Annotated in this window: 90 protein-coding genes, 5 tRNA genes, 3 pseudogenes and 1 riboswitch (1 of these 99 cut by a window edge); of the genes and pseudogenes, 38 read left to right on the top strand and 60 right to left on the bottom strand. The window is 58.5% G+C overall.

The window, feature by feature from the left end; all coding sequences use genetic code 11:
• A protein-coding gene (locus NN484_RS22305; protein ID WP_102354186.1) for a DNA-3-methyladenine glycosylase I crosses the window boundary here: on the bottom strand, positions 1-474 show its 5' portion. 201 nt of this gene lie to the left of the window's left edge; the window shows 474 of its 675 coding nt (coding positions 1-474); the start codon lies at positions 472-474; its stop codon lies beyond the left edge, outside the window.
• A 131-nt stretch (positions 475-605) separates the two neighbouring features.
• Entirely contained in the window at positions 606-1430 is an 825-nt protein-coding gene (ttcA, locus tag NN484_RS22310) for a tRNA 2-thiocytidine(32) synthetase TtcA (RefSeq protein WP_274657914.1), read from the bottom strand.
• Positions 1431-1824: 394 nt separating this feature from the next.
• Here ttcA and NN484_RS22315 point away from each other — a divergent pair, with 394 nt between their 5' ends.
• On the top strand, positions 1825-2427 hold the full coding sequence (locus tag NN484_RS22315; RefSeq protein ID WP_047599701.1) for a Yip1 family protein: 603 nt from the start codon (positions 1825-1827) through the stop codon (positions 2425-2427).
• Positions 2428-2575: 148 nt separating this feature from the next.
• Positions 2576-3070, top strand: a complete 495-nt coding sequence (locus tag NN484_RS22320) for a SprT family zinc-dependent metalloprotease (protein WP_003227192.1) — start codon at positions 2576-2578, stop codon at positions 3068-3070.
• Between the two features lie 111 nt (positions 3071-3181).
• Here the strand turns inward: NN484_RS22320 and NN484_RS22325 are convergent, their stop codons facing one another.
• Together NN484_RS22325 and NN484_RS22330 are read right to left on the bottom strand one after the other, a co-directional pair.
• Entirely contained in the window at positions 3182-4363 is a 1182-nt protein-coding gene (locus NN484_RS22325) for a CaiB/BaiF CoA transferase family protein (protein ID WP_274657915.1), read from the bottom strand.
• Positions 4364-4620: 257 nt separating this feature from the next.
• Positions 4621-5955 carry a dicarboxylate/amino acid:cation symporter gene (locus NN484_RS22330; protein ID WP_127652315.1) on the bottom strand — a complete coding sequence of 445 codons (1335 nt, stop codon included), beginning with the start codon at positions 5953-5955 and terminating at the stop codon, positions 4621-4623.
• Positions 5956-6306: 351 nt separating this feature from the next.
• Between NN484_RS22330 and NN484_RS22335 the strand changes: the two genes are divergently transcribed.
• Positions 6307-7305: an AraC family transcriptional regulator gene (locus NN484_RS22335; protein ID WP_274657916.1), complete on the top strand. Its 999-nt coding sequence runs from the start codon at positions 6307-6309 to the stop codon at positions 7303-7305.
• Between the two features lie 111 nt (positions 7306-7416).
• Here NN484_RS22335 and NN484_RS22340 read toward each other — a convergent pair whose 3' ends face one another.
• From NN484_RS22340 to NN484_RS22350, 3 genes are all read right to left on the bottom strand, one after another.
• Positions 7417-8763 carry an ATP-binding protein gene (locus NN484_RS22340; protein ID WP_274657917.1) on the bottom strand — a complete coding sequence of 449 codons (1347 nt, stop codon included), beginning with the start codon at positions 8761-8763 and terminating at the stop codon, positions 7417-7419.
• Complete coding sequence (locus tag NN484_RS22345; RefSeq protein WP_274657918.1) at positions 8760-9437, bottom strand: response regulator transcription factor; 678 nt, start codon at positions 9435-9437, stop codon at positions 8760-8762. Before NN484_RS22345 ends, NN484_RS22340 begins: the two co-directional genes overlap by 4 nt.
• 149 nt (positions 9438-9586) lie before the next feature.
• Positions 9587-10192 (bottom strand): porin family protein, encoded by a 606-nt coding sequence (locus NN484_RS22350; RefSeq protein ID WP_215502099.1) that lies wholly within the window; start codon positions 10190-10192, stop codon positions 9587-9589.
• A 142-nt stretch (positions 10193-10334) separates the two neighbouring features.
• Here NN484_RS22350 and NN484_RS22355 point away from each other — a divergent pair, with 142 nt between their 5' ends.
• Together NN484_RS22355 and NN484_RS22360 are read left to right on the top strand one after the other, a co-directional pair.
• Complete coding sequence (locus NN484_RS22355; RefSeq protein WP_274657919.1) at positions 10335-11126, top strand: dienelactone hydrolase family protein; 792 nt, start codon at positions 10335-10337, stop codon at positions 11124-11126.
• Between the two features lie 163 nt (positions 11127-11289).
• A complete protein-coding gene (locus tag NN484_RS22360; RefSeq protein WP_274657920.1) occupies positions 11290-12015 on the top strand; it encodes a 4'-phosphopantetheinyl transferase family protein in 726 nt (241 codons plus the stop codon).
• A gap of 116 nt (positions 12016-12131) precedes the next feature.
• Here NN484_RS22360 and NN484_RS22365 read toward each other — a convergent pair whose 3' ends face one another.
• Positions 12132-13742 (bottom strand): ATP-binding protein, encoded by a 1611-nt coding sequence (locus tag NN484_RS22365; protein ID WP_127652322.1) that lies wholly within the window; start codon positions 13740-13742, stop codon positions 12132-12134.
• Complete coding sequence (locus NN484_RS22370; RefSeq protein ID WP_127652323.1) at positions 13739-14461, bottom strand: response regulator; 723 nt, start codon at positions 14459-14461, stop codon at positions 13739-13741. Before NN484_RS22370 ends, NN484_RS22365 begins: the two co-directional genes overlap by 4 nt.
• A gap of 856 nt (positions 14462-15317) precedes the next feature.
• Here NN484_RS22370 and NN484_RS22375 point away from each other — a divergent pair.
• Positions 15318-18212, top strand: coding sequence for a ribonucleoside-diphosphate reductase subunit alpha (locus NN484_RS22375; protein WP_274657921.1), 2895 nt, complete (start codon positions 15318-15320; stop codon positions 18210-18212).
• Between the two features lie 759 nt (positions 18213-18971).
• Here the strand turns inward: NN484_RS22375 and NN484_RS22380 are convergent.
• From NN484_RS22380 to NN484_RS22420, 9 genes are all read right to left on the bottom strand, one after another.
• On the bottom strand, positions 18972-20348 hold the full coding sequence (locus tag NN484_RS22380; RefSeq protein WP_215502102.1) for an efflux transporter outer membrane subunit: 1377 nt from the start codon (positions 20346-20348) through the stop codon (positions 18972-18974).
• Between the two features lie 5 nt (positions 20349-20353).
• The gene (locus NN484_RS22385) at positions 20354-22372 is read right to left on the bottom strand and encodes a MacB family efflux pump subunit (RefSeq protein WP_274657922.1); all 2019 of its coding nucleotides are present in this window, start codon (positions 22370-22372) and stop codon (positions 20354-20356) included.
• Positions 22369-23529, bottom strand: a complete 1161-nt coding sequence (locus tag NN484_RS22390) for an efflux RND transporter periplasmic adaptor subunit (protein ID WP_274657923.1) — start codon at positions 23527-23529, stop codon at positions 22369-22371. The genes NN484_RS22385 and NN484_RS22390 overlap by 4 nt, the downstream gene beginning before the upstream one ends.
• 191 nt (positions 23530-23720) lie before the next feature.
• The gene (flgE, locus tag NN484_RS22395; protein WP_274657924.1) at positions 23721-25037 is read right to left on the bottom strand and encodes a flagellar hook protein FlgE; all 1317 of its coding nucleotides are present in this window, start codon (positions 25035-25037) and stop codon (positions 23721-23723) included.
• A gap of 30 nt (positions 25038-25067) precedes the next feature.
• On the bottom strand, positions 25068-25793 hold the full coding sequence (gene flgD, locus NN484_RS22400) for a flagellar hook assembly protein FlgD (protein WP_215502106.1): 726 nt from the start codon (positions 25791-25793) through the stop codon (positions 25068-25070).
• A gap of 15 nt (positions 25794-25808) precedes the next feature.
• The gene (gene flgC, locus NN484_RS22405) at positions 25809-26252 is read right to left on the bottom strand and encodes a flagellar basal body rod protein FlgC (protein WP_003227217.1); all 444 of its coding nucleotides are present in this window, start codon (positions 26250-26252) and stop codon (positions 25809-25811) included.
• A gap of 3 nt (positions 26253-26255) precedes the next feature.
• A complete protein-coding gene (gene flgB, locus NN484_RS22410; RefSeq protein WP_007917581.1) occupies positions 26256-26663 on the bottom strand; it encodes a flagellar basal body rod protein FlgB in 408 nt (135 codons plus the stop codon).
• A 325-nt stretch (positions 26664-26988) separates the two neighbouring features.
• Positions 26989-27816: a protein-glutamate O-methyltransferase CheR gene (cheR, locus tag NN484_RS22415; RefSeq protein ID WP_007963053.1), complete on the bottom strand. Its 828-nt coding sequence runs from the start codon at positions 27814-27816 to the stop codon at positions 26989-26991.
• Between the two features lie 46 nt (positions 27817-27862).
• A complete protein-coding gene (locus NN484_RS22420) occupies positions 27863-28795 on the bottom strand; it encodes a chemotaxis protein CheV (RefSeq protein WP_041074300.1) in 933 nt (310 codons plus the stop codon).
• Between the two features lie 82 nt (positions 28796-28877).
• Here NN484_RS22420 and flgA point away from each other — a divergent pair, with 82 nt between their 5' ends.
• From flgA to NN484_RS22440, 4 genes are all read left to right on the top strand, one after another.
• On the top strand, positions 28878-29639 hold the full coding sequence (gene flgA / locus NN484_RS22425; RefSeq protein ID WP_127651386.1) for a flagellar basal body P-ring formation chaperone FlgA: 762 nt from the start codon (positions 28878-28880) through the stop codon (positions 29637-29639).
• A 160-nt stretch (positions 29640-29799) separates the two neighbouring features.
• The gene (gene flgM, locus NN484_RS22430) at positions 29800-30126 is read left to right on the top strand and encodes a flagellar biosynthesis anti-sigma factor FlgM (protein WP_064588763.1); all 327 of its coding nucleotides are present in this window, start codon (positions 29800-29802) and stop codon (positions 30124-30126) included.
• 48 nt (positions 30127-30174) lie between these two features.
• Positions 30175-30642: a flagella synthesis protein FlgN gene (locus NN484_RS22435; RefSeq protein WP_127651385.1), complete on the top strand. Its 468-nt coding sequence runs from the start codon at positions 30175-30177 to the stop codon at positions 30640-30642.
• Positions 30643-30734: 92 nt separating this feature from the next.
• Positions 30735-31481, top strand: coding sequence for a flagellar brake protein (locus NN484_RS22440; RefSeq protein ID WP_215502107.1), 747 nt, complete (start codon positions 30735-30737; stop codon positions 31479-31481).
• 152 nt (positions 31482-31633) lie between these two features.
• Here NN484_RS22440 and NN484_RS22445 read toward each other — a convergent pair whose 3' ends face one another.
• The 4 genes from NN484_RS22445 to NN484_RS22460 all read right to left on the bottom strand — a co-directional run bounded on the left by NN484_RS22445 (position 31634) and on the right by NN484_RS22460 (position 36925).
• Positions 31634-33010, bottom strand: coding sequence for an MFS transporter (locus NN484_RS22445; protein ID WP_215502108.1), 1377 nt, complete (start codon positions 33008-33010; stop codon positions 31634-31636).
• 69 nt (positions 33011-33079) lie between these two features.
• Positions 33080-34321 (bottom strand): glutamine synthetase family protein, encoded by a 1242-nt coding sequence (locus NN484_RS22450; RefSeq protein ID WP_274659325.1) that lies wholly within the window; start codon positions 34319-34321, stop codon positions 33080-33082.
• Between the two features lie 310 nt (positions 34322-34631).
• Entirely contained in the window at positions 34632-35324 is a 693-nt protein-coding gene (locus NN484_RS22455) for a sensor histidine kinase (RefSeq protein ID WP_215502109.1), read from the bottom strand.
• The gene (locus NN484_RS22460) at positions 35321-36925 is read right to left on the bottom strand and encodes a tetratricopeptide repeat-containing response regulator (protein WP_127651380.1); all 1605 of its coding nucleotides are present in this window, start codon (positions 36923-36925) and stop codon (positions 35321-35323) included. The genes NN484_RS22455 and NN484_RS22460 overlap by 4 nt, the downstream gene beginning before the upstream one ends.
• A gap of 210 nt (positions 36926-37135) precedes the next feature.
• Between NN484_RS22460 and NN484_RS22465 the strand changes: the two genes are divergently transcribed.
• On the top strand, positions 37136-38512 hold the full coding sequence (locus NN484_RS22465; protein WP_274657925.1) for a lysozyme inhibitor LprI family protein: 1377 nt from the start codon (positions 37136-37138) through the stop codon (positions 38510-38512).
• A 423-nt stretch (positions 38513-38935) separates the two neighbouring features.
• Here NN484_RS22465 and NN484_RS22470 read toward each other — a convergent pair whose 3' ends face one another.
• Both NN484_RS22470 and NN484_RS22475 read right to left on the bottom strand, forming a co-directional pair.
• Positions 38936-39448 carry a hypothetical protein gene (locus NN484_RS22470; protein ID WP_274657926.1) on the bottom strand — a complete coding sequence of 171 codons (513 nt, stop codon included), beginning with the start codon at positions 39446-39448 and terminating at the stop codon, positions 38936-38938.
• A 31-nt stretch (positions 39449-39479) separates the two neighbouring features.
• Positions 39480-40013, bottom strand: a complete 534-nt coding sequence (locus tag NN484_RS22475; protein WP_274657927.1) for a hypothetical protein — start codon at positions 40011-40013, stop codon at positions 39480-39482.
• Between the two features lie 937 nt (positions 40014-40950).
• Here NN484_RS22475 and NN484_RS22480 point away from each other — a divergent pair.
• From NN484_RS22480 to NN484_RS22495, 4 genes are read left to right on the top strand one after another with little or no spacing between them, the layout of a single operon-like run.
• Entirely contained in the window at positions 40951-41367 is a 417-nt protein-coding gene (locus NN484_RS22480) for a DUF5681 domain-containing protein (RefSeq protein ID WP_085730375.1), read from the top strand.
• The gene (locus tag NN484_RS22485) at positions 41364-41795 is read left to right on the top strand and encodes a hypothetical protein (RefSeq protein WP_274657928.1); all 432 of its coding nucleotides are present in this window, start codon (positions 41364-41366) and stop codon (positions 41793-41795) included. The genes NN484_RS22480 and NN484_RS22485 overlap by 4 nt, the downstream gene beginning before the upstream one ends.
• Positions 41782-42000 carry a hypothetical protein gene (locus NN484_RS22490; RefSeq protein ID WP_274657929.1) on the top strand — a complete coding sequence of 73 codons (219 nt, stop codon included), beginning with the start codon at positions 41782-41784 and terminating at the stop codon, positions 41998-42000. Before NN484_RS22485 ends, NN484_RS22490 begins: the two co-directional genes overlap by 14 nt.
• Positions 41997-42830: a hypothetical protein gene (locus tag NN484_RS22495; RefSeq protein ID WP_274657930.1), complete on the top strand. Its 834-nt coding sequence runs from the start codon at positions 41997-41999 to the stop codon at positions 42828-42830. The genes NN484_RS22490 and NN484_RS22495 overlap by 4 nt, the downstream gene beginning before the upstream one ends.
• A 152-nt stretch (positions 42831-42982) precedes the next feature.
• Here NN484_RS22495 and NN484_RS22500 read toward each other — a convergent pair whose 3' ends face one another.
• Positions 42983-43633 (bottom strand): hypothetical protein, encoded by a 651-nt coding sequence (locus NN484_RS22500; protein ID WP_274657931.1) that lies wholly within the window; start codon positions 43631-43633, stop codon positions 42983-42985.
• A 175-nt stretch (positions 43634-43808) separates the two neighbouring features.
• On the opposite strand from NN484_RS22500, the gene NN484_RS22505 reads away from it, so the two are divergent.
• Entirely contained in the window at positions 43809-44426 is a 618-nt protein-coding gene (locus NN484_RS22505) for a recombinase family protein (protein WP_274657932.1), read from the top strand.
• A 72-nt stretch (positions 44427-44498) separates the two neighbouring features.
• On the opposite strand, the gene NN484_RS22510 is transcribed toward NN484_RS22505, so the two are convergent.
• The 3 genes and pseudogenes from NN484_RS22510 to NN484_RS22515 form a co-directional block, all read right to left on the bottom strand.
• The gene (locus tag NN484_RS22510) at positions 44499-46025 is read right to left on the bottom strand and encodes a hypothetical protein (protein ID WP_274657933.1); all 1527 of its coding nucleotides are present in this window, start codon (positions 46023-46025) and stop codon (positions 44499-44501) included.
• A pseudogene (locus NN484_RS27410) lies at positions 46026-46094 on the bottom strand (SEC-C metal-binding domain-containing protein); the annotation flags it as partial. It lies immediately after the preceding gene.
• A gap of 249 nt (positions 46095-46343) precedes the next feature.
• Positions 46344-46420, bottom strand: a tRNA-Arg gene (locus NN484_RS22515).
• A gap of 294 nt (positions 46421-46714) precedes the next feature.
• Here NN484_RS22515 and NN484_RS22520 point away from each other — a divergent pair.
• Together NN484_RS22520 and NN484_RS22525 are read left to right on the top strand one after the other, a co-directional pair.
• Positions 46715-46945: a hypothetical protein gene (locus tag NN484_RS22520; protein WP_274657934.1), complete on the top strand. Its 231-nt coding sequence runs from the start codon at positions 46715-46717 to the stop codon at positions 46943-46945.
• Positions 46946-46965: 20 nt separating this feature from the next.
• Positions 46966-47145, top strand: coding sequence for a PA3371 family protein (locus NN484_RS22525; protein WP_127651362.1), 180 nt, complete (start codon positions 46966-46968; stop codon positions 47143-47145).
• On the opposite strand, the gene phnN is transcribed toward NN484_RS22525, so the two are convergent.
• Positions 47120-47689 carry a phosphonate metabolism protein/1,5-bisphosphokinase (PRPP-forming) PhnN gene (phnN, locus tag NN484_RS22530; RefSeq protein ID WP_274657935.1) on the bottom strand — a complete coding sequence of 190 codons (570 nt, stop codon included), beginning with the start codon at positions 47687-47689 and terminating at the stop codon, positions 47120-47122. The genes NN484_RS22525 and phnN overlap by 26 nt on opposite strands.
• Before the next feature lie 388 nt (positions 47690-48077).
• On the opposite strand from phnN, the gene NN484_RS22535 reads away from it, so the two are divergent.
• On the top strand, positions 48078-48404 hold the full coding sequence (locus NN484_RS22535; RefSeq protein WP_003178899.1) for an Arc family DNA-binding protein: 327 nt from the start codon (positions 48078-48080) through the stop codon (positions 48402-48404).
• A gap of 121 nt (positions 48405-48525) precedes the next feature.
• Here NN484_RS22535 and mgtE read toward each other — a convergent pair whose 3' ends face one another.
• Positions 48526-49968 carry a magnesium transporter gene (gene mgtE / locus NN484_RS22540; protein ID WP_215502812.1) on the bottom strand — a complete coding sequence of 481 codons (1443 nt, stop codon included), beginning with the start codon at positions 49966-49968 and terminating at the stop codon, positions 48526-48528.
• 321 nt (positions 49969-50289) lie between these two features.
• Here mgtE and NN484_RS22545 point away from each other — a divergent pair, with 321 nt between their 5' ends.
• On the top strand, positions 50290-50808 hold the full coding sequence (locus NN484_RS22545; protein ID WP_274657936.1) for a cell envelope protein SmpA: 519 nt from the start codon (positions 50290-50292) through the stop codon (positions 50806-50808).
• 19 nt (positions 50809-50827) lie between these two features.
• On the opposite strand, the gene NN484_RS22550 is transcribed toward NN484_RS22545, so the two are convergent.
• The 8 genes from NN484_RS22550 to ltaE all read right to left on the bottom strand — a co-directional run bounded on the left by NN484_RS22550 (position 50828) and on the right by ltaE (position 56939).
• A tRNA-Arg gene (locus NN484_RS22550) sits at positions 50828-50904 on the bottom strand.
• Between the two features lie 71 nt (positions 50905-50975).
• A tRNA-Arg gene (locus tag NN484_RS22555) sits at positions 50976-51052 on the bottom strand.
• A 71-nt stretch (positions 51053-51123) separates the two neighbouring features.
• Positions 51124-51200: transfer RNA gene (locus tag NN484_RS22560), tRNA-Arg, on the bottom strand.
• Between the two features lie 107 nt (positions 51201-51307).
• A tRNA-Ser gene (locus NN484_RS22565) sits at positions 51308-51398 on the bottom strand.
• 62 nt (positions 51399-51460) lie between these two features.
• Positions 51461-51649, bottom strand: a complete 189-nt coding sequence (csrA, locus tag NN484_RS22570; RefSeq protein WP_002554426.1) for a carbon storage regulator CsrA — start codon at positions 51647-51649, stop codon at positions 51461-51463.
• A gap of 188 nt (positions 51650-51837) precedes the next feature.
• Entirely contained in the window at positions 51838-53079 is a 1242-nt protein-coding gene (locus tag NN484_RS22575; RefSeq protein WP_127651358.1) for an aspartate kinase, read from the bottom strand.
• A 90-nt stretch (positions 53080-53169) separates the two neighbouring features.
• Positions 53170-55788: an alanine--tRNA ligase gene (gene alaS / locus NN484_RS22580; RefSeq protein ID WP_274657937.1), complete on the bottom strand. Its 2619-nt coding sequence runs from the start codon at positions 55786-55788 to the stop codon at positions 53170-53172.
• Positions 55789-55934: 146 nt separating this feature from the next.
• Positions 55935-56939 (bottom strand): low-specificity L-threonine aldolase, encoded by a 1005-nt coding sequence (gene ltaE, locus NN484_RS22585; protein ID WP_274657938.1) that lies wholly within the window; start codon positions 56937-56939, stop codon positions 55935-55937.
• Positions 56940-57138: 199 nt separating this feature from the next.
• Positions 57139-57310, top strand: a riboswitch (FMN riboswitch).
• 101 nt (positions 57311-57411) lie between these two features.
• Between ltaE and NN484_RS22590 the strand changes: the two genes are divergently transcribed.
• The gene (locus NN484_RS22590; protein WP_274657939.1) at positions 57412-57921 is read left to right on the top strand and encodes a 6,7-dimethyl-8-ribityllumazine synthase; all 510 of its coding nucleotides are present in this window, start codon (positions 57412-57414) and stop codon (positions 57919-57921) included.
• Positions 57922-58049: 128 nt separating this feature from the next.
• On the opposite strand, the gene astE is transcribed toward NN484_RS22590, so the two are convergent.
• From astE to NN484_RS22625, 7 genes are all read right to left on the bottom strand, one after another.
• On the bottom strand, positions 58050-59060 hold the full coding sequence (gene astE, locus NN484_RS22595) for a succinylglutamate desuccinylase (RefSeq protein WP_274657940.1): 1011 nt from the start codon (positions 59058-59060) through the stop codon (positions 58050-58052).
• A 12-nt stretch (positions 59061-59072) separates the two neighbouring features.
• A complete protein-coding gene (locus NN484_RS22600) occupies positions 59073-59360 on the bottom strand; it encodes a hypothetical protein (RefSeq protein WP_007963090.1) in 288 nt (95 codons plus the stop codon).
• Positions 59361-59417: 57 nt separating this feature from the next.
• Positions 59418-60764 carry an N-succinylarginine dihydrolase gene (gene astB / locus NN484_RS22605; RefSeq protein WP_215502806.1) on the bottom strand — a complete coding sequence of 449 codons (1347 nt, stop codon included), beginning with the start codon at positions 60762-60764 and terminating at the stop codon, positions 59418-59420.
• Positions 60765-60927: 163 nt separating this feature from the next.
• Positions 60928-62397: a succinylglutamate-semialdehyde dehydrogenase gene (astD, locus tag NN484_RS22610; RefSeq protein ID WP_274659326.1), complete on the bottom strand. Its 1470-nt coding sequence runs from the start codon at positions 62395-62397 to the stop codon at positions 60928-60930.
• The gene (gene astA / locus NN484_RS22615) at positions 62394-63419 is read right to left on the bottom strand and encodes an arginine N-succinyltransferase (RefSeq protein WP_027612638.1); all 1026 of its coding nucleotides are present in this window, start codon (positions 63417-63419) and stop codon (positions 62394-62396) included. Before astA ends, astD begins: the two co-directional genes overlap by 4 nt.
• A gap of 51 nt (positions 63420-63470) precedes the next feature.
• Positions 63471-64490: an arginine/ornithine succinyltransferase subunit alpha gene (gene aruF, locus NN484_RS22620; RefSeq protein ID WP_127651351.1), complete on the bottom strand. Its 1020-nt coding sequence runs from the start codon at positions 64488-64490 to the stop codon at positions 63471-63473.
• A gap of 201 nt (positions 64491-64691) precedes the next feature.
• Positions 64692-65912, bottom strand: a complete 1221-nt coding sequence (locus tag NN484_RS22625; protein WP_127651350.1) for an aspartate aminotransferase family protein — start codon at positions 65910-65912, stop codon at positions 64692-64694.
• Between the two features lie 307 nt (positions 65913-66219).
• On the opposite strand from NN484_RS22625, the gene NN484_RS22630 reads away from it, so the two are divergent.
• Positions 66220-71232, top strand: coding sequence for a dermonecrotic toxin domain-containing protein (locus NN484_RS22630; RefSeq protein ID WP_274657941.1), 5013 nt, complete (start codon positions 66220-66222; stop codon positions 71230-71232).
• A gap of 6 nt (positions 71233-71238) precedes the next feature.
• Here the strand turns inward: NN484_RS22630 and argR are convergent, their stop codons facing one another.
• From argR to acs, 7 genes are all read right to left on the bottom strand, one after another.
• The gene (argR, locus tag NN484_RS22635) at positions 71239-72231 is read right to left on the bottom strand and encodes a transcriptional regulator ArgR (RefSeq protein WP_164747887.1); all 993 of its coding nucleotides are present in this window, start codon (positions 72229-72231) and stop codon (positions 71239-71241) included.
• A gap of 246 nt (positions 72232-72477) precedes the next feature.
• On the bottom strand, positions 72478-73242 hold the full coding sequence (locus tag NN484_RS22640; protein ID WP_042607206.1) for an ABC transporter ATP-binding protein: 765 nt from the start codon (positions 73240-73242) through the stop codon (positions 72478-72480).
• A gap of 27 nt (positions 73243-73269) precedes the next feature.
• Positions 73270-74382 (bottom strand): M14 family metallopeptidase, encoded by a 1113-nt coding sequence (locus NN484_RS22645; protein WP_215502803.1) that lies wholly within the window; start codon positions 74380-74382, stop codon positions 73270-73272.
• Between the two features lies 1 nt (position 74383).
• Complete coding sequence (locus NN484_RS22650; protein ID WP_127651346.1) at positions 74384-75082, bottom strand: ABC transporter permease; 699 nt, start codon at positions 75080-75082, stop codon at positions 74384-74386.
• On the bottom strand, positions 75079-75768 hold the full coding sequence (locus tag NN484_RS22655) for an ABC transporter permease (protein WP_003227287.1): 690 nt from the start codon (positions 75766-75768) through the stop codon (positions 75079-75081). The genes NN484_RS22650 and NN484_RS22655 overlap by 4 nt, the downstream gene beginning before the upstream one ends.
• 90 nt (positions 75769-75858) lie before the next feature.
• On the bottom strand, positions 75859-76632 hold the full coding sequence (locus NN484_RS22660) for an ABC transporter substrate-binding protein (RefSeq protein WP_025112900.1): 774 nt from the start codon (positions 76630-76632) through the stop codon (positions 75859-75861).
• Between the two features lie 723 nt (positions 76633-77355).
• Positions 77356-79311 (bottom strand): acetate--CoA ligase, encoded by a 1956-nt coding sequence (acs, locus tag NN484_RS22665; protein WP_215502802.1) that lies wholly within the window; start codon positions 79309-79311, stop codon positions 77356-77358.
• Between the two features lie 416 nt (positions 79312-79727).
• Here acs and NN484_RS22670 point away from each other — a divergent pair, with 416 nt between their 5' ends.
• The 3 genes from NN484_RS22670 (at position 79728) to NN484_RS22680 (ending at position 82507) form a co-directional block, all read left to right on the top strand.
• Positions 79728-79991, top strand: a complete 264-nt coding sequence (locus NN484_RS22670) for a DUF2790 domain-containing protein (RefSeq protein WP_085578243.1) — start codon at positions 79728-79730, stop codon at positions 79989-79991.
• 548 nt (positions 79992-80539) lie between these two features.
• Positions 80540-81790, top strand: coding sequence for a ribonucleotide-diphosphate reductase subunit beta (locus NN484_RS22675; RefSeq protein WP_274657942.1), 1251 nt, complete (start codon positions 80540-80542; stop codon positions 81788-81790).
• Positions 81791-82282: 492 nt separating this feature from the next.
• Positions 82283-82507, top strand: coding sequence for a DUF2188 domain-containing protein (locus NN484_RS22680; protein WP_274657943.1), 225 nt, complete (start codon positions 82283-82285; stop codon positions 82505-82507).
• Between the two features lie 88 nt (positions 82508-82595).
• On the opposite strand, the gene NN484_RS22685 is transcribed toward NN484_RS22680, so the two are convergent.
• The 3 genes from NN484_RS22685 to dcm all read right to left on the bottom strand — a co-directional run bounded on the left by NN484_RS22685 (position 82596) and on the right by dcm (position 85973).
• Complete coding sequence (locus NN484_RS22685) at positions 82596-83024, bottom strand: very short patch repair endonuclease (RefSeq protein WP_274657944.1); 429 nt, start codon at positions 83022-83024, stop codon at positions 82596-82598.
• A gap of 139 nt (positions 83025-83163) precedes the next feature.
• The gene (locus NN484_RS22690; RefSeq protein WP_274657945.1) at positions 83164-84375 is read right to left on the bottom strand and encodes a type II restriction endonuclease; all 1212 of its coding nucleotides are present in this window, start codon (positions 84373-84375) and stop codon (positions 83164-83166) included.
• A 161-nt stretch (positions 84376-84536) separates the two neighbouring features.
• Entirely contained in the window at positions 84537-85973 is a 1437-nt protein-coding gene (gene dcm, locus NN484_RS22695) for a DNA (cytosine-5-)-methyltransferase (protein ID WP_274657946.1), read from the bottom strand.
• 571 nt (positions 85974-86544) lie between these two features.
• Here dcm and NN484_RS22700 point away from each other — a divergent pair.
• From NN484_RS22700 to NN484_RS22720, 5 genes are all read left to right on the top strand, one after another.
• Positions 86545-87054 (top strand): BRO-N domain-containing protein, encoded by a 510-nt coding sequence (locus tag NN484_RS22700; RefSeq protein ID WP_274657947.1) that lies wholly within the window; start codon positions 86545-86547, stop codon positions 87052-87054.
• A 229-nt stretch (positions 87055-87283) separates the two neighbouring features.
• Positions 87284-88477 carry an S-type pyocin domain-containing protein gene (locus NN484_RS22705; protein WP_274657948.1) on the top strand — a complete coding sequence of 398 codons (1194 nt, stop codon included), beginning with the start codon at positions 87284-87286 and terminating at the stop codon, positions 88475-88477.
• Positions 88474-88707: a DUF7683 domain-containing protein gene (locus NN484_RS22710; RefSeq protein WP_274657949.1), complete on the top strand. Its 234-nt coding sequence runs from the start codon at positions 88474-88476 to the stop codon at positions 88705-88707. The genes NN484_RS22705 and NN484_RS22710 overlap by 4 nt, the downstream gene beginning before the upstream one ends.
• 40 nt (positions 88708-88747) lie before the next feature.
• A complete protein-coding gene (locus tag NN484_RS22715) occupies positions 88748-88978 on the top strand; it encodes a DUF7683 domain-containing protein (RefSeq protein ID WP_274657950.1) in 231 nt (76 codons plus the stop codon).
• Between the two features lie 270 nt (positions 88979-89248).
• Positions 89249-90232 (top strand): hypothetical protein, encoded by a 984-nt coding sequence (locus NN484_RS22720; RefSeq protein WP_274657951.1) that lies wholly within the window; start codon positions 89249-89251, stop codon positions 90230-90232.
• A 3-nt stretch (positions 90233-90235) separates the two neighbouring features.
• On the opposite strand, the gene NN484_RS22725 is transcribed toward NN484_RS22720, so the two are convergent.
• Positions 90236-91426: a hypothetical protein gene (locus NN484_RS22725; protein ID WP_274657952.1), complete on the bottom strand. Its 1191-nt coding sequence runs from the start codon at positions 91424-91426 to the stop codon at positions 90236-90238.
• A gap of 63 nt (positions 91427-91489) precedes the next feature.
• The gene (locus tag NN484_RS22730) at positions 91490-92305 is read right to left on the bottom strand and encodes a sulfite exporter TauE/SafE family protein (protein WP_274657953.1); all 816 of its coding nucleotides are present in this window, start codon (positions 92303-92305) and stop codon (positions 91490-91492) included.
• 112 nt (positions 92306-92417) lie between these two features.
• On the opposite strand from NN484_RS22730, the gene NN484_RS22735 reads away from it, so the two are divergent.
• Both NN484_RS22735 and NN484_RS22740 read left to right on the top strand, forming a co-directional pair.
• Positions 92418-93185 carry an AraC family transcriptional regulator gene (locus NN484_RS22735; RefSeq protein WP_274657954.1) on the top strand — a complete coding sequence of 256 codons (768 nt, stop codon included), beginning with the start codon at positions 92418-92420 and terminating at the stop codon, positions 93183-93185.
• A gap of 93 nt (positions 93186-93278) precedes the next feature.
• A complete protein-coding gene (locus tag NN484_RS22740) occupies positions 93279-93596 on the top strand; it encodes a helix-turn-helix domain-containing protein (protein ID WP_215502795.1) in 318 nt (105 codons plus the stop codon).
• 63 nt (positions 93597-93659) lie between these two features.
• Here the strand turns inward: NN484_RS22740 and NN484_RS22745 are convergent, their stop codons facing one another.
• The gene (locus NN484_RS22745; RefSeq protein ID WP_215502794.1) at positions 93660-95168 is read right to left on the bottom strand and encodes an amidase family protein; all 1509 of its coding nucleotides are present in this window, start codon (positions 95166-95168) and stop codon (positions 93660-93662) included.
• A 112-nt stretch (positions 95169-95280) separates the two neighbouring features.
• Positions 95281-96357: an MBL fold metallo-hydrolase gene (locus NN484_RS22750; protein WP_274657955.1), complete on the bottom strand. Its 1077-nt coding sequence runs from the start codon at positions 96355-96357 to the stop codon at positions 95281-95283.
• A 214-nt stretch (positions 96358-96571) separates the two neighbouring features.
• On the opposite strand from NN484_RS22750, the gene NN484_RS22755 reads away from it, so the two are divergent.
• The 4 genes and pseudogenes from NN484_RS22755 (at position 96572) to NN484_RS22765 (ending at position 99567) form a co-directional block, all read left to right on the top strand.
• Positions 96572-97180, top strand: coding sequence for a TetR/AcrR family transcriptional regulator (locus NN484_RS22755; protein WP_127651329.1), 609 nt, complete (start codon positions 96572-96574; stop codon positions 97178-97180).
• Positions 97181-97643: 463 nt separating this feature from the next.
• Positions 97644-98327: pseudogene (locus tag NN484_RS27415) on the top strand (PAS domain-containing protein); the annotation flags it as partial.
• Positions 98328-98435: 108 nt separating this feature from the next.
• Positions 98436-98873: pseudogene (locus NN484_RS27420) on the top strand (methyl-accepting chemotaxis protein); the annotation flags it as partial.
• Between the two features lie 160 nt (positions 98874-99033).
• Positions 99034-99567 (top strand): DUF1003 domain-containing protein, encoded by a 534-nt coding sequence (locus NN484_RS22765; RefSeq protein WP_274657956.1) that lies wholly within the window; start codon positions 99034-99036, stop codon positions 99565-99567.
• Here NN484_RS22765 and NN484_RS22770 read toward each other — a convergent pair whose 3' ends face one another.
• Positions 99568-100509: a LysR family transcriptional regulator gene (locus NN484_RS22770; RefSeq protein WP_274657957.1), complete on the bottom strand. Its 942-nt coding sequence runs from the start codon at positions 100507-100509 to the stop codon at positions 99568-99570.
• Positions 100510-100524: 15 nt separating this feature from the next.
• Between NN484_RS22770 and NN484_RS22775 the strand changes: the two genes are divergently transcribed.
• Together NN484_RS22775 and NN484_RS22780 are read left to right on the top strand one after the other, a co-directional pair.
• Positions 100525-101232, top strand: coding sequence for a CTP synthase C-terminal region-related (seleno)protein (locus NN484_RS22775; RefSeq protein WP_274657958.1), 708 nt, complete (start codon positions 100525-100527; stop codon positions 101230-101232).
• A complete protein-coding gene (locus NN484_RS22780; protein WP_274657959.1) occupies positions 101229-101543 on the top strand; it encodes an antibiotic biosynthesis monooxygenase family protein in 315 nt (104 codons plus the stop codon). The genes NN484_RS22775 and NN484_RS22780 overlap by 4 nt, the downstream gene beginning before the upstream one ends.
• Positions 101544-101567: the final 24 nt, after the last annotated feature.

Genomic DNA, 101567 nt, shown 5'->3' on the forward strand with positions numbered 1-101567 from the left:
CAGAAAGCGTGGCGCCGATAGACCGCCCAACTGATGCCCGTGCTTTTTCAGGTAGGTCCACAGACCGACGATGTCAGTCACCGGCCAGTCGGCGATCAGCGCGCCGAAACTGCCCTTCTCTTTCTCGACATCGAGGATGAACTGCGCATTGCGCGGCACGCTCTTGAGCTTGCCCAGGTGCCGGATGATCCGCGCGTCCTGCATCAGGCGTTCAAGGTGTTCGGCGCTCATCAGCACGACTTTTTCCGGGTCGAACTTGAAGAACACTTCTTCGAAGGCCGGCCACTTGGCGTCCACCAGACTGTGCTTGAGCCCGGCGCGGAAGACGCGCAGGGCCATGGTCGAGAGGTAACGATCGTCGCTGATCTTGCGCAATTGTGCCGGGGTCTTGGGAACGGGCAGATGGGCTTCCAGTTCAGCCGCCGAACCGAAGCGGTTCAGACAGTATTCGTGCAGCCACTTGTAATCGCGCATGCCCTCTCCCGGGAATTGAAACGAAGAAACTATTGTAGGAGTGAGCCTGCTCGCGATTGCGGTGTGTCATCCAACAATGATGCTGATAGACACACCGCAATCGCGAGCAGGCTCACTCCTACAGGTGGTGATTAGAGGTTTACGACGTTAACGAAGCGCGAAGCCGCCGTCTCGTCGATCTTCAGGCTGGTGAAATCGAACAGGTTGCGGTCGGCCAGTTGTGACGGCACCACGTTCTGCAGGCTGCGGAAGATGCTTTCGGTACGCCCCGGGGTCTTGCGCTCCCAGTCCTGAAGCATTTCCTTGACCACCTGACGCTGCAGGTTTTCCTGCGAACCGCAGAGGTTGCACGGGATGATCGGGAATTCCCTGAAGTCCGAGTAGGCCTGGATGTCTTTCTCGTTGCAGTAGGCCAACGGGCGGATCACCACGTTGCGCCCATCATCGGCGCGCAGCTTCGGCGGCATCGCCTTGAGCGTACCGTTGAAGAACATGTTGAGGAAGAACGTCTCGACGATGTCGTCGCGGTGATGACCGAGAGCCATTTTGGTCGCGCCGATTTCGTCGGCGAAGGTGTACAGCGTGCCGCGACGCAGGCGCGAGCACAGCGAGCAGGTGGTCTTGCCTTCCGGCACCAGCTCTTTGACCACCGAGTAGGTGTCCTTTTCGACGATGTGGTACTCGACGCCCAGCTCTTTGAGGTAGGCCGGCAGCACGTGCTCGGGGAAGCCTGGCTGCTTCTGGTCCATGTTCACGGCGACGATCTCGAACTTGATCGGTGCAACCTTCTGCAGGTGCATCAGCACGTCGAGCATGGTGTAGCTGTCCTTGCCCCCGGACAGGCAGACCATGACCTTGTCGCCGTCTTCAATCATGTTGAAATCGGCGACCGCTTCGCCGGCCAGGCGGCGCAGGCGCTTTTGCAGTTTGTTCTGGTTGACCGTAAGAGTGCCCATGACGCGAAATCCGTGAGGTGTGACGAAAGGTCGGCATTTTACGCAAAAACCTGGCGTGGGCGAAGCATACCGAACGGTCGCATTCTGAAATGCATATTCATGTAGGAGCTGCCGAAGGCTGCGATCTTTTGATTGTGATTTTTTAAAACAAGATCAAAAGATCGCAGCCTTCGGCAGCCTACAGGATCGGAAGTCCGATCACTCAAGACTGTACGGCGATTAAGTCTTGTGTTTACAGCGCGATTTGCTCTAAGCCCCTATCACCTGTGTGGTCTAGCCCTTTCTATACTGCGACATAAGGTCGCACACATCTGAAGACCTGTATTTGCTCGGCCACCTTGGCCCGTAGGCGCTCCGTTGGGGGGCGATGGCAATAACAAGAGGAGTGACTGGCATGATCCATCACGTAGTGGGACTTTTTACCCACCCCGATCAGGAATGGAAGGAAATCCGTGGCGACCAAGAGGAAAGCATCAGCCACATGTACCTGACGCACACGCTGATCCTGGCGGCTATTCCGGCCGTTTCGGCATTTATCGGCACCACGCAGGTCGGCTGGGTGATCGGCAACCGCGCACCGGTGATGCTGACCTTTGAAAGCGCACTGTGGATGACCGTGATGTCGTACCTGGCGATGCTCGGCGGGGTCGCGGTCATGGGCGCCTTCGTGCACTGGATGGCGCGCACCTATGACGCCAACCCGAGCCTGGCCCGTTGCGTGGCGTTCGCCACCTACACCGCGACGCCGTTGTTCGTCGGCGGGCTGGCAGCGCTGTATCCGCACATGTGGCTGGGGATGATCGTCGGCACGGCGGCCATCTGCTACACGGTGTATCTGCTGTACGTGGGGCTGCCGACGTTCATGAACATTCCGTCGGACGAAGGTTTTCTGTTTTCCAGCTCAGTGCTCGCGGTCGGTCTGGTGGTGCTGGTGGCCATCATGGCGTTCACCGTGATTGTCTGGGGCCTCGGCGTGGGGCCGGTGTATACCAACTGACATGATTCCCCCCCGAGAAAAACAAGATCTGCCAACACAGGCCGCCGCAAGGCGGCCTTCTCGTTTGGCGGATGACCATTCGGCAGGTCAGCGATTCGCAAGTCCGGGAGGTTGCGGCATACTCGACGTCTCTGGAGATCCATCAAGCATGCCCGAGCAACTCAATACCCGCGTCGAAGACTGTTACCAACTCGCTGAAGCCTTTTTCAAACGTCATTTCCAACGCCCCGTCGTCAGCCTCAAGCTGCGCGGGCAAAAAGCCGGTGTCGCGCATCTGCACGAGAACCTGCTGCGCTTCAACCCGCAGCTGTACCGGGAAAACACCGAACACTTCCTCAAACAGACCGTGGCCCACGAAGTCGCGCACCTGATCGCCCATCAACTGTTCGGCGACCGCATCCAGCCGCACGGCGAGGAGTGGCAACTGATCATGCGCGGGGTCTATGAGCTGCCGCCGGATCGCTGCCACACCTACGCCATCAAACGCCGCAGCGTGACACGCTACATCTACAAATGCCCGTGCGCCGACAGTGACTTTCCGTTTTCGGCGCAGCGCCACAGCCTGGTGCGCCAGGGGCGACGGTATTTGTGCCGCCGATGCCGCAATACCTTGGTGTTCAGTGGTGAGATGCGGGTGGAATAGCCGGTTTTTGTGTGGCCCCGACTGGCCCCATCGCGAGCAGGCTCACGCCTACAGGTGGAACGCATTTCAATTGCAGGAGTGGACCTGCTCGCGATGAGGCCCAGTCAGACGCTAGAGAATCACCTTGCCTGCACGCAGTTGAGCAATCCGCTGCGCACTAAACCCCAACGCCGCCAACACCTCATCCGTATGCTGCCCCAACGCCGCGCCAACATGCCGCGGCGCCGGCAGCGCCTCGGAGAACTTCAACGGACAGGCGATCTGCGCCTGACTCGTACCGTTCCCGCGCGGCACCTGTGTCACCAGCTCGCGCGCCTGCAACTGCGGATGCTGCACCGCCTCGCTCAGGTTCAATACCGGTTCGACACAGGCGTCGACCCCGGCGAACAATTCACACAGTTGGGCAAAGTCGTGTTTCTCGAATTCAACTTTCAACGCATCCTTCAATAACCTTTGCTGCTCGGGTTTCGGTGACAAGCCCTGCGCCGCCAGCTCCGGCCGGCCCAACGCCGTACACAATTGCTGCATGAACCCCGGCTCGAGACTGCCCACCGACAGCCAGCGCCCGTCGCGCGAACGGTAGTAGTCATAGAAGCTGCCGCCATTGAGCATCTGGTCTTCCCAGTGCGGCTCTTCACCACAGGCCAGGTAACCGGCACCGGCCATGGCGTTCAGACTGAACGCGCAATCGGTCATGCTCACGTCCAGGTGGGTGCCCTGCCCGGTCTGCTGACGGGCGATCACGGCCGCCAGCAGGCCGATGACCCCGTGCAGCGAACCGCCCGCCACATCCGCCACCTGCATACCCAGCGGCAGCGGACCGCTGTCGGCGCGGCCGGTGTAGCTGGCCAGCCCGGCCAGGGCGAGGTAGTTGATGTCATGCCCGGCGCGATCCCTGTAAGGCCCGGTCTGACCGTACCCGGTGATCGACACGTAAATCAGCTTCGGATTGATCGCCTTCAGCGCCTCATACCCCAGGCCCAGACGCTCCATCACACCGGGACGGAACTGCTCGAGGACGATGTCGTAATCGGTCAGCAGCTGCTTGACCACTTCCAGCGCCTCGGGTTGTTTCAGGTCCAGCGCCAGGCTGCGCTTGTTGCGGTTGAGGTAGGCGTGACTGGCCGATACTCCGCCATCATGCGGCGGCAATACCCGCAACAGATCCATGCGTGTCGGCGATTCGATGCGCAGCACCTCGGCGCCCATGTCCGCCAGCAATAGCGAGGCGAACGGCCCGGGCAGCAAGGTCGAGAAATCCAGAATCTTCAGTGAGGCCAGCGGCGCAGACATGGGCGATCTCCTTGAGCGATGCACCCAGCCTAGGCAGCGATGCCGCGTACGGCAATCACCGGATGCATCAGCGGCAGTGACCGTAATGCTCAAATCGCAGGCAATAAAAAACCTGCCGAAGCAGGTTTTCTATTGCCTGTGTGGCGAGGGAGCGAGCTCTCGCTGGGGCGCGAAGCGGCCCCGCTCTTCAAAGAGAGGCCTGCTGCGCAGTCCAGCGGGAGCAAGCTCCCTCGCCACAGGGTATTACCAAATTGCAGTTACTTGACGTTGCTCGGGGCTGGGCCTTCAGCCACACCCAGGTCATCTTCAGGACGGGTATCAGCGATACCGCGACCACCCGAGGCCAGCTCGGTTTGCAGCACGTCGGTGTCCAGCTCTTTGACCCACTTGGCGACAACGATGGTCGCTACGGCGTTGCCGACCAGGTTGGTCAGGGCGCGGGCTTCGGACATGAAGCGGTCGATACCCAGAATCAGCGCCAGACCGGCCACCGGCAGGTGACCTACCGCCGACAGCGTGGCCGCCAGCACGATGAAGCCCGAACCGGTCACACCGGCTGCGCCTTTGGAGGACAGCAGCAACACCACCAGCAGGGTGATCTGATGGGTGATGTCCATGTGCGTGTCGGTGGCCTGAGCAATGAACACTGCAGCCATGGTCAGGTAGATCGCAGTACCGTCGAGGTTGAACGAGTAACCGGTCGGGATCACCAGACCCACTACCGATTTCTTCGCGCCCAGACGCTCCATCTTGATCAGCATGCGTGGCAGTACCGATTCCGACGAGGACGTACCCAGTACGATCAGCAGTTCTTCACGGATGTAGCGGATCATCTTCAGTACGCTGAAGCCGTGCATGCGGGCGATACCACCGAGCACGATCAGGATGAACAGCACGCAAGTGATGTAGAAGCAGGCCATCAGTTGACCCAGCTGCACCAGCGAGCCGACACCGTAGGCACCGATGGTGAACGCCATCGCACCGAAGGCACCGATTGGCGCGAGCTTCATGATCATGTTGATGATGTTGAACATCACGTGGGCGAAGCGATCGATGAAGTCGAGGATCGGACGGCCGTAGTCACCCAGGCGATGCAGGGCGAAACCGAAGATCACCGAGAACATCAGCACTTGCAGGATGTCGCCAGTGGCGAACGCGCCGACGATGGTGGACGGGATCACGTTGAGCAGGAAGCCGACAACGCTCTGGTCAGCACCCTGGGCTACATAGGTGGCGACTTTCGAAGCGTCGAGGGTGCTGACGTCGATGTGCATGCCGTTGCCCGGCTGCACAATGTTGACCACGATCAGGCCCACCAGCAGGGCGATGGTCGATACGATTTCGAAGTACAGCAGTGCGTAACCGCCGGTCTTGCCGACCGACTTCATGCTTTGCATGCCAGCGATACCGCTGACCACGGTGCAGAAGATGATCGGGGCGATGATCATTTTGATCAGCTTGATGAACCCGTCACCCAGTGGCTTTACCGCGACACCAAACTGCGGGTAGTAGTGACCAAGGGCAATACCGATGATGATCGCGACGATCACCTGGAAATACAGGGATTTGTACAGTGGCTGACGAGTCGTCATTGCAAGTTTCCTCAAGCGTCCTGCAGGCAACATCCATCTGTTGAGCGCAGAACCTGAATTGCGAACCCTCCTGCACTGGAGGGATTTGTTGTTCGAGCGGCGCCTTTCCGGGCGGGATCAACGCACGCTTCTGTCGCTCTTATCGCAAACGCCGTGCCACTTTGGTGCAATTCGCTGCAAGCCTTTTGATATCAGGACTTACGGGCTTTTCTGTGTCACTGTTCGGTGACTCAAGTGTGGCGGATTTCCGCCAACTCGGCGGATCTCGTCCTACAATTTGGCGGAAATCCGCCTTGTTGCCCTGTGCACGCCCCGGCTACCATCCGGCGCCTGAGGAAGGATCTGCCGCTTATGCGCGAACGTACCATCGCCAGTCATTTCGCCCGGGCCGCCCTCGGTGGCGCACGCCGTTCGGGGTTCGATTATTTGCCGCTGCTGCAACAGCTGGGCATCAGCCCCGAGTTGCTGAATGAGCCGCGCGCGCGCATCGCCCCGGAGCAATTCACCCAACTGCTGCAGAGCCTGTGGCTGGCCCTGGACGACGAATACCTGGGCTTTGGCAACGCTCCGAGCAAACCCGGTAGCTTCGCGATGATGTGCCATGCCCTGATTCACTGCCGTAACCTGGAGAAGGCACTGCAACGCGGCTTATTGTTTTATAGCCTATTCCCCGAGGCCCCGCGCCTGAGCCTGCACCGCGAAGACGAATGGGTGCGCCTGAGCCTCGATGACTCGCAGTTATGGGACCCGGATCACTTTCTCAGCGAGAGCCTGCTGGTGATCTGGCATCGCCTCGGCAGCTGGCTGATCGGCCAGCGCATTCGTCTGGAACAGGCCACGTTCAGCTATCCGAAACCGGCGCATGGCGCCGAGTACGATCTGCTGTTCCCCTGCCCGCTGGTGTTTTCAGCCGATCAAAGCAGCCTGCTGTTCCACAGCCGCTATCTACACATGCCGCTGTTACAGGACGAACGCACCCTCAAGCACTTTCTCGAACGCTCCCCCGCCGACCTGCTGTCGCGCCCGGACGACGGCGACAGCCTCAGCAGTCGCCTGCGCCGCTTGCTCAGCCGCGACAGCGCGCACTGGCCGGACCTGGAAGCGGTGGCCGCGCAGCTGCACATCAGCCCGCAAACCCTGCGTCGGCATTTGCGCGAGGAAGGCACCAGTTTTCAGGAATTGAAGGATCAGTTGCGGCGGGATATCGCCATTTACCACTTGGGCCGGGCGGATCTGTCGTTGCAACAGATCGCCGAGCAACTGGGGTTTTCCGAGCCGTCGGCGTTTCACCGGGCGTTCAAGAAGTGGACCGGGCTGACGCCGGGGGCTTATCGGGCGCAGGAGCAGTGACACCCCGCAGTGAACCGACTGGCGCCTTCGCGAGCAGGCTCACTCCGACATTTGAAATGCATTCCCCTGTAGGAGTGAGCCTGCTCGCGATGACGTCAGAACGGCCAACACCTAAGCCGCCGGAAAATGAATCCTGAACGCCGCCCCGCCCATCGGCGAATCACCCAGCATCAACTTGGCGTTGTAGCTTTCGATGATGTCCTTGACCACTGCCAACCCGATCCCCTGCCCCGGATGCTGGCGGTCGAGGCGTTCACCGCGCTCGAGGATGCGCGCCCGCTGATTCGGCGGTACGCCGGGGCCGTCGTCTTCGATGCACAGTTCGATGCCGGCCAGGCTCTCGCGCACGCTGATGCGCACTTCGCCCAGGCACAGGCGATAGGCGTTCTCCAACAGGTTGCCCATCATCTCCAGCAGCGCGCCCTGCTCGATCGGCACGCAGCAATGCTCCGGCAGATCGAAGGCCACCCGCACGTGTTTGTCGCGGTAGACCTTGTCCAGCGTGTCGCACAGGCTTTTGAGCACGGGTTGCAGGCGCACCTGATGGCGTACCAGACCGCTTTTGCGCAGGCTGGCCCGTTGCAGTTGATAGCTGATCTGCTGGCTCATGCGCTCGATCTGGGTTTGCAGCACCCAGGCCTGATCACGATCCTCGGGGCGCTGGGCCATGTCTTCACTGACCCCCTGCAACACCGCCAGCGGAGTTTTCAGGCTGTGCGCCAGGTCATCGAGGGAATCACGGTAACGGCTGCGCTGCTGGCGCTCGCTGTGCAGCAAACGGTTGAGCGAGCCGGTCAGGCGCAGCAGTTCGCGCGGGTGCTGTTCGGTGAGACTTTCGCGGGTGCCGCTTTCGATTTCGTCGAGTTCCTGACTGAGGCGGCGCAGCGCCTTGAGGCCCCAGGTCAAGCCGATCCACAGCAACGCCAGCAACACCAGCAATGCGGCGCCGAAGCCCAGATAGAGATTCTCGCGCAGGCCTTCGAGGGTGTTTTCGTATTCACGCACCGGTTGCAGGGCGACGATACTGAAGGCGGCACTTTTACCGCCGAGCAGTTTGACTTCGACGTCGTAGACGAAGAACTCCTGGCCGTTGCTCTCGCGGATCCGCGCGAACTCGTTACCCAGCCCGTCGTAGCGCGGCGTGTAGTTGATCTGCTCTTCCTGCGTGCCTTTGGAGCGCCAGACCAGTTTGCCGTCGCGGTCGTAGATGTAGCCGAGCAAGCGGTTGTCGGTGAGGTTGAAACGCTCATCCGGCAACTGCGTCGGCATCACCAGATGGCCGCTGTCGATGCGTGCCGCCGAGATCAGCGTGGTGACATCCGAGGCCAGGCGCTGCTCGATCGAGTCCTGCAACGCCAGGCTGAACGCGCCCTGCATGGCTGGCAGCAAGCCGAGCATGAACAACACCGCCAACGTGGTGGCGGCGAGCATCAAGCGAACGCGAAGAGAACGAATCAAGTGCAGCGCTCATTGAACAGGTAGCCGAGACCGCGCACGGTGTCGATCGGCTTGAACCCGCCCGGGCCTTCGAGCTTGCGGCGCAGGCGGCCGACCAGCACTTCGATCACGTTCGGATCGCGCTCGTCGTCGTCCGGGTAGAGCTGCTCCATCAGGCGATCCTTGGGCACCACTTGCTGATGGTGGCGCATCAGGTATTCGAGGATGCGGTATTCGTAGGCGGTCAGCGCCAACGGTTCTTCATCCAGCGACGCCTGTTTGCGATTGAGGTCCAGCAGCAACGGCCCGGCGACGATGGTCGACTGAGTGAAGCCGCTGGAGCGGCGCAGCAAGGCGTTGAGCCGCGCATCGAGTTCTTCGAACTGGAACGGCTTGACCAAGTAGTCGTCGGCACCGGCAGCGAGGCCTTCGACCTTGTCCTGCCAGTTGCCGCGCGCGGTGAGGATCAGGATAGGAAACGTCTTGCCGTTCGAACGCAACTGGCGGATCAGGTCCAACCCCCCCATACCGGGCAGGCCGAGGTCGATCACCGCCAGATCGAAGTTGAACTGTCCGGTCTGGTACAGCGCCTCTTCGGCATTGGCCACGGACTCGACCACGTGACCGCTCTCCGTCAGGCGGGTTTGCAGGTGATGGCGCAACAGCGCTTCATCTTCGACGACCAACAGTTTCATGACCTTCTCCTAATCACTTGAAATCTCCACAACCACCTGTGGGAGCGAGCTTGCTCGCGAAGGCGGTTATTCAGTCAACGATAATGTTGAATGAAACATCGCTTTCGCGAGCAAGCTCGCTCCCACAGGGTTTCAAGGCGATTCGCTCCTTAGAAATTGTAGTTGGCCGACAGGTAAGTCTGCGCGCTGCTGGTCAAGTCCAGCGAGCCTTGCTTGCTGCCGCCGCTCTCTTTCATTTCAGTGCTGGCGTTGCTCATCAGGTAACGGTAACCGAGTTCGACCGAAACGTTTTGCGCCACTTGCTGCAACACACCGAACTGACCGCCCACGGCGTAACCGATGTCGCTGTCACGGCTGTAGCCTGGCGAATCCTGGGTCAGCTTGGTCAAACCCGCCGTCGCGCCACCGAACAGCTTGGTGCTGCCGCCCACTGGATAGAACAGATCGTAGCTGCCCAGCAGGTTTTCCTGGCGCAGTTTAATGCCATTGTGCGAACCGGACACGTTGTCGTAAGTGGCGTAGTAGCGACCTTGCGAGTTTTGCTGGCCGAGACGCACGCCGTAAGTGTTGTTGCCATCGATCGCGCCGCTGGCGTCCGGGTGGCCGAGGTTGTCGTTCAGCGCGTGGGACTTTTTGACCTTGTCACTGGTCTGACCGAACGTCAGGCCGGCGAAGTTAGTGGTGTCATCGGCATGCGCCGCAAGGCTGGAGCCCAACAAGGTAAAAGCCAGCAGCAGTTTGTTTAGATGATTCATCGAGTTTCCTCTTTCACAGTGCTGTTTGGGTATGGCGCAAGGTTACTGACCTGCCCCTGTACCTCCCCTGAACGCTCTCTGAACCTGCGCTGAATCAAATCGGCTAGGCTGTCCTGACCACTTTTCGATAAGGAGACCGACCATGCGCCTGTTCCTCGCCCTCACCCTGCTCGCCGCCAGCAGTCTGGCCAACGCCGCGATCAAGACTCAGGAGATTCCCTACCAGAGCGCCGACGGTACAAAACTGATCGGCTACTACGCCTATGACGACGCGATCAAGGGCAAGCGCCCGGGCGTGGTGGTGGTGCATGAATGGTGGGGCCTGAACGATTACGCCAAGCGCCGCGCCCGCGAACTCGCCGAGCTGGGTTACAGCGCACTGGCGATCGACATGTACGGCGAAGGCAAGAACACCGAGCACCCGAAAGATGCGATGGCGTTCATGCAGGCCGCGACCCAGGATGCCGCAGCGTCCAGCAAGCGCTTCGAGGCCGGGCTGAACCTGCTGAAAAAGCAGCCGCAGACCGACGTGAATAAAATCGCCGCCATCGGCTATTGCTTCGGCGGTGGCGTGGTGCTCAACGCGGCGCGTCAAGGCGAGCCACTGGCGGGCGTGGTGAGTTTCCACGGCGCACTGGCAACCACCACCCCGGCCACGCCCGGCAGTGTGAAGGCGAAAATACTGGTCGAGCACGGCGCACTGGACAGCATGGTCACCGCCGACAACGTCACCGCATTCAAGGCGGAAATGGACAAGGCTGGCGCCGACTATAAGTTCGTCAGCCTCGACGGCGCCAAACACGGCTTCACCAATCCCGACGCTGATCGCTTGAGCCACGGCGATCACGGTGGCCCGGATATCGGTTACAACAAAGCGGCCGATGAAAAATCGTGGGCGGACATGAAGGCGTTCTTCCAGAAGATCTTTGGCTGATCCACATCCACCCTGTAGGAGCTGCCGGAGGCTGCGATCTTTTGATCTTGATCTTTAAACAGCAAAGATCGCAGCCTCCGGCAGCTCCTACAGGTTATGCATTACCGCCAGGTAAAGGATTTGGCTCTACCCAGCATCCGCGCCAACCGGCAAAATGCCCGCCATGAATTCCAGCCCGATCCTCCCCGCCTGCTGCACCCCGCTCGACGCCCACTGGCCGTTGCCGAACGTGTTGCCCGACACCGTCCTGCTGAGCACCCGCTTCGACCCGAAGCAACTGCTGGGCGATGACTTCCAGCGCAGTGCCATCGAGCCGCCGCCGAGCATTCAGCGTTCGGTGGCCAAGCGTCAGGCAGAGTTTCTCGCCGGGCGGATCTGCGCCCGGGCCGCGTTGCAGCAACTGGAAGGCTCAAGCGTGATCCCGGCGATTGGCGAAGACCGCGCGCCGGTGTGGCCGGCGCACATCTGCGGCTCGATCACCCACAGCACCGGGCGTGCGGCAGCGATTGTCGCCAATAAACAGCACTGGCGCGGCTTGGGCATGGACCTGGAAAACCTGCTCGACAGCGACCGCGCCGAACGTCTGGCCGGGGAGATCCTGACGCCGGCGGAACTACAGCGCATGGCCGCCGGTGCGCGCGAGCAACTGGGGTTTTGCGTAACGCTGACGTTTTCGGTGAAAGAAAGCCTGTTCAAGGCGCTGTACCCGATTGTGCAAAAGCGCTTCTACTTCGAACACGCCGAGGTGCTGGAATGGACGGAACAGGGTCAGGTGCGCTTGCGCCTGCTGACCGATCTGTCCGCTGAATGGCGCCATGGCCGTGAGCTGGAGGCGCAGTTCGGGGTGCAGGAGGGGCAGTTGTTGAGTCTGGTGAACATTTCTGCCTGAAGAGCTGCGATGCTGGCACCGGCCCTATCGCGAGCAGGCTCACTCCTACAAGGGAACGCATTCCAACTGTAGGAGTGAGCCTGCTCGCGATAAGGCCAGCCTGGCCAACATCGATATCAACGTCGCTCCTGATTCCTCGGCCAACTCAAGCTGAAGCAAGCCCCACCCAGACTCTTGCTCTTGTTGATCAGCGCCCGGCCGTCATGCCAATGGATGATCCGCCGCACAATCGACAGGCCCAAACCATGCCCGCCCGACGCCCGGGTGCGGCTGTCATCCAGGCGCAGAAACGGCGTAAAGATGCGCTCCCACGCCGACTCCGGCACACCCGGCCCGTCATCTTCGACGTCGACCCGGCAGCGCAACTGCCCGACCTGATAACTCACCGTCACTTTCGAGCGCGCATGGCGCATCGCGTTGCTCACCAGGTTCTGCAACGCGCGGTGCAGGAAGCGCGGCTCGGCCTCGACCCAGGCGCCGTCGTTATCCGCCGCCGACAGGCATAACCCGCGCTGTACCGTGACCTCGGCGCGCAATGGCGCCAGCTCTTCGATCACCTGATTGACCAGCGCATCGAGGTCGATGCGTTGAAAGGTCAGCGCTGGCGAACCCTGTTCCAGCCGCGCGTAAGTGAGCATTTCATCGACCAGCTTATCGAGGTCCTCGATGTCGTGGTCCATGCCCTCACGGTACTTTTCCAGCGCCTGCGGGGTGGTGGCCGAACCGATCATCTCCAGCCCGAAACGCAGACGCGCCACTGGCGTGCGCAATTCATGGGACACCGCCCGCACCAGTTCGCGCTGGATCGCCAGCAACTGTTGCAAGTGCTCGGCCATGCCGTTGAACGCCGCCGCCAGACGCCCGACCGAGTCGGCGCCCCGGGCCGGCACTCGGGTTTCCAGGCTGCCCTTGGCAATGCGCGTGGCCGCCGCTTCAAGGCCGCGCAAGCGTCGTTCGAGCTGACGCACCAGCAGATAAACGATCAGACCGATCAGGCTCAAGCCAAGGGCGGCGATCAGCACCAGCCATTGCGGCGGGTAGGGGTTCATCTGATACAACGGGCCGATCTCCAGCACCCAAGGGGTGCCGACCATGCCGGCAAACACCCGGATCGAGTCGCCGCCCTTGCCCAGCGCCATCACCGTATCGCCCTCGGACACACGACGGCTCTGGTCTTCGTCCATGTCGGCCTCGTTCACCGTGACCAGCCGCAAATCGAAACCGAAGCCCTTCTCTTCCTTTAACTGCGCCAGCCGCTTGGGCTGTTCGCCCACGGGGAAACGCACCAACTCATCGGCCAACAGGTAAATAGTCGCCCGCGCCAATTGCTCGCTGATCTGCTGCACGTCGCCAGTGAGCACCAGTTGCTCTTTATCGCTGACCATTTTGTAGACCCGCGCCGCATGCGGGCCGGTCTGCTCCACCAGCGCCTGACCATGCTGCACTCGGGTGCGCTGGGACAGATCCAGGCCGGTCTCGGAAAATTTCTTCAGCGCCAGCGGAATCCCCAACAGACGCTCCCACACCAGCAGCGCCCGATGACGCTCGGTTTCGTTCATCGGTTGCAGGTTGTCGGCCATCAGCGAGAACGTGCCGTGGGCCAGGCGCTCGCGGTATTGCTCGCTGCGCACCTGATTGAGCAGGTGCAATGCCAGTACGCCAAGCACCGCCACCAGAATCAGCGCCGCGCACATACCGCCGTAGATGCGCAGGAAGATCGAGTTCACAGGGCCAGATCCACGCAGGCTTCAGGGACGAACAAATAGCCTTTGCTGCGGATGGTCTTGATCAGGCGCGGGTGGTCGGGGTCGTCGCCGATTTTCGGGCGGATGCGCGAGATGCGCACATCGATCGAGCGGTCCTGGCCGTCGTAGCCGATGCCGCGCAGCGCAGTGAAGATCTCTTCGCGGGACAGGATCCGCCCGGCATTCGACACCAGCAGCCAGAGCAGGTCGAATTCGGCGCTGGTCAGTTCGATACCGCTGTCGCTGAGCCAGGCTTCGCGCAACGCGTTGTCCACCACCAATGGGCCGAACTGCAGGCGGCGGCTTTTTTCCGCGACAGGCTCGGCGCTGTCACTGCGTCGCAGCAAGGCCTGGATACGCGCCAGCAACAGCCGTGGACGCACGGGCTTGCACACGTAATCGTCGGCGCCGAGGTCGAGGCCCTGAATCTGGTCGGCATCGTCAGTGCGGGCGGTGAGCATCAGGATCGGCCCGTCATAGCGATCGCGAACCTTGCGGCAGATGCTCAGGCCGTCTTCACCGGGCAGCATCAGGTCGAGGATCACCAGGTCCGGCTGCTCCTTGATGATCCGCGCTGCCGCCAGCGCGCCGTTACCTTCGATCTCCACGCGCAATCCATTGGCTTGCAGGTATTCGCGGGTGAGTTCGGCCAGACGCTGGTCGTCCTCGACTATCAATACCTGCCACGCTTCTTGCTCCACCGGTGACCTCTGCTTGCTGTTTTTATTAATTAAGGCAGAAACGCATTGCTCCCTGTAGGAGCTGCCGCAGGCTGTGATCTTTTGACCTTGCTTTTTAAAATCAAAAGATCGCAGCCTTCGGCAGCTCCTGCACAGGTGTGCGGTTGCCCACAGATTCGGATCCTCCCGTCTTTTTGTCATCTTTTGGGAGGATAAGAATGGGTAAACACCGCTCGATTGTATAAACGGCGTACAGCCAGAACACAAGTCGCCAAATGCGTTCGGACAAGGCGGTTTTTTGTGATAGGGTTCGCGCCCTTAAAAATCCGCTGAAGCGTTTTTCCCGAGTGAAAAACAGTGACAAACGGTCTAGCTCAGCAGGTTCGCGGCCTACACGGGAATTCCTGGTTTCTTACACAATTTACGCACAGGTTTATCCACAGCTAGTACGTTGCAAGCCCCCTCGAAACGCATTATCTTGTAGCACGGCGCAAGGAGAGACCCTACATATAGGGTTTTCCAATCAAACGCCCAACCACATTTCGGACCTGAAACTCAAGCGCTTTATTGCCAGTTTCCGGTTGAACCAAGCAGGTTTTTCAAAGCCCAAACCGCACTGGCGGATGGCACCGTTTTTTAGGTTGGAAACGACCGGAACGGTACGGGTGTTGCAGTCATTACTGTCACCCTGGAAGGAATCCGGCTCGAGCCCTGGCTCGCAGCCAAAAACTTCGGCAAGGATGCGGCGTCATTAGCCTTTTTCCTACTGGTCCGAAGTTGTTATGCCCGACGCCCGTCGGTTGTAGTGCTTCGGACCAGAACGGTGAGCACCATGATGGTGCCCAAACAAACATAGAGAATGTGGAGATCACCCCCCATGCAAACCGACACAACTCGCGAGAACCCGCAGGGCACCTTGCCGCAGGCCGCCGATTCGAATTCGGATCTGGCAGCTACCGCGCCTGGTCAACTGCGCGTGATCAAGCGTAATGGCACTGTCGTTCCTTACACCGATGACAAGATCACCGTCGCTATCACCAAAGCGTTTCTCGCAGTTGAGGGCGGCACCGCTGCCGCTTCGTCGCGAATCCACGACACCGTTGCCCGCCTGACCGAACAAGTCACCGCGACCTTCAAGCGTCGCATGCCTTCGGGCGGCACCATCCACATCGAAGAGATCCAGGACCAGGTCGAACTGGCCCTGATGCGTGCCGGCGAGCAGAAAGTCGCTCGTGACTACGTGATCTACCGTGACGGACGTTCCAAAGAACGCGCTGCCCACGCCCCGGTCGAAGCCGCCGTCAACGCGCACCCGTCGATCCGTATCACCCGTGCCGACGGCAGCCTCGCGCCGCTGGACATGGGCCGCCTGAACACCATCGTCACCGAGGCCTGCGAAGGTCTGGAAGAAGTCGACGGCGACCTGATCCAGCGCGAAACCCTGAAGAACCTGTACGACGGCGTGGCCCTGAACGACGTCAACACCGCTCTGGTGATGACCGCGCGTACTCTGGTTGAACGTGAGCCGAACTACTCGTTCGTCACCGCCCGCCTGCTGATGGACACCCTGCGTGCCGAAGGCCTGGGCTTCCTCGAAGTGGCCGAAAGCGCCACTCACCACGAGATGGCCGACCTGTACGCCAAGGCGCTGCCGGCTTACATCGCCAAAGGTATCGAGTTCGAACTGCTGAACCCTGTGCTGGCCTCCTTCGACCTGGAAAAACTGGGCAAGGCGATCAACCACGAGCGCGACCAGCAATTCACCTACCTGGGCCTGCAGACCCTGTACGACCGTTACTTCATCCACAAGGATGGCGTGCGTTTCGAACTGCCGCAGATTTTCTTCATGCGTGTGGCCATGGGCCTGGCAATCGAAGAGAAGCAGAAAGAAGACCGTGCGATCGAGTTCTACAACCTGCTGTCGTCCTTCGACTACATGGCTTCGACCCCGACCCTGTTCAACGCCGGCACTCTGCGTCCACAGCTGTCGAGCTGCTACCTGACCACCGTTCCGGACGACCTGTCGGGCATCTACCACGCGATCCACGACAACGCCATGTTGTCCAAATTCGCGGGCGGCCTGGGCAACGACTGGACCCCTGTTCGTGCACTGGGTTCGTACATCAAGGGCACCAACGGCAAGTCGCAAGGCGTGGTTCCGTTCCTGAAAGTGGTGAACGACACCGCGGTAGCCGTTAACCAGGGTGGCAAGCGCAAAGGCGCTGTCTGTGCCTACCTGGAAACCTGGCACATGGACATCGAAGAGTTCATCGAACTGCGCAAGAACACCGGTGATGATCGTCGTCGTACCCACGACATGAACACCGCCAACTGGATCCCTGACCTGTTCATGAAGCGCGTCTTCGATGACGGCAAATGGACCCTGTTCTCGCCATCCGAAGTACCGGACCTGCACGACCTGACCGGTAAAGCCTTCGAAGAGCGCTACGAGTACTACGAAGCCCTGACCGAGTACCCGGGCAAGGTCAAGCTGTTCAAGACCATCCAGGCCAAAGACCTGTGGCGCAAAATGCTGTCCATGCTGTTCGAAACCGGCCACCCATGGCTGACGTTCAAAGACCCGTGCAACCTGCGCAGCCCGCAGCAGCACGTCGGCGTGGTTCACAGCTCGAACCTGTGCACCGAGATCACCTTGAACACCAACAAGGACGAGATCGCTGTTTGCAACCTGGGCTCGATCAACCTGCCGAACCACATCGTGGATGGCAAGCTGGACACCGCCAAGCTGCAACGCACCGTGAACACTGCCGTGCGCATGCTCGACAACGTGATCGACATCAACTACTACTCGGTGCCGCAAGCGAAGAACTCCAACTTCAAGCACCGTCCGGTCGGTCTGGGCATCATGGGCTTCCAGGACGCGCTGTACCTGCAGCACATCCCTTACGGTTCCGACGCTGCCGTCGAGTTCGCCGACAAGTCGATGGAAGCGGTCAGCTACTACGCGATCCAGGCGTCCTGCGACCTGGCTGACGAGCGCGGCTCGTACGAGACCTTCAACGGTTCGCTGTGGTCCAAAGGCATCCTGCCGCTGGATTCGCAACAGATCCTGATCGAGGCTCGCGGCCAGAAGTACATCGACGTTGACCTGAACGAAACCCTGGACTGGGCACCGGTTCGCGCCCGTGTACAGCAAGGCATTCGTAACTCCAACATCATGGCCATCGCACCGACCGCGACCATCGCCAACATCACTGGCGTCTCGCAGTCGATCGAACCGACCTACCAGAACCTGTATGTGAAATCGAACCTGTCGGGCGAATTCACCGTGATCAACCCGTACCTGGTTCGCGACCTCAAGGCTCGCGGTCTGTGGGACTCGGTCATGATCAACGACCTGAAGTACTACGACGGTTCGGTTCAGCAGATCGAGCGCATCCCGCAAGAACTCAAAGAGCTCTACGCGACCGCGTTCGAAGTGGACACCAAGTGGATCGTTGACGCCGCCAGCCGTCGTCAGAAGTGGATCGACCAGGCCCAGTCGCTGAACCTGTACATCGCTGGCGCATCGGGCAAGAAGCTCGACGTGACCTACCGCATGGCCTGGTACCGTGGCCTGAAAACCACTTACTACCTCCGTGCCCTGGCCGCGACCAGCACCGAGAAGTCGACCATCAACACCGGCAAGCTGAACGCTGTTTCCAGCGGCGGCAACCACGGCGACGATTCGGTTCTGGCAGCTCCTGCCGGCCCGGCTCCAGTGCCAAAGGCTTGCGCGATCGACGAGCCGGATTGCGAAGCTTGCCAATAAGCTGAGCGCTCAGGCGTCGCGAGACGCCTGATATTTCCCAGGCAAAAGAAACCCCCGACAGACTTCTGGTTTGTCGGGGGTTTTCTTTTGCCTGCAAAACACCAAAGCTCTAACGAACAGGTTTTAGCAGACACAAAAAAGGCCCCTTCACAGAAGGAGCCTCTCGTCAGTGCTTACCGACGGCAGCCGCCGTTATTGTAAGGACCGGCAACACGAACCCAGCCGCTGGCTTGCGGAACATTGCTGCACATAGTGCGGCCAGTCGAAGCCGACTCATAAAGCCACCAGGACGCTGGCGCAGCCTGAACAACGACAGCACCCAGCAGCAAACTTGCGGCCAAAGTCAGACCAAAACCCATACGCAGCGACATAACGATCTCCATTTCAAATAAACGTCCCAAGTTGCCGTCGGCACAATGAACGCTTAGCGTTCATCACACTTCTCGACTCAACCAGAGCGTGCAATAAAAGTACTGCAAGCGAGTACCCAATCAATCATCAAGAGCCCTGATGAAAGAGCGCGCACCTTACATTACGAAACAACTAAAAACAATAAATAAAACCTGGAAAGAACCGACTCTTTATTAATTAAATAGAAAAGAACACAAATAACAAACAAGCAAAACCCTACAAGATTAATTGCATACAAATACAATGACCCACATCAATTAAACTAACTAAATCAATTCAGAGACGCAGCACAATCTTCCTTAATCACTGACAAGCTTCAAATCCTTTAACGTCTGCGTGCGCAATAACCTAATGCACGAAGCCCCCACCCAGCGCCAGATACAACCCCATTCGCGCCTGCAGTCGCTCGAAGCGATTCTGTGCCAGCGAAATTTGCGCGGCACGCCGGCTCTCTTGCAGATCCAGCCACTCCTTGATACCCGTCTGCCCGCTGCGATAGCGGATCTCCGCCAACCCTTCTGCTTTCAGTGCGGCGGCCAGTGCCTGCTCACGACGCAAACCCTGCTGGGTAAACTGCACTTGTGCTGACAACGCATCTTCAACTTCCGACAGCGCGATATAAAGCCCTTGGCGGAACTCAATGATCGCCGCCTCGTAGTCAACGGCGGATATTCCAACTGTATATTTGCGAACATTCCACTGCACAAACGGCAGGTTTATACCGACCCCCAACAGACCGACTGGATTATTGAGCACTTGACTCAACTCCCGACTACCGCCTGTTGTCAGACTGCCCGTCAGCGTAAACGTGGGATAGAAACTGGCTCGCGTTGCGTCATAGTTCGACAATGCCTGACGCAATCGCCATTCAGCCGCCTGCAGATCCGGACGTCGGGCAACCAGATCGGCGGGCAAGCCTGCCGGGACACTCGCCAATGTTACCGAAGGCAGTTGTTCCAGTTCTGTAAAGCGGTGCTCGGGTGCCTGATCGAAAATAATCGCCAGTGCGTTGCGCGCCGCTTCAAGTTGCTGCTGATAATCGCTGAGTACCGCACGTTGCGTAGCCAGCACCTGCTCGGCTTGCGCCTCTTCGAGCCCAGTCGCCGCGCCAGCCAGACGCTGGGACTGCACCAGCTGCAACGTCCGCTCGGCGTACCGGATACTGTCCCGGGCCGACCGGACCAGTTCGTTGAACAGGCCGATTTGCCAATACAGGCGCGCCGTCGTGCCGACCAGGCTCAGTGCACTGGCGCGCCGATCAAAGTCAGTCGCCACTAACGCCCACTGCGCAGCATCGCGCGTACTCGCCAGCCGCCCCCACAAGTCGACTTCGTAACGCATCGACGAGGTCGTGGAGAACCGGCGCTGGGTTGAACCGTCACGACGCAGGTTCCTGCTCCACTCCGCCCCCGTACCCACGTCCAGATCAGGCGTGATAGTGGTGCCGGTGAGCCCTGCCTGAAGCGCTGCCCGGCGCACTCTGAGGGCAGCCACAGCGAGATCGTTGTTACGCATCAGGGCGTCATCGACCAACGCATTCAGACGCGGATCACCAAATGTTTCCCACCATCGCTGCCCTGCACGTAATGAGCGGTCGTGCGTCGTGTCACCCAACCAGAAGGCCGGTGCGTGCACCTCGGGTTGACGGTACTCGCTGTGCAGCAGAGCGCCACATCCACTCAAGCACAAAGGCAGCAGCAATGCCCAAGTCCACTTGCCATTCATGCACTTCATTCTCGGGACAACGCCTGAATTGGATCAAGCCGGGCGGCATTGCGCGCCGGGATATAACCGAACAACACGCCGACCAGAAGCGAACACAAACAGGCTGAAATCATTGCCAACGCCGTGAACTCCATGACGATCATCTGCACGAAGTAGCCAAACACCTGGCTGACCAGCAACGACAACAGGACGCCCAGTAAGCCACCCAACAGACAGACCAACACCGCCTCGATCAGGAATTGCTGCAAGATGTCTGCACGTCGAGCGCCGACGGCCATGCGGATACCAATCTCCCGGGTACGCTCAGTGACCGATACCAGCATGATATTCATCACCCCGATACCACCGACCAAGAGTGAAATGAACGCCACGGCAGAGATCAGCAGCGTCAGGGTATCCGTGGTTTTCTGCACGATTTTCAGGATGCTGTCGCTGGAACTGAGGAAAAAATCTGCGCGCCCATGACGTGCCACCAACAATGTTTGCAGCGCTTGCTCTGCTGCAGCGCTGGCCACCTGGTCCTTGAGCCGAACCTTGATCGAATTGAAATGGCTCTGCCCCAACAAGCGCCCCATCACCGTTGTATAAGGCAAATAGACTTGCAGGCTCGGCCCTGAAAAACCGTCATCGCGATTTTCCATGACCCCCACCACCGTGCAAGGCAGGCCGCCCACCAGGATCACTTTGCCCAGTGGTTGCTCCCAGTCCTTGAACAGCCGTTGTCGGGTATTGTGATCAATGATCAGGGTCTGGCCACGGCGCATCACATCGCTGGCACTGAACACCGCGCCCTTGCTCATGCGGATGCCCATCACCTGGAAGTAATCGTGGCCGACACCATTGACGGTGGCACTGACATGCAGATTGCGATAGCGAATCGTTCGGCTGCCATTGACCATCGCCGAGACGCTGTCGACCCAGGACTGCCCCTGGATGATCCGCAAATCCACAGGTTGCAAAGTCCGGATCGAGGCGGCCTGCTCATCTCCCCAGTCCTTGCCGGGATAAACATCGATGGTATTGGTGCCCATGGCGCTGATATCGCGCAGGACTCGGGTCTGCGCCCCCTGCCCCAGCGCGACCACCGACACCACTGAGGCGATGCCGATGATGATCCCCAGCATGGTCAGCAATGTACGCATACGATGGCTGCACAGGGAAACCCAGGCCATCTTGAAAGCCTCGCTGAAGCGACGCCAATGCACTGCCGCCGCTTCGCGCCCCTGATCTAGCGTACTTTCACCCTCCTGAGCGAGCTGCGCCGCAGGCACTTTTCGGCTGGCATTCGATTGATCCGCAACGATCCCTCCGTCATGAATCTCGATAATCCGGTCAGCGTGCTGCGCCACCCGCAAGTCATGGGTCACGATAATAATGGTGTGGCCGCTACGGTGCAGTTCACGCAGGATGGCCATTACCTCTTCACCACTGCGTGAGTCCAACGAGCCGGTGGGTTCGTCGGCCAGGATCACCGCGCCACCATTGATCAGCGCACGGGCAATACTGACCCGCTGCTGCTGACCACCGGAAAGCTGCCCCGGTCGATGCTGCATGCGCTGCCCCAGCCCCAGGCGTTGCAACAATGCCCTAGCCTTTTGCTGACACTCGATAAACGACTGGTCGGCGTAAATGGCCGGCACCTGGACGTTGGCCTCGGCGCTCAAATGCGACAGCAAATGAAAGCGCTGGAAAATGAACCCGAAATGCTCACGACGTAATGTCGCCAGTTCATCGCTGCTCATACCGGCCATATCGACACCGTTGATACAGTAGCGACCGGCAGAGGGACGATCCAGGCAGCCGAGGATATTCATCAGGCTGGATTTTCCGGAGCCGGACGGCCCGATAATCGCCACCATTTCACCAGCGGCAATGGTCAGATTCACGTCGCGCAGCACATGAGTCCTGGCCTCGCCATCGGCGAACCAGCGCTGCACGCCCTCAAGGGTTAGCAACTGCGTAACCGGCAGAGCCTCTTGCGCGGGTTTTGGTGTCAAGTCGCAAAGATCATTGGCGCTGCTCATTGAGCCTCCGGCTCTTCGCCGAGGACAACTTCGTCATGCTCCTTGAGACCATCCAACACCTGAACGTTAAGGTCATTGCGCAAACCGGTCTTGACCAGCACCGTCTGCAACTGACCACCAACCAGTCGACGCACTTCATAGCGGCCATCAGCGACGCGCTTGCCCAACGCGGCCACCGACACCGTTGTGGCTTTTGGCGCCGAATCGAGCAGCACGCTGACCTGCGCCGTCATTGAAGTGCGCAACGAACGATCGTCATTGGGCACGTCAAACAGCGCGTTGTAGTACACCGCTGCGTCGGCACCGCCAGCAGTCGAGCCACCACCACCCTGCATTGTGTCCTGCCGGGTAATGGACTCTGGCGCCGGTTCTACCGCCCGAATATGACTTTCAAAGCGCCGATCCGGATCGCCCAGGATACTGAAGGATACCGCTTGGCCTGGCTTGACTCGAACCACGTCAGCTTCAGATATCCGCGCCTCGACCGTCATCCGGTCCAGCCGGGCCAGGATCAGCAAGGTCGGGACACTCTGCGCGGAAACGACGGTCTGCCCCTGCTTAGTCACCACGGCAATGACTTCTCCGTCCATCGGCGCACTGATACGCGTGTAGCCAAGGTTGACTTCGGCGATGCGGATTTCTATCTCCGCCTGGGAAATCTGCGCAGCCAGGGATGCCAGTTCGGCACGAGAGCTTTGCAATTGCGCTTCGGCAATCTCCAGATCGGCCCGCGATCCGGCCTCACTGGCAACCAGACTTTGCTTGCGACGGAAATCAAGTTCGTACTGGCGAATCATCGCCTGTCGAGCCTTATATTGTGCCCGGACACTGAGCAACGCTGCCCGTGACTTAAGCAGTTCGTTCTGTGGCAACAGCGGGTCAATCTCGGCCAGTAGCTGACCTTGGCGCACCGTATCGCCCAACCCGGCCTTCAAGCTTTTGAGTTGCCCGTTGACCTGTGCGCCAACACTGACTTGCTGGAAAGGCTTGACCGTACCACTGGCCAATACTGTTTCTTCAAGATCTTCAACGGTGACGGTCGTGGTCAGATATTTCCTTGGCGTGGCGCCCCAGCCCTGCCCCCCTATAAACCAGACCAGCAATGCACTAACGAACAGCGTCCCGAAGACGATTCGGGAGCGAGAGAAAAAAACCATGGAGTGATCGTTACATCCCTGTCTGTGGTTGGACGAACCGTTCATTGGCGCCCGGGTGTTGCCTGAGCAAGCGCGTGAATACGCCCGCAAAAATACGATTGCCGCAGACGAGTAGCCCCCGGCGCGCGCATTAAACAAGAAAGCCCCTCAAAGAGGGGCTTTCCGTTACAGCTTTTTACAAAACATCGATATCAGGTCATCTGAATGATGGTCTGCATGATGGTGCTCTGCGTCGAAATGGTCTTGGCGTTCGCCTGATAGTTGCTCTGGCCCTTGATCAGGTCTACCAGCTCGTTGGTCAGGTTAACGTTCGATTCTTCCAGCGAGTTGGACTGGATGGAACCCAGGGTACCGGTTTGCGGAGCGTCATAACCCGGGATACCCGAAGCGAACGTTTCCTTCCAGCTCGTTCCGCCGATCGCTTGCAGGCCTTGCTCGTTAGTGAAGCTGGCCAGCGCAACCTGGCCGATGGCCTTGTTCTGGTTGTTGCTGAAGTTGGCGAACAGGGTACCGGTACCGTCGATGGTCAGGTTGGTGATCTGGCCAGTGGCATAACCGTCCTGAGTCGGGATCGAGCGGGCGGTATCCGCGTTGTACTGGGTGGTCTGAGCCATCGAAATGGTGATACCTGCCGGGTTCGCGGCCGCACCATTAGGCTTGAAGGTACCGTTGACGACGTTACCCGGGACCCAACCAGCGAGCTTCAGATCACTGCTGATCACCGGGCCAGGCAGGGTGCTGACCTGAGTCAGTTTGCCAGCGGAGTCAAAGGTCATGGTAGAAGGTGTCGGCGCAGTGACCTTCGGATCGCTACCGGTAGCGTCCGGGTTACGACCGTCCACCAGGGTGTAGACCTTCCAGGTATTCGCACCGGTCTTGACCACATACTGATCCATCGGGTGCATGTTGCCCTGGCTGTCATAGATCGGGGTACTGAAGGACTTGGTGTAGGTCGCGAGGTTGTTCGGGTCGAACTTGCCAGCGGCCACTGTGTCATCGATCACTGGAGCGGTCGAGTCCAGGTTGATAGTCGACGTCACCAGCGAGGTGGACTTTGGCGCCAGGTTCGAAGTGTCGATCTTCAGGTCGGTCAGTACGCCGTTGATGACCTTGCCGTTGGCATCCACACCGTAGCCTTGCAGACGCGAGGTGTAGTCGGTGTTGGTGATGTAACCTTTATCGTCGACCTTGAACGTACCGGCCCGGGTATAGGAAACCGAACCGTTGTTGCTCATGGTGAAGAAGCCGGAGCCGTTGATGCCCATGTCCAGCACGTTGCCGGTGTTGTTGATGTCACCCTGGGTGAACTGCTGAGAAACGTTGGCCAGACGTACACCGTTACCGATGACCTTGCTGCCGGTACCCAGGCGAGTGGCCGAGTAGACGTCTGCGAATTCTGCACGGGACGATTTGAAACCGGCGGTCGCGACGTTGGCGATGTTGTTGCCGGTCACGTCCAGTTGTTTGTTGGCTGCATAGAGACCGCTAAGGCCGATATTGAAAGACATATTCCACTCCTTTGTGCCGGTTAGTCGGCTCTATATACCAATGGTTTGTACTTTGGACAGGGCGACGGTGCCCTTGCCGGACAGGTTGAGCATCAGCTCGCCACCGGTCTGGCTGATGGTCACGCTGTTGACCGTGGCCGGCAGGTAGGTTGCCAGGTCGGTCGAGGTGCCATTGATCGATGCGTTGGCTTTGACGGTATAGGTACCGGCCTTCACCAGGTTGCCGTCCTTGTCCTTGCCGTCCCAGGTGAAGCTCGCGCTGCCTGCGGCGCGACTGCCCAGATCGATGGTGCGAACGACCGTGCCGCTGCTGTCGGTAATGCTGACGGTGCCACCGGCAATCGACGACGGAACGGTGGCCGAACCGGTCATGCCCTTGCTCGGGTCGTCCATCTGAACGCTGTTGGTCTGCACGATCACGTTGCGACCCACCAGCGACGACGCCTGCAGTGCCTGCGACGAGTTGTAGTTGCCGGCCAGCGAGCTGACGGTGCTGTTGAGGGTGGTGATGCCCTCAAGGCTGCTGAACTGCGCCAACTGCGCAACGAAGGCGCTGTTGTCCTGCGGATCGAGCGGGTTCTGGTTCTTCAGCTGGGTCACCAGCAATTGCAGGAACGCGTCCTTGCCCAGTGCCTGGCCGCCGGTGGCGCTGTTGGTCGCCGAAGCAATGCCACCGGTGGTCGAACTGGTCTTTTTCGACGAGTTCGCCAGGATGTCATTCATGCTCAGGCTGCTGGTGGTATCGGTAACGCTCATGGCAGTCGCCCCTTATTACTGACCGAGGGTCAGTACCTTCTGCATCATGGTTTTGGCGGTGTTCATCATTTCGGCGTTGGTCTGGAACGACCGGCTCGCGGAAATCATGTCAGCCATTTCTTCCACCACGTTGACGTTCGGGTAGTAGACGTAGCCCTTGGCGTCGGCCGCCGGATGGTTCGGCTCGTAACGCGCTTCGAGGTTGCTCTGGTCTTCGACCACACCGAGCACCTGCACGCCCTGCCCGGCTGCGTCCTGGCTCTGGAACAGCGAGTTGCTGCCGCTGTTCTGGCCGCCCTGGAACATGGTGGCGAATACCGGGTGACGGGCGCGGTAGGTCTGGTCGATGCTCGACGAGACGGTTTCGGCGTTGGCGATGTTCGAAGCCACGGTGTTCAGACGCGTGGTTTGTGCGCTCATGCCGCTGCCGGCAATGTTGAAAACGCTGGACAGGGACATGGATTACTCTCCGCGCAGGGCTGACACCAGCCCTTTGAATTTGCTGTTGAGCAGGGTGAAGCTGGCCTGGAAGCCGACCGCGTTTTCCGCGTAATTCGACTGTTCAAGCTGGGCGTCCACGGTGTTCTGGTCGATCGAAGGCTGCATCGGCGTGCGATACATCAGCGACTCATCGCCATTGCCCAGGCCTTCAGCTTCGATGTGACGGCTGTTGGTCATGTTCAGGGCGATGGTGCCGTTGGCGTTCTTCTGGGTCTGTGCCTCAAGCACTTTGGAGAAGTCCAGATCCCGAGCCTTGTAGTTCGGGGTATCGGCGTTGGCGATGTTGTTGGCCAGCACTTCGGCACGCTGGGCGCGGAAGCCCAATGCCTTTTCGTGAATGCCGAGCGCTTTATCGAAGCTGATGCTCATGTCGGGAACCTTCGGGTGACCGGTTTTTCGTACCTGAGCTTTAGCAAGCCCCGTGCCAAACAGAAAAACCCCCGTAAACCGGGGCTTTGCGAGAAGTCGGCAACGCGGCAATGCCAGAAAAGCGGCAACCGGTTTCCGCTGGCTGCCGCTTTTCTGCCGCTTCGTCCTGTTAACACCTCCCCCTGCAGGAGCTGCCGAAGGCTGCGATCTTTTGATCTTGATCTTGAAAAACAAAATCAAAAGATCGCAGCCTTCGGCAGCTCCTACGTGAAGCATGCGGCAAAAAAAAGGAGCCCCTGAGGGCTCCCTTCTTTTGCCACATGCTTCACTTGGCCTGGTAAATGATCCCCGGGCTGCACTGGACCATCTGGTAATGATCCGGCAAACCGTTCAGCGCTTCGGAGGCGCCCAGGAACAGATACCCGCCCGGCTTCAGCGTGCTGTGAATGCGCAACAGGATGTCCTTCTTCACCTCGGCGGAGAAGTAGATCAGTACGTTGCGGCAGAACACGATGTCGAACTTGCCCAGGCTCGCGTAGCTGTCGAGCAGGTTGAACGAACGGAATTCCACCCGGTTCTTGATCGGCGCCTTGATCACCCAGCGCCCCGGCCCTTTCGGGTCGAAGTAACGCTGCAGACGGTCGGCGGACAAACCGCGACCGATCGCCAGGCTGTCGTACTCGCCGGTCTTGCAGTTGGTCAGCATGCTGCCGGACAAGTCCGTGGCAACGATCTGCACGCCCATCTTCAACTGGCCGAGATTGCTGCGCTCGAACTCATCGATCGACATCGACAGCGAATACGGTTCCTGACCCGACGAGCACGCCGCCGACCAGATCCGCAGACGCTGGTTGGGACTGGCCTTGATCGCCTCGGGCAGCACCTTGTTCTTCAAGACCTCAAACGGATAGGTGTCACGAAACCACAGGGTTTCGTTGGTCGTCATGGCATCGACCACCTGCTCGCGCAAACCGCTGCGCGGCTGGGTCTGGATGCGCTGTACCAGCTCACCCAGGGACTTGATGCCTTGCTGCTCCATCAGTTTGTTGAGACGGCTCGAGACCAGGTACTGCTTGTTTTCACCGAGCAAAATGCCACAGGCTTTTTCCAGGAAGACCCGGAACTGTTCGAAATCCAAATTACCCGTAGACAATGATGCCGCCTCTTAAATCGTGTTGACCGCCAGGGACAGAAGGTCCCTAGCTGATATCTGCTGCTTTGATCCGGTCGACTACCCGGGATGCCAGGTCATCAGGACGGAATTTGGCCAGGAAGTCATCGGCACCGACTTTCTTGACCATCGCCTGATTGAAGACCCCCGACAACGAAGTATGCAGGATGATATGAAGTTTTTGCATGCGCGGGTCGCTGCGGATCTCCGCCGTCAGGGTGTACCCGTCCATCTCCGGCATCTCGATGTCGGAAATCATCATCAGGAACTCTTCTTCCGGCTTCTTGCCCTCATCGACCAGCTTGCGCAGGTAATCCAGCGCCTGCTTGCCATCGTTCAGCGCCACCACTTCGACACCGACCGTCTGCAGGCAACGCGTGACCTGCTTGCGCGCCACCGACGAGTCATCGACCGTCAGCACCCGCAGCGACAACGCCTTGCTCTGGGTCTCGACATCGACCACACCGACCGAAATCGCCTCCGGTGTCGGCGCGACTTCCGCCAGCACCTTCTCGACATCGATGATTTCGACCAACTGATTGTCGACCCGAGTCACAGCGGTCAGGTAGTGGTCGCGCCCCGTGCCCTTGGGCGGCGGATGAATCTCTTCCCAGTTCATGTTGACGATGCGCTCCACCGAGCGGACCAGGAAACCCTGGGTCTTGGTGTTGTACTCCGTGATGATCACGAACGGACTGTTCTTGTCTTTCAACGCCCCGGAGCCGGTCGCCATTGCCAGATCAAGGATCGGAATGGTCGCCCCCCGAATATTCGCCACCCCGCACACGACAGGACTGGACTTGGGCATCAACGTCAGCGACGGGCACTGCAGCACTTCCCGTACCTTGAACACGTTGATTCCGTAGAGCTGCTGACCGTCGAGACGGAACAACAACAGCTCCAGGCGATTCTGCCCTACCAGTTGCGTGCGCTGGTTCACCGAATCCATTACACCAGCCATGCCCAGACTCCTACACCAACGCCAAGTGTTGTTGCGACGCACATTCATTGCTAAACGGCACGGCGCTTGCTTTTTAACTCGTATGAACGCTCAAACGACATTTTTTCGACGCCTGACCTCCCGCACCCGCAAAGCGCTGTGCGCGACGTCCGCCGTCTGCTTGTTTTTCGCTGGCAGCCCTGCCGGTGCCGATACGGTTACCTTGCCTGACATGCTTATCGGCGTCACTCAGGGCTTTCTTGAGTTCACCGTAGAAGACTATCTGGCTACCAGTCAAACGGAAGGCCGCTACGAAATCGAGGTCAACCAGCTCGACCCACGTATGCGCATGCCTATGTGCGACAAGGAATTGACAGCGTCGCTGGAGAGCCCGGCACGTCCGCTGGGCCGGGTAACGGTCAAGGTCCGGTGCGAGGGAAGCTCGCCGTGGACGGTGTTCGTGCCCGCTCAAGTCCGCCTGTTTCGCGAGATTGTCACCACCACCCGGCCCCTCAAACGCGCCGGGATTATCGGGCCGCAGGACGTGACCCTGCGTGAACGCGACGTCAGCCAGATCAATCAGGGCTTCCTGACGTCGGTGGATGACGCCATCGGGCAGAAATTAACCCGACCAACGGTCGCCGATCAGGTCATTACCCTGGTGCATCTGGAACAGGCGGAAGTGGTGCGCAAGGGTGATCAGGTGGTCATCATCGCCCGCAGCGGTACGCTCGCCGTGCGTATGCCCGGTGAAGCCCTGGCCAATGGCGGTCTGAAAGAACAGATTCGGGTGAAAAACCTCAATTCCAACCGGGTCATCAAGGCGCAAGTCGTTGCGCCGGGCCAAGTGGAAGTGGCCATGTAAAACGCTCACGCAGAAAACTGGCGCGCGCCCCGACGCTTCCCTAAACTGTGCCGCAGCAGGACACGCTTCGGCACATGCAGCTCATTGCAAAGTGAGCCTAAAGTTTTTCAGGGAATGGCCGAAAACATGGCAAGCGTCCAAATTCCCAGAGGTTTTTAACATGGTCATCGATTTCAGCCGTTTGAACAGCTCCTCGTCACTTACGGGCAGTACACGTACCAGCAACGCCAAGGAAACCGCCGAAACCGGCACCTCCGCGCCGCTGAATACCCCGGCCGAAACGGCCAGTACCGCAAAAAGCGGGGAATCGGTACACCTCAGCAATGAGGCTCAACAGTTGCAGAAGGTCACTGACAAGCTGCGCGATCAGCCTGCCGTCGACAAAGCCCGCGTGGCCGAGTTGAAAGCAGCGATTGCCGATGGCAGCTACAAAGTCGACAGCAACCGTGTAGCCAGCAAACTGCTCAACTTCGAAGCCCAGCGCTAGGCTTTTGCCGGCGCCAGGCTTTTGGACGCTTAGAACCCAAGGCCAGCCATGCACGACACTAATTTATTGCAACTGATCACCGACGACTTTGCTCCAGCTCAACAATTGCTGGAGTTACTGCAAACCGAGTCCCTCGCCTTGCACGGTCGCGACATGCCTCTGCTGGAAGATATTCTGGCGCGCAAACAGGCATTGATCATTCTGCTTGAACAGCATGGCCGCAAGCGCAGCGAAATCCTTGCCAGCCTCAACCTGCCGCTCGACCGTCAGGGCCTGGAGCAACTGGCCAGCCACTCGAGCATTGGCGACCAGTTGCTGTCGCAGAGCGATGTGCTGACCGACCTGATTGCCCAGTGCCAGGCGGCCAACGTCAAAAACGGTCAGTCGATCCAGATTCAGCAGGCCGCCACGGCCAATCAGCTGAAAATCCTCACCGGGGGCGAGCCTCCAGCGCTGTATGACGCCTCCGGCACGTTCGCCAAACCTACCAAGCCGCGTACGCTCAGCCAGGCGTGAGCCATTCGATGTGCCTGCACTATCAACCCGCGAAACATGCTGGCAAAATGCTGGCTAGTCGTAGTCAAATTTTGTCTGGAGATTGAGAAAACGTGCCAAACGCCCTAAGCGCGGATGATAGTCCGCAGCCACCAAAGGTGCTGACCACGCCCCTGGAAATCTCCAGCAACCTGCGCCAGCTGCAAGAAAGCCACGATCCGCTGATCATCACCTTCCATGAGCGCAGCCAGCGCTTCCAGAGCTACCTGATCAAGGTCGACCGTGAAACCGCGACCATCGCCCTAGACGAAATGATCCCGCGCGATGGCGAACGTTTTCTGCTGGCGGGCGAGCCGTTCAAGGTCGAAGGCTTCCACGAAGGCGTGCGCATCGCCTGGGAATGCACTGGCACCTTGAACATTGAAGAATCCGAGAGCGATCGCTTCTACACCGGCGAGCTGCCGACCGAAGTGGTTTACCACCAGCGCCGCAACGCCTTCCGCGCTGCGTTGAAGCTGACCGATCTGGTCAGCGTCGAACTCGGCGGCGAAAAGCTCAAGGCACCGATCAACGGCAAACTGCTGGATATTTCCGCCACCGGTTGCAAGCTGCGCTTTGAAGGCGACATCACTGATCGCCTGCAGCTGGGCCAGGTCTATGACCGCCTGATCGCTCCCCCGCTGTTCGGCAATCAGCCGACCTCGGTCGAACTGCGTTATCTGCATTTCGAAGAAAAGCTCAACATCACCTTCGCCGGTCTGCGCTTCCACAACATCAGTGGTCAGGCTGCGCGCAACGTCGAGCGCTTCGTCTATCAGCTGCAACGTGAAGCACGTCGCTTCGACAAAGACGATCTCTGAGTCGAACGCGCAAAAAAAAAGGGCAGTCCTTGGCGGGACTGCCCTTTTTTATTGGCAAATAATCTGGCAGCGGTGAGTCCCTTGTGGCGAGGAAGCTTGCTCCCTCGCCACAGTTACAGCGTCACTGCCTGAATAGCTTTATCGTCACCGATTCAGGGTCTGGCACCACTGATGTCCGGTGTTGGTTTATCGTCCTCATCAGCGGGATCAGTTTCCGCCGGCGCTTCGGGCTGCTCTTCGGATTCTGGCTCCGGCTCCGGCGTGACCGTGGTCTGCATCTGCTCCTGCACCACCTGCTCATCGACACGCGGGTCGAGGGCGGCCACCAGCGGCGAGCTGGACATGCTGTCGGGCATTGCCACGTGGTGCAGCGGCGCGTCGTCGACCTGGTGCAGATTGGTCACCGCTTTCGGACGGATGCGCCACACCAGCACCAGCGCAAAGAAGCTGAAGAACGCGTACAGACTCTGGCTGCCGAACAGCTTCATCAGCACACCCGCCAGCAGCGGCCCGATACTGGCGCCGACACCGTAGGTCACCAGCAGCATCGCCGTCAGCGACACCCGGCGATCGCCTTCGACGTGGTCGTTGGAGAACGCGACCGCCAGCGGATACAGGCAGAACTGCACCAGCGAACAGAGGAAGCCGACCACGAACAGCACTTCCAGCGGCACCTGCGGCAGGATCGCCAACGGCAATGCCGCCACCGCCAGGAACCCGGCAAAGCAGCGGATCAGCAGCGCCCGATCATAACGGTCGGACAACCAGCCCAACGGCCACTGCACCAGCAACCCGGCAAAAATACAGCTACCCATGAACAGACCGACCTGCTCGGTCGACAGCCCCTGCTGCGAGGCATACAGCGGCGCCAGACCGTAGAACGAACCGATGATCAGACCGGCCCCCAGCACCGTGCTCAACGATTGCGGCACGCGTTTGATAAAGAAGCGTGGCTCCATCGGGGCCGGATGCAGCGGCGCCGGGTGAATCCGCCGGGTCAGCGCCACTGGCACCAGACACAGCGCGAAGCACAGCGCGACCAGCATCAGCAGTTCCAGGCCAAGGCCGGGGTGCATGACCAGAATCAGTTGACCGAGCACCAGCCCCAGGTACGAAGCGATCATGTAGCCGCTGAATACCAGGCCGCGCTGATTGGCGTCGGCCTGCTCGTTGAGCCAGCTCTCGATCACCATGTACTGGCACATCATGCCCAGACCGACGATGGTCCGCAGCACCAGCCACGCCGGCAGCCAGTCGACCAGGCCGTGCCCGAGCACTGCCGCGCCAACAATCCCGGCACACGCCGAATACGCACGGATATGCCCGACCCGGGCAATCAATCGGTGACCGATCTTGCCGCCCAGCACCAGGCCGAAATAGTTGGCCGCCATCAGCGCACCAACCCACAGCCCGTCGACATGGTCAGCGGCCAGGCGCAAAGCCAGATAAGTAGATAAGAGGCCCGAGCCGATCAACATCATCAGCGAGGCGAAATACAGCGCTCGAAAGGATTTCCAGATTTGGCGCATCGGCGTTCCGAGCGGCTCCTTGCAGTAAGTATCGGGCTATCCAAACGATAGCCCGATGGCGACAGTTCGTCAGGCCTGGGCTGCTAGAACACGCCGTTCCCAGGGAGTGATTTCATCAAAGAAGCTGGTCAACTCCATGGTCTTCGAAGCGATGTAGCCTTCGATGAACTCCTGTCCGAACAGTTCCTTCGCCAATTGGCTACGTTTCAGACGCTCGAGAGCGGCATGCAAGGTACACGGCAGCGAAAGATTGTCCGGCACTTCGAATTCGCCTTGAATCGCTTCGGTCGGTTCCAGTTCATGCTCGATCCCATGCAAGCCAGCGGCCAGGCTCGCGGCAATCGCCAGATACGGATTGGCATCGGCACCGGGCAACCGGTTTTCCACGCGTCGAGCCACCGGCGAACTGGCCGGAATCCGCAGCCCAGCCGCACGGTTGTCGTGAGACCAGCAAGCATTGTTCGGTGACGCATACGGGTGGCACAGACGCTGGTAGGAGTTCACGTTCGGCGCAAACAGCGCAGTGAAATCAGCCATGCCCGCCTGCTGCCCGCCGATGAAGTGACGGAACATCACCGTCGGCTGACCGTTCTCGTCGTTGAACACATTCTTGCCGGTGGCGATCTCGACGAGGCTCTGATGGATGTGCATCGAACTGCCCGGCGTGTGCGCCAGCGGCTTGGCCATGCACACTACCGTCAGGCCGTGCTTGAGCGCGACTTCCTTGAGCAGGTGCTTGAACAGGAAAGTCTGGTCGGCCAGCAACAGCGGATCACCGTGCAACAGGTTGATCTCGAACTGGCTGACGCCCATTTCATGCATAAAGGTATCGCGCGGCAGGCCGAGCGCCGCCATGCATTTATAGACTTCGTTGAAGAACGGCCGCAGACCGTTATTGGAACTGACGCTGAACGCCGATTGACCGTCTTCGCGACGTCCGTCGAGGCCGACTGGCGGACGGAACGGCTGGGTTGGATCGGTGTTCGGCGCGAAGACAAAAAATTCCAGCTCGGTCGCCACCACTGGCGCCAGACCGCGCGCGGCGTAACGGGCGATGACTTTTTTGAGTTGGCCACGGGTCGACAGATTGGAGCTTTCGCCGCTCAGCTCGTCGGCATCGCAGATGGCCAGGGCCCTTGGCTCGTCGCTCCATGGCAGGGGATGGATCATGCTCGGCTCGGCCACCAGCGCGAGGTCGCCGTCATCACTGCCGTAAAACCGCGCCGGCGGATAACCGCCCATGATGCATTGCAGCAGCACACCCCGCGCCATCTGCAAACGCCGCCCTTCGAGGAAACCCTCGGCGGTCATCACCTTGCCTCGCGGCACGCCATTCAAATCCGGCGTGACACATTCAATCTCATCAATGCCGGTCAGTCGCTGCACGAGTGAACGCTGGCCATCGCTTGTCATGACGCAATCCTTGTTATTGTGCGAGCCGCGAACGGCGACCCGTACAAAATAGGCTCCGGCTGTTCGGAATATCAAGCAGCGTCAATCAAAAACCCAAACAACCTGAATACCCTCTGTAGGAGCTGCCGAAGGCTGCGATCTTTTGATCTTGAAAAACAAAGTCAAAAGATCGCAGCCTTCGGCAGCTCCTACACGGGTGCGCGTCAGATCAAGGCAGGTAGAGGCTGAAGATGCCGCCGCCCAACGGCCCGCCGTTGCGGATTTCGGTGTGTCCGACCACGCCATTGCGCTGATGCAACGCGGCAATGCGGTTGGCGAAATACAGACCCAACCCGGTGCTGCCGCTGCTGTGATTGATGCCCTGTACGTAGTCGGCCTGGCGTTCGAGCATCTCGGCCGGATAACCGTCGCCGTCATCGTTGATGCTCAACACCAGTTGCCCGGCCTCGTCGCTGACGGTGATCAGCAGCGACTCGCGGGCATGGCGAATCGCGTTGTTGATGCAGTTGCCCAGCACCGAGGCAATCAGCTCACGATCGAAGAACCCCAGCGGGCTCAGCGGATCGACTTCATAGGTGGCGATAATCCCGCGACTGGCGAACACCTCTTGATGCGCCGCCAGTTGCGCCTCGATGAAGTCATCAAGCTCGTGATACGCCGGTTGCAGCGGCATCTGGTTGACACCGAGCTTGTACAGCCCGAGCAACTGCACCAGCATGCCGTTGAGGTGGGCGAACTCGAAGTCGATCACGCCCTGCTCCGCCCCCGTACGCTGTTCTTGAGGCAAGCGCGCCAGCCACTGGCTGTGGGCCTGCATCAGCATCGCCAGCGAGTTCTTCATGTCGTGAACGGTGGAGGCAATCACCGTGGAGAAATCCAGCGCCGGATCAAAGTGGTTCATTCGCCAAACGCCTTGCTTTTCAGCTTCTGATAACGCGCATAACGCGCGTCGGTGTCGGGCATCAGGCCGACCATTTTCAGGCAGGCCCGACATTCTTCCAGCTCCGCCGACGGCACGTTGGTGTCGGTACCGTGCAGCAGCGACTGGGCCATGTTCAGCGCGATACTGATGTTCTTCGGTTGCATCTTCAGTGCCTTGCGGAACACCTCACGGGCCTCCACCAGGTTGCCGGTCTTGTACACGCGCACGCCCTGCCGGTTGAGGTCGGCGGCGGCGTTGCTCGAGTTGAGAATAGTCGGGTCGTCAGTGAGCTTGGCGATGTCTTTCATCACCGCCGGATCATCGCCGTAGATCTCCGCGCAGCTCTTGAGCATCGAAGTACCCGCCTCGGCCTGTCCGAGCATCTGCAACTGCTTGGCGACCAGTAGCGCCGCCTCGGGGCTCATGAACTGCTCCATGCCGTCGAGGCGCATCAGCGCTTGCTCGGTGAGCTTGTCGGCCGTCTCGGCATCGTTGAGCAGCAGACTGGTCGCCTTCATCAGGCGCGCTCGAATCTGCAGGCCCGGGTCCGTCGGGTTTTCCTTGGCCACGGCGCTGAGGGTGGTGTTGATCTCCAGCCGCGTGCGGGTGTCGAGACCGCGCTCGCTGCCTTTGCTGATCAATGCATGGGCCAGGCCGAGGTTGCTTTCCGGATCCTTGAAGCGCGACTGCGCGCCCTGCGCCACCGCCTGACGATAGGCGCGGGATGCGGTGTCGAAATCCTCGTTGGCCATCGCCAGTTTGCCGAGCAACGCTTGCCGGCGCACCGCCAGCGGCGACAACCGAATCGCCTCCTCCAGCACCCGCTGCGCGCCTTTGGTGTCGCCCTCGGCAACCAGCACATCGGCCATGCCGTCGTACAACGCCGGCATCATCGGGAACACTTTCAGCGCTTTTTCGTAGACGCCTTTGGCCTGCGCCACTTGCCCACGCTTGAACAGCAACTTGCCCAACCCGGCAAACGCCCACGGCAGAGGCCGATCGGCAATGATGCTGTCGTAGAGGCGTTCAAGGGCTTCGTTCTGATTCATGTCGCGCAGTGCATCGGCGCGATAACGCAGGCACAGCGGCGAATAACGGATGTCCTGCTTGCACAGCGCAATGCAGGCATTGAGCACCTCGACCGGCTTACCGCGATCAAGGGCTTGCAGAATCGGTTTGAGCAATGTCTTGCGCTGCTCCAGACGCTCCAGACGCTGAGCCAGGCCGGAGCGGTTGAACGGCTTGGTCAGGTACGCATCCGGCTCATGCTCCAGGGCACTGAGCACCATGGCCTGACTGGTCTCGGCCGTCACCATGACAAATACCGCTTCATGGCTGATGAGCTTTTCCGACATCAGGTCTTCCAGCACCTGCTGGCCGTTCTTCTTGCCGTCGCCGAGATGGAAATCCTGCAGGATGAAATCGTAGGACTTCTGCGCACACATCTTCAGCGCCTGCTCGCCGGTGTCGGCGGTGTCCACATCCTTGACCCCCAGCTCGCGCAGCATCGAACGCACGGAACTGCGGAAATCCGAGAAATCATCGACGATCAGAAAACTCTTTTGGTGATACGACAGCATCGAGGATTTCCAGGCAATTGAAGTGAGGGCAATTTCAGGCGCGCAGATGATAGCTGCAGGCCAAATGCTATCAAGCGATTTCACGCGACTTTTAAGTCACCGAGTGGGTTATCGGCCACAAGTGACGTTCCCTGAAGCGGACACTTCAAGATTCCTCGTACAGCGATTACCCTGCGCACCGGCTTACCTTTCCACTACAAGGTTTATCTCGTGTACATCAAAGGACGTTACATCGTGTCCGCCTGTGCGCTGCTGTTTATCCAGCAAGCGATGGCGGCTGGAATGGATTGTGCGAAAGCTTCGAGCGCCGTCGAAAATACGATTTGTGCAAATAAAGGGTTGTATGACCTGGATGCGCAGATGGGGATGCTCTATCGGCAACTGATGACCACCTCTGCGCAAGCCCAACCGGACCTGAAGCAAACGCAGCGTAGCTGGTTGAAAACACGCAATGAGTGCGTCGAGGATGTTGCCTGCCTGGATTTGCGCTATCGCGAGCGCCTGCAACTTTTGCAAACGCAGTGGACACAGTTCGCCGCCCATCAACCGGATGGTGTTGATAAACAGGTCTTGGATGACCTCCAAAACAGTATTCGGGCCGCGAGCAAAACTGATCCGCAATTTGCCCTGGAACGGACACTCGCCTCACTGTCATTGAAAAGCCCTGGGACCACGTTTTCCGCCGACCCGGACGCCGATCAATTCTCAGACAAAACGCACTTCCCCAAGACGCGGCCCAAAGGCGTTTCCCAAGACGAATGGAAGGCCTTGAGCACCACCGAGTTCGACGCAGATACGGCCCTGGGCCGGACCATGTTTACCTTGATTGACCTGGACGGTGACCGGCAACGTGACCTGATAGTCGAGACCTACACGGGCGGCACCGGCCTGTACACGTTCGTCGAGACCTTTCGCCGTGAGGGCGACAAGTTCAACCGCAGAACCCCGGCGTCCGACGGCGAATCCATTGGCGGTTCGCTCTACTCTACCAACGACCGCGGCGCCAACCAGTCGGTCAACTGGGTCAATATTGGTGGCAAGGTTTACGCGGCTTATCGCGCCGGCGCCTACGGAGTTGATCGGGTGTATTTGCTCAACCCCCTGCAAATCAACCACGAAGTGCCCATCATCGAGGTTCGCTACGACTACCGACTTAGCGTTCCCCGGACTCAGCACAATGAGGACGGCAAGACGACATTCAAACTGGAGCCAGCTCTGCATCAGTCACTCAACCAAGCATTGACTCATGTAACTGAAAGTCAGACTCAGGCCAGCGAGCAGAGAACACCGATCTGCCCGATTCCACCAACGGCCACCGATACTGAGGGGTATTACAGCTATGGAGCCGGCTATTACGCCATCGAGTCGGTCGCTGACTTCCCGGTGATCATCGGCAAGGAGTGTTTTATCGGCCGGATGAACAATTGGTTCGGCGCCTACAGCGAGAAGGACGGGTTATTTGCGCAAATGACCGTGCGCAAGCCAGACCCGGAAGACGGTGGACGTACCTATGAGGTCAAAGGACGTCGTCAGCTGAGCGGGGTCAGCACCTCGATTGGCAAGTTCGAGGAGAACGGCGACAACTAGCCGAATGATCTCAATCTCAGCGAGTGCTGGTAATCACAGCACTCATGTATTGATTCAAGTCGCGAAGGTCCTGAATCTTCACTACGCCCCTCCATATGTCATACGGGGTAATCCTCCCAGCCAGGCCCTCCGTAAGGAGTTTTATCCAGCTCGGGAAAATCCGTGGTCCACTCACCCCAATCCATGTACTCATAGTACTTAGTCATCGCTTCGAAGTAGCTTGCCGCCTCAACCTCCCAAACCAGCTTCGACCCCGGCTCAAGGAGTGCACGTGATTCATCGCCGTGAGGCCCCGAGGGACAAAACAACTGCAAGCCATCGGGCTCAAACCATAATTCATGATTCAAAGTTCGCCCTCATTTGTGAAAGAACGATTGGCTGAAGCTCACTACAACGCGAACCCGCCACTTCACCGTAAAGAGGTTAGCGGACGCTCCGTTGATCACACGTGGCATTGTAACCATCCATAGCATCAATAAACTCTTGAGCAATGCCATACACGGTCTCATAGTCGTATCGACGACCAAGCTTCGGTGTCCAATACCGGCCATGTGCAAGCCAGTGCCGGTATTTAAATGCCCCAACCAGTTCACCGAGCAAAACAACGGAAATATCCGTTTTTTCACGCCAAAGAACTAGGAGGTCATCCTCAAGGCGGGCTTTGTTTGCTTTGTCCTTGTGAAGATCCTTCATAGATTTTGACAAGGGATCGCGTAGACGATCATAAACTCGCCTAAGGTAGTCAAGCCGAATGGCGGCCTCTACTGAAGAAAGCACCGAGAGAGAGCTTGTGAAGCTCAGTTCCGCTAAAGACCTATCGCGAACCTCATCCACTTTGGCGTCGGCATAGCGATCCAGTAGGGCCTGGGAACTGCCAGCAAAGAACTCGAAAATACCTGCCTGGACGTCCGCATGATGGTTAGCAATATCTTCCAAGCTTTGCTCCTGGGTAGAAAAGCTAACCCTGTCACCCATTGACGACTCCCATCAACGCTTCCCGAAAGGATTCCTTCGTCACATCGATGTATGTGATACGCGGAGGGGGCGTAGCTATTTTCCATATCCAAGTTTCAGGTGGAGCAACAGGCTCAGATGAGGTAGGTTTCTCTCCGACCGATATTCGAATGCGAGGCTCTCTCGTACCAGGCGGTACCACTACAAATCGCGCCAGTCCTTTAGGACCTTTCATATCAATGCGCCCGCGCGCGCCCACCAAAAATGTACCGATCGGTGTGAGCTTGACTATTTGTCGCCCCAAGCTGATCCGGGCCTCCTTCATGCTGTATGCCCCCAGCAACTCCTCACTCAAAGAGATGTCTACAAAGTCGAGACTTGCCATCCCAGTTGAGGTGTACTCATCGAGACTCTCTCTGACGAGCGAATAGAATTCATCCGCCTTTTTGAACCACATCTCTTTTTCAGCAACGAGATCTATACCCCCGTCACCAACGCCAGCCGACTCATTAAGCTGTCTAACAAACTCTTCAAATTTATCGCTCATCTAGATTTCCTTTTTAAGCATGATCAGCGCATCGAATCGCATTCCTCATGATACGCGGGTAAACCAATTCGGATGCAGCATCCTTCAATACGAAGCTAGCACTACTCATGAAGTCTTGAGGTCGCGCCCTGACAGCAGGTTGGAGCAGGCCTATTTAATTGTGATCCTGACGCACTTTTGAGCCTTCCGGACCAAAGTGGCATTCCCTCACTTTGCCCTGGCTGCGAGTCGCCGAGAATTTCCCCGGGTTCGAAATTCCCACAGTTCAGGGGTATTTCACCAGTGGTGGAACATCCGGATTGAGGGGAGATTTCCACCGATGGAGTAAACCTTTCCCTCGCAAAATCAAAAGCCTGTCATCGGTACGCGACACGTTTTCATAATTCACAAAACGTGTCGCGGCACCTGCCCCACCGGAATGGGATGGCAGGTCTAGCCCCCAATTGAGGTTGGGTCGCTCAACTTCCCCCGTTAGGGAGTGTTCCTCAAATTGAGGAAGTCCCACCACTCGCCAGCGCACGCCCCCGCACCCGACCTCAGATTGAGGGTGAACGCATCGTTCGCCTGAGCCGCTGTATCACTTTGCCTAGTATCGACTTACTGCAACAAAAATCCCCCCTTCCGATCCGCCAAAACCAACTATTTCAGTCCCATTCCATCCTGTCGCGCGTAGCATATAATGTGCACCCTAAAAACACTGGATATAAGATCAGATCATGCCTAATGTGGGTTTGAATTAGCTCAAACCCAACCGAGGCCATCCAATGAACACTGCTAAGACCGCTCGAGGTCGACAACACAAACCGACTCGCTCAGAGGTGGCCGCGGCGTGGGGTCGCCTGCGCGACGCTGCCAGCGAAGGAAGCATCCAGGCATCCGCCCTCCTCATCGCGCTTGCGGAAAACAAACCGGTCATTGCCATGGAATCGCCCGCCGCATGACTGAGCGCGACAAGAGCGGGAAATGGAAGCCCGGGCAGTCAGGCAATCCAGGCGGGCGCTCCGGGCAAACACAGGAGCTTCGCGCTCGACTTGCCGAGGGGGCGGACGCAGTTACAAAAAAGGTGCTTGCGGCTGCCAAGAAGGGCGATATGCAGGCGTGCCGACTGATCCTTGAGCGCCTGGTTCCACCAATCAAACCGACCTCCGAGCCGGTGCAATTCGAACTCGACGATACGGACTTACCGAGCGCAGCCAAATCAATCATGCGTGCAGTTGCCGGCGGACAACTCGCGCCCGACCAAGGCAAGTCACTCATTGAAGGCTTGGGCGCCGTTGCCCGAGTGATCGAGGTCGCCGAGCTTCAAAAGGCCGTCGAAGAACTCCGCACGCAAATGGAGGGAATGCAGCAATGAGCATCAAGTCATTGAAGGCAGAACTACAAAGGATCGCCCAGAAGATCGGCGCCGCGGATGAAACAGTCCTGCTGATTGTGCTCGCAGTGATCCGAGCGAATACAAGAAAGATCCAAGCGGAAGAAGACTTTCCGAAAACCGCTGGGCACCAAGTCGACTATCGAATTCAGGGGCGGAACGTATCGCTGTTCTTCCCCTTCGCAGAGATGGATAGCGACCAGGGTGAGCAAATGGCGAAAGCCATCATTCTTCACACTCGACAAATTGAGCGTGCCGGCCGGACAGCTCAAGTCGGCATTCTCGATATGCGCGTCGCCCCCGAGGAAGGGGCTTGGATCGTTACCTGGCCTCCTGAAGGTGTCTCGATTGAGCAGCACGCTGCAGAGCAATACCAACGGATCGTGGAGGCGCGTAATGAACATTCGTAACCAAATCGCCCGCCTGAAGCAGACCGCCGGCGACTCCCAGTTTAGCAGCGACGCTCGGCAGATCAGGCAGCTGATGGACGAGTTGAGCGCCGAAGCCGTCGGCGGCGCCGCTGCTGGGAAAACGTCTCTCCTCGAAATTCTCAACGCCTCTACGTGTTCCGACCGCTCGACTCCAATCCCAAACAATCCAAAGGTAACGCAATGAAAATCGGCAAACGCTCAGTTCTCAAGGTCGGCTTGGCCAACCTCCACTACTCCGAATACGAGCACTCCCGCATTGAGTCTCATACCTTCTCTATCCAGCGTCCGGACGGGACCAAAGGAGTATGGCAAGCCGGCGGTTTGATGAAGTCCGCTCGCCAGCTTCAAACACTGGCGCTGGAGACCTTCAAAGACTTCGGCGAAGAGATCGTCTCGATCCGGGAAAACAAAGATTTCAACTCGTCCGCGATCGAGCGCTTGAGCAAAGAGAAAATCGCAGGCGTGACAGACGCCCTACTTCCTGCAATGCAGTCGGTCGCGAAGGATATGCTCACCCTGGCCGAAACCGTCACCAAAGGCTTCTCTCCTGTCACTCCGCGCGCGAGTAGCGATATCGCAGGCTTTCTCGCAGACCAAGAACTGAGAGCCCTTGTGCGAGGCCTCAGTCCGGAAGAACGCCGCAACCTCATGTCCGAAGCGCGCCAGGGTGGTCACCCCGATATCGTCGAAGCAGTGCTAAGAGCAAATCCGATGCTCTCGGGTCTCAACTCTGAAGCTGCAGCGAGCCTTTCCCGAGCGGGCATTGCCGCATCTCGCGCAGACGATATTGACGCTCTTCGCCAAATGCTGGCCGTCTACGACGATGTGCTCGCCACCACTTCGCAGGTCGGGGTGTCGCTCAGCGGGATGATTGCCAACTCGACAGGCTACGCAGGTCGATTCGAAAAATGGCGATCGGGGTGTGACGGCTCGGAAGCGTTGCGCGCTTGGCTGGAAAAGATCCCAGCTCGAGGCAAGCCAAAAGCCGCAGAAGAAGAAACCGAAGCCGCGTAATCGGTTCGGCGTGCGGCCGTCACTGCGCGGCCGCCAAACAGGAGCAAATACCTTGACCACCGCCGATGGGACGGGATGATCATTTCGGCGTCGATCTATGCTGAAGATAAGATCTAAACAAATTGGGAAAGAGCGATGATCAATCAGCAAATCTATGAATACTTTTGATCCAAAACTCGGAGCCCTGCCTCGATCACGCTCATCGCACTCTCAACACGCTCAACTGCCTTGTCCACACTTTCTTGTGTCTTAGCTGTCAGCTTTGCAGTAAGCACCTGGGTGTCCGTTAGCGGAGGTTTGTGAACCTCCACTGCTAACGCATCGAGCGCAGCTTGCATCTCTTCAGCGCGCTCCGCCCACTCCCACCCCGTTTTTACAACGACTTTATCCAGGATTTGGCAGTGCTCGATGAACTCTTTGAATTGCGTATTGATTGGATCTTTATTTACAGCATCTATTACTATAGACGCTCTCATAGGAGGACAGTATCTACTCCAATGATCAGTTAATCGCTCGATGCTCGCCTCAATTTTCCTGAATGCAACATTGGCATCCCACACCACGCCGTAAGCCTTGCTGTGATTAAGCTCCTGCTTCCAACTGGTTAGTCCCTTATAAGCCAAGGCTGCCACCACACCCGCGGCAAGGGCTTGGAATAATGCAGAAATCGAATTTATGAATGCAAAAGCGTCCTGCGTACTATTGGGCTTATCGCTATTGAAGCCGGCCCAAAATACAGCACCACATATGACAAGAAGGGCAGCTAGCAGAGCGTAAAAGCCTGCAGCATAAGGATTTTTCATAACATTTGATCAGTACGTCGCTAGAGGGATGGCGATAATAATGTGTTCGACCAATAAAAAGGTATGCCTGAGCTGATACGCACAGATTCTGATTTATTGCCTTTCCCGCTTGATAAGTAACACTCATAGTGCAACAGTATTAGTAGAACACCTTAACTGATACGGACAGCACATTATGTTCATCCGCGCATACCTCCGAGCATCGACTGAAGAGCAGGACGCCGGCCGCGCCCGAGCATCGCTCGAGCAATTCGCCACTGACCACAATAAAGTGATCGCGAGCGTGTATCTGGAGAACGCCAGCGGCGCCTCGGTAGATCGACCTGAGCTGCTGCGCCTGCTCAAGGATGCGCGCAAGGGTGACGTCTTGCTGGTGGAATCGATAGACCGCCTCTCGCGCCTTCCTGTGGAGGATTGGCAGAAGCTCAAGGCTGCGATCGACTCCAAGGGCTTGCGCATCGTCGCGCTGGATCTACCGACCAGCCACCAAGGAATGCAGGACACTAAAGGCGACGAGTTCACCGGTCGGATGCTGGGGGCGATCAACTCAATGCTGGTGGAGATGATGGCCGCGATAGCCCGCAAGGATTATGAGCAACGCCGTGAGCGCCAGGCCCAGGGCATCGAGAAAGCTAAAGCTGCTGGCAAGTACCAGGGCCGCCCGATCAACTCGGATTTGCACAGGAGAGTCGTTGAACTGCTAGGTGCAGGCCTCGGTATCCGTGCGACAGCTAGGCACGCCAACTGCTCTACAACAACCGTGCTACGGATTCGAGATTTGACTTCGCAGTGACCTCCTAACTTACCCAAGCACATCGTAAGTTAAGGGCAAAACTGTACCGGCGGTACAGCCTCTTTTTATCGTTCAGAGCGACGGTGTCTTCTGCCCCAATGCCAATGTCGAGTTCGTACAACGCTCGGCATAGATGCTCGCTAGCGACGACTGGTCGAGCGCCTGAAGATCGCTTATGTCCGGCGATCCGGACATTAACTCTAGCAGCCGCTCTTTTGGCGTTTTGGAGTAGCTTGAAAGGATGAAGTCATACAGGTCCAGAGGTGTCTCGGCTGTCGTAGTACGCTGCCCAAGGGTGCCGAAAAAAGTATCGGGATGACGTTGCCATGCAGCCATTTCTCCTTCCGACAGATCCCATGTGGATATGACCGCTGTTCCGTCGTCGAGATTGAGACCACAGTATGCTTTGCGCTCTGCTTCCATCACCGTTGCAGTCGTAAGCACTCCCTTGCGTTCTCGTCCCTCCTCATCTTTGACGAGATAGCACTGACCAATAATCAATCTAGGTGCACCCTCCCCAAAAGCAAATTCCGGGATCTCTCCGTCGAAGGTCGATGGTATTTCGGAGTAATCGCGGATCGCACGCAGGAGTTCGTGCATCTCGATATGTCGTTCTCTCGCATCGATAGCAGCGCGTAAGCTCGGAAATTGAGTGTCATGCTTGAAATCTTGGATCTGGAAACCATCCGCCACTGTGGAGCAGCGAAACGCCCCGGAATGAAGATGGTGATGCCACGGTGTGTTGGTCACGACTACGTAAGCACTTGGCAAAGGCTTGCCATTGATCACACGCCCTTCGAACGCCCTCAAATCTGTCAGTGCAGTCCGAAGATAATCGGGCATGTCGCTCCCCGCCGCAGTATCTGGAACATTTATGTCGATGAAAACTATGCGCTGGTGGTCCGCCGCCTTCGCCAGCGCGCGGTTTAATTGACGGCCGAGCCGAAACTTTGTACCCGCACGATGCTTGGCTTCAATCGAAAAGCGCTTATTCGTGCGTTTGTGAGTGGCGACAAACTCGCAATGCGAACTGGCCCGGTCGTCTTCGTTCTCAAACTCTAGGTCAAACCCTGCGCGAATGAGCGTCGCTGCGACATACACCTCATACTGCGCTCCAGCAAAGTTGTCGGCGTTCTTCAGACGGCCAATCAGTTTATCTTGCAGCTCGGCGTTGTGATCGAGCGCATACAGGTTATATGCAAGGTGCATGTAGGCAGCAACAGCCCCTATCATCGGCGCGGAATGGACCTGCCCCGTGTTTTTTATGAACGTCCGCTGATACATGCACAGATGGTGATACCACACCAAGATAGGATGCCGCTGATCGAGAGGTTTTGCTAACTCCACATTGCCCCAATCTACGCCGACCGCAACTTTGATGTAATCACAAAGAAAGTCGTGGAATGTTCGCCATCCCTTTGAGTGCAGAAGCCTGTTCCTGACGGCAACTAGTCGATAACCGGATGCCTCGATCGAAACAATCGGACGTCCTAACCCCTGCTGACGTTCCCGCTGTACCTGGTGCGCAACTGCTCGATCCCTTGCTTCAAGCATATGCGGCACTAAATGCGCTGGCAGCTGCGGAATGTGCGCGACCACCCCGTGGCACCTTTTGAATTTACGACCGCTTCCGCAGGGGCAAGGGGAGTTTCGCCCTATCTTCGCCATATTCGTGCCTCACATTCGCAGCGTTATTAACTGCAGCCGTAACCCGCACCGATCTTGAGGCACAGCTCCATCAGCGGCAATATCTCAGCTGCAGAAGGCGTGTTCACTGCCCGAGTTCTCGAACTATCTGTAGAAACAAAAAACCCGCCAGAGCATAGCCCGACGGGTTTTTTAATGCCTACTGCTGCCACCCTGCTGTCACAGTCGAATCGATCTGTCAGGGAAAAGTCATGAGAGGCTTGAATTATATGGTGTCCCAGGGCAGGTTCGAACTGCCAACCTTCCCCTTAGGAGGGGGATGCTCTATCCAATTGAGCTACTGAGACACTGAGTTGTCACGGCCGGACACGGCGCGACGGACGGCGTGCATGTTAACGGCCAGCCCTTGATTTGTCATGTCGTCCGTGGGCTTTTTAAGTGTAGGCAGGCGCCTTGCAATGCTGCGGGATCATTTACCGTGCAATTTGCACTCCCCCAAAAAGCCATCATTGCAGATTGCAACCCGCGACTTGGGAAAAACCCTTCCAAATGCTTGTTTTTAAAGGACTTCACAGCGGTTAGACTGTTGGCACGACGGCTGCTTTGTCTGTTTCCATAACAGAACAAACGGAGTTCGCCCCATGAACAGCACGCTCTTGCTTGCAAACGCAATCGCCCTGGCGGTTTTGGTGGGCTTTCATTTTGCCCCCGAGGGTGCTGAACCGGTGGCCCAGCGCATGCCGCATTACCTGCAGGTGCAGAAGGCGCCGAAGTGGGCGGTACTGAGCGATCACAGCGACTTCACTGCACAGGCAGTCAGTGAGCCTGAGCAAGCACTGCCGACGCGCGCTACCGAACGTCTGGTTTTTTGAAATATCTTCAGGAGTACAGCATGTCCAAATCAGCCGCAGGATTTCTGATCCTCGCCTTATTGAGTGGCGTTGTGCATTTTTCGCTGTTCGAGGAAACCGAAGCCACCCTGCCCCTGATTGGTTGCGGCGTGTTTGCTGTGTTGTTTGTGCTGGCGCTGGTGGCCGGGCGCAAGATCAAGTTCGATCCAGTGCTACGTTAAGCCGGATCAACGCCAGCAGTTGGTTGACCGCGTCCTGCAGGGCGCCCGAGTTGTCGATCAGGTACACGGGCAAATCACTGGACCTGCGGTCCCTGAACAACGCATTGCGCGCCAGCCTAGCGTCGATTTGCTCCGGCGTCTCTCGGCCACGCCCGAGCAGGCGCTCACGCAACACCTCATCCTTGACCGTCAGCAGGACCGGCAGCAGCGTCGGATAGCGTTCCTGTGCCTGACGCAGGTTGGCGCGCGAACCGTTCACCAGCACATGCCGTCCGGCGCTCAACCGTTCGTCGATTTCTGACGGGATGCCATAGGCGAGGCCATTGGCCTGCCAGGCCAGGGCAAAATCGCCTGCGCGTTGACGTCGATCGAACTCTTCGGGCGTGACGCCGATGGCATCTTCACCGACCGATTCCGCTGATCGAGTGATCACCCGGCGGATGATTTCGCAGTTCAGCACCCGCAATGGCTCACGCGCAGCCTCGATCAGGCTGTCCTTGCCCGAACCGGAAGGCCCCATCAGATAAATAAGCCTGCCATCCATCCTGAAAACGCCCTCCAACGGGTGTTTGCCCTAGTAAATCGGCAAATTGCCACTATCCTGTACAGGTAAGGAACAAGGATTGAAAGCCGCATAGCATGCACGTTCTGAGGTCTTTGGACATCAACAGATGTGCATCAGGAAGCGGGCAGTGATGCGGGCCGAGGCGAAGTTTTCAAACCAGTCCGCATTTCTGATAATTGGTGCTGGCATTACGCCTTTACCCAGCTCAATATTTGTCACAGAATTGACGCCAATGATCTGGCAATTTTGAGGCATGATGCGGGCCTCTTAACAATTCAGGTTGAACCATTTGGCGCGGATGCTTGTCCTACCACACATCCTGCGGCCAATCCCGAGAACCGCTCCCCTGAACTAACCGGTTAAATATATGCGCCCATTGAAACAGGCAATTTATTCCAGCCGTACGGCTGACAAGTTCGTCGTACGTCTGCCAGACGGAATGCGTGAACGCATTGCCGAGGTGGCTCGCAATCATCATCGCAGCATGAACTCCGAGATCATTGCGCGCCTTGAGCAGAGTCTTATTCAGGAAGGCGCACTGGGCGAAGAGTTGAGCATGCGCCTGGACAGCCCGGAGCTTTCGCTGCACGAGCGTGAGCTGCTGCAACGCTTCCGTCAGCTGTCTCACCGTCAACAGAACGCTCTGGTGTCGCTGATCGCTCACGACGCCGAGATGGCCGCAGACGCGTCCTGAGCTACACCGAACATCTCAAGCCAGCCTACATGCTGGCTTTTTTTTCGCCTGAAATCTGACCTGCGCTTTTTTGCAGGCACAAAAAAGCCCGCCAATCGGCGGGCTTTTGCATTGCAGCGAATCAGAGCAGGAAGATCGTCGCCAGCCCCAGGAAGATGAAGAAGCCGCCGCTGTCGGTCATGGCCGTGATCATTACACTGGCGCCCATCGCCGGGTCACGCCCCATCTTCGCCAGCGTCATCGGGATCAACACCCCCATCAGCGCCGCGAGCAGCAGGTTGAGGGTCATCGCCGCCGTCATCACCACACCCAGCGACCAACTGCCATAGAGCAGGTAAGCGACCACACCGATCACCCCGCCCCAGACCAGACCGTTGATCAATCCCACCGCCAGCTCCTTGCGCATCAGGCGCGAGGTATTGCCGGTGCTGACCTGGTCAAGCGCCATGGCGCGCACGATCATGGTGATCGTCTGGTTACCGGAGTTACCGCCGATACCCGCCACGATCGGCATCAGCGCTGCCAGCGCCACCAGTTTCTCGATCGAACCTTCGAACAGGCCGATCACCCGCGAAGCGACAAACGCGGTGATCAGGTTGATTGCCAGCCACGCCCAACGGTTACGCAGGGATTTCCAGACCGAGGCGAAGATGTCTTCTTCTTCGCGCAGACCGGCCATGTTGAGGACTTCGCTTTCGCTCTCCTCACGAATCAGGTCGACCATTTCGTCGATGGTCAGACGGCCGATCAGCTTGCCGTTCTTGTCGACCACCGGGGCCGAGATCAAGTCGTAACGTTCGAACGCTTGAGCAGCGTCATAGGCGTCTTCGTCCGGGTGAAAACTCACCGGATCGCTGGCCATGACTTCAGCAACCTGTTTTTCGGGATCGTTGACCAGCAAACGCTTGATCGGCAGCACGCCCTTGAGCACGCCGTCGTAATCGACCACGAACAGTTTGTCGGTGTGGCCCGGCAGCTCTTTGAGACGACGCAGGTAACGCAGAACCACTTCGAGGCTGACGTCCTCACGGATGGTCACCATCTCGAAGTCCATCAGCGCACCGACCTGCTCCTCGTCATAGGACAAGGCCGAGCGCACACGCTCGCGTTGCTGCTGGTCGAGCGTCTCCATCAGCTCATGGACGACGTCTCGCGGCAGCTCGGAGGCCAGGTCAGCAAGTTCGTCGGCATCCATGTCCTTGGCAGCAGCCAGGAGCTCGTGATCGTCCATGTCGGCGATCAGCGTTTCCCGAACGGAATCGGATACTTCGAGAAGAATGTCGCCGTCGCGATCAGCCTTGACCAGTTGCCAGAGCGTCAGACGGTCGTCCAGCGGCAGGGCTTCAAGAATGTAAGCAACGTCAGCGGAGTGCAGATCATCGAGTTTGCGTTGCAGCTCGACGAGATTCTGCCGGTGAACCAGGTTCTCGACCCGGTCGTGATGCGCGCCTTCCTGGCGATGAGTCAGGTCTTCGACGACCTTTTGGCGCTGCAGCAGCTCAACGACCTGAGCCAGACGATCCTGCAGGCTTTCCTGTGTTTTCTTTACTTCGATTTCGGACATAGGCGAACTCCACTCCCAGCAGCGGGGCACGCCGGAAGGATCAATCAGTCAATTCATGATTGGTGAAACGGGTTACTGAGTAACTACTGGGTAAGTCCATGGAGGTTTTCCATAAGCCCCGGCGGGGCTGACGGGCGCAATGATACACCGGCTGACGGTTTTAAACGTTAAAAAATCGCGGCCGAAACAAGCGCTTGCGAAACAAACCTGAGCGCTGTCCTGATCCTTGCAAATGCGACGACTTATCCTGAAAAGAAAACACACCGCCGATGAAAAATGTAGCGACTACCCTTGAGCGTAGACCGTCATGGAGGACGTCAAATGCGCTCTGGAACATCCCGACTTGTACTCGCCACCCTGCTCTGCCTGCCGCCCGCCGGGGCCGCCAGCACCCTTCACCGCTGCGAAGCGCCCGACGGCCGCATCACCTTCACCAGCCTGAGCTGTGCGAGCGATGAGCAGCTTTCCGTGCAGCAGGTTCACCCCTACTCGCCCGGCTCTGTCGTGCCGATCATGCCGGAACACAACCACGAAGAAATATCCGGTATGACAATCAGGGGACGTGAACCGGGCATTGTTGGTCGCATGGAGGACAAGTGCGGAAACCTGATCGATGCCCGGCAGCGCCGTGAAGCGATCATCAATCAACGGGTGATTGCCGGCATGAGCCAACGGGATGTTGAAAGCGCTCTTGGCAAACCGGACAAAGTGAATATTCGTACATCGACGACGAGCTATCGCTACGACCTGAAACGAGGCCGCAGCGCTCAAGTCGATTTTGATGAGAGAGGATGCGTGAAAGGAAAAACCAAATCGCAGACAGCAAAAAGCCCGCGTTAAACGCGGGCTTTTCGGTATATGGTGCACTCGACAGGATTCGAACCTGTGACCGCTCGGTTCGTAGCCGAGTACTCTATCCAGCTGAGCTACGAGTGCATTTGTGTTTTTAAACCAGACCACAACTGGCTGAAGCCAAGTTACCTGCATTGCCGCAACTAACTCTTAAATGGTGCACTCGACAGGATTCGAACCTGTGACCGCTCGGTTCGTAGCCGAGTACTCTATCCAGCTGAGCTACGAGTGCATTTGTGTTTTTAAACCAGACCACAACTGGTTGAAGCCGAGTTACCTGCATTGCTGCAAGCTTCTCTTAAATGGTGCACTCGACAGGATTCGAACCTGTGACCGCTCGGTTCGTAGCCGAGTACTCTATCCAGCTGAGCTACGAGTGCATTTGTTGCGCCGCATTATAGCCCGTCTAATCTCTATTCCAACCACTTTTTCTAATAAATTCAACAACTTACAGAAAAAGCCAGATTACAACGTACTAAGCAAATAATGGCGGAGAACGGGGGATTCGAACCCCCGACACCCTTTTGAGGTGTACTCCCTTAGCAGGGGAGCGCCTTCGGCCACTCGGCCAGCTCTCCGCAACACGGGGCGTATATTAACCACCTTCTTCCCCGTTTGCAAACATAAAAATCGATAAAAATTAATGGCTTGGTTCTTCGTCCTTCTCTTTCTTTATACGCAGGTAAATTTCCTCACGGTGCACGGCAACCTCTTTCGGGGCGTTGACACCGATACGCACTTGGTTTCCTTTAACGCCGAGCACGGTCACGGTGATTTCGCCATCACCGATAATCAGGCTTTCTGCGCACCGACGAGTCAGAATCAGCATACCTTTCTCCTCACGCATTTCATTTCAGGGACAACAGTCTGCAAAAAAAAGGCACCCGACCTACAACCGGAGCGATCGTAGCCCTACATGCCTGAGTATTGACCAGCGCGAGCAAAAGAACAGTTCAGGGGCTCACGCCATTCAAAAAATAAAGGGCGCGGTCAGACCGCGCCCTTCAGGTGACCGGATTACTCGCCCTGACGGGCTGGCGCGTCCAGTTCGAAAGCCGTGTGCAGGGCGCGCACAGCCAGTTCCAGGTACTTCTCTTCAATCACCACGGAAACCTTGATTTCCGAAGTCGAGATCATCTGGATGTTGATGCTTTCTTTCGCCAGGGACTCGAACATGCGGCTGGCCACACCTGCGTGGGAGCGCATGCCGACGCCAACGATCGAGACCTTGGCAATCTTGGTGTCGCCCACCACTTCCCGGGCACCGATCTCGCGAGCGGTGTTTTCCAGCACGGTCTGTGCGGACTGGTAGTCGTTGCGGTGCACGGTGAAGGTGAAGTCGGTGGTGTTATCGTGCGCAACGTTCTGCACGATCATGTCGACTTCGATGTTCGCGGCACTGATCGGGCCGAGAATCTTGAACGCCACGCCCGGGGTGTCTGGCACGCCACGGATGGTCAGCTTGGCTTCATCGCGGTTGAAAGCGATGCCGGAAATGATCGGCTGTTCCATGGTTTCCTCTTCATCAATAGTAATGAGGGTGCCCGGACCCTCCTTGAAGCTGTGCAGTACGCGCAGCGGAACGTTGTACTTGCCGGCGAATTCCACCGCGCGGATCTGCAGCACCTTGGAACCGAGGCTGGCCATTTCCAGCATCTCTTCGAAGGTGATCTTGTCCAGACGCTGAGCGACCGGCACCACACGCGGGTCAGTGGTGTAGACACCATCGACGTCGGTGTAGATCTGGCACTCATCGGCCTTCAATGCAGCCGCCAATGCCACGCCCGTGGTGTCGGAACCGCCACGACCGAGGGTGGTGATGTTGCCGTGCTCGTCGACGCCCTGGAAACCGGCGACAACGACCACGCGACCTGCTTTCAGATCACCGCGAATCTTCTGGTCATCAATCTGCAAGATACGCGCTTTATTGTGCGCACTGTCCGTCAGGATCCGCACCTGATTACCGGTGTACGACACCGCTGGCACACCGCGCTTGATCAGCGCCATGGCCAACAGGGCAATCGTCACCTGTTCACCGGTAGAAACGATCACGTCCAGTTCACGCGGAACCGGTTGCACGTCGCCACTGATTTGCTTGGCCAGATCGATCAGACGGTTGGTTTCGCCGCTCATTGCAGACAGCACAACCACCAGGTCATCGCCGGCATCGCGGAATTTCTTAACCTTGTCGGCGACCTGCTCGATTCTCTCGACAGTGCCGACCGAGGTGCCTCCAAATTTCTGTACGATCAAAGCCATTTCAAAGCCGCCTCTGCCCATGAAGGGCGCCCAATAATCACTCGAACAGCCGTCGGACCCGCCACTAGACTACGGGCCCGACGGGCCGTCTTATAAACCCTGCTCGACGAATGGAACGGTCAGTGCCAGTGCGCCATCCAGTGCGCCGGCGTCGACACCGCCGCCCTGCGCCATGTCCGGACGACCACCGCCCTTCCCGCCCACTGCCGCAGCAGCCTGTTTCATCAAATCACCGGCTTTGAGTTGGCCAGTCAGGTCCTTGGTTACACCCGCAACCAGTACGACCTTTTCCTCATGGACACTGCCGAGCAGGATCACTGCGCGGCCGAGTTTGTTTTTCAGTTGATCGACCAGCGCCAGCAGCGCCTTGCCGTCCTGACCATCCAGACGTGCGGCCAGAACCTTCACGCCTTTGACGTCCACTGCCGAGTTCGACAGATCGTCGCCCGCAGCGCTGGCAGCCTTGGCTTGCAACTGCTCGAGTTGCTTTTCCAGCGCGCGGTTGCGCTCCAGCACTGCCGACAGCTTGTCGATCAGGTTGTCGCGGCTGCCCTTGACCAGGGTGGCCGCTTCCTTGAGTTGTTCTTCAGCGGCGTTCAAGTAGGCCAGTGCCGCAGCACCGGTGACAGCCTCGATACGACGCACGCCCGATGCCACACCGCCTTCGCTGATAATTTTCAGCAGGCCGATGTCGCCGGTACGGTTGGCGTGGATACCACCGCACAGCTCGACGGAGAAATCGCCGCCCATGCTCAGCACGCGCACGTTGTCGCCGTACTTCTCGCCGAACAGCGCCATCGCGCCTTTCTGCTTGGCGGTTTCGATGTCGGTTTCTTCGGTTTCAACCGCAGAGTTCTGACGGATCTCGGCGTTGACGATGTCTTCCAGCGCCTTGATTTGCTCAGGCTTGATCGCTTCAAAGTGGCTGAAGTCAAAGCGCAGACGCTGACTGTCGACCAACGAGCCTTTCTGTTGAACGTGCTCGCCCAACACCTGACGCAATGCGGCGTGCAGCAAGTGCGTGGCGGAGTGGTTCAGCGAGGTCGCGTGACGCACCTCGGCATCGACGTGGGTTTCCACTGGTGCGCCGATGGTCAGGCTGCCCGAATCCAGCACGCCGTGGTGCAGGAACGCGCCGCCGGTCTTGGTGGTGTCACGAACGTCGAAACGCGCGTTACCCGCCTGAAGGAAACCGCAGTCGCCAATCTGGCCGCCGGATTCAGCGTAGAACGGCGTCTGATTCAGAACGATCACCGCCTCTTCGCCTTCACTCAAGACGTCGACCGACTGGCCATCTTTATAGATAGCGACAATTTTTGCCGAACCGCGGGTGTCGGTGTAGCCGGTGAACTCGGTGGCCACATCAACCTTGACCAGCGTGTTGTAGTCCAGACCGAACGAGCTGGCCGAACGCGCACGAACACGCTGGGCTTCCATTTCACGTTCGAAGCCGACTTCATCGACGGTCAGGCCGCGCTCGCGAGCGATGTCAGCCGTCAGGTCCATCGGGAAACCGTAGGTGTCGTAGAGTTTGAACACCACGTCGCCCGGCACCACGGTGCCTTTGAGTTCCAGCAGATCCTGCTCGAGAATCTTCAGGCCGTGCTCCAGGGTCTTGGAGAACTGCTCTTCTTCGGCCTTGAGTACGCGCTCGATGTTGCTCTGCTGCGTCTTCAGTTCCGGGAAGGCTTCGCCCATCTCGGCGACCAGCGCAGCGACGATCTTGTAGAAGAAGCTGCCGGTGGCGCCCAATTTGTTGCCGTGACGGCAGGCGCGACGAATGATGCGGCGCAGCACGTAGCCGCGACCTTCGTTGGACGGCAGCACGCCGTCGGCAATCAGGAAACCGCACGAACGGATGTGGTCGGACACCACTTTCAGCGACGACTGATCGCCATTTTCGCAACCAATAGCTTCGGCCGAGGCTTTGAGCAGATTCTTGAACAGGTCGATGTCGTAGTTGGAATTGACGTGCTGCATCACCGCACTGATCCGCTCCAGGCCCATGCCGGTATCCACCGACGGCGCTGGCAACGGATGCAACACGCCATCGGCGGTGCGGTTGAACTGCATGAACACGTTGTTCCAGATCTCGATGTAACGGTCGCCGTCTTCTTCCGGCGAACCCGGTGGGCCGCCCCAGATGTGGTCGCCGTGATCGTAGAAAATCTCGGTGCATGGGCCGCACGGGCCGGTATCGCCCATGGTCCAGAAGTTGTCGGACGCGTAAGGCGCGCCTTTGTTGTCGCCGATGCGGATCATGCGCTCGACCGGTACGCCGATTTCTTTGGTCCAGATGTCATACGCTTCATCATCGGAGGCGTAGACGGTGACCCAGAGTTTTTCCTTCGGCAGTTTCAGAACACCGGTCAGGAAGGTCCAGGCGAAAGTAATCGCGTCGTGCTTGAAATAGTCACCGAAACTGAAGTTACCGAGCATTTCGAAGAAAGTGTGGTGACGAGCGGTATAACCGACGTTTTCCAGGTCGCTGTTCTTGCCACCGGCACGCACGCATTTCTGGCTGCTGGTTGCGCGGGTGTACGCGCGCTTTTCCTGGCCCAGGAAGCAGTCCTTGAACTGGTTCATCCCCGCGTTGGTGAACAGCAGGGTTGGGTCGTTGCCCGGAATCAAAGAGCTGGAGGCTACACGGGTGTGGCCTTGCTCTTCGAAGAAGCGAAGGAAGGCTTCACGGATTTCTGCGCTTTTCATTAGGTTCTTCCACGGAGGCTGCGGCCAAAGGCCTGTTCGAAACGTCAACAGACGAAGCGACGGCAAAGGGCCGCATTATATCGGCCCTGCGCGCGGGGTACAGCGTGTTTATACGATAGAAACGGTCAATTGGACGGCTAACGCTATCACTTGCGCGAAAACTCGACGAATGTCGCGATCACTTGCTCGATTTGCGAGCGATTGACGTCCATGTGCGTGACCATGCGCAAGCGCGCCGCAGCGCTCAACATGATCCCGCGCTCGGCGGCAAACGCCTTGAGCGCTTCGGCCTGTTCGCCCATTTGCACGTAAACCATGTTGGTCTGCACCGGCTCGACGCTGAACCCGGCCTCGCGCAAGCCTTCGGCCAGAAACTGCGCGTTGGCATGGTCATCCGCCAGGCGTTGAACGTTGTGCTCCAGCGCGTACAGCCCCGCCGCTGCCAGCAATCCGGCCTGACGCATGCCGCCGCCGACCATCTTGCGCAGGCGGCGCGCTTTGCCGATCAGTTCAGCCGAGCCGCACAGCACCGAACCCACTGGCGCGCCGAGGCCCTTGGACAGGCACACCGAGACCGAATCGAAATGCCGAGTGATTTCCCGGGCATCCACCCCGAGCTTGACCGCCGCGTTGTACAGGCGCGCGCCGTCCAGGTGCAGCGCCAGGCCATGATCCTGAGTGAATTTGCGCGCCCGGGCCAGGTACTCCAGCGGCAGCACCTTGCCCTGCATGGTGTTTTCCAGCGCCAGCAGACGCGTGCGGGCGAAGTGGAAATCGTCCGGTTTGATCGCTGCGGCCACCTGATCCAGATCCAGCGAGCCGTCGGCCTGCACGTCCAGCGGCTGCGGCTGGATCGAGCCGAGCACCGCTGCGCCACCACCCTCGTACTTATACGTGTGCGCCTGCTGGCCGACGATGTATTCGTCGCCGCGCTCGCAATGCGCCATCAGGCCCAACAGGTTGCTCATGGTACCGGTCGGCACGAACAGCGCTGCGGAAAAGCCCAGACGTTTTGCCAGTTCCGCTTCCAGACGATTGACCGTCGGATCTTCGCCATACACATCATCACCAGTGGCGGCGCCAGTCATGGCATCCAGCATGGCAGGAGTCGGTTGGGTGACGGTGTCGCTGCGAAGATCGATAACGCTCATGAACCTGGCCTCAAAGTCAGCAGGGGAAATCCCTTTACGAAGGTGAATTACTGCGGTCATCGCGCAGATTAATCAACCCTTGGCGCAGGAAAACGGCACACGAGCCTTCAAAAAAACCGATGACAATCATCACAAAGGCGCAATGCACCGCTCGCCAATCTGTGATAAAAACGCTGCGCCGCCCGAGAAAGGGCGGCAAAAACGTTCTCAGGGCGGGGTGCAATTCCCCACCGGCGGTAATTGCGCGCAACGCGCATAGCCCGCGAGCGCTTGGCGACGGACACGGCATTGGCGGTGCACTTCGGCAAGGTCAGCAGACCCGGTGTGATTCCGGGGCCGACGGTCATAGTCCGGATGAAGAGAGAACGGGATTGACGCCAAAGGGCCGCCCGCGCGCTTGCGTGCTCGTGCGTACCCTTGAATCCCTTTCGATTCATAACGCCCTGTTTTTCACACAAACAGGAGTCAGAACATGCAACCCACCGCTATCGACAGCAAAACCAAACACCCACACGGCGAGCGCGTCGCGTTCATCCAGGCCTGCTGGCACAAGGAAATCGTCGACCAGAGCCGCAAAGGCTTCGTCGCCGAAATGCTTGCCCTGGGTTATCAGGAATCGGACATCGATTTCTTCGAAGTCGGCGGCGCCTTTGAAATGCCCCTGCACGCCAAGTTGCTGGCCAAGACCGGTCGTTATGCCGGCATCGTTGCGGCTGCTCTGGTCGTGGACGGCGGCATCTACCGTCACGAGTTCGTCGCCCAATCGGTGGTCAGCGGCCTGATGCAGGTGCAGCTGGAAACGGAAGTACCGGTGTTCTCGGTGTCCCTGACCCCGCATCACTTCCACGCCGGTGAAGAGCACCAGAAGTTCTTCTTCGAGCACTTCGTGCACAAGGGTCAGGAAGCGGCCAGAACTTGCGCCGATACGTTGCAAAAGGTTCGTGCGCTGCGCCGTAGTGAGCCGCGTGCACTCGCCGTCTGACCACAACGCTCCCCTGTAGGAGCTGTCGAGTGAAACGAGGCTGCGATCTTTTGATCGTCTAAAAACAAGATCAAAAGATCGCAGCCTTCGGCAGCTCCTACAGGATTTTGTGTCAGGCCAAAACTGCGTCAGGCGAGATTTTCGTCGCCGCTTGGCACGATCAGAATGCCCGCGCGCAAGCCGTTCTTGACCTTCGGATTAGGGAAGATGATCCGAGCGCCCTCTTCCTCGATGACCCAGCGAGTATTGGCCAGATCTTCGGCCAGCAGATAACCCACGTCTAATTCAGAAAAGTTCTCGATGTCCGCCGGCAGGTTCAGGCGGAACGCATCGCTGTGCTTGATGATCTCCCGCGCCACGCTGAACAGCTGCAAACCGTCCAGACCTTCTTCGGCCAGATCAGGCTCGTTGCCTTCGATGATCTGCTTCAGCCGGGTTTCCAGCAGCGAGACGTTAACCCCTTCGTTCTGCCCGAATGGCCGCGCCTTGCCCAGTTCCAGGGTGAAAGACTCGGCACCGAGTTTGTCGTAGGTGTACGAGCTGAACACGATCGATGGCTTGTTCTGCAGCAAGACCGCTTCCATGCCGGCGGCACGCAGGCGCGCCAGTTCGCGACGCGAATGCTGGCGACCTTCCTTCCACGGGTACAGAGCGAACTGCTCGATCTTCGAACCACGAATCGCCGTGTGCAGGTCGTAGTGCAGACGCTGACGGTTCGCCAGACTGAAGAAGCTCGCTGCCAGTCGTTCCAGCTCACAGGCGCGGATGGCTTCAGAGCCGCTGGTTTGTTCATGACGGCCGTTGAACAGCCGATTGACGTCCTGCTCGACGAAGCGCTCGCCCTTGCGAATCGCCTCGGGGTTGCCGAACAGGAACAGAATGCGTGCGCGCGGCTTCAGATCGCCGCGAGCGATGTCATGCAGCAGCCGATCAAGCAACTCGATCGGCGCTGTTTCATTGCCGTGGATACCTGCCGACAGCAGCAGGTCCAGGCCATTGTCACGCGCTTCGGGCGGCCGGACTTCCAGCGCCCCCTCGCTCAACCAGCGCATGCGCACGCCTTCGACAGTCAGTTGAGTCTTCTCCGCCGGTTCGCGGCCGGCGAGGGTCAGTTCAAGCAGTTTGCCGAGGGCGAGCATAGCGCGGCTTCCTTAGTGATCGTGGTTGCAATCCGGGCCGTGCACATGGTCTTCGTCGCCGACTTCAGCCGGCTCCATTTCCAGTTGCAGGCTGACCAGATTCGTTGCCAATGGGCGCAGCAGCAGGTTGGCGTACTCTTCGTCACCCTCCTCGACGTCCACGCCGATCAGCAGCTGGCCACGGCCATCCTGCTGGATCCACAGCTCTTTGCCTTGCCACATGACCGCGACGCGGGTGCACGAGGTTTGCAGTTGCGTGCCGTCGGTGTCTTCAAGGATCAGCTGCAGGGAATCGCTCATGTTTTTACTCTCTTGGGGAGACAAGCCGCGCGCCGCGTTCAGGTGGCGCGCCGGCCATCAATTGATCTGGAATGGATAAACCGAGCCCAGTTTAAGGATTTGCGTCAGTTCATCCAGTGCCGTCCGGCATTCAAGCAGCAACTTCGGGTCCGCCAGATCGTTTTCGCTCAGGCGGTCGCGGTAGTGCTTTTCAACCCATGCGGTCAACGAACCGTACAACGGTGCGGTCATGATAACCCCTGGGTTGACGGCCGCCAGCTCGGTTTCGTTGAGCGCGACGCGCAGTCGCAGGCACGCCGGGCCACCGCCGTTCTGCATGCTTTGCTTGAGGTCGAAGACTTTCACTTCGCGGATCAGGCCGCCGGAACTGGTCAGGCCTTGCAAGTAGTTCCACACGCGCTCGTTGGCCTGGCACTCTTGCGGCACGATCAACAGCATCGAGCCGTCAGGACGCGACAGCAACTGGCTGTTGAACAGGTAGGAGCGCACCGCGTCGTCCACGGTGACCGCCGAACGCGGCACACAGATCGACTGGAACTTGCCGCCGACCCTGGCCAGCTTGCCTTGCAGCTCAGCCAGCATCTGCTCGGTGTCGAGGAACGCATCCTCGTGATAGAACAGCGCCTCGCCGTTACCCACCGCGATCACGTCGTTGTGGAACACACCCTGATCGATCACCGCCGGGTTCTGCTGGGCGTAAACCACGCCCTCGTCACGCAGACCGTGCAGACGCGCAACGGCTTGCGAGGCTTCCAGAGTCTGGCGCGCCGGGTACTTCTGCGGCGCCGGGTAACGGGTGTCGAACGCACTGCGCCCGAACACGAAAAACTCGACACCGGCCTCGCCGTACTCACGGCAGAAACGCGTGTGGTTGGCCGCACCTTCGTCACCGAACTGTGCCACTGCCGGCAATGCGGCGTGGTGGGCGAAGTGCTGTTGATCAGCGAACATTGCCCCCAGTACACGGCTGGTGGTCGGGTGTTCGATGCTGCGGTGGTATTTGCAGTTGAGGTTGGCGGCGGTGAAATGCACGCGACCGTCAGCGGTGTCGGCACTCGGGCTGACGGTGGCAGCGTTGGCTACCCACATGCTTGACGCCGAGCAACTGGCAACCAGCAGCGGCATGGCTTCCTTGGCGGCGCGCTCGATCACTTGCGCGTCGGTGCCACTGAAACCCAGACGGCGCAACGCGGCCACGTCCGGACGTTCCTGCGGCGCCAGTACGCCTTGCTGAAAGCCCATTTCCATCAGCGCTTTCATTTTGGCCAGGCCTTGCAGCGCCGCTTCCTTCGGGTTCGAGGATTGCTGGCTGTTGCTCTGGGACGCAACGTTGCCGTAGGACAGACCACCGTAGTTATGGGTCGGCCCCACTAGACCGTCAAAATTGACTTCATAGGATTTCATCAGCGAGGCTCCACGAGAATCTGTTGTTATAGGCTTCAAGTAACAATTCAGTCAGACCGCGTCGCGGCTATCGCGAGCAGGCTCACTCCTACAGTTTTAGCGGTGAACACAGATGTTGTGTGCGACACAATTCCTGTAGGAGTGAGCCTGCTCGCGATGGCCGTTACGCCATCTTCACGCCGGGTGTCAGGGCCGCCGGCAACACCAGGCTCGGGGTTTCCAGCGAGGCCACCGGGTACGCGCAGTAATCCGCCGCGTAGTAGGCGCTGGCGCGATGGTTGCCCGAAGCACCAACACCGCCGAACGGCGCGCTGCTCGCAGCACCGGTCAGCTGTTTGTTCCAGTTGACGATACCGGCGCGGCTTTCCAGCCAGAACTGCTGATAACGCGCTTCGGAATCCGACAGCAGACCCGCCGCCAGGCCATAAGCGGTGTCGTTGGCCTCGCTGATCGCCCCGGCAAAATCGGCGTAACGGATCACTTGCAGCAACGGGCCGAACAGTTCTTCGTCCGGACGCTCGGCCACGGCGGTCACATCGAGAATGCCCGGCGTCAGCAAGGCCGACTGTGCCTGTGGCTGAGTCATTGCCAGCAGCGACACCGCGCCATTGGCCAGCAGATGTTGCTGGGCATCCATCAGCGCTTTGGCCGCGCCAAGGGAAATCACCGAGCCCATGAACGGCGCCGGTTGTTGGTCGAACGCACCGACTTCAATGGTCGAGCTGACTTCAACCAGACGCTTGAGCAGGCTGTCGCCCCACGCACCTTGCGGCACCAGCAGGCGGCGTGCGCAGGTGCAGCGCTGGCCGGCGGAAATGAACGCTGACTGAATGATCGTGTACACCGCTGCGTCCAGATCAGCGACCTGATCGACCACCAGCGGGTTATTGCCGCCCATTTCCAGCGCGAGGATCTTGTCCGGACGCCCGGCGAACTGCTGATGCAGATGGTTGCCAGTGCGGCTGGAACCGGTGAAGAACAGGCCGTCGATGCCCGGGTTCGCCGCCAGCGCGATGCCGGTTTCGCGAGCGCCTTGCAACAGGTTCAACACGCCGGCCGGCAGACCGGCTTCGATCCAGCACTTGACCGTCAGCTCGGCGACTTTCGGGGTCAGTTCGCTCGGTTTGAACAGCACGCTGTTACCGGCCAGCAGCGCCGGAACGATGTGCCCGTTCGGCAGGTGACCGGGGAAGTTGTAAGGGCCGAACACCGCGACCACACCGTGTGGCTTGTGGCGCAGCACGGCGGTGGCGTCGCCCAGCGGGCCGCTCTTCTCGCCGGTACGTTCGCGGTAGCTCTGCACCGAAATCGCAATCTTGTTGACCATGCTGGTGACTTCGGTCGCGGCTTCCCACAGTGGCTTGCCGGTTTCCTCACCGATGGTGCGGGCCAGTTCATCACTGTGGTTTTTCAGGGCGGCAGCAAAGGCTTCGAGCACGCTGATGCGCTCGTCCAGCGTGCGACGCGCCCATGCCGGGAATGCCTGACGCGCAGCCTGCACGGCGGACTCGACCTGAGCGGCGGTAGCGCCCTCCCCCGACCACAGCACTTGCTGGGTCACCGGGTTCAGCGACTGGAAGGCTTCGCCCTGACCGGCCAGCCATTCACCTGCGATGTATAGCGAATTCATTATTTCGACTCCCGAGCAGCAGACAACGCTACGGCGCGCACTTGATCGCCAGCGTTGAGTTGAAGACGTTTGGCGGTCAGCGGATCGACCACCAGCGTGCCGGCGGCCAGACGGGCCGGGGCAGCCGTGATGCGGCAATCTTCGCGCTTGCGGTTATGGATGATGAACGGCGTGGCGTCGTCGCCCGGCGTACCGATCGCCAGCACCAGCGCTTCGCTGTCGCGCACTGCGCGGATCTTGCTGGTCTCGCACTCGATGGCCGGGCCGGCATCGAAGATGTCGACGTAGCCCTGATAGCTGAAACCTTCGCTCTTGAGCATCGCCAGCGCCGGCTCGGTGTCCGGGTGCACCTGGCCGATGACATTGCGCGCATCCGGCGAGAGGAAGCAGGTGTACAGCGGGAATTTCGGCATCAGTTCGGCGATGAACGCCTTGTTGCCCACGCCAGTCAGGTAGTCGGCCTGGCTGAACTCCATCTTGAAGAAGTGCCGACCGAGGCTTTCCCAGAATGGCGAACGCCCGGCTTCGTCGGACACGCCACGCATCTCGGCAATAATTTTGTTGCCGAACAGTTCAGGGAACTCGGCGATGAACAGCATGCGCGCCTTGGACAGCATGCGACCGTTGAGACCGGTGCGGTAATCGGCGTGCAGGAACAGCGAGCACAGCTCGGAGTTGCCGGTCAGGTCATTGGCGAGGAACAGCGTCGGGATCTCGCGATAGATGTTCAGCTCCTGCGAGGCGCTGACGGTCAGGCCGACGCGGAAGTTGTACCAGGGCTCGCGCAGACCGACCGCGCCGGCGATGGCGGAAATCCCCACCACGCGGCCGTTGTCGTCTTCAAGCACGAACAGGTAGTCCGCATCGCCACGGCCGGCTTCGCCGCGAAAGGTCTTCTCGGCCCAGCCGACCCGATGGGTCAGGCGCTCTTCGTTGGCCGGCAAAGTCGTCAGGCCGGTGCCGGTGCTGCGGGCCAGGTCGATCAGCGCGGATAAATCGCTGCTGCGTACGGGACGAACAATCATGCTATCTCCTCAAACGGGCCGCCTTCGCCACCCGTGAAACTCGCTAAGGCGTTAAACCGCCACCAGGCGCACGCTGGCACCTTCACCGACGCCCAAGGCTTCGGCTGCTTCCAGATCCAGGGTCACCGGTTTGCCCGGCGCGTAATCCAGCTCCAGCAGCACCGCGCGGTAATCCTGCAACTGCGCGTTGGCCACCAGGTACTGGCGCCCGACACCTTTGACCGGCTCGCCGATCTTCACCGGCACCACACGGCTCTGGGCGATCGAACGGATCCCCGAAACACGCGCATGCAGGGTCGGGCCACCGTCGAAAATGTCGATGTAGTGATCGGTCTCGAAGCCTTCGCGCATCAGGATGTCGAAGGTGATCTGCGCACGCGGGTGCACCTGGCCCATCGCTTCTTGAGCGGAATCCGGCAGCAGCGGCACGTAGATCGGGTAATGCGGCATCAGCTCGGCGAGGAACGTACGGCTCTTCAGGCCACACAGACGCTCGGCCTCGGCGTAATTGAGGTCGAAGAAGTTGCGACCGATCGCATCCCAGAACGGCGAATCACCGTTCTCGTCGCTGTAGCCGACGATCTCGGTCACTACCGAATCAGCGAAACGCTCCGGGTGGCTGGCGACGAACAGCAAGCGGCCACGGGAGTTGAGTTCAGCCCACGGCGACCCCACCAGCTCGCGCTGCACGTAGAAACTGGTCAGCAAGCTGTTGCCGGTCAGGTCGTGGCATTGCGAAAGCACGTGGATCTTGTTGTGGATCTTCAGCTCGCGGGAAGCGTGCACGAAAGTCTCGTTGCGAAAGCTGTAGAACGGCTCCGAATAACCGGCCGAGGCGACGATGGCCGAGCAGCCCACCAGTTTGCCGGTAGCGGTGTCTTCAAGGACGAAGAAGTAGCTCTCCTCGCCATTGAAGCTCACTTCGGCGGCAAACGAGGCTTCGCTTGCGGCGATCTTGTCGCTCAGACGTTCCACGTCATCCGGCAAGGAAGTGACACCAATCGGACTGTCCGCAGCCAGACGCTGTACCTCGCCCAGATCAGCCATTTGCGCAGGGCGCATCACCAGCATGGTGTCACTCCTTTTCTCTTATCAATTCACAGAAAAAACACCGGACCTTGTAGGAGTGAGCCTGCTCGCGATTGCGGTCTGTCAGAAACCAATGAGTCGACTGACATACCGCAATCGCGAGCAGGCTCACTCCTACATTTGATCGGGTCCGGCATTGAAATTTTGATCGACGCCCGAAATCCTCAGGCGTCGAAGGGTCTATCAGGCTTGCGTCAGTGTTGCTGCAGCGCGTTCGAAGCGGTCCAGGCCAGCGTCGATATCGGCATCTTCCACCACCAGGCTCGGGGCGAAACGGATCACGTCCGGGCCAGCCTGCAGAATCATCAGGCCTTCTTTTTCAGCGGCGTTGAAGATGTCCTTGGCCTTGCCTTTCCAGGCATCGCTCAGCACACAACCGATCAACAGACCGAGGCCACGCACCTGAGTGAACAGGCCGTACTTCTCGCCGATCTGCTCCAGACGGGTCTTGAACTTGTCGTGCTTGGCATTGACGCCGCTCAGCACCTCAGGGGTGTTGATCACGTCGATCACTGCTTCAGCCACCGCGCACGCCAGCGGGTTGCCGCCGTAAGTGGTGCCGTGGGTGCCGACGACCAGATGTTTGGCCAGCGCTTCGGTGGTCAGCATCGCCGCGATCGGGAAACCACCGCCCAGGCTCTTGGCGCTGGTCAGGATGTCCGGCGTCACGCCGTAATGCTGGTAGGCGAACAGGTGGCCGGTACGGCCCATGCCGGTTTGCACTTCGTCGAACACCAGCAGCGCGTTGTGCGCGTCGCACAGTTCACGGGCGCCTTGCAGGTAAGCCAGTTCGGCCGGCAGCACACCGCCCTCGCCCTGGATCGGCTCCAGCACGACCGCGCAGGTCTTGTCGGAAACGGCAGCTTTCAGCGCCGCCAGGTCGTTATAAGGCACGTGGGTGATGCCGGTGATTTTCGGACCGAAACCGTCGGAGTACTTCGACTGGCCACCGACGTTGACGGTGAACAGGGTGCGGCCGTGGAAGCTGTTGAGAGCGGCGATGATTTCGTACTTCTCGCTGCCGAAACGGTCGAACGCCACGCGACGGGCCAGCTTGAACGCGGCCTCGTTGGCTTCGGCGCCGGAGTTGCAGAAGAACACGCGCTCGGCAAAGGTCGCGTCGATCAGCTTGTGCGCCAGACGCAGGGCCGGCTCGTTGGTGAACACGTTGGACACGTGCCACAGCTTGTTCGCCTGTTCGGTCAGCGCACCGACCAGCGCCGGATGCGCGTGGCCCAATACGTTAACGGCAATCCCGCCGGCGAAGTCGATCAGCTCGCGGCCGCTCTGGTCCCAGACGCGGGAACCGGCGCCACGCACCGGAATGAAAGCGGCAGGCGCGTAGTTGGGAACCATTACCTGGTCGAAATCGGCGCGTTCTACCGCAGCGTGCTCAACGGACATCGGAGTCTCCTGAAGAGGAACACCCGCCTGAAACTGGCGAGCGATGGGGGGATTGTAAGGACAGTTTTCAGCCCGGCCTTGTCGCCAAGCGACAACTTCTTATAGCGCAAACCCCGGATTTTCCCGGGTTTACGGCAATGCGACATATAGCGTCGCAAAGGCGCAGTTTAACTGGCGGCAAGGGATTGCGGCAGACCTGCTTCTTTGTAACTCAAGACGATTTATCAGGTGCGGTATATATGTACCGCACGCGGTCGACTTTCTCGGGTTCTCCTAGGAGACTTTCAAATTCGACGGCAGCTTGCGAATGAACACCGAAGCAATCGACTCCGACACTTTCCACGTCATAAAACCGGACACTCACTACCAGCCGCTGATCAATGCCATTCCGCTCTGGGTGCGCCAGGCCGCGCCCCACAGACGCTCGGCACTGCGCAACAGCACAGCGCTGCTGCCGACATCGCTCAAAGGCGCCACGGCGGATCAGCACGCCGAGATGAAATCGCTCATCGCCCGACACGCCGCCAGCCAGAACCGGCTGGACGAGGCGCTGAGCCGCCTGCAGAACCCTGGCGATTTCGCCGCGCCCTTGCTTGAAACCGCGATCCAGAAGCGCTTCGGGCTGACGCTCGATGTTCGCAATACCTGGCTGCGCCTCTACATTCCGGATCACCTGCCCTGGCTACGCATGAAATCGGGGGCCGCGCGCACCTGGACCGTGTCGTTGCTGGAGGGTGCACTGCACAACTTCGAAGTCTCCGAAACCGGACCGCAGGCCTTTGAACCCGCTTCAAGCTACATCTCGGCGCCAGGTCCAAACGAACAGTTCAGCACGCTGACGCACATTGCGGACAAGATGCCGATCACGGCGTTTACCCAACTGTGCCGCGAGCTGGACATCGGCCGGCAATACCGCGAGTACCTGGAAGACAATCTGGGCATCAGCAATCCGGTAGCGGCCGCGCTCCTCCGATCAAAAGCCCACGAGAGTCAGCGGGCTGCACTGACTACCGCCCTGCACATGGCGCAGATGCAAAAACTGCTGAGTGTCGACAGTCATCGGCAGATTCTCGACCTGCTCGACGCTAGAGCCGCCCCCGACCTGCACGGCCACGATCTGACCCTGCTGAATGCCCGTCTCACCGGCATCCTGTTGTTCGCCCCGGACCTGGAGCGCACAAGGGACGTGCAAAAAGTCGTGGTCTACCTGCCCGATGACCCGGCACACCCGATCAAGGAATATGCCTCGTCCGCCGCATTCGCCGAGGAGCTGACCCGCCGTTTGCGCGAGCCGGACTACCAGACGTTCTTCAGTCGTTTTATTGACCATGCCGACCGCGGGCAGTTTTTTGCGCAGTTGAACAACCAGCTCGCACCGCTGACCTGGCATCCCACACAGCGGGGGGACTCGCGTCCGTCCTGGCGGGAACAGCCCAATCCGCGCCCGTCGCTGCGAATCAACGCCACCGTTATTCAGGGCAACCTGCAGACGCATCTCTATCAACGCAAACTCGACAAGATACTTAACGATGCGCGGGTTCTCGCGGTCGCTACCGCAACCGTCGATCAGCAAGCACGCTGGGCGCTGTGGGACTCCTTCACTGAAATAGCCTCGACATTGCTGAACATCGCCGCGTTCATTGCGCTGCCCTTCGTACCGTTTCTGGGTGAGCTGATGCTGGCGTACACCGCCTACCAACTGCTCGACGACACCTTCGAAGGCGTCATCGACTGGGCCGAAGGCCAGGGCCGGGAAGCCATCGGACATTTCATCGGGGTGGTTGAATCGGCAGTACAACTGGGCACCTTCGCAGTGGGCGGAACCCTTGTTGTCGGCGAGCTCAGCGCACGCCTGCCAAACGCCAGCCGCCGCTTCTTCGAACGCTTCAATCCCGTGAAGCGCCCCAACGGCGATACCCGCTATTGGCTGCCTGACCTCAAGCCCTACGAACAGTCGATCAAGCCTCCTGCCCAGTCAACACCCGAGGCTTCGGGCCTGCATCAGCATCAGGGCAAAACACTGCTAGCCCTCGATGACACGTGCTATGCCGTCACCCTGGACAGCCGCAACGGTCAATACCGCATCGAACATCCGAGCCGCCCCGAGGCCTATCAGCCGCGCCTGCAACACAACGACGCCGGCGCGTGGCAAACCGAACTGGATCAACCCCAGACCTGGAATCAAGCCACCCTGCTGCGCCGTAGCGGGCCAGATGTCCAGCGCGTGCCTGCGACCCAGCGCGATCGGTTGCTGCTGATCAGCGACTGCGATGAAAACGCCCTGCGAAAGGCGCACGTCAACCAGGAGCACCTGCCACCCCTGTTCGCCGACACCCTCAAGCGGTTCAACATTGACGAGGACATTCAGACCTTCATCGACCAGATGAACAGCGACCACCCCGACGACTACCTGCAAGCCGACCTTCTGACCCAACTCGAACTGCTGCAAGAGAGCCGCCACTGGCCCAGAGGCAGGGGCTTGCGCCTGAGCGATGACGTTGGCACCCCACTCTGGCAAAGCAACCTTCGCGACCTGCCCGCGCTGGAGTTGGTGGTGACAAAACTTGAGGGCGGTGACCTGCTGAAAACTCTGTTGATGATGTTGCCGGACAGCGAAACCAAGGCCTTGATGGGCGAACCGTTCGGCGCCGCGGCTCCGCGCCTGGAAGCTCGAACCCGGCGTCTGAGGCAGACGCTGTCACAACTGGCGCGAGACAAACGGCAACACTTGTTCGATCAGCGCTATCGCCGCCTGGAACAGGGCGCCGACGCCCTGACGCAAAAGATCATGGACGCCGATTCACTGCCACGCAGCATCGCCCAGGCGTTGCTCGACGGCGCGACCGACACCGAGCGCCAGCAACTCAAGCGCGGAACGTTGTCACCGCGCCTGACCGAGCAGGCCTGGGAAGCCGGACTGCAGGTACGCCTGACGCGTGCCTACGAAGGCCTTGAACTGCAATCGAACGCCAACAACGCCGATACGCAAATGCTCGCACTGCACACCCTGGAGCAGTTGCCCGGCTGGTCGGGACGACTGCGACTCGAAGTGCGCCACTACTCCCCCGACGGCTCACTGATCGACAGCGTCGGGGCTGCCGATGCACCGACACGCAAAATCATGGTTCTGCGCGCCGAGGGCGACCATCAGGCCTTTGACGATACCGGCGACGAGCTCAGCGGCGGCGAACCGTTTTACGATTGCCTGCTGCGCGCCATGCCTGACAGCGAACGCGCAGCCTTGAATCTGCGCATCGGCGAAGGCGAGAAACTCAGGCTGTCGATCAGAGATCACGCCTTGGCTCGCGATGCTCTGCGTTCGCTTCTGGCACAACAGCCAAAATACAAACCCACTTATGACCCCACTGTCATGCGTCTGCTGGGTGGCACCGACGGCTACAACCACATGCCGCGCAATACCCCGAGCCTGTCGGAGCGAGCCGGCGTGTTGTTTCCCCAGCTGTCACCCGGCCAGCTCGAATCGTTCGTCGAACGATTGCAACGCCACCCCACCGGCCCCCGGGCGGAGCTGACCCGGATGATGAATCAATACACGCAACTGCACAGCACCCTGAGTGCCTGGGGCGATGCGATCCCGCAACAATTCCCGAACACCGGGTTCGCGTTCACCCATGAACAGATCGTCGTCCAGCGCGCCATTCGCCTGCGCTTCATGCACGACCTGATCAATCTCTGGCGCATGCAGGAAACGATTCCGGACGCTGAGGAGTATTTCGTCGACTTCCGCTTTATCCAGCCCATCATTGGCGAGTTGCCGGTGCTCGACACCGAATTTTCCTGCGTCAGGCAACTCACTCTGGAAGGGCACCCTGCCACACGCGGCGTGCATGAATTCCTGCGCAGCTTTACCGGAATGCAGCGCATGGCATTACGCAATTTCAATCTGGGACGCTTGCCGGACAACCTCGCGCAGACCTCGCAGATTCAGGAGCTGATCCTGAGCGAATGCGCCATCACCCTCACACCACAAAGCCACGTCGTGCTTGCGAACCTGACGCGGCTGACCACGCTGGACCTCTATAAAAATCCTCTGGAACTGGTACCCAGCGTCGAAAACATGCCGGCTCTGAACTACATCGACGTATCGCAAACCGGGATTTCCCGCTTTCCCGACGGGTTGCTGACCCGACCACTCCTGCGTACCGCCTTGCTCAATGGCAATACAATCGCTCAATTGCCCGCCGAGCTTCTTGAACTGCCGTCGGTCATTCAGGACGGGATCGATCTGGGAAACAACCCGCTCGACACCACTGACCTTGAGCGCATCAAACAACACTTTCTCCACACCCTGGGAGACTTTGGCGTCTCTGCCGCCGATACCGACATTCAACGGGTACAAACGCTGTATCCACTGATGGATCGAGAGGAAGCCAGCCATTTTATTTATCTGTTGCCGGGCGACCTGGCCGAAGGACGCGAGGCGCTGACACGTCTGGAAGCCGAGCTCGCCACCCTTGAAAGCGAACTGGCAGCCTGGACAGCCGACGTCCCGGCGCTTCACCCGCGCAGTCAGCAACCGTTCACCGCCCAGCAGCTGCAAATTGAACACTTGAGCCGAGACGAGTTCAGGCAGCAGCTATTGCGCTGCTGGCGCCGGGAGGTCGAGTCGGATGATTTCAGTGACTTGATGCACCCAGGCTTCCAGCTGACTCTGGACACCCAGGTGACCGGCAACCTGCCCAGGGTGAAAGCCGACTTCAAGCATGTATCGCTGATGTTCCTGGAAAGCAGCCACGGCCTTACCGGTGGCGTGCCGGGATTTCTGGAAAGTTTCCCGAATCTGAAGGCCCTGACCCTCCATCAGTTCGACCTCGACCACTTGCCTTCGGCGATTTTCACCATGGGCAAGTTACGCTCACTGAACCTGGCCGAGTGCACGATCAGCCTGTCGCAGGACACCGCACTGGAACTGGCCCAAATGAGTCAGTTGGAGTTCATCGACCTGAGCAACAACCCACTGATCCTCGCACCCGATGTCAGCCAGATGCCACAGCTGACAACCCTGTTGCTCGACAGCACTGGCATCAGCGAACTGCCAGCGGGTTTACGGCAGCTCAAGCATCTGGAGATGGTGGACTTGGGTAACAACGCGATCGTCGACGTGCCCCATGACATTCTGGAATGGCCACAGGAGTTCAGCGAAAACATCGACCTGCAAGGCAACCCCTTTTCACGGGCGAGCCTGCAACTGCTGATCAGCTACTTCAGGCTGACCAGCGTCGATTTTGGTATCGATGCGGTGATCGAGAATGCGGAACTGGAAGTATCGTCTTCAGGTGATTCCGCCGTCGACGAGTGACTGTGTTCAGCCGCGCTCGGGCGGCACCGACGAGAGCTCGAACGGACTGCTGCTGCGCCGCTGGTTGCGATCTTCCCGCGGCGTGGCACCGAAGAAGTTGCGGTAGGCGCTGGAGAAATGCGGCCCCGAAGAGAAACCGCAGGACAGGCCGATCTGGATGATCGACTTGCTGGTTTGCATCAACATCTGCCGGGCCTTGTTCAGGCGCAGCTCCAGGTAGTACTGGCTCGGTACGCGGTTGAGGTATTGCTTGAAGATCCGCTCCAGTTGCCGACGGGACACGCACACGTGCTGGGCGATTTCGTCGGTGGTCAGTGGTTCTTCGATGTTGGCTTCCATCAGCAGCACCGCCTGGGTGAGCTTCGGATGGCTGGAGCCGAGACGATTCTGCAGCGGGATGCGCTGACGCTCGCCGCCCTCGCGAATGCGCTCGACCACCAGCTCTTCGGAAACCGCACCGGCCAGTTCCGCACCGTGATCACGGGCCAGCACCGCCAGCAGCAGGTCGAGTACCGACATGCCGCCGCATGCGGTCAGGCGATCGCGATCCCAGTCGAACAGATGACTGGTGGCGATGACTTTCGGGAAACGTTCGGCGAAATCGTCCTGCCAGCGCCAGTGCACGGCGGCGCGGTAACCGTCGAGCAGACCGAGCTGCGCCAGCGGATACACACCGGCCGACAGACCACCGATCACACAACCGGCACGCACCAGCTGCTTGAGCGCGCTGCTGAGCGCCGGGGCCAGGGTGGTCGGCGGCTCGTCAGCGAGCAGGAACAGTTTCTGGAAGTTTTCGAGCTTGCCGGTCCACGCCTCGCCCGGCAGTTGCCAGGCGCCTTCGGCCGCAGTTTCTGTAACAGCTTCGGCCTGCAGGAACGCCAGTTCGTAAACCACCTCCGGGTGCACCCGCTGAGCAACACGCAAGGCCTCCTCCGCCAGCGCCAGCGTCAACGCTTTAGTGCTGGGCCAAATCAGGAAACCAATTCGATGGGCAGTCATGGGCGGGCAATCCGAAACGAAGAACGGTGATGAAGGCATGGGCCAATGCTAGCCCGTAAATGAACGCAAATCTCGAAACCTGCGCAGCGCCCACTGTAGGAGCTGTCGAGTGAAACGAGGCTGCGATCTTTTGATCTTCAAAAACAAGAGCAAAAGATCGCAGCCTTCGGCAGCTCCTACAGGGGATCGGAGCCAACCTTCAGGCTGCGAAGCATGCACTATTCCGGTGCATATCGGCAGTTCTGATTATTTCAAGCTACCCGACAGGAACTGCTGCAAACGCTCCGATTGCGGATTAACCAGCACTTCACGTGGGTTGCCGCTCTCTTCCACGACACCTTTGTGCAGGAACACCAACTGGTTCGACACTTCCCGGGCGAAGCCCATTTCGTGGGTCACCACGACCATGGTGCGGCCTTCCTGAGCGAGGGCCTGCATGACTTTGAGCACGTCGCCGACCAGTTCCGGGTCGAGGGCCGAAGTCGGTTCGTCGAACAGCATTACTTCCGGTTCCATCGCCAGGGCACGGGCGATTGCCACACGCTGCTGCTCGCCACCGGACATGTGCCCCGGGAACGCATCTTTGCGATGGGCCACGCCGACCTTGTTCAGGTAGTGCTCGGCCTTCTCGCGCGCTTCGGCCTTGGACACGCCCAGCACGTGGACCGGCGCTTCCATGATGTTTTCCAGCGCAGTCATGTGCGACCACAGGTTGAAGTGCTGGAACACCATCGACAGGCGCGAACGCATGCGCTGCAGCTGCTTCGGATCAGCGGCTTTCAGCGCGCCGTCCTTGTTCGCCACCAGTTTCAGCTCTTCGTTGTTGAGCAGGATCCTGCCCGCGTGCGGCTGCTCGAGCAGGTTGATGCAGCGCAGGAAAGTACTTTTGCCGGAGCCACTGGAGCCGATGATGCTGATCACATCGCCGGCTGCCGCTTTCAGGGACACGCCCTTGAGCACTTCGTGACTGCCATAGCGTTTATGCAGGTCTTGGACTTCAAGTTTGTACATGCGGTCGGTTCTCACAAAAACAGTCAGTCAGTCGTTGAGCAAGCGCCCGTGACGCAGCGCTTCGCGCCCCGCCACCTTGGCCAGCCAGAAACCGGGTTGGGCATAGCGCAGCCGTTCAATGGCAAACAGCACCCCGGAGGTACCAGCACACACCGTGCTGACCCGATCGGACACAGGATCGATCACTTCGAAAATCTCATCCCCGGCTTCGACCCACTCGCCGGGTTTACGCAAAAAGCTCACCACACCAGGGTGCGGTGCCAACAACAATTGAGTGCCTTCGAACGGCATGCCTTCACAGGCTTCGTGCGCCGGTTTCGGCCACTCACCGGTGATCAGGCCCTGCTCGGCGAGGAACGCCAGAATGCCTTCGGCCCACGCCACCGCATCAGCGCGGTCGGTATTGGCCTGACCGCCCAGTTCGACGGTGGTCGCCAGGCACGCCAGCGGAATCTGCGCGTCCGGGAACTGCCGCGACAGGCGCAGCCATGGCAACGAGCACGCTTCATCGAACGAGCTGCCGCCGGAGTCTTCCGCGAGCAAACCCACCTTCACATTCAAATGCGCCGCCAGAGAACGCCACTGCGGCCAATGCTGCGGCAGCGCATACATGTGCAGCGCGGCTTCAGTGTCGCAGTGCAAGTCCAGCACCACGTCAGCGGTGCAGGCATGGCTCAGCAAAACGCGCTGCATGCCTTGCAACTGGCTGCTCGCCTCGGGTAATGCCGCCAGATGATCAGCCATCGCCTGACGGATCAGGCGAATGTTGGCGTGCGGATCGTCACCGAGGCTGTCGGCCAGCGCCGCCGCAACCGGCGCACTCAGCTCGACGAAATCACGGTTGAAATTCTTGCCGCTGCCCGCCTCGAAACGCCCCTGATGATTGCCTTGCAGCAATTGGCCGAGGCCCAGCGGGTTGGCGACCGGCACCAGCTCGATCACACCGTTGAGCAAGCCTTGGGCTTCGAGTTCGCCGAGACGCTTTTTCAGCTCCCAGGCGGTGCGCATGCCCGGCAATTCGTCAGCGTGCAGGCTGGCCTGGATGTAGGCCTTGCGCTCGCCTTGTCCGAAACGGAACACGGAAATCTTGCGCTCGCTGCCCAGGTGGCTCCACGGCAATACGTGGTCGATGCGTTCCATATCAGTGCTTCCGCGGGGCCAGGTAGCTCAACCAGCGACGCTCGGCCAGCTTGAACAGCTTCACCAGAATGAAGGTCAGGCACAGGTAGAACAGGCCGGCGGTGATGTACGCCTCGAACGGCAAGTAGTACTGCGCGTTGACGGTACGGGCCGCACCGGTGATGTCGATCAGGGTCACGATGGACGCCAGACTGGTGGTCTGCAGCATCATGATCACTTCGTTGCTGTACTGCGGCAGCGCCCGGCGCAGGGCCGATGGCAACAGGATGCGCTTGTACATCTTGAAGCGCGACATGCCCATGGCCTTGGCGGCTTCGATCTCGCCGTTCGGCGTGGCCTTCAGGCTGCCGGCGATGATTTCGGCGGTGTAGGCGCTGGTGTTGATCGCGAACGCCAGGCACGCACAGAACGTCGCGCTGGACAGCCACGGCCAGAGGAAGCTTTCCCGCACTGCTTCGAACTGGGCCAGACCGTAGTAGATCAAAAACAGCTGCACCAGCATCGGTGTACCGCGGATCACATAGGTGAAGAGCCACGCAATGCCGTTGACCGCTGCGTTCTTGGAAACGCGCATCAGGCCCAGCGGCAATGCCGCCAGCAGACCGAACAACAGCGACAGCGCGAGCAGTTTGAGAGTGGTCAGCAGCCCGCCGAGGTACAGCGGCATGGCCTCCCAAATGACGTTGTAGTCGAAGATCATAGATCAGCCGCCCTTACGCCTACCGAGTAGCGCTTCTCAAGGTGACGCAGCGCCAGCAACGAGACACTGGTGATCACCAGGTACATCGCCGCCACTGCGAGGAAGAAGGTGAAAGGCTCGCGAGTGGCATCCGCCGCCTGCTTGGCCTTGAACATCATGTCCTGCAGACCGACCACCGAAATCAGCGCGGTCGCCTTGGTCAGCACCAGCCAGTTGTTGGTGAAGCCGGGAATCGCCAGGCGAATCATCTGCGGCACCATCACCCGGAAGAACACCTGAAAACTGCTCATGCCATACGCCATGCCGGCTTCGGCCTGGCCCTTGGGGATCGCCATGAACGCGCCACGGAAGGTTTCCGACAGGTACGCACCGAAGATGAAACCGAGGGTGCCGATACCGGCGGCCAGCGGGTTCAGGTCGATGTAGTCGTCATAGCCGAGCATCGGGGCGACGCGGTTGAGCAGGTCCTGACCGCCGTAGAAAATCAGCAGGATCAGCACCAGGTCGGGGATCCCGCGGATCACCGTGGAATACAGATCGCCCAGCCACGCCAGCCAACGAATCGGCGACAGGCGCAACGCGACCCCGATCAGCCCGAGAACGATGGCCAGGGCCATGGACGACAAGGCGAGCTGAAGCGTCAGCCATGCGCCATCGAGGATGACAGCCCCGTAGCCTTTCAACATGATTCAGGTCCTCGAAAGTTGGGATGAAAAAATGGCGCAAACCGCAGAGACCTGTTGCTTGCGCCATTTCTGACTTGTCGCAGAGACGTGTTACTTGCCGTAGATATCGAAGGCGAAGTATTTGTCCTGGATGGCTTTGTATTTGCCGTTTTCGCGGATGGCCGCGATGGCGGAGTTGATCTTGTCTTTCAGCGCGTCGCCTTTGCGCACAGCGATGCCCACGCCGTCGCCGAAGTATTTGACGTCGGTGAACTGCGGGCCAACGAAGGCGAAGCCTTTGCCGGAATCGGTGTTCAGGAAGCCGTCCTGCAGCAGGGTGGCGTCAGCCACGGTACCGTCGAGGCGACCGGCGGCCACGTCGAGGTAAATTTCGTTCTGCGAGCCGTATGGCTTGATCTCGGCACCCAGCGGGGCCAGGACTTCGCGGGCGAAACGCTCGTGGATCGAACCACGTTGCACGCCGATGTTCTTGCCCTTGAGCTCAGACAGGTTGTCGCTGACAACGGTGCCCTGCTTCATGACCAGACGCGCCGGAGTGTTGTAGTACTTGTTGGTGAAGTCCACGGACTTCTTGCGGTCTTCAGTGATCGACATGGACGACAGGATCGCGTCGATCTTGCGCACTTTGAGTGCCGGGATCAGACCGTCGAACTCTTGCTCGACCCACACGCACTTGACCTGCATCTGCTCGCACAGGGCGTTGCCGATGTCGTAGTCGAAACCAACGATGCTGCCGTCCGGCGCTTTGGAAGCGAACGGAGGGTAAGCCGCTTCGATACCGATCTTCAGAGGTTTTTCATCAGCGAAGGAATTCAGCGACAGCACGGACAGTGCCAGGGCGCCAAGCAGCACAAGTTTCTTCATCTTGGGACTCCATCGGTAAAGGGCAAAAACGGCAGAGTGAGCGACAGCCCAATATGCGAATGGGTGAATCGGAAAAGCGGCGCAGCATCGGTGGGAAATTTCCCATTGAAACCACCAGGGGTTTCAACGTCAGCCACGATGAGCGAGTGATCGGCATTCTAACGACAGGCCCGAAGCCGATATTTCTTCAATGCGACAACTAATTACAGATGCACAGAGAAACCCGCTTGAGCGCATTGACAGCCTTGCAAATTCATGCAAGAGCGAAAGACAGTGAACCGATCTACGCTGCAAATTGCGGGCCTATTATTCGCAAACCCTTCTAATCCGGCAAGCGCAGCGTTGTGTCTTATTTTTCACGGGGAGGTTTGAGGCTCTAGAACGGGGCGATGCGTTTCCCTTCGCCCCGTCGCGGGGCGGGCGGTTACACATTTGGTTACTAGGGTGGGCGTGGGTAACAGGGGGAAGGGGCTTGTGCGAGAAATCGATAATTATTGGTTGGCGGGTTTGGATTCCGACAGCGGAGTGCACCGATGTCTGACAGATGGCTATCGCGAGCAGGCTCACTCCTACAGTGGATCGCGCGCCACCTGAAGAAACCCGATCAACTGTAGGAGCGAGCTTGCTCGCGAAAAGGCCAGCACAGCCACCACAAAACCTCCAGACACAAAAAAGCCCCGCCCGGCAATCACCGGACAGGGCTCTTCGATGCATCAGACAGGCTTACGCCACATTCATCGTCTTGTGCGTATCAATCAAATGCTGCACCACCGCCGGATCCGCCAGGGTCGAGATATCCCCCAACCCATCATATTCACCGGTCGCAATCTTGCGCAGAATCCGGCGCATGATCTTGCCCGAACGGGTCTTCGGCAGCCCCGGCGCCCACTGGATCACGTCCGGCGAAGCAATCGGGCCGATCTCCTTACGCACCCAGTTCTTCAGCTCCAGGCGCAATTGCTCGCTCGGCTCCTCGCCGTTTTTCAGGGTGACGTAGACATAAATGCCCTGCCCCTTGATGTCGTGCGGCACACCGACCACCGCCGCTTCGGCGACTTTCGGGTGGGCGACCATCGCGCTTTCGATCTCGGCAGTCCCCATGCGGTGGCCGGAGACGTTGAGCACGTCGTCCACACGCCCGGTGATCCAGTAGTAACCATCGGCGTCACGACGTGCACCGTCACCGGTGAAGTACATGCCACGGAAGGTCTTGAAGTAGGTGTCGACGAAACGATCGTGGTCGCCATACAGCGTGCGCGCCTGACCTGGCCACGAATCGAGAATCACCAGATTGCCCTCGGCCTCGCCCTCGATGATGTTGCCGAGGTTGTCGACCAGCGCCGGCACCACGCCGAAGAACGGACGCGCTGCCGAACCCGGTTTCAGAGCATGGGCGCCCGGCAGCGGACTCATCAGGGTGGCGCCGGTTTCGGTCTGCCACCAGGTGTCGACGATCGGGCAACGGGACTGACCGACGTTCTTGTAGTACCAGTCCCAGGCTTCCGGGTTGATCGGCTCGCCCACCGAACCGAGCAGACGCAGGCTGCTGCCGTCAGCACCTTCAACAGCAGCGGTGCCGGAGGCCATCATCGCGCGGATCGCGGTCGGTGCGGTGTAGAGGATGTTGACCTTGTGCTTGTCGACGATCTTCGCCACCCGGGTGATATCCGGGTAGTTCGGCACGCCTTCGAACAGCACGGTGGTCGCGCCATTGGCCAGCGGGCCGTAGACGATATAAGTGTGGCCGGTGACCCAGCCGACGTCGGCGGTGCACCAGTAGATTTCGCCCGGGCGGTAGTCGAACACGCGCTCGTGGGTCATCGCCGCATACAGCAGATAACCGCCGGTGGTGTGCTGCACGCCCTTCGGCTTGCCGGTGGAGCCGGAGGTATAAAGGATGAACAGCGCCTCTTCAGCGCCCATCTCTTTGGGCGCGCACACGGTGCCCGCCACTTTCATCAGGTCTTCGTACCAGATGTCGCGATGCTGGTTCCACTTGATGTCGCCGCCGGTGCGCTTGCACACGATGACTTTCTGGATGCTGCTGGTTTCCGGGTTGGTCAGCGCGTCGTCGACGTTGGCCTTCAGCGGGATCTTCTTGCCGGCACGAATGCCTTCGTCAGCGGTGATCACCACTTTCGATTTGCAGTCGATGATCCGCCCCGCCAGGGCTTCGGGCGAGAAGCCGCCGAACACCACCGAGTGAATCGCGCCGATCCGGGTACAGGCCAACATGGCGACCACGGCTTCGGGGATCATCGGCATATAGATAGTCACCACGTCGCCGCGGTGTACGTCCTGACCACGCAGGGCGTTGGCCAGCTTGCAGACTTGTTCGTGCAGTTCGCGGTAGGTGATGTTGCGGCTTTCGGAAGGATCGTCGCCTTCCCAGATGATTGCGATCTGATCGCCGCGCTCGGCCAGATGACGGTCGAGGCAGTTGTAGGAAACGTTCAGGGTGCCGTCGGCGAACCATTTGATATCGACATGGTGATCATCGAAGGACGTCTGCTTCACCGTGGTGAAAGGCTTGATCCAGTCGAGGCGCTTGGCTTGCTCGCGCCAGAAGCCGTCAGGGTTGACGACCGACTGCTGGTACATGGCTTTGTAGGTCGCCTCGTCAGTCAGCGTATTGGCCAGAACCTCGGGACGAACGGGATACAGAGAAGCCGCACTCATCTTTCTTACCTCGGTGGAATAGTTGTTTTTGTATGACTCCGTTGTAGCCGGGCCGGCCCCATAGAACCATTCGACGATGGTTGTAGGAGCTGCCGCAGGCTGCGATCTTTTGATCTTGCTTGGCAAAATCAAAGGCGAAAGATCGCAGCCTTCGGCAGCTCCTACAAGGGTTGCGCGGTGTTTTGCGGGGATTGTTACCAAATCTGCCAAAAGTGTTTATCAAAACCCCACCTGTTTACCCTCACCCCACCTCCCTAAAATCCACCTCGCCGACAAGGCAAACCGATTAACAACGTTACAGCCCCCACGAAGGCCGTTAATCCAGCTCTCAAGTAATAAGTGCAAACGATGAAGTTCCACACGCAACCCTAAAAAGGTTGCGTGACCCCACTCGACCTCAAGAAGGTAAATCTGAAATGAAAGCTTTATTGGTTCTGGCCCTCAGCAGTCTGTGCGCAACCGCCATGGCAGACGAGGTCCCGACTGATGTCGCACAGCAACAACCGGTGATCGAGGAATACACTTACTCCACTCACCTGGACATCGCCAAAGTTGTATCGATGAGCGAAGTTCCGAATGTCTGCGAAGTGGTACCGATGAAAATGGAGTACGACGACTCCAAAGGCCAGCGTCACATCCTGCGCTACAGCGTGATGGGCAACGGCTGCTCCAATGGCTGATCAAGACTGCACCGAATTGGATCTCTCAGCGCGTCATTGAGGGTCGATTCCAGCCCGGCTTCGGTCGGGCTCAGTTGTGTCTGGAGTCGTCAAAAATGCTTGCAAAACACTAGATGTAGTGAAAAGCGTATTTTTTTGTTCGTTTTTTGAGCAAATCCACAACGGCGAGATTTTTACGAAAAAAAATCTATCCCCGGCAAAGCCCTGTAAACCCGCACTCTCATCGAAAAACCACCCTCCTCGACCGCTCCATGCGCGGATTCGCCTCAGCACAGCCGTGTTTTTTTCCCTATAATGCCGCCCTAATCGGGTCAGCAATATTCCCTTACAGGGATCAAAGCCATTCTGAAGCCCCGCAGCAGCGTCAACGCTGATCTGTGCCCGTCAGAGGCTCTCGGAAACCCGTACAAAATTCTGTTTTATTGCCTGCCTTAGCTGCTGCAAAAAACGATTCCTTAAGATCCAACGCGGTCTGTACGACCGTGTGAACCACCCAACCATCAGGTTTCACACGGGGCGACAGGCCCTCACGCAGGAGACGACACGTCATGCTGAGCTGGGACGAATTCGACAAAGAAGACAGTGAAGTAGCAGCAGTGAAAGGCGCCAACGCCGGCCACGCTTCTGAAGCCAATATGGACCGCCTCGACAACGCCGGCGGCGCCGCCGCGCTCGAAGCCCGCGCCGTGACCGCCGACGACTCGGCCGCCGTGGCCCGCGCCAAGGCTGCACTGAACTCCCTCGACGTCGCCGAAGGCCTCGCCGAACTCGAAGGCGCCTCCGCTCGTGTCGCCGTTGACGAAAAGCGCATGATCAACTGCCGCGCCGACCTCAACCAGCTCGTGCCATTCAAGTACGACTGGGCCTGGCAGAAATACCTGGACGGTTGCGCAAACCACTGGATGCCGCAAGAAGTCAACATGACCGCCGACATCGCCCTCTGGAAAAACCCGGAAGGCCTGACCGACGACGAGCGCCGCATCGTGATGCGCAACCTCGGCTTCTTCTCCACCGCCGACTCCCTGGTTGCCAACAACCTGGTCCTGGCCGTGTACCGCCTGATCACCAACCCGGAATGCCGCCAGTACATCCTGCGCCAGGCTTTCGAAGAAGCGATCCACACCCACGCCTACCAGTACTGCATCGAATCGCTGGCCATGGATGAAGGCGAGATCTTCAACATGTACCACGAGATCCCGTCGGTCGCCAAAAAGGCAGCCTGGGGCCTGAAGTACACCCGTTCGATCTCCGATCCGAAGTTCGAAACCGGCACCTCGGAAACCGACAAAGAGCTGCTGCGCAACCTGATCGCCTACTACTGCGTGCTGGAAGGCATCTTCTTCTACTGCGGCTTCACCCAAATCCTCTCCATGGGCCGCCGCAACAAAATGACCGGCGTCGCCGAGCAGTTCCAATACATCCTGCGCGACGAATCCATGCACCTGAACTTCGGCATCGACGTGATCAACCAGATCAAAATCGAAAACCCACACCTGTGGGATGCCGAAATGAAGGAAGAAGCGACCCAGATGATTCTGCAGGGTACGCAGCTGGAGATCGAATACGCGCGTGACACCATGCCTCGCGGCGTACTGGGCATGAACGCGGCGATGATGGAGGACTACCTGAAGTTCATCGCTAACCGTCGTTTGTCGCAGATCGGTTTGAAGGAAGAGTATCCAGGGACGACTAACCCGTTCCCTTGGATGAGCGAGATTATGGACTTGAAGAAAGAGAAGAATTTCTTTGAGACGAGAGTGATTGAGTATCAGACTGGTGGGGCGTTGAGCTGGGATTGATTTCTGAGTGAGCGGCCTGAAACATCGACGAGGCTGTTAGCCCTTCGTGTTTTTTGTGAATTTGAACTAGGTCAGAACGAAGCCACTGTCATTACGACTAGCGGCTTCAGTTTGACGTATCTCGCGGACAGCTGCTAACCGCTCAGTATTAAGTACAGAAATAGCTACAAGTAGCCCCTGTGTCTGCTTTCAAGAGATTGCGAAAAAGATGTGGGGGGGTAAAAACAAGGAACTCACAGCAACCGTTGCCGCGGATGCTGTGAGTCTTGACCGTACTGGTGAACAAAGCCCACTTGTACGGGCCGTAATCGGGGGAACCTACAATCACGAAAGCATTTGGGAAATGCGGGGCGTGATTATGGACGACCTTTGAGCGGTGTCAACGGCTGATCGTCGGAAATTGGGTTTCGTACGAAATCTATTTCCATAGTAAATCGGCAAGCTAGGCAATTTTGCCAAAGCTCAGACATCCACATTGATAGGATTCTTATCATGTCCAAGAAAAATCAGCATGTAGTACCACATGGAGACGACTGGGCCGTGAAAGGCGCGGGCAACTCGAAGGCTACAAAAGTTGTGAACACGCAAGCAGAGGCTATTCATCTCGCGCGCGAAATCGCGAAGAACCAGGGCAGCGAAATGTTCATTCACGGACAGAATGGGCAAATTCGAGAGCGCAACACCTACGGCGATGACCCGTTCCCTCCCAAGGGCTAATCGCATCGGCTCAAGGAAGAGCCGATTTCTTTCTGCAGAATAAGCATTTACTCTCGAACTCACCCAACACTCTCTGCCCACACCATCATTAAGCTGACTGGTTTGAAGCGATCACGCGCAATTTCTCAGCTAGCCCCTCCAAAGTATCGGGGTCATTCTTAAGACAACACTCCCAAACTATCAAAACATGCCAGCCGGCAGATTCAAGAGCCTCGATATTGGCTAAATCTCTGATTACATTCTTCTGGAATTTTTCTTGCCAGAATTCATGGCGTGTTTTCGGAGAAGTTGCGTAGGCGCAACCCGGATGACGATGCCAGAAGCAACCATGGACGAAAATGCAGACTTTGAGACGAGGAAGAACAAGATCTGGCTTTCCAGGAAGGTCTTTTCGATGGATCCGATATCGATAGCCTCGCGCATGCAGGAACCTTCTGACCAACATTTCCGGGGCAGTATTTTTTCCGCGAATGCCGGACATCATTCTGGAGCGAGTTACCGAGTCAACTATGTCCACACCAATTCCACCTAAAAATCTCGTTGCCAAGCAAGATTAAACGCGCAGCCTACAGAGCTAAACACCTCGGCTATGCATCGAGGAGAGGGGTGGAACGAATATCCCTAGCCCCGCCTCGAAGGTGTCCATGTTACGGATGTCAGCGTATATCTTTGGCTTCCACAATAAAGTCATTCAGCGTCATAAGCTGCCCGCGCACTTCATCCGGGTATTTCGTATGCAGTGGTTTAGGAACTACTAGTTTCACATTCTCATCTTTCATTTCTGCGAATTGATGAGGAGAAACGCCCTCTTGAAGCGTAAAAAGGTGAATCTGTTCCACCCTTTTGGCTTCATTTAAAACCTGACGCCAGCGGTCTTTGCAGGTTGTCTTGACTGCCAGCATGCGCAGATTCTCCTCAGGGTACGCTGGGTCATGATAGTCAGCACATGAAGGGAAGATAAAATCAGGCCGCTTGTTCCCTTCAGTTCTGCATTGGGAACTAAATTGCTCAAGTCCGAACTGCCGAAATAGATGCTCGAGATGTATCTCTAAAGATCTTCCAGATCTCGATTTACGCCGATTGCTGACCGAGTTCGCCGCCTGCATAAATTCGTCAACGGAACTGAATCCCTGTTGAACTCGGTGCAGAATATGAAGTTCTTCAATCTGGCGGAACAGTTTGTACTCGTTGTCACGCCGCTCGATGATGAGATCATCGGGCATTGTCTTGCCGAAACGAAAAACCGTGGGAAGGTAGGCAATAATCTCTTCACCAGTTGGGAATCGGTCTTCCCAAACTGGAGGAATCGCAACATGGCTAGGCTCTTTATCCAAACCAGCAGCGAAGCCGGCAAACAACCGGTCACCTCTTTCAAAAAGCGAGCTGCCGGGAATTACTTCGCCAATTTTGCTCTCGACAAACTCTTCCTCTTCCAACCCTTTACAGATCCAGATATCCAAAAAATCGGAATCTCGCCCCAAATGAGGCACATGAAAAGCAAAAATCGCTAATGCTCCAGTATTCTCGGGATCCTGTGCAGGGCTGTTTCTAAAATCTGTATTCCATCTTGTCAAACGATGTTCGTTGCGAGACCCAGAACCTTCGAAATGACGATTGTTGTAGTAGATGCCCCTCAGCGTTTGCTCTGGAAGACCATGTGAAGTGATTCGTGCAGTCAGACTGCAATCAGGATTGAGACAACAGGTGCTTGAAATGGACGGGAGCGCTTTCGCGACAACAGCTTTGGGCACATAGATACCTACCCCGTTGCCCCCCGTCAGGCCTGTGTCGTTGGCTGAAAGCCGCTTGATGAATATCCACCATTCATCTTGATTCTTGTCTTCAATCCATTGGGAAAGGCTTGTCATGGGTAAGGCCGCTGAACAATTAAGGAGTGGAAATCCCTGACAGGTTCGCAGAATTGCCTTTCTGAGAGAAGCCTCAAGATAGGGATAAGCTGATGACGCAAAGCCCTGCATTGGGCGTCAGGGCTTTTACACATCAACCACTCAAGAGCGAAGGCAGCGCATTATTCAGGGAGAGCGAATTCCAGCTGGGGGCGCTCCTTGTCAGCAGTTTTTTCCTTCGCTGCCAAAATGCGATCCTTCATCAACCGAGCCACAGCCTCAAAAACAGGAACCGCCACGGAGTTACCAAACTGGCGATACGCTTGGGTATCGGAGACAGGAATCACAAATTTGCTTTCCCCTGGCTTGTCAAAACCCATCAGGCGGGAGCACTCATGAGGGGTCAGTCGACGTGGCCGATTGAGCTGATTCAATTCACTGTTGAAGTCCAAGGTATCGACAAACCCACGGTCAACCAGGATTTCCGAACCATCCTTGTGATATCTAGCCGAGAGTGTACGAGCAACATCGTTTGGACGAGTCAGGCCAAAGCCAAAACCATTGCCTTTCTCACGATGCTTCTCTGCATACCGGTAGAGGTAATCCCAAAGCTTCGGAGTAAGGATGTATTTTTCGTCCACTTCCTTATCAAGCAGATCACCGAAACTAGGTCGCTGCTTTGGTATGAGCTTGCTGATTTCGCTCAGTGTGAATCCTTGGTGAACATTCAAGTCGCGTCGGAAACCGACCAGTACGATTCGTTCACGATGCTGTGGCACGAAGTGTCTGGCATCGATGACTTTAGGATCCGAACCTTTCGGCGCATTTACATCTGCAACCTCATAGCCCAATTCATCCAACGCTTCGCAAATGATCCGGAACGTATTGCCCTTGTCATGGCTTTTCAGGTTTTTTACGTTTTCGAGCAAGAATGCGGCCGGGCGTTTCGCGGCAATAATGCGCGCCACGTCGAAAAACAGAGTGCCTTGGGTCTCGCATTCGAAACCGTGCTTACGCCCCAGGGAATTCTTCTTGGATACACCTGCAAGAGAAAACGGCTGGCATGGGAAACCTGCCAGCAGAACATCGTGGTCAGGAATTTCGCGATCAATGTTCTTGTAGGCTTCCTCGTCACTGATTTCGGGCTTGTCTGAAAGCGTGACCGAGCGGATATCGAGATTGAAGCGATGACGAGCAGGATCGCAGTAGTGGTTCGCCTTGTACGTTTTAACGGCGTACTTGTTCCATTCGGATGTGAACAAGCACTCGCCACCGATAGCCTCAAACCCTTTCCTGATACCGCCAATGCCGGCAAAGAGATCAATAAAGGTGAATGAAGGTTTGTGGTTCAAGCGCTTGGGCAGCAGATCCTTCAGACGAGTGAACTCAATGTGAGAGAGCTTCGGCGAGGCCTTTCCCTTGATCCAGCGATTGATGGTTTCACGGCACCAATGACTCGGGCTTACGTCGTTGAGAATTTCGGCCAGTTGCCCTTGGTCGTAGATCTCCAAGAGCTTGTGCAGCAGCGCCAGGTCAGTCACGGGATGGGTATCAGGCTCGTACGAACCCGAGGTTGTTTCGCTCAAGGATTCTAAAGACGGTGTTTCAAAAAGATTCATGAGCCCGAAATTCCTCTGGGTCAAAGCTGTGACGAATGGTCACCATTCTAGCCCGCAAAACTTCAAAGTAAATGAAATTTCCTGGATTCCGTGAGATGAGTCATGGCTACACGGATGTGGGAACTGGGATTCGATGGCGATCATATACTGGATATAAACACAGCATAATTTACTCTGCGTCTTTGTCCAGGTTTCCTTTCGCCTCATGACCAGTAGGAAAAGTCGCTGGTTGACGACCATCCCTGATGCCCCTACCCTCAGCTCCGAGCCTAAGAAACTCTACAAACCAGAGCGGTTTTCCGCACCCGACAGTCATGCGGCTTTTTTTCGTCTGCGGTTTCTTTACGCCTGCGAAAAATCCCGTTATGTCGGGAGTGGGCGAATACAAGACCCGAAAGGGGAATATGTCCGGCCCGTCTCTGGTGGGTTTCTTAGCTCCCGACACCCTAACGAATGCCCTAAGAAAGCAGCCAGAGGTAAATGGAAATGCCTGAATATCAAACCTTCATGATGAAGGTGAATCGCTGTACTCGCAGTTCGAATCCCGTGCTTCCAGATCTGGAGGCATGCCATGTCTGAACCACTTCTCCCGACTCGTTTCACCCGCAACAAAACCCACCTGCATGCCCTTCTGGTCGAGAACCAAGCGTGGTTCTGTGTCCATGAACTGGGCCGGTTGATGGGCAAACATCTTGATGAGCGCCAGTTGCGCAAACTCGACGCTGATCAGCGGCAGATGATGCGCGTGGAGACCTATGGCGAGGCTGAGGAACACATGATGGTGAGTGAGTCTGGTGTGTATGCACTGCTGATCTATCACTACTGTCCTGAGTACCGGCAGCTTCGTGAGTGGCTGACGCATCAGGTCGTGCCTACGCTGCGTGATGCTCGTCCGGCGCGCTCGGTTGAGCGTCCGATATTGAGTGTCTTGAGTTGGCCGCAGATGTCGCTGAGCACGTTGCACTGGCAGGACGAGCCGTGGATTCGGTTGCGGGATATGCCTTGTTTGCTGGCGGAAGATCCGTTCAATCGGCAGGAGTCCTGGTGGCGTAAGGCTTCGCGATTGTTGCGTGGTTGCTGATGGTTTAAAGATCCGCTGTTTGAGGTTCAAGTAGCGGATTTTTTGTGGCTCAAAATGCTTGGGGGGGGACGACGCCCACCGCCCCACAGACTTCGCACTGACACCCAAATCAAACAGCGACAATTCCCAATCTCATCCCAGACCCGTCCTACAGCCTCAATGCATCACCTTCGTTAACGTCGCCCGGCTTCTTTCCAGTGCGAGCGATAAATGAACGAAAGGATGATCAGTGGCTGGCAAAAAGGATATTCCCCGGGTCAGGAACCCACCTTCAGGTGACGGGCATCACGTCACCTACCGGTTCATGAACGCGACCGAACTGGCCGAGCGCGAAGCCACGCAGAACGCTTATGAGGCCATGCTGGTCCGGCAGGATGCGTTTGAGCGCAGCCGGCAGGTCGCAGCCAATAAAGACGACGCGGTTCGGGCCGGATGCGTGTTCGCGAAGTCTTGCAAGCTGCCGGACGCGATCATTGATTACTCGAATCCCTCCGGGATGGTGCCGACCGACAGCCTGAGGGATTACGGCGAATTCGCCTTGCTCGGTACCCGTGGGGCCGATGATGCCGGGCTGCTGAATCTGCAAACCATCAGCGGCAATACCGTTTCACTTGGCCTCGGGCGCCTTGCTCTTAGCAGCCCGTCACTCGCCACGCCAGCAATAGGTCTTGGAGCCGCCATCGGCGCTACCGGTGCAGCACTCATGACCGGCATGGTCGCTTTGCTCTGGACGCCCAGCCTGGGTGACAGCGCTCTCTACACCGAGGAACAATTGCGCGCCCTCAAGCAGGCCCGCACCCGTGTTCGCCTGCGCATCGAGCAACAAACCGACGGCGCGCTCAAAGGTTATGCCTTCTACACCGGCAAGAATCGCGACTGGGAAATGGTCGATGTCGTGAAGCTGGAAACCCGCGACAGCCGGTACGTCGCGAATCTGGGTGAAGGTGTCGAGCTGATCTGGACACCCGCCGTAGACGGCTCCGACATCCTCGGCATTCCTGCTCTGGAAGCCGCCCCGCAGGCCCCGCACATCTGGGTTTACCCGCCAACAAAAGCGGTGAACGACATCCTTGTGAATCCGGTTTATCCACCGGAGTACAAGGACTTCATTCTGGTGTTTCCGGAGAGTTCGGGGGTCAGGCCGGTTTATATTGTGGTGAGTGTTTCTGATCACAAATATCATCCGGCACCCAAAGGATTAAGTGCGTTTCCCGACGCAACACCAGCAAAACAGAAGACCAGGGTCAAAGGACGAGGTACTCGTATGCGTTGGAAAACCAAGGATGGGCTGATTCTGGAATGGGATTATCAACATGGTGCTGTAGAGATGTACGACAAACGCGGTCGGCATCTGGGCGAATTCGATGCTGACACTGGTGAGCAGAACAAACCGGCCGATTCAAAGAGAAGGATAGAACCATGACTCACGTTATTTATGCGTTTGATCGATCCACCGAAGCTCTGATCTTCGAAGTGCCTATCTCGGCGGAGAATATCGAGCAGCTGCGAGTCATCATGAAATGGAATGACGCAGAAGACGAACTCTACGGTTACGATCTTGATTTTCAGCAGCTAGCACAATTGGAAACGTTAACCGGAAGATCCTTCTACGATCCTCAATACGATTACCAACTGGCTAGCTACGGGGATTAAAGTTCAGGACACCCAGCGACGGCACGAGGACAGTAGATCCATGATCTATCTAATCGAGGCATTTGATAAAGACAGCGGTTTCATGGCATCTGAAGAGAAACTCCCAAATGCATCGGATCAGTCTATAAAAACCATCATGGGATGGACGGCAGAACAGGAAGGATGGGAGGGATACGATCTCTCGCACGAACAGCTTGGAGCTTTGGAAAAACTGCTGGGGAAGGGAATTTATAACCCTGCTTATAAAATCCAGCTCAATTGCAATGTGTAAACGATGGTTCTGACACCGGTGAGCAGAACAAACCGGTCGCGCGTTCGCCGGCGTTGGGGCTGCTCCGCAGCCCAGCGGGAGCAAGCTCCCTCACCACAGGGGGATGTGTGGCCTGCGATGTTGGGGTGAGGATTGAAATCTGGTTGATGCCTGGAATCGCCAGCAGGCTGGCTCCTACAGGTTTTGCATCATCCTGAAAACAATCAGTGCAAGCCGCGCCGCCTCCCGCTATTAATACCCCTCCCCCCACTCAAGGATCCGAGCCCTGCCATGAAATTCGATCTCGCCTACTGCCTCAGCCTCGACGACAAGTTGTCGATCTATGACGTTCGCGATCTCAATTTCGATGAGACGGTGGCGTTTGACTCGGCGAAAGAGCACTTCCAGTGCCCCAACGATGCCTGTCGTTTGGCGTTTGATGCGTCGAATGAACTGGGCACCTTCAACGCCAAGAACGTGAATTACGTGCGCACGCCGCACTTCAAGAATCTGCCCACGACGCAACATGTGGTGGGTTGTCCGTATGTGAGTTTGAAGGCGTCGGCGTCTGGCGTTGAGACGGCGGATGGCGACGTGGATGACGGTCGTGAGGAACATTTCCCATCAGAGCTGTTGCTGACGCGGCGTGAGTATGTGCGCAAGCCTGCTGCGCCCGCGGGGGTGGCGGATGTGTTGCGGGATGATCCGGTGCGGGTGGCGCAGGTGAGTTCGAAAGAGTCGCCGGGGCGTGAGACGGCGCCGGACAAGACCAGTGTGTTTGCGCATCCGGTGGAGTGTTTTGTGTCTAACTTCGCCGACAAGGAGTTGCTCAAGCGCATGCCGTTGAAGATCGGTGAGCACACGGCGCCTTATGGGTCGTTCTTCAAGAAGATTGAGTATCTGACGGACAACAAGGGGCTGATTTACTGGGGCAAGATCAAGGAGATCAAGGATTACACCCAGAGTTTTCGCATCGATTTCGAGCAGAAGGTCTGGTTCAAGCAGGCGGATGAGGCGAAGAAGAAGCCGTATTCGGTGAACGTTTACTTGAGCAAGAAGTTGATCGACAACTACCGCAAGCGCAAGGCGTTTCTGGAAGAGATCAAGCACGCGATCGACAGCGATAAGGAGTTGTTCTGTTTCTTCTATGGCGTGACGCCGGAGTTGAAGCAGGTGCCGAGCAAGAAGAACCCCGAACAGACGTTCGGGGTGTTCAGTGCCAACATCGAGAACCTGGATCACTTCATTGTGCGAGAGGCGCCGGGGTTGGCGTGACGGTTAGTCTTTGGGCAGTTGAAGTTCGACCGCGCCCGGGTGTTGTTTGACGACGGCGTACGGCAGGACCGACCAGTCGGGCCTGTCGCAAGAGCGTTGTACGCGAGCGAAGTAAGCACCCAGGTACAGGCCCTTATCAGTGAAGTACCACGGTGAAGTTCCCCAGATGCTTTCATCTGTGAAATCACAGTCGTCATCTTGCGCCGGTTTCTTCATTTCCGTGGGGTACAGGGCGGTGAATTGCTTGATGACCCAAGGCACCAGCTCTTTGCTGACATACCGATAACGCGCGTCACTTTCGGCCTCGCTCAGCGGTTTGTCGCCAAGGCTGTCGCGCTCGGCGTGTAGCAATGGTTTGCCTTCACCGACCCACAACACATCTTCAAGCGACAGTGGGTGACCGGTTTTCACGTCGATGTTGAGCGGGGAATCACCGAAATCCGGATGCGCGCCGCCGCAGTAATAGCTGGTGGAGATGTTCAGGCTGACCACGGCTGGCGAGATCATTTTCGGCTCTGCCTGCTGCATGAATTCGACGTTTTCTCCACCCCGCAACTGGCAGCTATGGTAACTGATGACTTCATTCCAGAGTCGCCCGAGCAACTGCTGGTTTACCCGCTGCTGATCATCTTTCGACAATCCGGACTCCACGCTGAACAGTGAGATCTTTGTCTCAGGCTCCGTCCACCATTGCAGGTCGTAGCCCATGAAGTTTTCTTTCTTCGCCGGTTTCAGTTTGAGTCCCTGCAGGCGCAGATACTCGTAAGGCTCGCCGTTTGGCAGCGCGGCAATGAACGGCAAAGTTGCTGATGTTGGCGCGGGAAGTTTGGCCTCGGCGAGTTTAACCGGCAGTTTCTTTCCCTGCGGACTTTGCCATTCGCCCTGCCAGCCATTGGCAGTCTCTTCCAGCTTCAGAGTCGGCAGCGGTTTGTCGTCGCCATAGCGGTTGTTGCCTTCAACCAGGCTCAACGTGCTGTCTTGCAGCGAACCGCTAAGTTCCAGGTCGCGGTGATACTTCTCATAGAAGTAGCGACCGGTGACTTCGTCCTGCTGCGTGGTGTTGAGCTCAACCACAATCGGCATCTTGCCCAGCGTACCGGTGAACACGCGCCGGCCGTCTTCAGCTTGGGCAGTGGCAATCAGTGTGAACAGCGCCGCAGCGTATGGCGCCAGACGTGACAGTCCCTTGAACATGGATCGATCCCTGAATGAATGAGGCTGCGGAGTATGCAGAGGATGCGCGCAGGAATCGAGGCTCTACTTGAGCAGCATGCCTAGCATCACGATGATCAGCAGCGCGATGTACACCCACGCATGCACCCGATCCGGAATCCGCCCGATCCACGGCGTGGCCATTCGAATCCCCAGCAACGACCCCAGCGTCAGCACCGCAAACGCCAGCAGATCCACATAACCGACAAACCACGCGCCCAGATCCGTTTCGCTGAAACCGGCCAGTGCCATGTAGGTCAACGTTCCGGCCACTGCCACCGGCACGCTCAATGGGTTAGCCATGGACGTGGCTTGCGACATGCTCAACCCGCACCGGCGCAGGAGCGGCACGGTCATGACGCTTCCTCCTACGCCGAGGAACGTGGCGATGGCGCCGATGCCTACACCGCCGCCATACGTTTCTGTACTGCTGAGTCGGCGTGGGATGACGCCTTCGGTGCGAGTGAGAAAGCCGCGTCTGAGCAGGCAGTCGATGATAGTCACGCCGAGGTAGGTGATGAAGGCGTAGCGAATGACGTCGCCACTGACCCACACCGCGGCTATCGCGCCAATGATCGCGCCGAGGGCGATGAAGCCTCCGAGTGGCCATAGGTAATGGCGGATCAGGTTGCCGGCGCGGCGGTGTTTGTCGGTGGCGATCAGGGCGTTGACGATCATTACGCAGGTCGAGGTGGCGACAGCGATGTGCATTGCCGATTGGCCGATGGGGTCGTCGGCGCCGTGGCTGGCGGTGAGCAGGCGGTAGAGCAGCGGCACGACGACGAAGCCGCCGCCGAAGCCGAAGAGCACGGCGGTGATGCCGGTCAGGCAGCCGAATAGGGTCAGTAATAGGTAAAACATGGCACGTCTTCCGGTGATGGGGAGCAGTCGACGATAGAGCGGCGCGACTTGGCCTGCTTCAGCAACTCAGCCAATAATGTTTGCGTTTACGCCAACTACCGGAAAACGCTCGATGCGCAATGTTTCGATCAATCTGCTGGATGACACGCCACGCCCGGTGGTGGCGATCGGTACGGATTATTCCCACGGCCATCTGTTGCCATTTCATACGCATCGGCGGGCGCAACTGTTGTACGGCGCGACCGGAGTGATGCAGGTCCGCACGCATGACGGCAACTGGGTGGTGCCGCCGCAACGGGCGGTGTGGATTCCGCCGGGGGTGGCGCATGAGGTGTTGATGCTGGGGGTGAGCACGCGCAGCTTGTACATCGAGCCGGGGGCGGTGGACTTGGGGCAGCGCTGCCAGGTGATCAGCGTTTCGCCGTTGATGCGGCACTTGTTGATGGAGGCTGTGGAAGTGCCGCAGGCCTATGACCTCGACGGACGCGACGGTGTGCTGATCGAGCTGTTGCTGCATGAACTGGCGGGCAGTGTGCCCCTGCCCTTGCACATTCCACTGCCGACTGACGGAAAGCTCCTGGCTTTGTGTCAGAGATTTCTGCATCAACCCAACGCCCATCAGTCGCCGCAACACTGGGCCGAGCAGTTGCACATAAGCTTGCGCACCTTCAACAGACTGTTTCGCCAGCAAACGGGGCTGAGCTTCAGCCAATGGCGGCAACAGGCCTGCGTGGTGCTGGCACTGGCACGGCTGGCGGCCGGTGAAGCGGTGACGCGGATCGCCCTGGACTTCGGTTATGAGAGCCCCGCGGCGTTCTCGACGATGTTCCGGCGCATCCTCGGACAGGCACCGTCCGTCTGGTTGGAGGCGGCGAACTAGGGCAAATCAAAAAATGCGTTTGATCCCGGCCGAAAACAACTGTACAAAAACACAGTACATTTTCAATCAGCACTCTTGAGCCCGGAGCACACCATGGCCTCTCTTGCGATGAACCACATCCTTGAACGCATTGCCCTTTTCCAGTTCACCCCGACGCACTGCGTCCAGGCCCGAGCGATGCTTGGCTGGAGCGTGGAACAGCTGTCACGCGAGGCGGAGGTGGCGGTAGACGACATCCAACGCTTCGAGGCGCAGCAAGAGGTGACGGATGCGGCGCGGTTGGCGTTGGCTTATCGGCTTGAGGCGCAAGGGCTGGTGTTTTTTCCGGGGTTTGCGCCGGGGCGTGGCATGAATGTGCAAGGGGTCACGCCACACCGGGTGGATCGCGAAGATTTCGCGATGGCCGATTGAATCATCACGCGTTTGACAGAACGGCATCGCCCGTGGGAGCGACGCCGTTCTATGGCAGTAGCGTTATTTGAATGCCGGGTGCTTGAGCTCGGCCGATTCTTGCTCATAGCTGTAAGCCATGGCCAGCAATTGCGGATCGCTCCAGCGTGTGCCGAAAAAGAAAACCGAGGTCGGCATGCCGTCAGCCCTCATGCCCGATGGCAAGGTGATCGCTGGATAACCCGCGACGGCGGCAGAAAACTGCGAATAGCCGTCGTCCTCGGAAACCAGCGCGTCGAGATTGTGTTCACGCAGTTGTTCGTCGATGGCCTCTTTGAAATTTGCGCGGAGGGTTTCGATGATCGCGGCCGCTTCCTGCGCTGTCGTGGTCGAAGCCTCTATCGCTTCAAGCATTGCCTGGCCGTAGCCTTCATGGCCGGGATTAATCCGGTTGAATTCAATCAACGACTGCAACGACTGAACAGGCAAGCCAGTGCGGCTGGCGAAGTATTCCGGCAGTTCATGCTTCATGCCGCCCATCAGTGCGTCAAAGTAGCCATCCATGTCGGGCATGCGAATCGTCAACGGAACCAGGGTCGCACCCTGCTCCTGCATGTTGGCCATTGCCATCAGGAATTCAAAGCTGGGGGTCAGCGGCACGCCGTAGGTTCCCGCGTAGGCGACAGGGTATCCAATGCGCTTGCCGTTCAAGGCATCCCTGGCAAGTAATGCGGTGTAATCGATACCGGCAGGCGCGTCTGTGGTGGCGGCATCGGCAACATCGACACCTTGAAGCGCGTTGAACATCAGCGCGGCGTCCATCACCGTGCGGGTTAACGTACCGGGTGTATCTTGCAGACGAGTAATGGGCACCACGCCCGATCGGCTGAACAATCCTAGCGTCGGTTTGACACCCACCACACCATTGGCCGTTGCCGGGCATGTAATCGAGCCGTTGGTTTCGGTACCGATCGTGAGTGGCGCAAAACCCGCCGCAACGGCAACCGCCGACCCCGCGCTGGAGCCACAGACCCCGGCGCTCAGCACATGAGGATTTTTACTTTGGCCGCCACGTCCGCTCCAGCCATGGGGCAGCGTCATGTCACGCACATTGGCCCATTCGCTCATGTTGGTTTTGCCCAACACGATTGCACCGGCTGCGCGCAGTTGTTTAACGATAAACGCATCTTTCGCCGCTGACTGCCCCACCATGGCCAGAGAGCCAGCGCTGGTTTGCATCTTGTCAGCCGTATCGACGTTGTCCTTGAGCAAGACAGGAATGCCGTGCAGCGGACCGCGGATCTGGCCTGAAGCGCGCTCCCTGTCCAGAGCCGTCGCGATTTCGATCGCATCAGGGTTCAGCTCAATGATTGCGTTAAGGGATGGCCCTTGCTTGTCCAGCATCGCAATACGAGCCGTCAAATGCTCGACCAGCGTGACCGCGGTCAGTTCGTTGCTGGTCATCATTCTGCTGAGTTCACTGGCACTCGTGTATTCAAGCGCATCGGCTGCGCCAGCAATGTTTGGCGCCACCAGCGCAATCACAATGGCTCGGGCCAGCAAATTCGCTCGTTGTTTAATGCGGTACTTCATATTTATCGTCCTTGTTTAGGCTAGTCACGAGTGAGTCATTCACTCGCGACCAAGCCTACCGAGAACGAAGGAAACAGCTGTCAGCCCCATACCCCTCAAATGGTAGGAAAAGTCATCCTGACTTGTAGCCGCTACAGGCAGTAGAGGAATTTTCCGACACTTCATGTTCCAAATTAAGCCACCACGTCTGTCCACGCTTGGGCTGGGCCAAATTAAACGCCTCGCCCATCTGCGGCGTGGTAATCAAAACGCTGCGTTCCCAAGCCAGTGCCAGAATCCGGTCAAACGGTTCATGCCAGGCATGCATCGCCAGGTCGAACGTGCCGTTGTGGATCGGGAATAGCCAACGGCCTTTGAGGTCGATGTGGGCCTGCAATGTTTCTTCCGGTTGCATGTGCACGTGTGGCCATTCGACGTTGTAGGCGCCGGTTTCCATCAGGGTCAGGTCGAAGGGGCCGTACTGCTCGCCGATGCGTTTGAAGCCGTCGAAGTAGCCGCTGTCGCCGCTGAAGAAGATCCGCGTGTCGTCGTTGATCATCACCCACGAGGCCCACAGCGTGCTGTTGCCGTCGAACAGGCCACGGCCGGAGAAGTGCTGCGACGGGGTGGCGACGAAGCGGATGCCGGCGATTTCGGCGCCCTCCCACCAGTCGTATTGGCGGACTTTGCTGGCGTCGATGCCCCATTTGATCAGGGTGTCGCCGACGCCCAGCGGGGTCAGGAAGTAGTTGGTCTTGGCCGCCAGTTTCAGCACCGCTTCGTAATCGAGGTGGTCGTAGTGGTTGTGCGACAGGATCACCGCTTCGATCGGTGGCAACTGGTCGATGCTGATCGGCGGCTGGTGGAAGCGTTTCGGGCCGGCCCATTGCACGGGCGAGGCGCGCTCGGCGAAGACCGGATCGGTAATCCAGAACTTGTCACGCATCTTCAGCAGCAGGGTCGAGTGACCGAGACGGTAGACGCTGTGATCAGGCGCTGCCAGCAGGTCTTCCTGCGTCAGCGGTTGTACCGGGATCGCGGCGGTCGGACGCGTATTGCGCGGTTTGTGGAAGATCATGTTCCACATGATTCGCAGCATTTTGCGAAAGCCTTCGCGCTGCACCGGCGCATGGTTACGAAACAGCCCTTGATCCTGGCGAGAGGCTTCAGGCGTGGAAGTTTGATCCGCAGAGAACTCTGGATTGGCCATGACTGAATGACTCCAGAAAAACCGCGCAATTCGCGGTTTTTCACGGTGGGACGATAAATGGCCAAAGCTGCACGCATAGGCCGAACGACTGTTTTTTAGGTTGCGCGGATTAACGCAACATTACACTGGACGGTGTAGTTTCTAGGTTGCATGAAACGTGATGACAAGTAAACTTCCAAGTGCAATTTCACCTTTTTCCTGCCGAAGCGTACTTATGACAGCTCCAAAGCGCCTCACCGACCGCAAACGCGAAGCCATTATTCAGGCGGCGATTGCCGAATTCCGTGCCAACGGTTTCGAGATCACCAGCATGGACAAGATCGCGGCCACCGCCGGGGTGTCGAAGCGCACGGTGTACAACCACTTCCCCAGCAAGGAAGAGCTGTTCGCCGAAATTCTCAATCAACTCTGGGCACGCATCACCGCCGAACAGGCCGTGGCCTATCGCGCGGATCAGCCGCTGCGCGAGCAATTGCAGCAGATGTTGTTGGCTAAGCTGCAGATGATGGCCGATGACAACTTTCTCGGTCTGGCTCGGGTGGCGATTGCTGCCACCATCCATTCCCCGGAGCGCGCGCAAGACATGGTGGCGCGTATGGGCGAGCGCGAAGAAGGCCTGACGGTGTGGATTCGCGCGGCTCAGGCGGATGGCCGGCTAAAAGCTGTGGAGGCGGATTTCGCCGCACAGCAGGTGCAAGGGCTGTTGAAGTCGTTCGGTTTCTGGCCGCAGATTTCCATGGGCCAGCCACCACTGGACGCGGCAACCCAAAAAGCCGTGGCCGAATCGGCAGTGGAGATGTTTCTGGCGCGTTACCAGCTCTAAACCGCCCCTCTTTCGCGCCTGCCACGCTTAAGTGACGCTGATTATTCCCGTTGGAATAAATGACAACGTCCGACAAAGAGCCGACGGACGGTCGCCCTGAAAAAAAATACTGCAAAGTATTTCAGGGATAAATCCGGGCGTGGCGCTAAACCGTCCGAGGTGCAACGACACCCTCTCAATCACCCTTTGAAAACCGGCAACCCTGCTGACTCGCATTTTCTTGTACAACTAAAAATAGTTTGTATAAGATCAGTCCGCCAGCCTGGATGCTGGCACTTTGCAGTCAATGGCAAATGCTCATCCAGCATTTGCTCTGCCAGCGCGGAAACAGGGACACAAACTTCGTCTTTCCCTACTTCCAGGTACTGCTCACATGTTTTTCAATCGCCACCAGTCCGCCCTCAACGACCTTCAACACACCATCTCCCAACAGAATGGCCTGCTCGAGGCCATCAACCGCTCCATGGCCGTGATCGAGTTCGACCTCGACGGTGTGGTGCTGAGTGCCAACGACAATTTCCTCAAAACCACGGGCTACCGCGCTGAACAGGTGATTGGCCAGCCCCATCGGCGTTTCTGCCCCGCAGAATTTGGTCGCAGCGAGCAATACACCGAGCTGTGGTCGCGCCTGAAAAACGGCCAGTTCCAGTCCGGCACCTTCGAACGGGTCAACAGCCAGGGCCAGCCAATTTGGCTGGAGGCCAGTTACAACCCGATCAAGGATGCGTCGGGGCGTGTGGTGAAAGTGGTCAAGTACGCCCTGGACGTGACGACCAAGGTCCAGCAGGAAAGCGAGGCCAGCGCCAAGCTGCAGGCGATCGACCGGGCAATGGCAGTGATCGAATTCGATCTCGACGGCGGTATTCTCACGGCCAACCAGAATTTTCTGACGCGCATGGGTTACACGCTCGCGGAGCTCAAGGGTAAACATCACCGCTTGTTCTGCCGGCCGGAGTTGGTCAACAGCAGTGCCTACGAGGATTTCTGGCGGCGGCTGAATCAGGGTGAGTTGTTTCAAGGCCAGTTCGAGCGCGTCGACAAGCGCGGGCAGACCGTGTGGCTGGAGGCCAACTACAACCCGGTGTACAACGCCTCCGGGCGCTTGTGCAAAGTAGTGAAATTCGCCACGGACGTCAGCGCCCGTGTCGAACAGCACGAGCAGGATGCACGCAGCGCCAGCGCGGCTTATCACATTTCCGTGGCAACTCGGAAAGTCGCCGAGCAAGGCACCCAGGTGATCCAGCAAGCCGCCAGCGAAATGCGCGAAATCGCAGACGACATCGCGCAGTCCTCGACCTTGATCGCACAGCTTGGCGAACGCTCGGAGCAGATCACGACAATCGTCAACACCATCCGCGCGATTGCCGACCAGACCAATCTGCTGGCACTCAATGCCGCCATTGAAGCAGCGCGCGCCGGGGATCAGGGCCGCGGGTTTGCGGTGGTGGCGGATGAAGTGCGGCAGCTGGCGGCGCGCACCAGCGGCTCGACAGCGGAGATTTCCAACATGATTGGTCTGATCCAGAGCGAAACCCGCCAGGCGATCAAGAGCATGGAAGGCACCCGTGGCCGAGCGGCGCAAGGCGTCGAATTGGCCGATCAGGCCGGCAGCGTGATTCTGCAGATTCGTGATGGCGCCAGTGAAGCGGTGCAGGCGGTGAGCATGTTTGCCAATGAGCGGGCGCCGGGCTAATGGATGTATCCGGCCGTTAGACCGCGTTGCAGCCTTCGCGAGCAAGCACGCTCCCACAGGGAAACGCATTCCAATATGGGAGCGAGCTTGCTCGCGAAAGGGCCATGATGGGCTCGGCAGGACTATAGTGACTTCAGTCCCAAGCCCTGCCGAGCCCATCATGACCACCGAAAAACCTGCCTCCCCCGCCACCGGCCCCGTCGATCACCTGCGCTTCCATCGCCCCCACGCCCACCTCAACACCACGTTCGGCAACGACAAGTTTGCCCTGCGTGCCGAGGCCTTCGCACGGTTCTTCGGCACGCCGCTGTTTCTCGGCGCGCAAACCGTGATCGTCGCCGTGTGGATCGGCCTCAACGTGGCGGGCGTGACGCAATTCGACGTCTACCCGTTCATCCTGTTGAACCTGGCGTTCAGCCTCCAGGCCGCCTACGCTGCGCCGTTGATTCTGCTGGCACAAACCCGGCAAGCCGCGCGGGACAAGGCGCAATCGGACGCCGACGCACAGCACCGTGAAGCGCTGGCGGTGGCCAACACCGAGCGCCAGGCGCAGGCCGCGCAGACCACCGCACAACTGCTCGAACTGCTGGAGCAGAACACCCGCCTCACTGAAATGACCAAGGACCTGACGGAACGCATTGAAGGCCTGACCCGCGAGCTGCATACGCACATCTGCCAGAACCCGCAACGCTGATCACGGCAGACGCAGCGCCCGTCCCAGTTCATCGAACAGGGTAACCACCGAACGCAACGCCCGGCAGTCCGGGCGGGTCAGCAGCCACAGCGCGGTATCGTAGCCGTGCAACGGTTCGCTGAGAGCCTGCAACCCTTCGGAGATCAAAAAGTCCGGCAACGCCGCCACCCCGAGTCCCGCACGCACCAGCTCAGTCACCGAAAGCATGCTGTTGCAGCGATAACCCGGGGTTACGCCGGGCAACTGCTGGCGCCGCCAGGCGACGGTCGGGTGATCCGGCAGAAACTCGTCCGGGGCAATCCAGGTCAGCGCCGCCAGATCCGTCGCATCAACGTTTTGCAGATAACGCGTACTGGCACAGACGCGGTAGGAAATCTTCGCCAGTTGCCGTCCGACCAGATGCTCCGGCGGTGTACGTGTCAGGCGCAAGGCGATGTCGGCGTCACGTCGACTGAGGTTGGCGAAATCGTTGGAGGTGCTCAGCTCGATGGTCAGCGCCGGGTAGTTGGGCATGAACTGCGCCAGCGCCGGCAACAGCAAGCCCTGCAATACCGAATCGGTACAGGTCAGGCGCACTGTGCCGCTGACCACTTCCCCACCCTGCTCGACACCGATCCGCGCTGCTTCCAGCGCCTGCTCGGCGCGTTCGGCCTGCTCGGCGAGAGACTGCGCAAGTGTGGTTGGCAGGTAACCCGCGCGGCTCTTTTCGAACAGTTGCTGACCCAGCGCCGCCTCCAGACGACGCACGGCGCGAAACACCGTCGACACGTCTACCCTGAGCAACTGCGAAGCCCGAGCCAGAGAGCCTCCGCGCACCAGAGCGAGAATCAGCGCCAGATCCGGGTAGTCGAGTCGATAGTGCATCACTGCATTGATCACTTGGGGAAACGCCAATATTGAGTGCGTGAACGCCAATCTATAGTGAGCCCCATCAATCAACAAGCGCAGAGAACACTCATGGAAAACCGCGCCATCCGCATCGCCCTGATCGGCGATTACGCCCCCCAAGTCACCGCGCACCAAGCGATCCCCGTTGCCCTCGGCATGATCGCCGAGCACAGCGGCCGCGATGTGCAATTCCAATGGCTGCCCACCGAGAAAATCCACATCGATACACCCCTGCACGATTTCGACGGTTTCTGGTGCGTACCGGCCAGCCCCTACAAAAGCGAAGCGGGTGCCTTGCGCGCCATTCGTTTTGCCCGCGAACAACAGCGACCTTTCCTCGGCACCTGCGGCGGTTTTCAGCATGCGGTGCTGGAATTTTCCCGCAACGTGCTGGGCTGGGCCGATGCCGAACATGGCGAAACGTCACCCGATTCGCAGCGAGCGGTGCTCACGCCGCTGACCTGTTCGTTGGTGGAAGCCGTGGACAGCATTCATCTGGTCGCAGGCTCGTTGATCGCCAAGGCGTACGAAATGTCCGAGATTCACGAAGGCTATCGCTGCCGCTTCGGTGTGAATCCGCAGTTCGAGCGAGAGTTACTGACCCATCGGCTACACGCCGTGGGCCATGATTCGGCAGGCGATTTACGCGCGATCGAATTGAACGACCATGTGTTCTTTGTCGCGACGCTGTTTCAGCCGGAACGTGCGGCGCTCAAGGGGCAGGTTCCGCCGCTGGTGCGGGCGTTCGTCGAAGCGTGTGCGGAGCAACGCCAATGAAGCCGAACGAGCCTTGCTTCGCGGTGATTTTCACCTCGACCCGCACCGAGGGTGACAACGGCTACGCGGCGGCATCCGAGCGGATGATGGAGCTGGTTGTGCAGCAGCCGGGGTTTCTCGGCGTGGATTCGATCCGGGGCGAGGACGGGGTCGGGATCACCATTTCGTACTGGGCGAGCGAGGCGGCGATTCTGGCCTGGCGCGAGCATCCCGAGCACCGGGCGATTCAGGCGCGAGGACGCGCGCAGTGGTATTCGAAGTTTCAGACGCGGGTGTGTCGGGTGGAGCGGGAGTATCGGTTTGGGCAGTGAGTGCAGCGGCGCACTGATTGGCCT

The organism is Pseudomonas serboccidentalis, assembly GCF_028830055.1.
In the GTDB taxonomy this organism is placed as follows: domain Bacteria; phylum Pseudomonadota; class Gammaproteobacteria; order Pseudomonadales; family Pseudomonadaceae; genus Aquipseudomonas; species Aquipseudomonas serboccidentalis.

Coding starts and splice junctions, on each gene's coding strand:
- ttcA (WP_274657914.1), bottom strand. CDS start 1,430: ATGGGCACTCTTACGGTCAACCAGAACAAACTGCAAAAGCGCCTGCGC.
- NN484_RS22315 (WP_047599701.1), top strand. CDS start 1,825: ATGATCCATCACGTAGTGGGACTTTTTACCCACCCCGATCAGGAATGG.
- NN484_RS22320 (WP_003227192.1), top strand. CDS start 2,576: ATGCCCGAGCAACTCAATACCCGCGTCGAAGACTGTTACCAACTCGCT.
- NN484_RS22325 (WP_274657915.1), bottom strand. CDS start 4,363: ATGTCTGCGCCGCTGGCCTCACTGAAGATTCTGGATTTCTCGACCTTG.
- NN484_RS22330 (WP_127652315.1), bottom strand. CDS start 5,955: ATGACGACTCGTCAGCCACTGTACAAATCCCTGTATTTCCAGGTGATC.
- NN484_RS22335 (WP_274657916.1), top strand. CDS start 6,307: ATGCGCGAACGTACCATCGCCAGTCATTTCGCCCGGGCCGCCCTCGGT.
- NN484_RS22345 (WP_274657918.1), bottom strand. CDS start 9,437: ATGAAACTGTTGGTCGTCGAAGATGAAGCGCTGTTGCGCCATCACCTG.
- NN484_RS22350 (WP_215502099.1), bottom strand. CDS start 10,192: ATGAATCATCTAAACAAACTGCTGCTGGCTTTTACCTTGTTGGGCTCC.
- NN484_RS22355 (WP_274657919.1), top strand. CDS start 10,335: ATGCGCCTGTTCCTCGCCCTCACCCTGCTCGCCGCCAGCAGTCTGGCC.
- NN484_RS22360 (WP_274657920.1), top strand. CDS start 11,290: ATGAATTCCAGCCCGATCCTCCCCGCCTGCTGCACCCCGCTCGACGCC.
- NN484_RS22375 (WP_274657921.1), top strand. CDS start 15,318: ATGCAAACCGACACAACTCGCGAGAACCCGCAGGGCACCTTGCCGCAG.
- NN484_RS22380 (WP_215502102.1), bottom strand. CDS start 20,348: ATGAATGGCAAGTGGACTTGGGCATTGCTGCTGCCTTTGTGCTTGAGT.
- NN484_RS22385 (WP_274657922.1), bottom strand. CDS start 22,372: ATGAGCAGCGCCAATGATCTTTGCGACTTGACACCAAAACCCGCGCAA.
- NN484_RS22390 (WP_274657923.1), bottom strand. CDS start 23,529: ATGGTTTTTTTCTCTCGCTCCCGAATCGTCTTCGGGACGCTGTTCGTT.
- flgE (WP_274657924.1), bottom strand. CDS start 25,037: ATGTCTTTCAATATCGGCCTTAGCGGTCTCTATGCAGCCAACAAACAA.
- flgD (WP_215502106.1), bottom strand. CDS start 25,793: ATGAGCGTTACCGATACCACCAGCAGCCTGAGCATGAATGACATCCTG.
- flgC (WP_003227217.1), bottom strand. CDS start 26,252: ATGTCCCTGTCCAGCGTTTTCAACATTGCCGGCAGCGGCATGAGCGCA.
- flgB (WP_007917581.1), bottom strand. CDS start 26,663: ATGAGCATCAGCTTCGATAAAGCGCTCGGCATTCACGAAAAGGCATTG.
- NN484_RS22420 (WP_041074300.1), bottom strand. CDS start 28,795: ATGGCTGGTGTAATGGATTCGGTGAACCAGCGCACGCAACTGGTAGGG.
- flgA (WP_127651386.1), top strand. CDS start 28,878: ATGAACGCTCAAACGACATTTTTTCGACGCCTGACCTCCCGCACCCGC.
- flgM (WP_064588763.1), top strand. CDS start 29,800: ATGGTCATCGATTTCAGCCGTTTGAACAGCTCCTCGTCACTTACGGGC.
- NN484_RS22435 (WP_127651385.1), top strand. CDS start 30,175: ATGCACGACACTAATTTATTGCAACTGATCACCGACGACTTTGCTCCA.
- NN484_RS22445 (WP_215502108.1), bottom strand. CDS start 33,010: ATGCGCCAAATCTGGAAATCCTTTCGAGCGCTGTATTTCGCCTCGCTG.
- NN484_RS22450 (WP_274659325.1), bottom strand. CDS start 34,321: ATGACCGCCGAGGGTTTCCTCGAAGGGCGGCGTTTGCAGATGGCGCGG.
- NN484_RS22455 (WP_215502109.1), bottom strand. CDS start 35,324: ATGAACCACTTTGATCCGGCGCTGGATTTCTCCACGGTGATTGCCTCC.
- NN484_RS22460 (WP_127651380.1), bottom strand. CDS start 36,925: ATGCTGTCGTATCACCAAAAGAGTTTTCTGATCGTCGATGATTTCTCG.
- NN484_RS22475 (WP_274657927.1), bottom strand. CDS start 40,013: ATGAGCGATAAATTTGAAGAGTTTGTTAGACAGCTTAATGAGTCGGCT.
- NN484_RS22480 (WP_085730375.1), top strand. CDS start 40,951: ATGACTGAGCGCGACAAGAGCGGGAAATGGAAGCCCGGGCAGTCAGGC.
- NN484_RS22485 (WP_274657928.1), top strand. CDS start 41,364: ATGAGCATCAAGTCATTGAAGGCAGAACTACAAAGGATCGCCCAGAAG.
- NN484_RS22490 (WP_274657929.1), top strand. CDS start 41,782: ATGAACATTCGTAACCAAATCGCCCGCCTGAAGCAGACCGCCGGCGAC.
- NN484_RS22495 (WP_274657930.1), top strand. CDS start 41,997: ATGAAAATCGGCAAACGCTCAGTTCTCAAGGTCGGCTTGGCCAACCTC.
- NN484_RS22500 (WP_274657931.1), bottom strand. CDS start 43,633: ATGAAAAATCCTTATGCTGCAGGCTTTTACGCTCTGCTAGCTGCCCTT.
- NN484_RS22505 (WP_274657932.1), top strand. CDS start 43,809: ATGTTCATCCGCGCATACCTCCGAGCATCGACTGAAGAGCAGGACGCC.
- NN484_RS22520 (WP_274657934.1), top strand. CDS start 46,715: ATGAACAGCACGCTCTTGCTTGCAAACGCAATCGCCCTGGCGGTTTTG.
- NN484_RS22525 (WP_127651362.1), top strand. CDS start 46,966: ATGTCCAAATCAGCCGCAGGATTTCTGATCCTCGCCTTATTGAGTGGC.
- phnN (WP_274657935.1), bottom strand. CDS start 47,689: ATGGATGGCAGGCTTATTTATCTGATGGGGCCTTCCGGTTCGGGCAAG.
- NN484_RS22535 (WP_003178899.1), top strand. CDS start 48,078: ATGCGCCCATTGAAACAGGCAATTTATTCCAGCCGTACGGCTGACAAG.
- mgtE (WP_215502812.1), bottom strand. CDS start 49,968: ATGTCCGAAATCGAAGTAAAGAAAACACAGGAAAGCCTGCAGGATCGT.
- NN484_RS22545 (WP_274657936.1), top strand. CDS start 50,290: ATGCGCTCTGGAACATCCCGACTTGTACTCGCCACCCTGCTCTGCCTG.
- csrA (WP_002554426.1), bottom strand. CDS start 51,649: ATGCTGATTCTGACTCGTCGGTGCGCAGAAAGCCTGATTATCGGTGAT.
- NN484_RS22575 (WP_127651358.1), bottom strand. CDS start 53,079: ATGGCTTTGATCGTACAGAAATTTGGAGGCACCTCGGTCGGCACTGTC.
- alaS (WP_274657937.1), bottom strand. CDS start 55,788: ATGAAAAGCGCAGAAATCCGTGAAGCCTTCCTTCGCTTCTTCGAAGAG.
- ltaE (WP_274657938.1), bottom strand. CDS start 56,939: ATGAGCGTTATCGATCTTCGCAGCGACACCGTCACCCAACCGACTCCT.
- NN484_RS22590 (WP_274657939.1), top strand. CDS start 57,412: ATGCAACCCACCGCTATCGACAGCAAAACCAAACACCCACACGGCGAG.
- astE (WP_274657940.1), bottom strand. CDS start 59,060: ATGCTCGCCCTCGGCAAACTGCTTGAACTGACCCTCGCCGGCCGCGAA.
- NN484_RS22600 (WP_007963090.1), bottom strand. CDS start 59,360: ATGAGCGATTCCCTGCAGCTGATCCTTGAAGACACCGACGGCACGCAA.
- astB (WP_215502806.1), bottom strand. CDS start 60,764: ATGAAATCCTATGAAGTCAATTTTGACGGTCTAGTGGGGCCGACCCAT.
- astA (WP_027612638.1), bottom strand. CDS start 63,419: ATGATTGTTCGTCCCGTACGCAGCAGCGATTTATCCGCGCTGATCGAC.
- aruF (WP_127651351.1), bottom strand. CDS start 64,490: ATGCTGGTGATGCGCCCTGCGCAAATGGCTGATCTGGGCGAGGTACAG.
- NN484_RS22625 (WP_127651350.1), bottom strand. CDS start 65,912: ATGTCCGTTGAGCACGCTGCGGTAGAACGCGCCGATTTCGACCAGGTA.
- NN484_RS22630 (WP_274657941.1), top strand. CDS start 66,220: ATGAACACCGAAGCAATCGACTCCGACACTTTCCACGTCATAAAACCG.
- argR (WP_164747887.1), bottom strand. CDS start 72,231: ATGACTGCCCATCGAATTGGTTTCCTGATTTGGCCCAGCACTAAAGCG.
- NN484_RS22640 (WP_042607206.1), bottom strand. CDS start 73,242: ATGTACAAACTTGAAGTCCAAGACCTGCATAAACGCTATGGCAGTCAC.
- NN484_RS22645 (WP_215502803.1), bottom strand. CDS start 74,382: ATGGAACGCATCGACCACGTATTGCCGTGGAGCCACCTGGGCAGCGAG.
- NN484_RS22650 (WP_127651346.1), bottom strand. CDS start 75,082: ATGATCTTCGACTACAACGTCATTTGGGAGGCCATGCCGCTGTACCTC.
- NN484_RS22655 (WP_003227287.1), bottom strand. CDS start 75,768: ATGTTGAAAGGCTACGGGGCTGTCATCCTCGATGGCGCATGGCTGACG.
- NN484_RS22660 (WP_025112900.1), bottom strand. CDS start 76,632: ATGAAGAAACTTGTGCTGCTTGGCGCCCTGGCACTGTCCGTGCTGTCG.
- acs (WP_215502802.1), bottom strand. CDS start 79,311: ATGAGTGCGGCTTCTCTGTATCCCGTTCGTCCCGAGGTTCTGGCCAAT.
- NN484_RS22670 (WP_085578243.1), top strand. CDS start 79,728: ATGAAAGCTTTATTGGTTCTGGCCCTCAGCAGTCTGTGCGCAACCGCC.
- NN484_RS22675 (WP_274657942.1), top strand. CDS start 80,540: ATGCTGAGCTGGGACGAATTCGACAAAGAAGACAGTGAAGTAGCAGCA.
- NN484_RS22680 (WP_274657943.1), top strand. CDS start 82,283: ATGTCCAAGAAAAATCAGCATGTAGTACCACATGGAGACGACTGGGCC.
- NN484_RS22690 (WP_274657945.1), bottom strand. CDS start 84,375: ATGACAAGCCTTTCCCAATGGATTGAAGACAAGAATCAAGATGAATGG.
- dcm (WP_274657946.1), bottom strand. CDS start 85,973: ATGAATCTTTTTGAAACACCGTCTTTAGAATCCTTGAGCGAAACAACC.
- NN484_RS22700 (WP_274657947.1), top strand. CDS start 86,545: ATGTCTGAACCACTTCTCCCGACTCGTTTCACCCGCAACAAAACCCAC.
- NN484_RS22710 (WP_274657949.1), top strand. CDS start 88,474: ATGACTCACGTTATTTATGCGTTTGATCGATCCACCGAAGCTCTGATC.
- NN484_RS22715 (WP_274657950.1), top strand. CDS start 88,748: ATGATCTATCTAATCGAGGCATTTGATAAAGACAGCGGTTTCATGGCA.
- NN484_RS22720 (WP_274657951.1), top strand. CDS start 89,249: ATGAAATTCGATCTCGCCTACTGCCTCAGCCTCGACGACAAGTTGTCG.
- NN484_RS22725 (WP_274657952.1), bottom strand. CDS start 91,426: ATGTTCAAGGGACTGTCACGTCTGGCGCCATACGCTGCGGCGCTGTTC.
- NN484_RS22730 (WP_274657953.1), bottom strand. CDS start 92,305: ATGTTTTACCTATTACTGACCCTATTCGGCTGCCTGACCGGCATCACC.
- NN484_RS22735 (WP_274657954.1), top strand. CDS start 92,418: ATGCGCAATGTTTCGATCAATCTGCTGGATGACACGCCACGCCCGGTG.
- NN484_RS22740 (WP_215502795.1), top strand. CDS start 93,279: ATGGCCTCTCTTGCGATGAACCACATCCTTGAACGCATTGCCCTTTTC.
- NN484_RS22745 (WP_215502794.1), bottom strand. CDS start 95,168: ATGAAGTACCGCATTAAACAACGAGCGAATTTGCTGGCCCGAGCCATT.
- NN484_RS22750 (WP_274657955.1), bottom strand. CDS start 96,357: ATGGCCAATCCAGAGTTCTCTGCGGATCAAACTTCCACGCCTGAAGCC.
- NN484_RS22755 (WP_127651329.1), top strand. CDS start 96,572: ATGACAGCTCCAAAGCGCCTCACCGACCGCAAACGCGAAGCCATTATT.
- NN484_RS22765 (WP_274657956.1), top strand. CDS start 99,034: ATGACCACCGAAAAACCTGCCTCCCCCGCCACCGGCCCCGTCGATCAC.
- NN484_RS22775 (WP_274657958.1), top strand. CDS start 100,525: ATGGAAAACCGCGCCATCCGCATCGCCCTGATCGGCGATTACGCCCCC.
- NN484_RS22780 (WP_274657959.1), top strand. CDS start 101,229: ATGAAGCCGAACGAGCCTTGCTTCGCGGTGATTTTCACCTCGACCCGC.